This window comes from Mesorhizobium sp. NZP2298 (genome assembly GCF_013170825.1).
Lineage (GTDB): Bacteria > Pseudomonadota > Alphaproteobacteria > Rhizobiales > Rhizobiaceae > Mesorhizobium.
In genome coordinates this window covers 2,832,377-2,946,119 of the sequence record NZ_CP033365.1, presented here as the reverse complement: position 1 = coordinate 2,946,119, position 113,743 = coordinate 2,832,377, and the positions used below count along the sequence as shown (strand labels likewise).

107 protein-coding genes, 1 tRNA gene and 2 pseudogenes (2 of these 110 cut by a window edge) are annotated in these 113,743 nt (G+C 64.5%); 65 read left to right on the top strand and 45 right to left on the bottom strand.

Features of this window, described 5'->3' with window-relative positions; genetic code table 11:
• Window positions 1-403 carry the 5' portion of a GNAT family N-acetyltransferase gene (locus tag EB231_RS14220; RefSeq protein ID WP_206681935.1) on the bottom strand. The gene continues 65 nt to the left of window position 1, outside the view, so only the first 403 of its 468 coding nucleotides appear in the window; the start codon lies at window positions 401-403; the stop codon falls past the left edge of the window.
• 359 nt (window positions 404-762) lie between these two features.
• Between EB231_RS14220 and EB231_RS14215 the strand changes: the two genes are divergently transcribed.
• From EB231_RS14215 to EB231_RS14200, 4 genes are all read left to right on the top strand, one after another.
• Entirely contained in the window at window positions 763-1,140 is a 378-nt protein-coding gene (locus EB231_RS14215; protein ID WP_172349354.1) for an ester cyclase, read from the top strand.
• 75 nt (window positions 1,141-1,215) lie between these two features.
• Window positions 1,216-1,497: a type II toxin-antitoxin system ParD family antitoxin gene (locus EB231_RS14210; protein ID WP_172349353.1), complete on the top strand. Its 282-nt coding sequence runs from the start codon at window positions 1,216-1,218 to the stop codon at window positions 1,495-1,497.
• Entirely contained in the window at window positions 1,494-1,694 is a 201-nt protein-coding gene (locus tag EB231_RS14205; protein WP_246740946.1) for a type II toxin-antitoxin system RelE/ParE family toxin, read from the top strand. Before EB231_RS14210 ends, EB231_RS14205 begins: the two co-directional genes overlap by 4 nt.
• A gap of 233 nt (window positions 1,695-1,927) precedes the next feature.
• Window positions 1,928-2,962: a YeiH family protein gene (locus EB231_RS14200; RefSeq protein ID WP_445299319.1), complete on the top strand. Its 1,035-nt coding sequence runs from the start codon at window positions 1,928-1,930 to the stop codon at window positions 2,960-2,962.
• Here the strand turns inward: EB231_RS14200 and EB231_RS14195 are convergent, their stop codons facing one another.
• Complete coding sequence (locus EB231_RS14195; RefSeq protein ID WP_172349351.1) at window positions 2,963-3,460, bottom strand: GAF domain-containing protein; 498 nt, start codon at window positions 3,458-3,460, stop codon at window positions 2,963-2,965.
• 77 nt (window positions 3,461-3,537) lie between these two features.
• On the opposite strand from EB231_RS14195, the gene EB231_RS14190 reads away from it, so the two are divergent.
• Window positions 3,538-3,951, top strand: a complete 414-nt coding sequence (locus tag EB231_RS14190; RefSeq protein WP_172349350.1) for an NUDIX hydrolase — start codon at window positions 3,538-3,540, stop codon at window positions 3,949-3,951.
• A gap of 20 nt (window positions 3,952-3,971) precedes the next feature.
• Here EB231_RS14190 and EB231_RS14185 read toward each other — a convergent pair whose 3' ends face one another.
• From EB231_RS14185 to EB231_RS14175, 3 genes are all read right to left on the bottom strand, one after another.
• Window positions 3,972-4,130 (bottom strand): hypothetical protein, encoded by a 159-nt coding sequence (locus tag EB231_RS14185; RefSeq protein WP_019859659.1) that lies wholly within the window; start codon window positions 4,128-4,130, stop codon window positions 3,972-3,974.
• 148 nt (window positions 4,131-4,278) lie between these two features.
• A complete protein-coding gene (gene groL / locus EB231_RS14180; RefSeq protein ID WP_172349349.1) occupies window positions 4,279-5,910 on the bottom strand; it encodes a chaperonin GroEL in 1,632 nt (543 codons plus the stop codon).
• A 106-nt stretch (window positions 5,911-6,016) separates the two neighbouring features.
• A complete protein-coding gene (locus EB231_RS14175; RefSeq protein WP_172349348.1) occupies window positions 6,017-6,382 on the bottom strand; it encodes a co-chaperone GroES in 366 nt (121 codons plus the stop codon).
• A 248-nt stretch (window positions 6,383-6,630) separates the two neighbouring features.
• On the opposite strand from EB231_RS14175, the gene EB231_RS14170 reads away from it, so the two are divergent.
• Both EB231_RS14170 and EB231_RS14165 read left to right on the top strand, forming a co-directional pair.
• The gene (locus EB231_RS14170; protein WP_172349347.1) at window positions 6,631-6,885 is read left to right on the top strand and encodes a hypothetical protein; all 255 of its coding nucleotides are present in this window, start codon (window positions 6,631-6,633) and stop codon (window positions 6,883-6,885) included.
• The gene (locus EB231_RS14165; RefSeq protein ID WP_172349346.1) at window positions 6,882-7,148 is read left to right on the top strand and encodes a DUF1488 family protein; all 267 of its coding nucleotides are present in this window, start codon (window positions 6,882-6,884) and stop codon (window positions 7,146-7,148) included. Before EB231_RS14170 ends, EB231_RS14165 begins: the two co-directional genes overlap by 4 nt.
• Window positions 7,149-7,216: 68 nt before the next feature.
• On the opposite strand, the gene EB231_RS14160 is transcribed toward EB231_RS14165, so the two are convergent.
• The 5 genes from EB231_RS14160 to EB231_RS14140 all read right to left on the bottom strand — a co-directional run bounded on the left by EB231_RS14160 (window position 7,217) and on the right by EB231_RS14140 (window position 9,059).
• Complete coding sequence (locus tag EB231_RS14160) at window positions 7,217-7,438, bottom strand: DUF6500 family protein (RefSeq protein ID WP_172349345.1); 222 nt, start codon at window positions 7,436-7,438, stop codon at window positions 7,217-7,219.
• 64 nt (window positions 7,439-7,502) lie between these two features.
• On the bottom strand, window positions 7,503-7,694 hold the full coding sequence (locus EB231_RS14155; protein WP_172349344.1) for a hypothetical protein: 192 nt from the start codon (window positions 7,692-7,694) through the stop codon (window positions 7,503-7,505).
• Between the two features lie 5 nt (window positions 7,695-7,699).
• Window positions 7,700-7,942, bottom strand: a complete 243-nt coding sequence (locus EB231_RS14150; RefSeq protein ID WP_246740945.1) for a hypothetical protein — start codon at window positions 7,940-7,942, stop codon at window positions 7,700-7,702.
• Between the two features lie 153 nt (window positions 7,943-8,095).
• Window positions 8,096-8,171, bottom strand: a tRNA-Cys gene (locus EB231_RS14145).
• 120 nt (window positions 8,172-8,291) lie between these two features.
• Window positions 8,292-9,059: a sulfite exporter TauE/SafE family protein gene (locus EB231_RS14140; protein WP_172349342.1), complete on the bottom strand. Its 768-nt coding sequence runs from the start codon at window positions 9,057-9,059 to the stop codon at window positions 8,292-8,294.
• Window positions 9,060-9,215: 156 nt separating this feature from the next.
• Between EB231_RS14140 and EB231_RS14135 the strand changes: the two genes are divergently transcribed.
• Window positions 9,216-10,115 (top strand): LysR family transcriptional regulator, encoded by a 900-nt coding sequence (locus EB231_RS14135; protein WP_172349341.1) that lies wholly within the window; start codon window positions 9,216-9,218, stop codon window positions 10,113-10,115.
• Between the two features lie 3 nt (window positions 10,116-10,118).
• Here the strand turns inward: EB231_RS14135 and EB231_RS14130 are convergent, their stop codons facing one another.
• The 8 genes from EB231_RS14130 to EB231_RS14095 all read right to left on the bottom strand — a co-directional run bounded on the left by EB231_RS14130 (window position 10,119) and on the right by EB231_RS14095 (window position 15,028).
• A complete protein-coding gene (locus tag EB231_RS14130; RefSeq protein ID WP_172349340.1) occupies window positions 10,119-11,180 on the bottom strand; it encodes a diguanylate cyclase domain-containing protein in 1,062 nt (353 codons plus the stop codon).
• Window positions 11,181-11,367: 187 nt separating this feature from the next.
• Window positions 11,368-12,462: an acyltransferase family protein gene (locus EB231_RS14125; RefSeq protein WP_172349339.1), complete on the bottom strand. Its 1,095-nt coding sequence runs from the start codon at window positions 12,460-12,462 to the stop codon at window positions 11,368-11,370.
• A gap of 217 nt (window positions 12,463-12,679) precedes the next feature.
• On the bottom strand, window positions 12,680-13,072 hold the full coding sequence (locus tag EB231_RS14120) for a DUF1801 domain-containing protein (protein ID WP_172349338.1): 393 nt from the start codon (window positions 13,070-13,072) through the stop codon (window positions 12,680-12,682).
• Window positions 13,073-13,105: 33 nt separating this feature from the next.
• The gene (locus EB231_RS14115) at window positions 13,106-13,540 is read right to left on the bottom strand and encodes a DUF1801 domain-containing protein (RefSeq protein ID WP_172349337.1); all 435 of its coding nucleotides are present in this window, start codon (window positions 13,538-13,540) and stop codon (window positions 13,106-13,108) included.
• A gap of 11 nt (window positions 13,541-13,551) precedes the next feature.
• On the bottom strand, window positions 13,552-13,773 hold the full coding sequence (locus EB231_RS14110; protein ID WP_172349336.1) for a hypothetical protein: 222 nt from the start codon (window positions 13,771-13,773) through the stop codon (window positions 13,552-13,554).
• A gap of 40 nt (window positions 13,774-13,813) precedes the next feature.
• The gene (locus EB231_RS14105; protein WP_172349335.1) at window positions 13,814-14,206 is read right to left on the bottom strand and encodes a VOC family protein; all 393 of its coding nucleotides are present in this window, start codon (window positions 14,204-14,206) and stop codon (window positions 13,814-13,816) included.
• A gap of 70 nt (window positions 14,207-14,276) precedes the next feature.
• Window positions 14,277-14,708, bottom strand: a complete 432-nt coding sequence (locus tag EB231_RS14100) for an SRPBCC family protein (RefSeq protein WP_172349334.1) — start codon at window positions 14,706-14,708, stop codon at window positions 14,277-14,279.
• Window positions 14,705-15,028, bottom strand: a complete 324-nt coding sequence (locus EB231_RS14095; RefSeq protein WP_140774176.1) for an ArsR/SmtB family transcription factor — start codon at window positions 15,026-15,028, stop codon at window positions 14,705-14,707. Before EB231_RS14095 ends, EB231_RS14100 begins: the two co-directional genes overlap by 4 nt.
• A gap of 84 nt (window positions 15,029-15,112) precedes the next feature.
• Here EB231_RS14095 and EB231_RS14090 point away from each other — a divergent pair, with 84 nt between their 5' ends.
• A complete protein-coding gene (locus EB231_RS14090; protein WP_172349333.1) occupies window positions 15,113-15,970 on the top strand; it encodes an NAD(P)H-binding protein in 858 nt (285 codons plus the stop codon).
• A gap of 211 nt (window positions 15,971-16,181) precedes the next feature.
• Here the strand turns inward: EB231_RS14090 and EB231_RS14085 are convergent, their stop codons facing one another.
• Together EB231_RS14085 and EB231_RS14080 are read right to left on the bottom strand one after the other, a co-directional pair.
• A complete protein-coding gene (locus EB231_RS14085; protein WP_172349332.1) occupies window positions 16,182-16,898 on the bottom strand; it encodes a gamma-glutamylcyclotransferase in 717 nt (238 codons plus the stop codon).
• 270 nt (window positions 16,899-17,168) lie between these two features.
• Window positions 17,169-18,020, bottom strand: a complete 852-nt coding sequence (locus EB231_RS14080) for an AraC family transcriptional regulator (protein ID WP_246740944.1) — start codon at window positions 18,018-18,020, stop codon at window positions 17,169-17,171.
• 178 nt (window positions 18,021-18,198) lie between these two features.
• Between EB231_RS14080 and EB231_RS14075 the strand changes: the two genes are divergently transcribed.
• The 7 genes from EB231_RS14075 to EB231_RS14045 all read left to right on the top strand — a co-directional run bounded on the left by EB231_RS14075 (window position 18,199) and on the right by EB231_RS14045 (window position 25,085).
• Window positions 18,199-18,963 carry a phytanoyl-CoA dioxygenase family protein gene (locus EB231_RS14075; protein WP_056570923.1) on the top strand — a complete coding sequence of 255 codons (765 nt, stop codon included), beginning with the start codon at window positions 18,199-18,201 and terminating at the stop codon, window positions 18,961-18,963.
• Window positions 18,964-19,196: 233 nt separating this feature from the next.
• Window positions 19,197-20,219 carry an ABC transporter permease gene (locus EB231_RS14070; RefSeq protein WP_172349331.1) on the top strand — a complete coding sequence of 341 codons (1,023 nt, stop codon included), beginning with the start codon at window positions 19,197-19,199 and terminating at the stop codon, window positions 20,217-20,219.
• 44 nt (window positions 20,220-20,263) lie between these two features.
• Window positions 20,264-21,232 (top strand): sugar ABC transporter substrate-binding protein, encoded by a 969-nt coding sequence (locus EB231_RS14065; protein ID WP_140774181.1) that lies wholly within the window; start codon window positions 20,264-20,266, stop codon window positions 21,230-21,232.
• A 61-nt stretch (window positions 21,233-21,293) separates the two neighbouring features.
• Window positions 21,294-22,811, top strand: a complete 1,518-nt coding sequence (locus EB231_RS14060) for a sugar ABC transporter ATP-binding protein (RefSeq protein ID WP_172349330.1) — start codon at window positions 21,294-21,296, stop codon at window positions 22,809-22,811.
• Window positions 22,812-22,823: 12 nt separating this feature from the next.
• Entirely contained in the window at window positions 22,824-23,786 is a 963-nt protein-coding gene (locus EB231_RS14055; RefSeq protein ID WP_246740943.1) for a ribokinase, read from the top strand.
• On the top strand, window positions 23,783-24,244 hold the full coding sequence (gene rbsD, locus EB231_RS14050; protein WP_115142516.1) for a D-ribose pyranase: 462 nt from the start codon (window positions 23,783-23,785) through the stop codon (window positions 24,242-24,244). The genes EB231_RS14055 and rbsD overlap by 4 nt, the downstream gene beginning before the upstream one ends.
• 1 nt (window position 24,245) lies before the next feature.
• A complete protein-coding gene (locus EB231_RS14045) occupies window positions 24,246-25,085 on the top strand; it encodes a 3-methyl-2-oxobutanoate hydroxymethyltransferase (protein WP_172349328.1) in 840 nt (279 codons plus the stop codon).
• Between the two features lie 30 nt (window positions 25,086-25,115).
• On the opposite strand, the gene EB231_RS14040 is transcribed toward EB231_RS14045, so the two are convergent.
• Window positions 25,116-25,718, bottom strand: a complete 603-nt coding sequence (locus tag EB231_RS14040) for a TetR/AcrR family transcriptional regulator (protein WP_172349327.1) — start codon at window positions 25,716-25,718, stop codon at window positions 25,116-25,118.
• 124 nt (window positions 25,719-25,842) lie between these two features.
• Between EB231_RS14040 and EB231_RS14035 the strand changes: the two genes are divergently transcribed.
• A complete protein-coding gene (locus EB231_RS14035) occupies window positions 25,843-27,042 on the top strand; it encodes a RidA family protein (protein ID WP_172349326.1) in 1,200 nt (399 codons plus the stop codon).
• On the top strand, window positions 27,042-28,199 hold the full coding sequence (locus EB231_RS14030; RefSeq protein ID WP_172349325.1) for a M24 family metallopeptidase: 1,158 nt from the start codon (window positions 27,042-27,044) through the stop codon (window positions 28,197-28,199). Before EB231_RS14035 ends, EB231_RS14030 begins: the two co-directional genes overlap by 1 nt.
• Before the next feature lie 6 nt (window positions 28,200-28,205).
• Here the strand turns inward: EB231_RS14030 and EB231_RS14025 are convergent, their stop codons facing one another.
• The gene (locus tag EB231_RS14025; RefSeq protein ID WP_172349324.1) at window positions 28,206-28,967 is read right to left on the bottom strand and encodes an IclR family transcriptional regulator; all 762 of its coding nucleotides are present in this window, start codon (window positions 28,965-28,967) and stop codon (window positions 28,206-28,208) included.
• A 122-nt stretch (window positions 28,968-29,089) separates the two neighbouring features.
• On the opposite strand from EB231_RS14025, the gene EB231_RS14020 reads away from it, so the two are divergent.
• From EB231_RS14020 to EB231_RS13995, 6 genes are all read left to right on the top strand, one after another.
• Window positions 29,090-29,761: an amino acid ABC transporter permease gene (locus EB231_RS14020; RefSeq protein WP_172349323.1), complete on the top strand. Its 672-nt coding sequence runs from the start codon at window positions 29,090-29,092 to the stop codon at window positions 29,759-29,761.
• Entirely contained in the window at window positions 29,758-30,408 is a 651-nt protein-coding gene (locus EB231_RS14015; RefSeq protein WP_172349322.1) for an amino acid ABC transporter permease, read from the top strand. Before EB231_RS14020 ends, EB231_RS14015 begins: the two co-directional genes overlap by 4 nt.
• Window positions 30,395-31,126: an amino acid ABC transporter ATP-binding protein gene (locus EB231_RS14010; RefSeq protein ID WP_172349321.1), complete on the top strand. Its 732-nt coding sequence runs from the start codon at window positions 30,395-30,397 to the stop codon at window positions 31,124-31,126. Before EB231_RS14015 ends, EB231_RS14010 begins: the two co-directional genes overlap by 14 nt.
• Before the next feature lie 35 nt (window positions 31,127-31,161).
• The gene (locus EB231_RS14005; protein ID WP_172349320.1) at window positions 31,162-31,950 is read left to right on the top strand and encodes a transporter substrate-binding domain-containing protein; all 789 of its coding nucleotides are present in this window, start codon (window positions 31,162-31,164) and stop codon (window positions 31,948-31,950) included.
• An 82-nt stretch (window positions 31,951-32,032) separates the two neighbouring features.
• Complete coding sequence (locus EB231_RS14000; protein WP_172349319.1) at window positions 32,033-33,049, top strand: succinylglutamate desuccinylase/aspartoacylase family protein; 1,017 nt, start codon at window positions 32,033-32,035, stop codon at window positions 33,047-33,049.
• On the top strand, window positions 33,046-33,990 hold the full coding sequence (locus EB231_RS13995) for a threonine ammonia-lyase (RefSeq protein ID WP_172349318.1): 945 nt from the start codon (window positions 33,046-33,048) through the stop codon (window positions 33,988-33,990). Before EB231_RS14000 ends, EB231_RS13995 begins: the two co-directional genes overlap by 4 nt.
• A gap of 208 nt (window positions 33,991-34,198) precedes the next feature.
• On the opposite strand, the gene EB231_RS13990 is transcribed toward EB231_RS13995, so the two are convergent.
• On the bottom strand, window positions 34,199-35,107 hold the full coding sequence (locus tag EB231_RS13990; protein WP_172349317.1) for a LysR family transcriptional regulator: 909 nt from the start codon (window positions 35,105-35,107) through the stop codon (window positions 34,199-34,201).
• 98 nt (window positions 35,108-35,205) lie between these two features.
• Between EB231_RS13990 and EB231_RS13985 the strand changes: the two genes are divergently transcribed.
• Window positions 35,206-36,429 carry an MFS transporter gene (locus EB231_RS13985; RefSeq protein ID WP_172349316.1) on the top strand — a complete coding sequence of 408 codons (1,224 nt, stop codon included), beginning with the start codon at window positions 35,206-35,208 and terminating at the stop codon, window positions 36,427-36,429.
• 12 nt (window positions 36,430-36,441) lie between these two features.
• On the opposite strand, the gene EB231_RS13980 is transcribed toward EB231_RS13985, so the two are convergent.
• The gene (locus EB231_RS13980; protein WP_172349315.1) at window positions 36,442-39,069 is read right to left on the bottom strand and encodes a DUF2235 domain-containing protein; all 2,628 of its coding nucleotides are present in this window, start codon (window positions 39,067-39,069) and stop codon (window positions 36,442-36,444) included.
• Between the two features lie 447 nt (window positions 39,070-39,516).
• Entirely contained in the window at window positions 39,517-44,940 is a 5,424-nt protein-coding gene (locus EB231_RS13975; RefSeq protein ID WP_206681916.1) for an autotransporter domain-containing protein, read from the bottom strand.
• Window positions 44,941-45,239: 299 nt separating this feature from the next.
• Here EB231_RS13975 and EB231_RS13970 point away from each other — a divergent pair, with 299 nt between their 5' ends.
• Window positions 45,240-45,932, top strand: a complete 693-nt coding sequence (locus EB231_RS13970; protein ID WP_172349313.1) for a DUF2270 domain-containing protein — start codon at window positions 45,240-45,242, stop codon at window positions 45,930-45,932.
• A gap of 88 nt (window positions 45,933-46,020) precedes the next feature.
• A complete protein-coding gene (locus EB231_RS13965; protein ID WP_445299307.1) occupies window positions 46,021-48,354 on the top strand; it encodes a cation:proton antiporter domain-containing protein in 2,334 nt (777 codons plus the stop codon).
• A 26-nt stretch (window positions 48,355-48,380) separates the two neighbouring features.
• On the opposite strand, the gene EB231_RS13960 is transcribed toward EB231_RS13965, so the two are convergent.
• Entirely contained in the window at window positions 48,381-48,524 is a 144-nt protein-coding gene (locus EB231_RS13960) for a hypothetical protein (protein WP_140774202.1), read from the bottom strand.
• A gap of 396 nt (window positions 48,525-48,920) precedes the next feature.
• Here EB231_RS13960 and EB231_RS13955 point away from each other — a divergent pair, with 396 nt between their 5' ends.
• On the top strand, window positions 48,921-51,188 hold the full coding sequence (locus tag EB231_RS13955) for a PAS domain S-box protein (protein ID WP_172349312.1): 2,268 nt from the start codon (window positions 48,921-48,923) through the stop codon (window positions 51,186-51,188).
• Window positions 51,189-51,204: 16 nt separating this feature from the next.
• Window positions 51,205-51,573, top strand: coding sequence for a response regulator (locus EB231_RS13950; RefSeq protein ID WP_172349311.1), 369 nt, complete (start codon window positions 51,205-51,207; stop codon window positions 51,571-51,573).
• A gap of 209 nt (window positions 51,574-51,782) precedes the next feature.
• On the opposite strand, the pseudogene EB231_RS35715 reads toward EB231_RS13950, so the two are convergent.
• The 3 genes and pseudogenes from EB231_RS35715 to EB231_RS13935 all read right to left on the bottom strand — a co-directional run.
• Window positions 51,783-51,893 (bottom strand): annotated as a pseudogene (locus EB231_RS35715) (IS1 family transposase); the annotation flags it as partial.
• 31 nt (window positions 51,894-51,924) lie between these two features.
• On the bottom strand, window positions 51,925-52,338 hold the full coding sequence (locus EB231_RS13940; protein WP_140774209.1) for a DOPA 4,5-dioxygenase family protein: 414 nt from the start codon (window positions 52,336-52,338) through the stop codon (window positions 51,925-51,927).
• A 474-nt stretch (window positions 52,339-52,812) separates the two neighbouring features.
• Window positions 52,813-53,544, bottom strand: coding sequence for an AAA family ATPase (locus tag EB231_RS13935; protein ID WP_172349310.1), 732 nt, complete (start codon window positions 53,542-53,544; stop codon window positions 52,813-52,815).
• Window positions 53,545-53,892: 348 nt separating this feature from the next.
• Between EB231_RS13935 and EB231_RS13930 the strand changes: the two genes are divergently transcribed.
• The 5 genes from EB231_RS13930 to EB231_RS13910 all read left to right on the top strand — a co-directional run bounded on the left by EB231_RS13930 (window position 53,893) and on the right by EB231_RS13910 (window position 61,632).
• The gene (locus EB231_RS13930) at window positions 53,893-56,643 is read left to right on the top strand and encodes a non-ribosomal peptide synthetase (protein WP_172349309.1); all 2,751 of its coding nucleotides are present in this window, start codon (window positions 53,893-53,895) and stop codon (window positions 56,641-56,643) included.
• Window positions 56,640-57,623 carry an NAD(+) synthase gene (gene nadE, locus EB231_RS13925; protein ID WP_172349308.1) on the top strand — a complete coding sequence of 328 codons (984 nt, stop codon included), beginning with the start codon at window positions 56,640-56,642 and terminating at the stop codon, window positions 57,621-57,623. Before EB231_RS13930 ends, nadE begins: the two co-directional genes overlap by 4 nt.
• 6 nt (window positions 57,624-57,629) lie before the next feature.
• Window positions 57,630-59,657 (top strand): asparagine synthase (glutamine-hydrolyzing), encoded by a 2,028-nt coding sequence (gene asnB / locus EB231_RS13920; protein ID WP_172349307.1) that lies wholly within the window; start codon window positions 57,630-57,632, stop codon window positions 59,655-59,657.
• Window positions 59,647-61,203, top strand: a complete 1,557-nt coding sequence (locus EB231_RS13915) for a class I adenylate-forming enzyme family protein (RefSeq protein ID WP_172349306.1) — start codon at window positions 59,647-59,649, stop codon at window positions 61,201-61,203. The genes asnB and EB231_RS13915 overlap by 11 nt, the downstream gene beginning before the upstream one ends.
• A 162-nt stretch (window positions 61,204-61,365) precedes the next feature.
• Complete coding sequence (locus tag EB231_RS13910) at window positions 61,366-61,632, top strand: acyl carrier protein (protein ID WP_172352909.1); 267 nt, start codon at window positions 61,366-61,368, stop codon at window positions 61,630-61,632.
• A 195-nt stretch (window positions 61,633-61,827) separates the two neighbouring features.
• On the opposite strand, the gene EB231_RS13905 is transcribed toward EB231_RS13910, so the two are convergent.
• A complete protein-coding gene (locus EB231_RS13905; RefSeq protein ID WP_172349305.1) occupies window positions 61,828-62,520 on the bottom strand; it encodes a N5-glutamine methyltransferase family protein in 693 nt (230 codons plus the stop codon).
• Between the two features lie 235 nt (window positions 62,521-62,755).
• On the opposite strand from EB231_RS13905, the gene EB231_RS13900 reads away from it, so the two are divergent.
• The 6 genes from EB231_RS13900 to EB231_RS13875 all read left to right on the top strand — a co-directional run bounded on the left by EB231_RS13900 (window position 62,756) and on the right by EB231_RS13875 (window position 70,654).
• Window positions 62,756-64,747, top strand: coding sequence for a putative bifunctional diguanylate cyclase/phosphodiesterase (locus EB231_RS13900; RefSeq protein ID WP_172349304.1), 1,992 nt, complete (start codon window positions 62,756-62,758; stop codon window positions 64,745-64,747).
• A gap of 198 nt (window positions 64,748-64,945) precedes the next feature.
• Window positions 64,946-65,917, top strand: a complete 972-nt coding sequence (locus tag EB231_RS13895; RefSeq protein ID WP_172349303.1) for an ornithine cyclodeaminase family protein — start codon at window positions 64,946-64,948, stop codon at window positions 65,915-65,917.
• Between the two features lie 522 nt (window positions 65,918-66,439).
• Window positions 66,440-67,957, top strand: coding sequence for a dGTP triphosphohydrolase (dgt, locus tag EB231_RS13890; RefSeq protein WP_246740942.1), 1,518 nt, complete (start codon window positions 66,440-66,442; stop codon window positions 67,955-67,957).
• Window positions 67,954-68,775 carry a hypothetical protein gene (locus tag EB231_RS13885; protein ID WP_172349302.1) on the top strand — a complete coding sequence of 274 codons (822 nt, stop codon included), beginning with the start codon at window positions 67,954-67,956 and terminating at the stop codon, window positions 68,773-68,775. Before dgt ends, EB231_RS13885 begins: the two co-directional genes overlap by 4 nt.
• 120 nt (window positions 68,776-68,895) lie before the next feature.
• Entirely contained in the window at window positions 68,896-69,567 is a 672-nt protein-coding gene (locus tag EB231_RS13880; protein ID WP_246740941.1) for a hypothetical protein, read from the top strand.
• 1 nt (window position 69,568) lies between these two features.
• A complete protein-coding gene (locus EB231_RS13875; protein WP_172349301.1) occupies window positions 69,569-70,654 on the top strand; it encodes an ImmA/IrrE family metallo-endopeptidase in 1,086 nt (361 codons plus the stop codon).
• Window positions 70,655-71,035: 381 nt separating this feature from the next.
• On the opposite strand, the gene EB231_RS13870 is transcribed toward EB231_RS13875, so the two are convergent.
• From EB231_RS13870 to EB231_RS13850, 5 genes are all read right to left on the bottom strand, one after another.
• The gene (locus EB231_RS13870) at window positions 71,036-71,281 is read right to left on the bottom strand and encodes a MoaD/ThiS family protein (RefSeq protein ID WP_013894215.1); all 246 of its coding nucleotides are present in this window, start codon (window positions 71,279-71,281) and stop codon (window positions 71,036-71,038) included.
• 171 nt (window positions 71,282-71,452) lie between these two features.
• The gene (locus EB231_RS13865; RefSeq protein ID WP_172349300.1) at window positions 71,453-73,714 is read right to left on the bottom strand and encodes a xanthine dehydrogenase family protein molybdopterin-binding subunit; all 2,262 of its coding nucleotides are present in this window, start codon (window positions 73,712-73,714) and stop codon (window positions 71,453-71,455) included.
• A 2-nt stretch (window positions 73,715-73,716) separates the two neighbouring features.
• Entirely contained in the window at window positions 73,717-74,193 is a 477-nt protein-coding gene (locus EB231_RS13860) for a (2Fe-2S)-binding protein (protein WP_172349299.1), read from the bottom strand.
• On the bottom strand, window positions 74,193-75,053 hold the full coding sequence (locus EB231_RS13855; protein ID WP_172349298.1) for an FAD binding domain-containing protein: 861 nt from the start codon (window positions 75,051-75,053) through the stop codon (window positions 74,193-74,195). Before EB231_RS13855 ends, EB231_RS13860 begins: the two co-directional genes overlap by 1 nt.
• A 24-nt stretch (window positions 75,054-75,077) precedes the next feature.
• Window positions 75,078-75,254, bottom strand: a complete 177-nt coding sequence (locus EB231_RS13850) for a hypothetical protein (RefSeq protein WP_172349297.1) — start codon at window positions 75,252-75,254, stop codon at window positions 75,078-75,080.
• A gap of 49 nt (window positions 75,255-75,303) precedes the next feature.
• Here EB231_RS13850 and EB231_RS13845 point away from each other — a divergent pair, with 49 nt between their 5' ends.
• The 3 genes from EB231_RS13845 to EB231_RS13835 all read left to right on the top strand — a co-directional run bounded on the left by EB231_RS13845 (window position 75,304) and on the right by EB231_RS13835 (window position 77,518).
• Window positions 75,304-75,747: an SRPBCC family protein gene (locus tag EB231_RS13845; protein ID WP_027044406.1), complete on the top strand. Its 444-nt coding sequence runs from the start codon at window positions 75,304-75,306 to the stop codon at window positions 75,745-75,747.
• Window positions 75,748-75,865: 118 nt separating this feature from the next.
• Window positions 75,866-76,321 carry a hypothetical protein gene (locus EB231_RS13840; RefSeq protein WP_172349296.1) on the top strand — a complete coding sequence of 152 codons (456 nt, stop codon included), beginning with the start codon at window positions 75,866-75,868 and terminating at the stop codon, window positions 76,319-76,321.
• 48 nt (window positions 76,322-76,369) lie between these two features.
• Complete coding sequence (locus tag EB231_RS13835; RefSeq protein ID WP_172349295.1) at window positions 76,370-77,518, top strand: amidohydrolase; 1,149 nt, start codon at window positions 76,370-76,372, stop codon at window positions 77,516-77,518.
• A gap of 57 nt (window positions 77,519-77,575) precedes the next feature.
• On the opposite strand, the gene EB231_RS13830 is transcribed toward EB231_RS13835, so the two are convergent.
• Complete coding sequence (locus tag EB231_RS13830) at window positions 77,576-79,576, bottom strand: putative bifunctional diguanylate cyclase/phosphodiesterase (RefSeq protein WP_445299306.1); 2,001 nt, start codon at window positions 79,574-79,576, stop codon at window positions 77,576-77,578.
• Between the two features lie 282 nt (window positions 79,577-79,858).
• On the opposite strand from EB231_RS13830, the gene EB231_RS13825 reads away from it, so the two are divergent.
• Window positions 79,859-80,893 (top strand): class I SAM-dependent methyltransferase, encoded by a 1,035-nt coding sequence (locus tag EB231_RS13825; protein ID WP_172349294.1) that lies wholly within the window; start codon window positions 79,859-79,861, stop codon window positions 80,891-80,893.
• Between the two features lie 552 nt (window positions 80,894-81,445).
• Entirely contained in the window at window positions 81,446-82,636 is a 1,191-nt protein-coding gene (locus EB231_RS13820; protein ID WP_172349293.1) for an alpha-D-ribose 1-methylphosphonate 5-triphosphate diphosphatase, read from the top strand.
• Window positions 82,637-82,701: 65 nt separating this feature from the next.
• On the opposite strand, the gene EB231_RS13815 is transcribed toward EB231_RS13820, so the two are convergent.
• Together EB231_RS13815 and EB231_RS13810 are read right to left on the bottom strand one after the other, a co-directional pair.
• Complete coding sequence (locus EB231_RS13815; protein WP_172349292.1) at window positions 82,702-82,902, bottom strand: hypothetical protein; 201 nt, start codon at window positions 82,900-82,902, stop codon at window positions 82,702-82,704.
• Window positions 82,903-82,981: 79 nt separating this feature from the next.
• A complete protein-coding gene (locus tag EB231_RS13810) occupies window positions 82,982-83,236 on the bottom strand; it encodes a hypothetical protein (protein WP_172349291.1) in 255 nt (84 codons plus the stop codon).
• A 282-nt stretch (window positions 83,237-83,518) separates the two neighbouring features.
• Between EB231_RS13810 and EB231_RS13805 the strand changes: the two genes are divergently transcribed.
• Window positions 83,519-85,537: an amidase gene (locus EB231_RS13805; protein WP_172352905.1), complete on the top strand. Its 2,019-nt coding sequence runs from the start codon at window positions 83,519-83,521 to the stop codon at window positions 85,535-85,537.
• A gap of 10 nt (window positions 85,538-85,547) precedes the next feature.
• Here the strand turns inward: EB231_RS13805 and EB231_RS13800 are convergent, their stop codons facing one another.
• The 3 genes from EB231_RS13800 to EB231_RS13790 form a co-directional block, all read right to left on the bottom strand.
• Window positions 85,548-85,958: a hypothetical protein gene (locus EB231_RS13800; RefSeq protein ID WP_172349290.1), complete on the bottom strand. Its 411-nt coding sequence runs from the start codon at window positions 85,956-85,958 to the stop codon at window positions 85,548-85,550.
• Window positions 85,959-86,084: 126 nt separating this feature from the next.
• Window positions 86,085-86,732: a ThuA domain-containing protein gene (locus tag EB231_RS13795; protein WP_172349289.1), complete on the bottom strand. Its 648-nt coding sequence runs from the start codon at window positions 86,730-86,732 to the stop codon at window positions 86,085-86,087.
• 58 nt (window positions 86,733-86,790) lie between these two features.
• On the bottom strand, window positions 86,791-87,813 hold the full coding sequence (locus tag EB231_RS13790) for an LLM class flavin-dependent oxidoreductase (RefSeq protein WP_172349288.1): 1,023 nt from the start codon (window positions 87,811-87,813) through the stop codon (window positions 86,791-86,793).
• Window positions 87,814-88,001: 188 nt separating this feature from the next.
• Here EB231_RS13790 and EB231_RS13785 point away from each other — a divergent pair.
• Window positions 88,002-88,501, top strand: a pseudogene (locus tag EB231_RS13785) (peptide deformylase).
• 107 nt (window positions 88,502-88,608) lie between these two features.
• Window positions 88,609-89,835 (top strand): NAD(P)/FAD-dependent oxidoreductase, encoded by a 1,227-nt coding sequence (locus EB231_RS13780; RefSeq protein ID WP_172349287.1) that lies wholly within the window; start codon window positions 88,609-88,611, stop codon window positions 89,833-89,835.
• Between the two features lie 13 nt (window positions 89,836-89,848).
• On the opposite strand, the gene EB231_RS13775 is transcribed toward EB231_RS13780, so the two are convergent.
• Window positions 89,849-90,160, bottom strand: a complete 312-nt coding sequence (locus EB231_RS13775; RefSeq protein WP_172349286.1) for a hypothetical protein — start codon at window positions 90,158-90,160, stop codon at window positions 89,849-89,851.
• A gap of 262 nt (window positions 90,161-90,422) precedes the next feature.
• Here EB231_RS13775 and EB231_RS13770 point away from each other — a divergent pair, with 262 nt between their 5' ends.
• From EB231_RS13770 to EB231_RS13745, 6 genes are all read left to right on the top strand, one after another.
• Window positions 90,423-91,427 (top strand): ABC transporter permease, encoded by a 1,005-nt coding sequence (locus EB231_RS13770; RefSeq protein ID WP_172349285.1) that lies wholly within the window; start codon window positions 90,423-90,425, stop codon window positions 91,425-91,427.
• Window positions 91,428-91,463: 36 nt separating this feature from the next.
• A complete protein-coding gene (locus EB231_RS13765; RefSeq protein WP_172349284.1) occupies window positions 91,464-92,480 on the top strand; it encodes a sugar ABC transporter substrate-binding protein in 1,017 nt (338 codons plus the stop codon).
• Window positions 92,481-92,492: 12 nt separating this feature from the next.
• Complete coding sequence (locus EB231_RS13760; RefSeq protein WP_172349283.1) at window positions 92,493-94,610, top strand: ABC transporter permease; 2,118 nt, start codon at window positions 92,493-92,495, stop codon at window positions 94,608-94,610.
• Window positions 94,607-95,701 carry a strictosidine synthase gene (locus tag EB231_RS13755; protein WP_172349282.1) on the top strand — a complete coding sequence of 365 codons (1,095 nt, stop codon included), beginning with the start codon at window positions 94,607-94,609 and terminating at the stop codon, window positions 95,699-95,701. Before EB231_RS13760 ends, EB231_RS13755 begins: the two co-directional genes overlap by 4 nt.
• Window positions 95,702-95,704: 3 nt before the next feature.
• Complete coding sequence (locus EB231_RS13750) at window positions 95,705-97,201, top strand: sugar ABC transporter ATP-binding protein (RefSeq protein WP_172349281.1); 1,497 nt, start codon at window positions 95,705-95,707, stop codon at window positions 97,199-97,201.
• 225 nt (window positions 97,202-97,426) lie between these two features.
• Window positions 97,427-98,323: a LysR family transcriptional regulator gene (locus EB231_RS13745; RefSeq protein ID WP_172349280.1), complete on the top strand. Its 897-nt coding sequence runs from the start codon at window positions 97,427-97,429 to the stop codon at window positions 98,321-98,323.
• A 113-nt stretch (window positions 98,324-98,436) separates the two neighbouring features.
• Here the strand turns inward: EB231_RS13745 and EB231_RS13740 are convergent, their stop codons facing one another.
• On the bottom strand, window positions 98,437-99,933 hold the full coding sequence (locus EB231_RS13740) for an aldehyde dehydrogenase family protein (protein WP_172349279.1): 1,497 nt from the start codon (window positions 99,931-99,933) through the stop codon (window positions 98,437-98,439).
• A gap of 142 nt (window positions 99,934-100,075) precedes the next feature.
• Between EB231_RS13740 and EB231_RS13735 the strand changes: the two genes are divergently transcribed.
• The 11 genes from EB231_RS13735 (at window position 100,076) to EB231_RS13685 (ending at window position 111,438) form a co-directional block, all read left to right on the top strand.
• Window positions 100,076-100,819, top strand: coding sequence for a glucose 1-dehydrogenase (locus tag EB231_RS13735; RefSeq protein ID WP_172349278.1), 744 nt, complete (start codon window positions 100,076-100,078; stop codon window positions 100,817-100,819).
• Window positions 100,820-100,846: 27 nt separating this feature from the next.
• The gene (locus tag EB231_RS13730; protein WP_172349277.1) at window positions 100,847-101,944 is read left to right on the top strand and encodes an isocitrate/isopropylmalate dehydrogenase family protein; all 1,098 of its coding nucleotides are present in this window, start codon (window positions 100,847-100,849) and stop codon (window positions 101,942-101,944) included.
• A 93-nt stretch (window positions 101,945-102,037) separates the two neighbouring features.
• Window positions 102,038-102,883: a Rossmann-like and DUF2520 domain-containing protein gene (locus EB231_RS13725; RefSeq protein ID WP_172349276.1), complete on the top strand. Its 846-nt coding sequence runs from the start codon at window positions 102,038-102,040 to the stop codon at window positions 102,881-102,883.
• A 1-nt stretch (window position 102,884) separates the two neighbouring features.
• On the top strand, window positions 102,885-104,024 hold the full coding sequence (locus tag EB231_RS13720) for an alpha-hydroxy acid oxidase (RefSeq protein WP_172349275.1): 1,140 nt from the start codon (window positions 102,885-102,887) through the stop codon (window positions 104,022-104,024).
• A 181-nt stretch (window positions 104,025-104,205) separates the two neighbouring features.
• Window positions 104,206-105,717 (top strand): sugar ABC transporter ATP-binding protein, encoded by a 1,512-nt coding sequence (locus tag EB231_RS13715; RefSeq protein WP_172349274.1) that lies wholly within the window; start codon window positions 104,206-104,208, stop codon window positions 105,715-105,717.
• 35 nt (window positions 105,718-105,752) lie between these two features.
• The gene (locus EB231_RS13710; RefSeq protein ID WP_246740939.1) at window positions 105,753-106,718 is read left to right on the top strand and encodes an ABC transporter permease; all 966 of its coding nucleotides are present in this window, start codon (window positions 105,753-105,755) and stop codon (window positions 106,716-106,718) included.
• A gap of 29 nt (window positions 106,719-106,747) precedes the next feature.
• Window positions 106,748-107,704: an ABC transporter permease gene (locus EB231_RS13705; protein ID WP_172349273.1), complete on the top strand. Its 957-nt coding sequence runs from the start codon at window positions 106,748-106,750 to the stop codon at window positions 107,702-107,704.
• A 202-nt stretch (window positions 107,705-107,906) separates the two neighbouring features.
• On the top strand, window positions 107,907-108,884 hold the full coding sequence (locus EB231_RS13700; RefSeq protein WP_246740938.1) for a sugar ABC transporter substrate-binding protein: 978 nt from the start codon (window positions 107,907-107,909) through the stop codon (window positions 108,882-108,884).
• Window positions 108,885-108,951: 67 nt separating this feature from the next.
• Window positions 108,952-109,749 (top strand): SDR family NAD(P)-dependent oxidoreductase, encoded by a 798-nt coding sequence (locus tag EB231_RS13695; RefSeq protein ID WP_172349272.1) that lies wholly within the window; start codon window positions 108,952-108,954, stop codon window positions 109,747-109,749.
• A 13-nt stretch (window positions 109,750-109,762) separates the two neighbouring features.
• Complete coding sequence (locus tag EB231_RS13690) at window positions 109,763-110,620, top strand: sugar phosphate isomerase/epimerase family protein (RefSeq protein ID WP_172349271.1); 858 nt, start codon at window positions 109,763-109,765, stop codon at window positions 110,618-110,620.
• Window positions 110,621-110,631: 11 nt separating this feature from the next.
• Complete coding sequence (locus tag EB231_RS13685) at window positions 110,632-111,438, top strand: SDR family NAD(P)-dependent oxidoreductase (RefSeq protein ID WP_172349270.1); 807 nt, start codon at window positions 110,632-110,634, stop codon at window positions 111,436-111,438.
• A gap of 4 nt (window positions 111,439-111,442) precedes the next feature.
• Here the strand turns inward: EB231_RS13685 and EB231_RS13680 are convergent, their stop codons facing one another.
• Window positions 111,443-113,140 carry an extracellular solute-binding protein gene (locus tag EB231_RS13680; RefSeq protein WP_172349269.1) on the bottom strand — a complete coding sequence of 566 codons (1,698 nt, stop codon included), beginning with the start codon at window positions 113,138-113,140 and terminating at the stop codon, window positions 111,443-111,445.
• A 91-nt stretch (window positions 113,141-113,231) separates the two neighbouring features.
• Window positions 113,232-113,743: the 3' portion of an intradiol ring-cleavage dioxygenase gene (locus EB231_RS13675; RefSeq protein ID WP_246740937.1), read on the bottom strand. 406 nt of this gene lie beyond the right edge of the window; 512 of the gene's 918 nt are visible here — the last part of the coding sequence; its start codon lies beyond the right edge, outside the window; it ends in the stop codon at window positions 113,232-113,234.

The window sequence follows — 113,743 nt, the reverse complement described above, 5'->3', positions numbered from 1 at the left end:
TCACATAGCCGTGCCATTTGTACAACGACACATTGGCGGCGAAAGCACCATTGGTCAGCAGACGCAGCTCCGGGCGACCGGCTTCGAGCGCCTTCCGTTCGGCCCGCTCCAGCAACAGCCGGCCGATGCCCCTGCCCTGCGCCCGTGGCGCCACGCAGACATTCTCGATCCACAGGTGGTCGTCGGCCAGCACGGTTTCGATCATGCCGACGACGCGGCCGTCCGCGATTGCAAGATCGAACGGATGCTCGGCAACGGCCTTGTCGTAATCGGCGCGCATGGGCAGCGGCTCGCGGCCGATCACCGGCACCCATTTGGCATAGGCTGATCGCACGATGTCCCTGATCGCGGCAGCGTCAGCGGGCTCGGCCGGCCGAAACCGGATGGAATTATTCGTCATCACAAGACTCCAGACATGAAAAACCCCGCCGGCGTTGTCGCGGGCGGGGCTGGAAACGAACGAACCGGATTTATTGTGCCGGGTTTTGTCGTCGCGCATTCAGCTTGCCGCTCCGTGCTGGGCGGCGGCGTCGCTGGGTGTTGGTGGGCGCGAGGGCGAACATGGGGGCCAAGCTGGAACAGGAAGCGTACGACTGTCAAGGCCGGCCGAACGTATGGCGGCGACCACTCAATTGCCAAGGTCGGCAGCGCCAGCGTCCGGGGAAGGTGACGGGCAAATTCGAAATCCGAAGCGCTCCATCTGGACTGTCCCCACGGTCGTTCTATCTTCCTGCCGGATCTGACGAACCCGGAGCCGTTGCCGTGACCCAAACCGACCTCTATCGAGGCTATATCGACTGCCTCAACAACCAGGATTGGCAAAGGCTGCATCGCTTCGTCCATGACGAGGTGCACTATAATGGCGACCGGGTCGGCCTGTCAGGCTACCGCGCCATGCTGGAACGGGATTTCCGGGAAATTCCGGACCTCTATTTCGACGTCCAGCTGCTGATTGCCGAGCCACCCTTCATCGCTAGCCGCCTTCAGTTCAACTGCACGCCGAAGGGGACCTTTTTCGGCTTGCCCATCAACGGCAAAAAGGTCTCGTTCAGCGAGAACGTGTTTTATGAGTATCTGGATGACCGGATCAGGAACGTGTGGTCGGTCATCGACAAGGCGGCGATCGAAGCGCAGATTTGATTTCGGGTGCGATGAATGTCTCCTCCTTGCAGCTGGTGGTAACTTGCCTACCTTGTGTCGCAGGAGAAGACACAGATGGCCAATGTCGAGAAAGTGAGCGTTGCCCTCACCCCTGAAATGGCAAGCATGATGCGGGAGGTCGTTGCGGCGGGCGAATACGCCTCGGCGAGCGAAGTCATGCGTGAGGCGCTGCGCGAATGGAAATTTCGCCGGATGCAGCGTGATCAGGCTGTCGACGAATTGGGCCGGCTTTGGGATGAAGGTATGGCAAGCGGTAACGCCGTCGACGGTGGCGAAGCCTTCGCTCGGATCAAAAGCAAGCTCGATGCCAGGATCGCCGAGCGCACGTCGCGATGACACTGCGCCTACGGCCGGAAGCCGAAGCGGATATCGAAGCCATCGCGCTCTATATCGCCGAGGATAGTCCCTCGGCGGCACTGCGCTGGTATGACGAAATCCATGCCCATTGCCAGCGCATCGCCGAAATGCCGGGAATGGGTGTTGCCCGGCCGGACGTGCGAGCGGGCTTGCGCACATTCCCTGCGGGAAACTAACTGATCCTCTATCGCCAGATCGACGACGGTGCCGAGATCGTGCGCGTGATTCATGGCGCGCGTCGGTGGCAGGAATTGTTGTAGCCGGACGACCGTTCGTAAAAATCGATCATTCTAACCATAACAATTCGTTGGAAAGATCGAATATGAAATGGCATTCCTCCGGCATACCCGCCTGGAGAATTGCATTGTCTTCCGCCGCCCGCATCGCGAACGATATTCCGAAAAGCCTGATGCCTGCCGATCTGGCCGCCGGCCGCAAGCGCCTCGATTCGATGTGGAACGGCATCATCCCCGGCATCGTGCTGGTGGCAATGATCACGGCGGTCGCCTTCTCGGCGCACGATGTCTCCGGCTTTGCCCTGTTCAGCCCGATGATCCTGGCCGTCGTTGCCGGCATGATCTATTCCAACGTGCTCGGCACACCTGCCCACGCCAGGGCCGGTATCGCCTTCTCGCAAAAGCGCCTGCTGCGCTTCGCCATCGTGCTTCTCGGCTTCCAGCTGACGCTCGGCCAGGTCGTTTCGATCGGCGCCGGCGGCGTCGGCATCGTGGCGGCCACGCTTGGCGCCACCTTCCTCTTCACCATCACGCTCGGCCGGCTGATCGGCGTCGACCGGAAGCTGGCGCAACTGATCGCCGCCGGCACCTCGATCTGCGGCGCCTCGGCCATCGTCGCAACCAACATCGTCACCGATGCGCGCGACGAGGACGTGACCTACGCCGTCGCCTCGATCACGCTGTTCGGCACCGTCGCCATGCTCGGCTTCCCGCTCTTGGCGCCGCTGCTCGGCCTCGACCAGCACGCTTTCGGCCTGTGGGCCGGCGCGTCCATCCATGAGGTGGCGCAGGTCATCGGCGCCGGCTTCCAGAACGGCACCCAGTCCGGCGAAATCGCCACCGTGGCCAAGCTCACCCGCGTCGCCATGCTGGCGCCGATGGTCATCGCGCTCGGCCTGATGGCGCGCGGCAAGACGAGCAGCGGCCAGTCAGGCGATCAATCCGGGGCGCGCCCGCCCATGCCATGGTTCGTCGCCGCCTTCGTCGCCGTCGTGGCACTGAACAGCCTGGTCACCGTGCCCGCCGAAGTGAAGTCGGCAATAGTGCTCGCCACCACCATCATGCTGACCATGGGGCTCGCCGCCATGGGCCTGCAGGCCGACATCTCGCAACTGCGCTCGCGCGGCCTGCGTCCGCTGGCGCTGGCCTTCTCGGCCTTCCTGTTCATCGGCGGATTCAGCCTGATGCTGGTGAAGTTTGTAGGCTGATCAATCCTCGAACGAACTCGCAGCCGCATAGATCGCTGCCAGCTTCTCGATACCCGCCTGGTCGGCCTGATCGAACCTTCCGGGCAGCGGGCTGTCGAGATCGAGCACGCCGAAGACGCCTTCATCGTCTTCGAGCAGCACGACCAGTTCCGAGCGTGAATCCGCGTCACAGGCAATGTGGCCGGGGAAATCGTGCACGTCCTTGATCAGCATGGAGGTGCCGAGTTCGACCGCCGTTCCGCACACACCCTTGCCGACCGCGATGCGCACGCAGGCCGGCTTGCCCTGGAAGGGCCCGAGCACCAGTTCCTCGTCCGAGGCCAGGAAATAGAAGCCCGCCCAGTTAAGGTCGGGCACCATCTGGAAGATCAGCGCCGCGGTGTTGGCGGCATTGGCGATCGAGTCGCTTTCGCCTTCGAGCAGCGCCTTCAGTTGAGCGGCGAGGTCGCGGTAGAACGCGGCCTTGTCCGTGGTGTCGATGGCCTTGGCCGCAAACATGGCTTGTCTCCGAACTGAGAATCGCGGTTCCGTTTCCGCAAGCTCTCTGCACCAAACGACCACCGGACGACATTAGCGTGAATCCCACCCCCGGCGAAAGCCGCAAGATCAGGATTGCCGCCGCCATCATCGCGGATGCTTCTGGCAGGCTGCTTCTGGTGCGCAAGCGCGCCACCAGCGCCTTCATGCAGCCCGGTGGCAAGATCGAGCCGCATGAGGCGCCGGTCGATGCGCTGGTGCGCGAATTGGGCGAGGAGCTTGGCCTGGTGATCGACCCCGCCACGGCCGTGCCGCTCGGCCTGTTCCGCGCCAAGGCCGCCAATGAACCGGACAGCACGGTCGAGGCGGAGCTGTTCGCGGTCTCGATCGAGAGCCAGCCGATACCGGGCGCCGAGATCGAGGAGATGATCTGGCTCGCCCCGGGATCAGCCAACGGCATCGAACTCGCGCCGCTCACCCGCGACGTGGTGTTGAGGTTGAGCGGAACGTAGCGGCCCCGCCACCGCGACGCTTACATCGGGCGCTTGGGTTCGCCCTTTTGTGGCGTTGCCGTGTCGGAATCGGATTTCTTGTGCTTGTCGGCGGCAATCCTGCGGATGCGGTCGAAGCGGCTTTCCTCGGTGGTTTCGGTCGTGACGACCGTCTGTGGCTTCTGCGCGAACACGATCATGGATCGATCTCCTGGGCTAGAGGCCTGCGCGCCGGGAGAGAATCCCCCGGCGGTAGTCTTCCCGGCTCAGAGAAGAGCCGACTTGTCGAGATTCAGGTCAGGTCGAAGGGCGGCTTCCATGAAGCCGCCTTTGCAGCCGGCTGAATCCTTAGTAGCCGCCCATGGCGCCGCCGCCACCACCCGCCGGTGCGGCATCCTTGGCCGGAATGTCGGTGATCATGGCTTCGGCGGTGATCAGCAAGGCCGCGATCGAGCCGGCATCCTGCAGCGCGGTGCGCACCACTTTCGCCGGATCGACGATACCGGCCTTGATCATGTCGACATAGGTCTCGTTCTGGGCGTCAAAGCCCTGATTGTGATCCTTGCTGTCGGTGAGCTTGCCGACGACGATCGAGCCTTCGACGCCGGAATTCTCGGCGATCTGGCGGATCGGCGCCTCGAGCGCGCGCAGCACGATCGAGATGCCTGCCGTCACATCGTCATTGGCGCCGGTCAGGCCGGCAAGCGCCGACCGGGCACGCAGCAATGCCACGCCGCCGCCGGGCACGATGCCTTCTTCGACCGCCGCGCGCGTCGCGTTCAGCGCGTCGTCGATGCGGTCCTTCTTTTCCTTGACTTCCGACTCGGTGACGCCGCCGACGCGGATCACAGCAACGCCGCCCGACAGCTTGGCCAGCCGCTCCTGCAGCTTTTCCTTGTCGTAGTCGGAGGTGGTCTCCTCGATCTGGCCCTTGATCTGGGCGACGCGCGCCTGGATCGTCGCCTTGGTGCCGGCGCCGTCGATGATCGTCGTGGTGTCCTTCTCGATCAGCACGCGCTTGGCGCGGCCGAGCATCTCGATGGTGACGTTCTCGAGCTTGATGCCGAGATCCTCTGATATCATCTGGCCTGCGGTCAGCACCGCGATGTCTTCCAGCATTGCCTTGCGGCGATCGCCGAAGCCCGGCGCCTTGACGGCAGCGACCTTGAGGCCGCCGCGCAGCTTGTTGACGACCAGCGTGGCGAGCGCCTCGCCTTCGACGTCTTCCGAAATGATCAGCAGCGGCCTGCCGCTCTGCACCACCGCTTCGAGGATCGGCAGCATCGCCTGCAGATTGCCGAGCTTCTTTTCGTGGATGAGAATATAGGGCTCTTCCAGTTCGACGCGCATCTTGTCGGCATTGGTGACGAAATACGGCGAGAGATAGCCGCGGTCGAACTGCATGCCCTCGACGACGTCGAGTTCGGTTTCGGCGGTCTTGGCTTCCTCGACGGTGATGACGCCGTCATTGCCGACCTTGTCCATCGCCTTGGCGATCATCTCGCCGACGGTCGCGTCGCCATTGGCGGCGATGGTGCCGACCTGAGCGATCTCGGCCGACGACTTGACCTTCTTGGCCTTCGACTTGATTTCCCCGACGACGGCGGCAACCGCCTGGTCGATGCCGCGCTTCAAGTCCATCGGGTTCATGCCGGCGGCAACGAGCTTGGCGCCTTCGCGCAGGATCGAGGCGGCCAGCACGGTTGCCGTGGTGGTGCCGTCACCGGCAAGGTCGTTGGTCTTCGAGGCCACTTCGCGCACCATCTGCGCGCCCATGTTCTCGAACTTGTCGGCGAGCTCGATCTCCTTGGCGACGGTGACGCCGTCCTTGGTGATGCGCGGCGCGCCATAGGCCTTGTCGATGATGACGTTGCGGCCCTTGGGGCCGAGCGTGACCTTCACCGCATTGGTGAGAATCTCGACGCCGCGCAGCATGCGGTCACGCGCGTCGGTTGAGAATTTGATTTCCTTGGCAGACATTGTTGTTATCCAGTTCGTATTTGGAGTGGATCAGTCGCCGCGCGGTACGCGCAGCGCTGTCGTCGCTTAAGTCTTGCAGCGTCCCGAAGGACACGCGATGCACTGATCAGGCGGCTTTCTTGGCGGCCACGGTCTTCGCGGGCACGGTCTTGGCGGCACCGGTTTTCTCGGTGGCCGTCTCGCTCTTGTCGATGACGCCCATAATGTCGGCTTCCTTCATGATCAGAAGGTCCTCGCCGTCGATCTTGACTTCGGTGCCCGACCATTTGCCGAACAGGATCAGGTCGCCTGCCTTCACGTCGAGCGGAACAAGCGCGCCGTTTTCGTCGCGGGCGCCGGGGCCGACAGCGATGACTTCGCCTTCCTGTGGCTTTTCCTTGGCATTGTCGGGAATGATGATGCCGCCCTTGGATTTGGTGTCGCCTTCGGCGCGCCGGATGACGACGCGGTCGTGGAGTGGCCGAAACTTCATGAAAACTTCCTTCTGGGGCCAGCATAGGCGGCCCATTCCCATCATATAGGCGCATTGGCACTCGATAGATAGGAGTGCCAAAAATTATTCGGGGTGCCGGTTAAATATATAAAAGTATTATTTCGGCCCGGCATTTCGTGATATCGGCAAGGCGCCAAATAATTCAAAAAATTGAATTTTGCCGGTCGAGTGCCTATTTATCGGACAAGTTCATTTTCACGATTTCAAACCCAAGGGAGATTTGTTCGATGGCCGACGGCAATCAGACGATCATGGAAAAAGCTGAAGCTCGCTTTGTCGACAAGCAGAAGAAGACGGCCGAGCGCAACAAGGCAACCGCCGAGTATATGTCCGAGGCGAAGGCCAGGGAGATCAAGACGGCCAAGCTCAGGATTTTGCGACTGGCCAAGGAAGAAGCCGACCGGGTCGCCGAAGCCCTGAACCCGACGCCGAAGAAGAAGCGGGCGACCAAGAAGGCCGCCGCAACGGAGGTCAAGACATGAGCCTCACCTTCCCCAACCGCAGCCGCAGCTATGACGAAGCCGGCAAACGCATCCGTTTCGTCGGCCATGACGGCATGTTCCAGATTTCCTTTTCCGTCGCCGCCGACGCCATGACCCGGATGCAGCCGGCGACCGCGGCCAACGAGGCCGGCTACCTCGCTACGTTCGACACCGAGAGCAGCGCCATCCGCGACGTGGCGGCCAAGGCCTATGACCGCACCCGCAAGAGCATGTATGTGCTGACGGCCGCCGACTTCGGCTGATCAGCCTACGTGCATGTCGCTCAGGAGTGGTCTCGGTTTTGAGACAACGACATGCATGGAAACGAAGACTAAGAGTCCATGTCCTCGACCATCTTCCGTATCTTCTCGGCCTTTTCGAAATGGTCGAGGCGGTGGGTTCTGATCCACCATTCCGCTGCTTCCATCAGCAGTTCGGGGTCATCGTTCCTGTTGGCGAAAAACGCGTAGAACGACACGCCGACGGCGGGCCCTTTCTCGGAGATCTTGCGGTCGCAGACCGCCAGTATCTTTTGCCTCAGGCTCGCTCTCACGGGAATCCTCTGGTTTTGTTTGGGCGGGGTTTTGGTCCGCCCTTTGAGCCGGCGGCCGGAGCGTTCAATCCTTGCGCTCCGCCCTCTCCCGGCGCTTGATGTCGCGGACATTCATCTGATCGAGCATGACGTTGGCGTCGCGCGGGTTCATACCGACCATTACTCTTTGCCTGACCTCGACCGGCTGGCCGGTGAAGACATCGATGATGGCCCAGCTCTGGGGCAAGTCCATGCGCAGCGCGTATCGATTTGCCATTCTGCTCATCCCTGCATCATGAAAAACACCGCGCCCAGGACCAGCATCGTCCAGGCAATCACCGACAGCTTCAGCGCCATCCCGCCATGCGTGGCGACAGCCTCGCGCAAGCGCGACACGATGCCTGCCGAAGCGGCCGGCGCCGCCTTGACGACGACGGGTGGCTTGGTGCCAAGTTTTCCAAAGACGGGCAGCAGCGACGGTTCACGCACGAAAATGACCTCGAATGTCGGGGAAAATCGGAGCAAGCATGCCCGCCCCCTTGCCATAGCACTCTTTTGGCGAGCGCCCTGCATGCCAAATTCAAATAAATGGTTTTAAGCTCGCCCCTCGCCTTCACGGCCGGAACGCGCAAATCGGCCGCGATAAGGTCCGGCGCAGGGTCTCTTCTAAGTGATTTTTGGAGGCCTCGCCTCGGGATCGAACCGAGGCTTCAGAGATTTGCAGTCTCCAGCGTCGCCGCTCCGCCACGAGGCCATCGCGGTCGACCTAACCGGCAAATGCTTGCGGAAAAGTTAAGCGCGGAGCGCGTTCTGTTGGCACGTTGCAAAATGCCTCCCCGCATCGTCATGAACCACTTTTCGGGAGCGGAGCCGCTCACCGGCCGAGGATGGAATCCAGCACGGGAAGGCTGACGATCGAAGCCATGGCGATAAGCCCGTAACAGGCCCAGCGATAACCGCGCTCGCTCGTGCGGCCGAACAGATGCGAGCCGAGATAGAGGCCAAATCCATAAAACGGGCCTGTCACCAGCGCCAGGGCAAGGACGGGCAGCGTGATCAGTCCTCCGGCGAGATAGCTGGCCGCGGTCAGCGCGCTCAACAGGGCGAAATACAAGATGATGTTGGCGCGCACGATCTCGCCATTGCCGCCCCCGCCCAGCCAATAGGCCACGACCGGCGGACCGCCGACCTGGGCTGCGCCCGAGAAGAAGCCGGCGAGCCCGCCGACGCCGACCGTCAGCGGTGTCGCAAGACGGCCATGATAGCGCCAGCCCGACATCAACAGGCCAAGCAGCAGCACCACCAGGGCCACGATGCACCAGCGCAGCGCCAGCGGGTCCATCCGCGTCAGCGCATAGGTGCCGAGCGGCACGCCGAGCAGAGCGCCGAGCGTCATCGTGCCGACGCTCGGCCGGTCAGCCAGCAGCCAGCCGCGCGGCAGCAGGCCAAGGGCGGCGACCGCGTCGATGATCAAGAGCAGCGGCGCCGTCGATTTCGGCCCGATAATCGAGCTTGCCAGCGGCATGAAGATCAGCGCCGCGCCGAAGCCGGAAAAGCCGCGCGCGAAGCCGGCGATTAAAGCCACCGCCAGCAGGAACAGCACCGCGCCGCCTGAGTGGCCTGGGACAGACAGATCGGCCATGCTCATATCCGATCGCAGCCGCAGGCTGGGTACTTCATTGTGCGCCGAAAATCGTGGGCGAGGATCACGTCGTCTCTCTCCGATGATGGACACAGCGACCTTAACGCAGCATTCTCGCAGCTTCATGCTGAAACATCGCCGTACAGAGCTGCAAAAATGCACGACATCGACTGGAATGACCTGCGCTACGTGCTGGCGCTAACCCGTGAAGGGTCCTTCGCCGCCGCCGGTCGCCGACTCGGGCTGGATCCGACGACGGTGGCGCGGCGCCTGCGGGCGATAGAGCGGGCGCTCGGCGCGCGCCTGTTCGAACGCGGCGCCGAAGGCGAAATGCGGCCGACGCAGGCCGGCGAGGTCGCGGCCAGCCGGGCCGAAACCATCGAGGCCGAGATCGGCGGGCTGGCGCTGGCGGTCAAGGGCGCCGACGGCGAGATCAGCGGCACGGTGCGGCTCACCGCCGTGCCCATCCTGATCAACCGGGTGCTGATCCCCGCTGTTCCCGACCTTGTCGCCCGCCATCCGGGATTGCGGCTGGAACTGGTCGCCGACCCGCACGACGTCAGCCTGACCCGTCGCGAGGCGGACATTGCGCTGCGGCTCGCCCGGCCAGGCGCGGAGACCGGCGGCCGGATCATCGCCAGGCGCATCGGCACGCTCGCCTATGCCGCCTACGCGGCGAGCAATCGCTCGGCGCCCGACTTGCCCGGCCAGAGCATTGACCTGCCCTGGCTGACCTACGAGGACGGCATGGCACATCTGCCGCAGGCGCGCTGGATCGCCGGCGTCGCCCGCAAGGATGGCCATGCCCCGCTTGTCGTCAACGATGCCGAACCGCTGGTGCAAGCGATCCTCGCCGGCCTTGGCCGCTCGCTGCTGCCCTGCATTGCCGCCGATCACATCGCCGGGCTAACACGCATGCCGCAGGACGGCCATCCATTCCCGGCGCGCGAATTGTGGCTGCTGACACATCCCGATCTGCGCCACCTCGCCCGCATCGCAGCGGTCGCCGCATGGATCGAAGCAACGATCCAGCGACTCGAGACCAGGAAGGCCTAGTGGTTATGCCGCGGCGCTGCGGCCTTTCGCGCCGGCTTCCGCCTTGAAGATGCGGAACGTGTTGCGGCCCGCCGCCTTGGCGGCGTAGAGCGCCGTGTCGGCCTGCGCGAACAGGTCGCAAGGCGAGCCTGCCCCGGCAAACGCGATCCCGACCGAGGCGCCGAGCCTCGGCGACTGGCCGCGGATCGCGACCGGCCTGCCCATCGCCTCGATGATGTCGCGCGCCACGCCGGAGACGGCACCGCGGTCGAGATGCGACCCGAGCAGCACCGCGAATTCGTCGCCGCCGACACGCGCCACCAATTCCGCCTCGCCGCATCCGCCGGCGAGGCGCTCGGCCGCCGCCTTCAGGCACTCGTCGCCGATGACGTGGCCGAACGTGTCGTTGACCGCCTTGAAGCCGTCGAGGTCGATCAAAAGCAGCGCGCCGAGCGGACGTGCTTCGTCCGCATGCGCCAGCCGCGCCTGGAACCGGGCGCGGTTGGCAAGCCCGGTCATGGCGTCGAATTCGGCGAGATAGCGCATCCGGTCCGACAGGATCTTTTCCTCGGTGATGTCTTGCTTCATGCCGAAGATGCGCACCGGCACGCCGGCTTCGCATTCGACGCTCGCGGTGATACGGATCCAGCGGCTATGTCCCGCGAAAGTGGTGATCTCGGCGTCGAGGGTAAAACCGCTGCGTTCGGCAATGGCCTGGCTGCGCAAACTGTCCAACGCCTTGCGCGACTCCGCCGGATAGCACTTGATGATTTCGCTTCGATCAAGCGCGGCGCCGCGCGGCAGATCGAACAGATCATAGATCACATCGGTCCAGGTCAGCCGCTCGTCGGGCAGGCTGCATTCCCAAACGCCGATGCGCGCCGCGACCGACGCCCGGTCGAAGATCTTGCGGCCGTGCGCCAGCGAAACCTGCTGCGTGGCGATCAGCGCGGCCTGCGCGGCGAGTTCCGCCTTGAGCCTGGCGATGGTTGCGGCATCGCGGCGCTGTTCGTCGGCGCTGCCTTGCCCCACCCGCTTGCCGGGCTGCGAGGCCGGGCCTTTCGGGGTGTATGATGTATCGGGCATGGAGAAACTCCTGGCGGGCGACCACCATGACGCAACAGCCCTTAAGACTTCGCTGACAAGCCGTGAGGCTCCTCGCCCCATGGGAGTGGCCACGGCATGCACACATTTCAGCAGCGGGTCTTTGGCGATAGCGTGCATGGCAGGGTGGCTGCGGGGACGGCTGAGGCGAGCCTTCCCGCTCTCACGACTATGTCCGGCTTGATTGGGCGGCGGTGGCAGGCAGCGCCGTCTTCGATGCCGCTTGCGGCGCGCTGCTGTCGACATGCGCCCAGGCCGGCCGCTCGAACAGGAACATGCCGAAGCCGACGCGCTGGATGACGAGGTAGAGCACGACAGGGCTGATGATCGAGACCAGCAGCACCGCCAGGCTGAGCATGCCCGTGTCGGTCAGCAGGCCGCTTGCGAGCGCGGCGCCGCGGAAGAGCGACATCGGGATGGTGAAGGCGACATAGACGACCAGCGAATGTTCGCCGAGCCAGCGCAGCCATTCCATGGCGGCAAATTGCGACAGGAAGCCGCCAAGAACGCAAAGCGCCACGGCGCCCGCGACGGCCAGAGTGAGATGCAGCGGCGGCCATGCCGCCAGGCCCATCTGCATGCCGACCGGCTGCATGGCATAGCCCGGCGAATAGACGAGCAGACCGTTGACGACAGCCCACAACGCAAGGCCGGCGACTGCCAGCATCGGGCGGGGTTGCGTCCACTCGACGAGCCGGAACACCAACGGTGCCAGCACGAAACCGAGATAGAAGAACACGAAATAGGCCGCGAATTGTTCAAGCGCATAGCTGTCTGGATGCGGCGCCCACATCTGCAGGCCGGCAGCGACCGGGATGACGATCCAGGCCGGCACGCGAAATTGCCGCAAGAGCTTCGCGACAAGGCCGAACACCGCCAGCATGTAGATGAACCACAGCACGCCATAGGGCTGGACGACGGCCATTGCGAGGTCGTGCAGCATGCCGCCGGGATCCCGGCTGAAGATGCCGATCTTCAGTCCGATCGAGATGATCGCCCACAGCACGTAGAAATAGAGATAGTGGACGACGCGCCGGTCGACATAGCGCCGCCACGGCCGGTCGATCACCTGCGACAGGAACAGTCCGGAGATCAGGAAGAATTCCGGCATGCGGAACGGCGTCGCGAAGCCGATGACATAGTGCAGGAAGCCGACACCGCCCGTGTACTCGCCGGTGTTGTAGGCCGAATACATCATGACCACGAGGATGATCGAGAGGCCTTTGGCCGTGTCCACCCACGGCATGCGCATCGGGCTGTTCATGGCAAATCCATCCGGGGCCGGCCACCCGGCCAGCCATCATTCCGAGATGTCTAGCACCATCAAGCTTCCCAGATCGTAAACGCGGCTGGCTTTGTGGAGTGGCTGGCTGGCGTTGCTCCAGCCCCTCTCGCCCCGTTTACGGAGGAGATGTCTGGTGGGACAGTGAGAGGCGGCGCCGACGTTGACATTTATGCGTAGTGGCGATGACGCAGCAGAATTACTTTCGACCCTTCGACTTGTTCAGCGCCACGGCGGAGCGCACCAGCGCCTTGAAAGCCCCTTCGTCAACCTCTTCGCCCTTCTGAAAATCAATAGCCCGCCTCGTGTTGCCTTCGAGGCTGGAATTGAACAGGCGCGAGGGGTCGGGCAGCGCCGCCCCCTTGGCGAAGGTCAGCTTGACGACGCTCTTGTAGGTCTCGCCGGTACAGATCATGCCGTCATGCTCCCACACCGGAACCCCGCGCCATTTCCACGTCTCGACCACATCGGGATCGGCTTGATGGATGAGCGCGCGCAGCCGGCCGAGCATCTCGCCGCGCCAGTCGCCGAGTTCCGTGATCCTGCCGTCGATCAGTTCGGAGGGGGATTTGCTCTCCTGCGATCCGGTCATGCCGTTCTCCTCAAAAAATGAACAATAGCGCGCTCACATGCGCTCGCCAGGCAAGTGGCTGGCCTGCTTCACCCAGGCGCTGAACTGCGCCTCGTCGAACGGATCGTCCTCATGGATGTCGAGGTAGCGCGTGTCACGGCTTTTGGATTCGCCCTGCGGTACCGGATCCAGCGACATGCCGCGAAAGAAAGCCACCTTGATGTATGCTGTGAAGCAATGGAAGCTGAGGAACCAACCCTCGCCTTCGATGCCATAGAACGGCGAGTTCCATTTGACGGCCTTGTACACGCCGGGCACGGCGCGCGCGATGAGCATGTCGAGGCGCCCGCCCATCGCGCGCTTCCAGCCCGGCATGGCTGCGATATAGGCCTGCACCGGGGCATCGCCATAGCCCTTGGCGATCTGCGGGTTGCCGCCGGAAAGCAGCTTCGGCTCAACGTTTGCCGCGGGCCTGTTCGGTTTTGCCATGCCTTCCCTTCCTAGCCGTTGACGCGCTGCACGCCGCGTCCCTTCGCAATGTAGGGCAGCACGAACATATAGAGGCCGCTGAACAGCATAAGAAAAAGCGGCGGCAGTGGCGAATAGACCACCCAGGCCGGCGGTTGCCCAAACGCCATGGTGGCGAAATTGGCGACGACGGTTACGGTGAAGACGATCGACAACCAGCGATGCGCCTGCCTGATCCATTTGCTCCAGTCCAATTTTACCTCCCGTGGAAAGACGCGTGAAACCAGTCGGGCGCTACCAACGCGCCAGCTCCGTGATCTGGATGAGATTGCCGCAGCCGTCGTTCAGCTTGGCGATGGTCGAGCCGGTCACTTCGGTCGGGACCATGGCGAACGTGCCGCCGCGCGCCTTGATGCGCTCATGATCGCCCTTGACGTCGTCGGTGAAGAACATCACCGCCGGCTGGCCCTGCTCGAACATCGCCTGCTGATAGGCTTTGGCCGCCGGATTGTCGTTGAGCGCCAGCTGCAGTTCGGTGCCCTCGGGTTCGTCAGGCGAGGCGACCGTCAGCCAGCGGAACGGCCCATTGCTGAAATCGGCCTTCTTGGTCAGGCCCAGCACACCGGTGTAGAAGGCAAGCGCCTTGTCCTGGTCGTCGACATGGATGCTGGTCAGTTTGATCTTCATCGTCTTTCTCCATAGGTTTTGCTGGCGGCAAGCCGCCCTGTTTGGTCAGGCATAAGGTTCAATCGGCCGGTCAGTCCGTCCGGTCGAGAAGCTGTTCCAGCTTCTCGAAAAACTGCGGCCAGCCGGTTCTTGCGCCGCCATAGGCGCGCCGCTGATCGGGGCGGAAGCCGGATTGTTCCATGCGCAGATGCGTTCCGGTTGGCGTAGGGGTGAGCGTGAAAGTCACCACGCTCCTGAGATCGAACGCCGGATCCTGGTGCGCGAGGTTCCAGCTGTAGGACAGCGTCTTGTTCGGCTCGACGGCCAGCACCTCGCAGTCCAGCACGCCGCCCCAATCGGCGCTGATGTTGAAGCGGTGGCCGACAGCGGGCTTGAAATCGTTCTTCATCAGCCACTCCTCGATCAGGTGCGGTTGCGTCAGCGCGCGCCAGAGTTTTTCCGGCGGATGGGAAATCTCCCGCTCGACGACGACAGTGCGGTTTTGCTGAGCACTATCGTTCACTGGTCCATCCTTTTGAGCAAATCCTCGAGATCGTCGAACCGGCTCTCCCAGAACCCGGCCATCTGACGCGTCCAGTCCATCAGCGGCGCCAGCGCGCCAAGCTGCGCGCTGTAATGCGTCTGGCGCCCTTCATGGCGGTCGCGCACCAGACCGGCCTGCTTGAGCACGCCGAGATGCTTCGACACCGCCGGCTGCGAGACCCCGGACTGGCTCGTCAGCGCCCCCACCGTCTGCTCGCCCTGGCGGCACAGCCGTTCGAAGATCGCCCGCCTGGTCGGGTCCGCGAGTGTCCTGAAGAGCATGTCATGAGCGTCCGGCATGTCGGATCGATAACCCGTTGGCTATTGGTTGACGTATAACCACAGGGATATATGTTCGTCAAGAGCGAGATTGGAGCGGCAGGAATGATCCTCGTCACCGGAGCCACCGGCCATGTCGGATGCGCCGTCGTCTCGAGGCTGGTGTCATCAGGCCATGAGGTCGCCGCGCTGGTCCGCAAGCCTGAGGCCGCGCAAGGGCGCCTGCCCCGGGAAACAGCGCTGCGCGTCGGTGACTACGAGGATGTCTCCTCTCTGAAGGCGGCCTTCGCCGGCATCGACGCACTGGTCCTGATTTCAAGCGATGGCGATGCGGACACGGTCATGCGCCATCACGCCAACGCCATCGAGGCAGCAAGGGCGGCGTCTGTCAGCCACATCACCTTCACCAGCATCGTCGATATCGGTGAATCCTCGCCTTTCTACTACGCACCGGCCTACCGCGACGCGGAGCGCCGGCTGGCCGCCCTGCCCTCGACCATCCTGCGCTGCGGCCTCTACAGCGACTTCATCCTCGACACCTGGCTGGCGCCAGCCTCGGGGGAATTGGTGCTGCCTGCCGGACAGGGCCTGGTTGCGCCTGTCTCGCGCGGTGACGTTGCGGCGGCCATCACGGCGGTGGCGGCCAGACCGGGCGCCGCCCGCGCCCTTTACACGATCACCGGAGACCAGACGCTGGACTTTGACGAGATCGCCGCCTGTTATGGCGAGGCGACAGGACAGCCCCTGCGCTATCGTCGCTGCTCCCTCGACGATTACCTGGCCTCCGCGTCGGCACGCCTCGACGCCCCCTGGCCGCAGGCCTTCGCCACTTTATGCGCCTCGATCGCCGAGGGCCGCTATGCCTCGACCTCCAGCGATTTCACCAGGCTTACGGGTATGCCGCCGGAAAGCTTTCGGGATTTCCTGGTTCGGGTATCGCTTGGAAGGCCGGCGGACGGCTAGCCGGCGGTACCGTTATTCTGGTCGGTTGGGGACCTGCCGGCAGGCAACACCGTGGAGATTAGCCGAGGCCTTCCCAACTTCGTCATCCACGGGCGGAGCAAGGAGCGAAGCGACGCGGCGCAGACCCGAGGATGACGACTCGGCGGATGTTTCCGCCCATCGCCAGCGCAGGCGATGCGTCAGCGCGAGCGACTGGTTCCGCACAGAGCCACTAGACCCCGGCATGCACTCGCCCGATCTCCTGCGCCACCAGTTCCTGCAACTGCCACAGATTGCGGTCGCGGATCCCGCAGGCGTCGAGGTGGCGGATCGTCTCGAACAGATATTGCGCGCCCGAGCCCCAATGGCCGACGGCCCTCGCCAAAGTCGCGGCGACCGCCTTCTTGTCGAGCTTGCCGGCATAGCGCGGATTGGCGGGATCGACGACGAAGCCCAGCGCCCGGCTCGCCCCGCCTTCCGTACCGACCCGCAGCCAGCGCGGCACGTTGACGGCGGGCAGGATGGTCATCTCGCGGCGCAGCAGCGCTTCCAGATTGGCCGCGACCGGCTCGGCGATCTCGAACACCATGCCCTGGCACTGGCCGCCGCGGTCGAGCGCCATCATCAGGCCGGGCTGCTCGAGCGTGCCGCGAAAGCGCTGCACCGTGAAACAGAACGACCGGTGCCAGCCCCGCGCCACTGCACGCTCGCCTCCCCTGACCTCGCCGGCCGGCTTCCACAGCAGCGAGCCATAGGCGAACAGCTTCAGCGGTCCAGGCGGTGCCGAGGCCAGGATCTCGTCGCGAAACCGCGCATAGTCGGCGTCCAGCATATGGACCATGCCCGGCGTCGGCCCGGCATCCTCGACCACGCGCATGGTGCGCGCGACGAGTTCCTCGGTCAGCGCCATCTGCGATTTGCGCGGTGCGATGGAAGTCGGCTTGTTCATGTTCGTCATGTTGCTGAAGGCAGAGGGATTCTCAAGGGCCAGAGCGTCTCGGGCGCCGACTCAGAATCTGAGCGGGCGCGCCCAAGCGCTTGAAAAGACTCGGCGCACAGCATTGGAATTGGCCGAAGCCTCCTCGCGTTCGTCATCCACGGGCGGAGCAGGAGCGCAGCGACGCAGCGCAGACCCGAGGATGACGAAGCGACGAGCGTTGCCGCTAACTACCAAGGCATGCTGCCACTCAGAGCAAGCCAACCACCTCAATGCAGGGGATCACCGCCCCGGCGCCGCGCTCAACTCGCTGCGCCGCCAGGCGGCCGGCGAAATGCCCACGGAGCGCTTGAACTCGCGCCCGAAATGATAGACGTCGCAGAAGCCACAGGCTTCCGCCACTTCGGTCAGCGGCTGATCACCCTGCACCAGCAGCGATTGCGCCTGCATCAGCCGCTCGCGCATCAGCCATTGGTGCGGACTGGTGCGCAGATGTTTCTGGAACAGCCGCCGCACCTGCGAGGCGCCCAGACCGGTGACGGCGGCAAGGTCGGATGCCGCCCACGCAAAACCGGGTTCGGCGCGCATGGCGTCGAGCGCCGAGGCAAGCGGCTTAGGCAGATCGTCATTGCCGGCGCCGTTCACCGCGCGGTCGACCAGAAGCAGGAACTCGGCGACCAGTTGGTTCAGTCGCAGGTCGAGACCGGCGTCGCGCCGACGCAGCGCCGAAAACAGCCGCTCGAACCATGGCGCCGGGCTGGTGGCTTCGGTGAAGGCGGTGCGCAACACGCCCTCGCCGAACAGCTTGCGCCGCAGGATCGCCGGATCCGGACCGTCGAGCCGGAACCACAGCAGCGTCCACGGTTCGTCCGGATCGGCGCAATGCACATGCGGCGCCTCGTTGGCCATCCACACCAGCTGGTGAGCGCGCACGTCCAGCCGCTGCCCAAGCGTCTCGACATGGCCCCTCCCCGACAGGCAGTAGAGGATGTCCTGGCCGGGATAGACCGGCCGTTCTATGCGGTAATCGCGCGCCGCCGCCACCTTGCCGGCGCGCAGCACGCTGAAGGCCGTGCGCGTCCAGCCTGCGGCCGGCACATAGTGGAAACTCTCGAAAACATCCGTCTTGTTCATATGCGCGTTTTATACAAAACAAGCGTCTTGCTGTCCATTTTGTTCGCCGCCCAGCGTCGCTATGGTTGCCCGCATGAGGTCGGGGATTTCTGCGGGCTTTTTACCGAGAACCCCAGTTTCACGGGTTTTCCCGGCGCCCTGCGCCGCTGATGGCCCGACAGTCCAGGGAGGCAAGACGATGCTGGCGATGACGAGGAAAGAGGCGGAAGACTACGCCCGTGATGGCTATATTATCCGCAGGGGACTGCTCAGCGTGGCGGAAGTGGAGGATTTTCGCGACCATGCCCGCGCGCAGTTGGAAGCGGAAAACAAGAATGGCGCCGTGATGGCCAAGGGCGACAAGGAGGGCAAGACCACCCTTCTGAAGATGTGGACCAAGGCCGAGGACGACAAATACGGGCTGCTCGCCCGCGACGAGCGCATGGTCGATCTGGCGGAAGACGCCGTCGGCAAGCCGATCTACCTCTACAGCCACAAGATGACGATGAAGCAGCCCAATGAGGGCGGCGCCTGGGAATGGCACCAGGATTTCGGCTATTGGTACAATTACGGCTGCCTGGCGCCGGAGATGATGAGCATCTATGTCGCGCTCGACAAGGCAACCCGCGAGAATGGCTGCCTGCAGGTGCTGAAGGGCACGCACAAGCTCGGCCGCCTCAATCATATCCGCGAGAACGACCAGACCAATGTCGAGCAGGAACATCTGGAAGCAGCACTCAAGCGCTACGAGCACATCTATGTCGAGATGGAAGCCGGCGACGCGCTGATCTTCGACGGCAATCTCCTGCACCGCTCCGATGCCAACCGCTCCGACACCTATCGCTGGGGCTACATCTGCTCCTACAACGCCGTCGAGAACGCGCCGTTCAAGAAGGTTCGCGAATACGGGAATTTCGACGAGCTGCGCAAGGTGCCTGCCGGTTCGTTCCGCCAGGCGTCCTGACGCCGGAAAAATACCGGCATGGGCGGCGACGCCCACGCCATGGTCATGATCCCCGGAGCCGCGCACGGCTCACCGAAAGATCATGGCTGAACAGGGAGATAGAGCCCGACCCTGAATCAGTTTGGGATCGGCACGAATGCATCGGCCCGCGCACGAGCTCGGCTCGGGTCGATGGAATGGAAGAGTGGTCACGCTGGTGAGGACCGGCCGATCACGCTGAGGGAGGATGCTGTATGGCCCATGCGGTCAGGACCGGCGCGCGCGCGCCAGCCACGGACCGATTCACGCTGGCGCGGCTTTTGCGGGCGCGCGAGGCAGGTGTGTTCATCGCCCTGCTCGTGCTGTGCCTGTTCCTGTCCTTCGCCACCGATGGATTCCTGACATCGCTCAACCTGCTCAATGTCGGGCGCCAGATCTCCTTGCTCGGGATCATGGCGGTCGGCATGACGTTCGTGCTGATCGCGGGCGAGGTCGACCTGTCGGTCGGCTCGACCTATGCGTTTTCGGGCCTCGCCACAGGCATGCTGATCATCGCCGGCTGGGCGCTGCTGCCGGCGATCTGCGTCGGCCTCGCCACCGGCGTCGTCATCGGCCTCATCAACGGCGTGCTCTCCACCTATGGCCGCCTGCCCTCGCTGATCGCCACGCTCGGCATGCTGTCCATCGTGCGCGGTGCAGCGCTGATCCTGACCAACGGCCAGCCGGTGACGGTCAACGCCCGCAATGGCGCGCTGCCCGATGTGCTGCAGGCCTTCTCCTTCATGGGCCAGGGCTATCTCTTCACCATCATTCCCATGCAGCTGGTGTTCCTGGTCATCGTCGCGGTGCTGGCCTGGCTTGTCCTGTCCTTCTCCAATTTCGGCTTCCGCGTCTATGCCGTCGGCGGCAGCGCCAAGGCCGCGCGCGTTTCCGGCATTTCCGTCAACAAGGTCAAGATATCAGCCTTCATCCTGATGGGCGTGCTTGCCGCCTTCGCCGGCATTCTGGGCCTCGCCTTCCTGCCCTCCAGCCAGGCCGGACGCACCGGCCTTGGCCTCGAGCTCGACGTCATCGCCGCGACCATTGTCGGCGGCGCCTCGCTGTCGGGCGGCGAAGGCACGATCCTCGGCACCATCCTGGGCGTGCTCATCATCGGGGTCATGCGCAACGGCCTTGTGCTGCTCGGCGTGTCGCCCTTCGTGCAGGAACTGATGATCGGCCTGGTCATCATCATCGCGGTCGGCATCGACAAATGGAGCACGCGCCGAGCGGGTTAATCGCAGAAGACAGAAGCAACCAGAACCAAAAGGGAGGACTATCCATGAACATCAGACACGTCATTCTCGCGGCAGCGATCGGCCTTCTTCCGCTCTCGGCCCATGCCGAATCCAAGCTCGCCGATTTCCAGCTTGCGCCCCGCATCAAGGCCAAGATCGATGCCGGCCAGCCGCTCGACTTCTACGTCTCTTACCATGACGTCTCCAACGAATTCGCGCCGTTCATGAAGGCGGGCGTCGAGCGCGCCGCCAAGGAGGACAAGGTCGGCGCTCAGTTCATCGGCCCGGTCGGCGCCGATGCCGACGGCCAGATCTCGGAGATCGAGACGCTGATGGGCAAGATGGACGGCCTGGCGATCTCCTCGGTCTCGACCGACGCGCTGGCGCCGGTGATCGACCGCGTCATTGCCGCCGGCATCCCGGTCGTCACCTTCAACACCGACAATCCCCAGAGCAAGCGCCTCGCCTTCGCCGGCCAGGACCTCGTCCAGTCCGGCCGCGAGGCGGGCAAGCTGATGTCCAAGGTGCTGGGCGGCAAGGGCAAGGTGATGATCACCACCATCGACGCCGCCGCGCAATGGTCGCTCGACCGCGAGAAAGGCGCTCGCGAAGCGCTCAAGGCCGAGCCCGGCATCGAAGTTGTCAACACGCTCAACACCGGCACCGACCCGCAGAAGATCTATTCGGCGATCGAGAACGCCATGCTCGCCAACCCGTCGATCTCGGGCGTGCTGTCGCTCGAATGCTGCTCGACGCCGGCCGCTGGCACCTGGGTGGAACGCAACAAGGCCGCCGACAAGGTCAAGGTGGTCGGCTTCGACCTGCTCGACCAGACGGTGCAGCTCGTGCAGGACGGCAATGTCGATGCCACGATCGACCAGGCGCCGGAGAAGCAGGGCTTTGCCGCCGTCGACCTGCTGGTCAAGTTCCTCAAGGGTGAGCCGATCGACAATGTCGATACCGGCGTCGGCATCTACACCAAGGAAAACATCGCCGAGGTGGCCAAGAAGTAACAAGCCAGCCTTGCGGTCCGCCGGTCCTCGGGACCGGCGGACCCGCCTGGCCAGCCAGCCGATGACAGAACAACAGACCCCTGCCCCGATCGTCGAAATCTCCGGCCTGACCAAGCGGTTCCCCGGCGTGCTGGCGCTTGACCGTATTTCCGTCGCCTTCCGCGCCGGCGAGGTTCATGCCGTGATCGGCGAGAACGGCGCCGGCAAGTCGACGCTGATGAACATGCTGGCCGGCGATCTGCAGCCCGATGGCGGCGAGATCCGCATCGACGGCAAGCCGGCAATTATCGCCTCGCCGCTCGCCAGCCGCGCCGCCGGCATCACGGTGGTCTACCAGGAACTGGCGCTCTGCCCGACGCTGACCATCGCCGAGAACATCATGATGTCGGACATGGCGACGCGCTCCGTCGTATCACTGGTGCCGCGCGACGAGATGCGGCGCGAGGCGCGCGCGGCGCTGGCCCGGCTCGGCATGGGCGCGCTCGATCCCGACACCAGGGTCTCGCGCCTGTCGGTGGCCGAGATGCAGCTGGTCGAGATCGCTGGCGCCATCCGCCAGCGCGCCCGCGTGCTGGTGCTGGACGAACCCAATTCCGCGCTCTCCAAGCGCGAGAGCGACCGCCTGTTCGAGATCGTCAAACAGTTGCGCGGCGAAGGCGTCACCGTCATCTACGTCTCGCATCATTTGAAGGAAGTGCTCGACCTTGCCGACCGCATCACCGTGATGCGCGACGGCCGCACCATCGAGACCATCGACAATGACGGCCTGTCGGAGGACCGGCTGATCCGCGCCATGGTCGGCCGCGAACTCGACACGGCGGCGCAGTGGTCGCTGCAGGCCGAGGCGCGCTCGCATGACGCGCCGATCGTGCTCGCCGTCGAAAAGCTGACCGCGCCGAGCCTGGACGAGCTGAGCTTCCATGCCCGCGCCGGCGAGATCCTCGGCATTGGCGGCCTGCCGGATTCCGGCAAGGACATGCTCGGCGAAGCCCTGTTTGGCCTCTGCGCCCGGCGCGGGCGCGTTACCATCGACGGCACGGAATTGCGCGCCGCCGACCCGCGGGCCTCGATCCGCAACGGCATGGCGTTGGTGCCGGCCGACCGGCGCGGCGCCGGCGCGCTGCTGACGATGAGCGTCGCCAACAATGTCGTCTCGGCCTCGCTGCCGCGCTTTTCGCTGGCCGGCTTCATGCGGCGTGGTGCCGTGCGCCGCGAGGCGCGCGCGCAGGTCGCCCGGCTCGATGCGCGCATTTCACATCTCGGCCAGAAGCTCGCCACGCTGTCCGGCGGCAACCAGCAGAAGATCATCCTGGGCCGTAGCCTCGTCACCAATCCGCGCGTGCTGGTGCTGCACGAGCCGACGCGCGGCGTCGATGTCGGCGCCAAGGCCGAGATCTACGCCATATTGCGCGGCATTGCCGGCGAAGGCGTGGCGGTGGTGATGATCTCGTCGGAGATTCCCGAATTGATCATGAACGCCGAACGCGTTCTGGTGCTGCGCAATGGCCGCGTTTCGGGTGAACTGACCGGAGCCGGCATCAACGAGGAAGCGATCCTGGCGCGCGCCATGGCGTCCTGAACGAGGCGATTGATGAGCAAACCCCAGACCGCACCAAGGATCACCATCGTCGGCAGCTTCGCTGTCGGCCTGACCATGCGGGCGCCGAAACTGCCGATCTTCGGCGAGACCATGCTCGGCACCGATTTCGACATGGGCGCCGGCGGCAAGGGCTCGAACCAGGCGGTGGCGACCTCCAGGCTCGGCGCCGCCTCCTCGCTGGTCGCCATCATCGGCACCGACAAGCTCGCCGGCATCGCCACCGACCTCTATGCCGCCGAGGGCGTCGATGCGAGCTTTGTGACGACACGGACGGAACGCGCCACCGGCGTCGGCTTCATCATCCTCAACGACAAGGGCGAGAATTTCATCATCCTCGACATGGGCGCCAACGAGCTGATGGACGCGGCAGTCGTCGATACCGCGGAACAGCGCATTGCGCGGAGCGATGTGGTGATGACCGTGCTCGAAGTGCCGATACCCGCAGCCGCCCGCGCCATGGAGCTTGGCCGCAGGCACGGCGCCCGCACCATCCTCAATCCAGCCCCCGCGCGCCAGCTTCCCGACGCGATCTTCGCCAATGTCGACTATCTAACGCCGAACGAAAGCGAATTGCGCATCCTGCTTGGCCTGCCCGCCGACGATCCGCGCTCGTCACGCGAACTGGCCGGCGAACTGCGCCGCCGTGGCGTGCGCAACGTCGTGGTGACGCTTGGCCGCAGCGGCGCGCTGATCCTGACCGACGAGCTCGACATCATGGTGCCGGCCGTGCCGGTCGGGGTGGTCGACACCACCGGCGCCGGCGACGCCTTTAACTCAGGCTTTGCCGTGGCGCTGGCCGAGGGCCGCGACATTGTCGACGCCGTGCGCTTCGGCGTCGTCTGCGGTGGCATAGCCTGCACAAGGCTCGGCGTCATTCCCGGCCTGCCCGAACGCGGTCAGGCCGACGCGCTTTATGCGCAAGCCCTCAAGACAACTTGGAAGGAAACGACATGAACCGGAACCGCCTGCTCAACGCCGAACTGTCGCACGCCATCGCCTCGATGGGCCACGGCGATCTGATGATCGTCTGCGACGCGGGCTTTCCGATCCCGTCGAGCGCCTGGCGCATCGACCTCGCCATCTCGCCCGACGTGCCGGACCTGGAAACGGTGCTCGGCCCGATCGCGGCGAACCTGATCGCCGAGCGCGTCGGCTATGCCGACACGCTGCCGGTGCACAACGCGCCGCTGCTGGCGAAGCTCAAGCGCCTGTTCCCGGACGCCGATTTCGAGACGACCACGCACGAGACCATCCTCGGCGAGATGGCCAAAAAGGCCAAGGTCATCGTGCGCACCGGCGCCTTCGACCCCTGGGGCAACATCCTGCTCTATTCCGGCGTCGACGTGCCGGCCTGGTTCTCCAAGCCCGGCGTTGTCGCGCCCGACTACTACGCGAAGAAGCTGAAGGGCTGACATGCCCCGCATCTTCGACTTCGGCGGCCGCGAGGTCGAGCGCGGCGCAACCGTCGCCAGCCTGCGGGCGCTGAAGGGCAGCGGCCGGCACGTCGCGCAGGTGACGGCCGAGACGGTGGACGAGGCGGAGGCGGCGGAGGCCGCCGGCATCGAGATGGTGGTGTGCCGCGCCGCCAATGTGGCGCGCGTGCGCGAAGGCTCGCGCCGTGTCTTCGTCACCGCCGCCCTCGGCTTCGCCGACGCGGTGACATCGGACGAGATCCTGCGCACCGCCTTCAGCGCGATCACGGCCGGCGCCGACGCCGTCATCACCGGACGCGGCCACGAGACCGTGCGCATGCTCGCCAACGAGCAGATCCCCGTGATGGGCCATCTCGGCTTCGTGCCGCGCAAATCGACCTGGGTCGGCGGCATACGCGCCGTCGGCAAGACCGCCATCGAGGCGCTCGAATTGTGGGACCGCTTCCGTCGGCTGGAAGATGCCGGCGCCTTCGCCGTCGAATGCGAAATCATTCCAGCCGAGGTCATGGCCGAGATCAACCGCCGCACCGGGCTGGTCACGGTCTCGCTGGGTTCCGGTCCATCAGCCGATGTGATGTTCCTGTTCACCTCGGACATATCAGGCGAAAGCGCCCGCCTGCCCCGCCATGCCCGCGCCTGGGGCAATCTGGCCGCCCTCCACAAGGCCGTCCGCGATGCCCGCGTCGAGGCGCTGTCAGGCTTTCGCAAGGAGGTCGCCGCCGGCGGCTATCCGGCCGAGACCGAGGTCGCCGGCATTGCCGATGCCGAGCTGGAGGAGTTTCGCACCCGTCTCAAGGCGGGCGAGATTAGCCGAGGATAAACAAGCGGATAGAGCCGGCCCTTGATCCGTTCAGGACCGGTTCTCGATCATCTGCCGCAGGCTGCGATAGGTCCGCTCCAGCCGCTCGAAACCGCCCTCGGCAAGCGTGATCGGCGCGGCATTGTCGGCTATCACCGCAAACAGCAGCGCGGCGTCGGCCGGCACCACATTGGGCGCAAGCTCGCCGCGCCGACCCGCCGACGACAGCGCCTCCGCAAACAGAGCCGAGAGCTCGACGCCGAAATGGCTAAGCATCTGCCGGCCGCGATCGCCCAGCAGATCGGCATCCTGGCGCAGCCGCGAGATCAGGCTCCAGCCGTGCCCCTCGGTACCGCTCGGATTGAAATGGCTGAAACGCGCGCGGCTGTAGGCGATCATCGCCTCGACCTGATCGGACAGGCTGGCTCCCTCCGCCGACCAGACCGCGCGCAAGCCGCTCAGCGTCGCCTGCATGTAGTCGCCAAGCACCTCGTCGACCAGCGCCTGTTTGTTGCCGAAATGATAGTGGATGTTGGCGCGCGTCGTGCCGAGCGCCGCCGAGATATCGCCGAAGCTGGTGCCGCGATAGCCATGACGCACCAGAAGCTCCAGCGCCGTATCCTTGATCGCCTGTCTGGTGTCGGTCTCGTCCATGCTTCCATCATAGCCAAATGCGTTGGCCTTGGACGCCGAAGCTTTGCGGCATCCCCAGCATTTGACGAGAAACTGACTTGCAGGTAAGTAAGTATAAAATCAGCGGGGAGGATACGTGGTGCGGATGCAGACATTCAGCGATATCGAAGGATCGACGCCACAGGCCGTCCGCGCCGGCGACCTGGTCTTCATCGGCGGGCTGATGGCGACGGACGCCAGAGGCAATATGGTCGCAACCGGCATAACCGGTCAGGCGCGCGCCATCTTCGACCGGTTGGCGGCCCTTCTCGCCCAGGCCGGCGCCGGGATGGCCGATGTGGTCAAGCACAACATCTATTTCAGTTGCGAGGCCGATGCCGTCGGCGCCTTCCTCGACGAACTCGATGCCGTGCGCGCCGGCTGTTTCGCGGCCCCCGGCCCGACCACCACGGAAATCCGCTGCGGCCTCGACCGCGAGGGCGCGCTGCTGATGGTCGACGCCTGGGTCGTGATCGGCGGCAAGCGCGAGCTGCTCGACCCGCCGGGTCACTGGCGCTGGCGCAAGGATCTGCCCTTCGTCCATGGTTGGAAGGTTGGTGACATGCTGTTTGTCGGCGGCCAGCGCTCGCTCGATGCCGAGGGCAATGTGCTCGGGCTCGGCGATATCGAGGTGCAGACCGAGGAGGCCTTCCGCAACCTCGACACCATGCTGCGGTCGGGCGGCGGCGACCGCCACAGCCTGATGCGCCAGAACACCTATTTCCGCTTTTTCGGCGAGGGCCGCGAGGTCACCAACTACTGGGAGAAGATGACCAATGTGCGCCGCCGCTACATGTCTGTGCCTTCGGCGGCCGGTGCCGGACTGCGCATCCAGGGCATGGGCAATGCCGACGAACTGATCCAGGTCGAGGGCATCGGCATGCTCGGCGACGACAAGCAGCGCCTGCAGCCTGCCGACCATTGGGACTGGAGCATTCCCAACACCCAGTTCACGCAAGGCTGGAAGATCGGCGGGCTCGCCTTCATCGGCGGCCAGATCTCGGCCGACAACAAGGCACAGGCCGTCGGCGACGACATGGAGACGCAGACCCGCAACGTCTTCGAGTTCATCCGCCGCACGCTGGCCGAAGGCGGGCTCGACGAAAGCGACGTCGCCAAGCTCTATATCTACTATCACGCCGAAGGCAGCTGGGCCGGGATCGAGGCCACGCGCGCGGTGATTGCCTGCGTGCAGCGCGAATTCTACCCCGAGCCCGGTCCGGCGGTTACCGCGATCCGTGTTGCCGGCTTTGCCTTCGAGAACCTGCTGATCGAGATCGAGGCAATGGCGGTGACGCGAGACTGATGTCGAAACACGATTTCACCGTCGCCGAGTTCGCCGATCGGCTGGCGCGTGTCCGCGCCGCCATGGCCGCACGCGACCTAGACTGGCTGGTTGCCGTTCACCCCGCCTCCATCCATTGGCTGACCGGCAGCGACGCCAAGAGCTACCAGGAATTCCAATGCCTGCTGGTCGGCGCGCGCAACGAGCCGCTGGTCGTGCTGACACGCCAGGGCGAGGTGCATGAATTCGAGACGGACGCCCTTGCCGGCGAGGTGCAGGGCTATGGCGGCGGCGAGAACGAGGATCCGGTCGCGGCCTTCGCCGGCGTGGCGCGGCGCCACGGCGTGCTCGGCGGGCGCGTCGGCCTCGAAGTGCCGGCCTACTACCTCCACCCGCATCACTATCTCGGCCTTCGCGCCGTCATCGGCGATGCCATGGTCACCGAGGCGACCGAGTTGATCGCCGGCCTGAAGCTGGTGAAGTCGCCGGCCGAGATCGGCTATATCAGGCGCGCGGCGGCCCTTGCCGACCTTGGCATGGAGCGTTTTGCCGGCGAACTCGCGGCGGGCCTGTCGGAACTGGCGCTGGCCGGCGGCATCCACGAGAGCTTGCTGCGCAACGGCAGCGGCATCGCCGCCAGCCCGATCAACCTCGTCTCCGGCCCGCGCTCCGCCTACAGCCACGGCGCGCCGACCGCGCGCAGGCTTGAACATGGCGATTTCGGCAACATCGAATTCGGCGCTACCTTCAACCGCTACACCGCCACCATCGGCCGCAATTTCGCGCTGGGCACGCCGACGCCGCGCATGGCCGAATTGCACGACATCGTGCTGCGCGCCAGCGACGCCATGATCGCGGCGATCCGCGACGGCGTGCCGGCAACCGTGCCGCACCACGCGGCCCGCGCCGTCATCGGCGAGGCCGGGCTCGAAGCCTGCCGTGTCCACACATCCGGCTATGCGCTGGGGCCAGGCTTTCCGCCGAGCTGGGCCGAGCCGCTGCACATGATCGGCGACAGCCCGCACATGCTGAAGGCCGGCATGGTGGTCACCATCGAGCCGCCGGTCTATATCGGCGCCGAAGGCCTTGGCGCCCGCATCATCGACAATGTGCTTGTCACCATGACCGGTGCGGAGGTGCTGTCCCGCACGCCGCGCGACATCATCGTCGCGGGCTGAGCCTCGCTACCCTCCAAGCTCATGCGCGATCTCGGCGCAGGCGAGCTTCAGCCGCGCCAGCATGGCCTCGAAATTGGGCGCGGCACTGCGTCGGCTGACCGCCGCCACCGTCACGCAGGCCACGGCGCGCCCGTCGCCGGCGATGATCGGACAGACGACGTCGGTTACGCCGATGATGTCGCGGCTCTCATGGATGATGGCGCCGCGCTCGCGCACCGCGTCGAGTTCGGCGGCGAGCGTCGTCGGGTCCGGCGGCTCGCGCATCAGCATCAGGCATTCGGCGATCATCCGGTCACGCACGGGCTTGGGCTGGAACGCCATCAGCACCAGCCCGGAATGGGCATCCGCCAGCGGCCGGCGATAGCCGAGCTTGAGCGAGAAGTTCATGTCCGCCCCGCCCGATGCGGCCGCGATGATGACGGTTTCGCCGCGATGCGCGACGACCAGATGCGCCGCCTGGTGCACCTCCTCGGCGAAGCGCTCGACGATGGGGGCCGCCGTGCTGACCAGGTCGCGGGCGCGCGCCGTCTGCATGCCGAGCCCGAACAGCTTGTTCGACAGCATCAGCCCCTCGCCGCCCTCATCGCGCTGGATATAGCCGCGCGCAAGCAGCACATGGACCATGCGGAAGATCTCGTTCTTCGATCGCCCCAGTTCCTCCGCGATCTGGCGCGTGCCCATGGGCTGGCCGGCATTGGCCAGCAATTCGAGGATATCCAGCCCCTTTTCGAGGGCCGGCGCGCTGTAATTGAGCTTGTCGTCCGTCATTTGCATCCGCTTCATAGATGACGCTTGACGTCACATATGAAGCGACGATAGCGTGGTGTCCAGCAAATCCGAGCGGAAAATAGCGATCTGCCTGGAGTTGCATAGGGGGACGCTCTGCATCCATGAGCTATAATTTCAAATTTGATGTCCTGCTGCGCTATATCCCCGAGATCGCGCAAGGCGTGCTGCTGACCTTGCAGTTCTCGGTCGTCACCATGCTCTGCGGCCTCGCCATCGGCTTGATCTTCGCCATGGCCTCGATCAGCCCGCTTATGCCGCTGCGCGCCTGCGCCCGCGTCTATGTCGAGGCGCTGCGCAACACGCCGCTGCTGGTGCAGCTGTTCATCGTCTTCTTCGGCCTGCCTTCGATCGGCATCAAGCTTGGCGCCAACACCGCCGCGCTGATCGCGCTGTCGATCAACATGGGCGCCTATGGCGCGGAAATCCTGCGCGCCGGCTTCCAGTCGGTGCGCCAGAGCCAGGTCGAGGCCGGCCGCTCGCTCGGCCTCACCGCCGGCCAGACCTTCCGCCATGTCGTGCTGTTCCAGGCGGTCAAGACGATCTACCCGGCGCTGGCCAGCCAGTTCGTGCTGATCATGCTGACCACCAGCGTCGTCTCCTCCATCGGCGCCACCGAGCTGTTCCACCAGGCCGCCTTCATCGACTCGCGCACCTACCGCTCCTTCGAGACCTACACGCTGATCACCGTTTCCTATCTTGTGCTGACGCTGGGCTTCCGGGCCTTCTTCGCCGGCGTCTACTGGATGGTCTTCGTCAGGAGGCCGCGCCGATGATCCGCGAATTTGGCGGCACCGATATCGTCTACCTGATCGAGGCCGCACGCTGGACGCTGCTGCTGGCGCTCACCGCCACCGTGGGCGGCGGCCTGCTCGGCATCGTCGTCGCCGTCCTGCGCGTCATCCCGTTCAGGCCGCTCAACTGGCTGGCGATCGCCTGGATCAACCTGATCCAGGGCACGCCGCTGCTCGGCCAGCTCTTCGTCTTCTTCTTCGGCCTGCCGCTGATCGGCCTCTCGGTCGACGCCTGGACGGCGGCGGCACTTTCCCTGTCGATCTACGCTTCGGCCTTCTTCGGCGAGATCTGGCGCGGCAGCCTGCAATCGGTGTCGCAGCGGCAATGGGAGGCAGGCGCCGCGCTCGGCCTCACCTATGCGCAGCGCCTCGGCCATGTTGTGCTGCCGCAGGCGATCCGCATCTCCGTCGCGCCGACCGTCGGCTTCCTCGTCCAGCTGGTGAAGAACACCTCGCTCACCGCGCTGATCGGCTTCGTCGAACTGACCCGCGCCAGCCAGATCATCAGCGGCGCGACCTTCGCCCCGCTGCCGGTCTACCTCACCGCCGCCGCCATCTATTTCGTCATCTGCTTTTCCCTCTCCCAGCTCGCCCGCATGCTGGAAAGGAGACTTCATGTCGCTCGTTGAAATCGCCGATATCCGCAAGCGCTTCGGCGCCGTCGAGGTGCTGAAGGGCATCTCGCTCAACGTGGAAAAAGGCGAGATCGTCGCCGTCATCGGCCGCTCGGGCTCGGGCAAGTCGACCATGCTTCGCTGCATCAACGGGCTGGAGAAGGTGCAGGCCGGCCGCATCGTCGTCGACGGCATCGACGTCACCGCGCCCGGGGCCGACCTCAACCTCCTGCGCCAGCGCGCCGGCATGGTGTTCCAGAGCTACAATCTGTTCCCGCATCTCAATGTCGAGCGCAATGTCACGCTGGCGCTGAAGCTGGTGCGCAAGCTCGACACGCCGGCCGCCCGCGAAGTCGCCCGCGCCGTGGTCGCCAAGGTCGGCCTCGCCGACAAGCTGCTTGCCTATCCCGACGAGTTGTCCGGCGGCCAGCAGCAGCGCGTCGCCATCGCGCGCTCGCTGGCCATGCAGCCGACCCTGATGCTGTTCGACGAGATCACCTCCGCGCTCGACCCCGAACTGGTCGGCGAAGTGCTGCGCGTGCTCGAAAGCGTCGCCAGCGAAGGCATGACCATGATGCTCGTCACCCATGAGATGAACTTTGCCAAGAACGTCGCCGACCGCGTGATCTTCATGCACGAGGGCCGCATCCACGAGGATGGACCAGCGCGTGAGACCTTGCTCGAGCCTCGTACGGCCGAACTCAGGAGCTTCCTGAGCGCCGTCCTTCACTAAGAAAAGAAAGTCCAACCAGAAAAAGGGGAAGTTCCATGTTCAAGCATCTCACCAGGATCGTCACAGCCGTGCTCCTGGCCGGCGCCGTCTCGGCAATACCGGCGCGAGCGGCCGACCTGCAGAAGATCCTGTCCGCCGGCACGGTACGCATCGGCGTGCCGATCGACGTGCCGCCCTTCGGTTCGGTCGACGCCAAGAACGAGCCGGTCGGCCTCGATGTCGACATGGCCAGGAAGATCGCCGAAGCGCTGGGCGTCAAGCTCGAACTGCAGCAGATCACCGGCGCCAACCGCGTGCCCTATCTGGTCACCGACCGCCTCGACATCGTCATCGCCGCCATGGGCGCGACGCCGGAGCGCGCGCTGCAGATCGCCTTCACCTCGCCCTATGCGGCGCTTTCGATCGGCGTCTTCGGCCCCGACAGCATCACGGTGAAGAGCCCGGCCGAACTCAAGGACGAGACCATCGCCGTGGCGCGCGGCACGACGCAGGATCTCGAACTGACCAAGGCCGCGCCCAACGCCAAGATCGTGCGCTTCGACGACGACGCCACCGCCGCGGCCGCTTTCACCTCCGGCCAGGCGCAACTGTTGGCCACCGCCGATGTCGTGGCCAAGGATTTGATGGACAAGGACGCCAAGGTGCAGCTGAAGCCCAAATTCATCCTGCAATTCTCGCCCTGTTACATCGGCATCCAGCAGGGCAGCCCGGAGCTGCTGCGCTGGCTCGACACCTACATCCATCTCGGCATGCTCGACGGCTCGCTCTCGGCGCTGTCGCAGAAGTGGATCGGCACCACGCTGTCGACCCTGCCGCCGATCTGACCTTTTTTTGGCGGCGGGGGCCTTTCCGCCCTCGCCGCCTCTCCCTCGCCACCTCCATTCCCGCAGAGTTTCAAAGAGAAACATGGCCCGCATGTCCACCGCCCGCACCACCATCGATTTCGACCGTTCCGGCAAGCAGATCGGCTTCGTCGACATTCCGCATTCGCCGCATGACGACGCCTGGGGCGCGACCCGCATTCCGCTCGCGGTGATCCAGAACGGCAACGGGCCGACCGTCATCCTGCAGGCCGGCAACCATGGCGACGAGTATGAGGGGCCGATCACGCTCGGCGAACTCATCCGCGATCTCGACCCGGGCATGGTCAGCGGCCGCATCATCTTCCTGCCGGCGATCAACCTGCCGGCCGTGCTGGCCGGCCGCCGCACCTCGCCTGTCGACGGGCTGAACCTCAACCGCACATTCCCCGGCGATCCAACCGGCACCATCACCCAGCAGATCTCGGCCTATGTCAGCGACGTCGTCATGCCGCTCGGCCATGCCTATGTCGATCTTCACTCCGGCGGTTCCTCGCTCAACATCCTGCCCAGCGCCATCATCGAGCCGGCGCCCGACGCCGCCCACCGCAGGCGCAACATGGAAGCGGTGCTCGCCTTCGACGCTCCGCTCACCGTCGTCATCGACAATCTCGGCGAGCCGCGCACCTCCACGGCCACATCGGTGCGGGCCGGGCTGACCACCGTCGGCACCGAGATGGCCGGCGCCGGTACGGTCTCACTCGACGCGCTCGGCATCTGCCGCAAGGGCGTGCGCAATGTGCTGAGCCACCTCGGCGTGCTGCCGCCGACAGGCGGGCCGCCTGCCGCGAGGCCCGAAAACATCCTGCGCATCCCCGGCCATGAGGGCTATGTGCTGGCCACCGCCAATGGCGTGTTCGAACCGTTCCACGCGCTGGGCGCCGAGGTGCATGCCGGCGAGGACGCCGGCCGCATCCACAATCTGGCCGACCCCGGCCGCGCGCCCGAGACCGTGCGCTACCTCTCGGACGGCATCGTCTATGGCCGCCGCCAGCCCGGCCGTGTCGTTGTCGGCAATTGCTGCGTCACCGTCGCCACGCGCTATGAAGGAGAGCTGGCGTGATCGCGCTGGAAGACATCCGCACTGCCGCCGCGCGCATCGAAGGCAATGTCAGGCGCACGCCGATGATGGCCGCCGGCAACCTCAAGACACCGCTGGCCGGCGGCGTCGACCTGATGCTGAAGCTGGAACTGCTGCAGGTCACCGGATCGTTCAAGGCGCGCGGCGCCACCAACAGGCTGCTCTCGCTCGACCCCGCCGCGCTGAAGCATGGCATCGTCACCGCCTCGGGTGGCAACCATGGCATAGCTACCGCCCGCGCGGGCTTCATGGCCGGTGTGCCGGCAACCATCTTCCTGCCGACCAACGCCTCGCCGGCCAAGATCGAGAAGCTGCGCGCCTGGGGCGCGGCCACCCACATCGTCGGCTCGGCCTGGCACGAATCCAACGAGGCGGCGCAGGCCTTCGTCCGCGAAACCGGCGCCGTCTATTTCCACCCCTTCGCCGACCCGGCGGTGGTCGCCGGGCAAGGCACGGTCGGCCTAGAAATCCTCGACCAGATGCCGGATGTCACCACGGTGCTTGTCGCCATGGGCGGCGGCGGCCTGGTCAGCGGCGTCGCGACCGCGATCAAGGCGCTGGCGCCGCATGTGCGCGTCGTCGGCATCGAGGCGACAGGCTCGCCGGTGCTGCTGCGCGCGCTCGAAGCCGGCCGCAACGTGGCGCTGGACAAGGTGACCACCTCGGTGGCGACCATGGCCTGCGCCAAGACCGACGACCGCATCTTCGACATTGTCCGTGACAAGGTCGACGAGATCGTGCTGGTCGACGACGACGAGATGCTGCGCGCCGCCAGAAGCCTGTGGTTCGAGATGGGCCTCGCCGCCGACCTCAGCGGCGCCGCCGCCATCGCGGCACTGGCCGAGGGCCGAGTGCGGTTGAAGCAGGGCGAGCGCGTCTGCGCCATCGTCTGCGGCGCCGGCCCGGATGCTATTTTGGGATGATCGAGGGTGGCGATGCGAGAATGGACACGCCTCGTTCCTTCGCGCGCCCTCTGTCCCGCCAACGCCTGAAAGAGTTCCGCAACTCAATCGCAGCCGTCTTACGCTGCAGCCTTTTGCGCTGGCGATAAGGCGAAGTTCAGCAAATTGTACCTCATGTGGCAATCCTAGCCATGGCGAGCACCACTACAACTGCCAGTTTCGCCAACCACTACGACGACAGCGGCAGCGGCGCCTCCAGCCCTTCCAGCAATGCGTCGCGAAACAGCGTGATCGGCCGGCCGAGGCGTCCGGCCGGCGGGCGATGCAGCATCCACGCCCGCACCCGCGGTTTGAAATCCGTGCAGTCGATGATCTCGACCTTGTCGCGCCACGGGCTTTCGGCGAAGGCCGCCGGCGTGACGAGGCCGATGCCGTGGCCGCGCGCGACCAGCGACATGCGCAGATCCGCGCTCAGCGCCTCGACCCCGACCTGGAAAGGCAGCCGCGCCGCCTCCAGCGTGTGGCGGATGAAGGCGCGGAAGCCGCAGCCATTCTCGTTCATCACCCAGGGAAAGCGCGAAAGCGTGGCGAGATCAACGGGCTTCGGCACGCCGAGACCAGGTGCCGCGACCAGCAGCACCGACTGCAGGCCGAGATCGTCGCAGGCCAGCTCGTCCGGCGGCCTGACGCCGTCGGGAAGACAGACTGCGACCGCGTCGAGTTCGCTGCGCACCGCCTGCTCCACCAGCCGTGGCGACCAGCCGGACGTGATGCGCAAGGTGAGGTTCGGAAACGCCGCGCGCAGCCGGTCGAGCGGCAGCGCGAGGGCCGCATCCGACAGGTAGGGCATGATCCCCAGCCGGAACTCGCCGTTCAATTCGCCCTGCGGCGACACGCCGGCCTTGAGATCTTCCAGCGAACGCAGCACGCGCCTTCCATGCTCATAGGCCTGGCGCCCCGAGGCGGTCGGCTTCAGCGGCTTCGACTGGCGGTCGAGCAGTGCCGTCGCCAGCCCATCCTCGAGGTTCTGGATGCGGCGCGTGACGCCCGGCTGGGTGAGGTTGAGCCTGGCCGAGGCGCCGACGATCGAGCCGGTTTCCACCACCGCGATGAAGGCTTCGAGATCATGGATATTCATGCGTATCTCGCATAATCATTATCGAATTGATTGAATTGTAGCATGATAATCCTTCGGCATAAAGTCCTCACCCAATATGCAACCTTATTGAGGACCTTATGCTCGACACCAATGACGGCCAATTGTGCGAGCGGCTGCCCGCCGGCACCATCACCGGTCCGCAGACGCTGCTCTTTGCCGCCTCTACCGGCATCATCGTCACCAATTTGTTCGCGCCGCAGACACTGGTCGGGCTGATCGGCCCGTCGCTCGGCGCCGGTGCCGCGAGCATCGGTCTCGTCGCCATGGCCACCCTGCTCGGCTATGCCGCCGGCTTGTTCTTCCTGGTGCCGCTGGCCGATCTCGCCGAGAACCGCGCCCTGATCCTGCGCATGCTCCTGGCGGCCGCCCTGGCGGCTGGCGTCGCCGCCTTCGCGCCCACCATCGCCTCGCTGCTGATCGTCCTGTTCGTCCTCGGCGCCGCCTGCTCGGCGATCCAGATCCTGGTGCCGATCGCCGCCTCGATGGCGCCACCCGGCGCGGCCGGCCGCGTCATCGGCGACGTGATGAGCGGGTTGATGATCGGCATCCTCTTGGCGCGGCCGCTGGCCAGCCTTGTCGCCGGCGCCTGGGGCTGGCGGGCCTTCTACGGCCTCAGCGCCACCGCACTGGTCCTGCTCGCCTGCGTACTCGCCTTCACCTTGCCGCGCCGGCGCCCTCAGGTGAAGTCCTCCTACGGCGCGCTGATCGCCTCACTGTTCGACCTGCTGCGCGACGAACCGATGCTGCGGCGCCGCGCACTGACGGCGGCCCTGGTGATGGCGGCGTTCAGCCTGTTCTGGACGGCGGTGGCCTTGCGCCTGGCAGAGCCGCCTTTCGCCCTTGGCCAGCGCGGCATTGCGCTCTTCGCACTGGTCGGCGCCGGAGGCGCCGTGGTCACGCCGCTGTTCGGCCGCGCCGGCGACCATGGCTGGACGCGATCCGCCACCATCGTCTGCCATCTCGTGCTGATCGGCGCGATGGCGCTCGCCGCCTGGGCCGGCTCCTCCCAGTCCGGAGCCGCATGGCAACCGTTGGCGTTGCTTGGCGCCAGCGCCGTACTGCTCGATATTGGCGTCACCGGCGACCAGACGCTCGGCCGCCGCGCCATCAACCTGTTGCAGCCCAAGGCGCGCAGCCGCCTCAACGGCCTGTTCGTCGGCATCTTCTTCCTTGGCGGCGCCGTCGGGTCCTTGCTGGCCGGCATAGGCTGTAGCTGGGGCGGATGGCCCTGTGTCTGTGCCATCGGCGCGATCTTCGGCCTTGCCGCCCTGCTGGTCGACTGGATCGGCGGGCCGGAGTGACGGCCAGCCGGCTCAGGGAAACACGTTCACCTTGCTGACCTTCACCTCGGCCGATCCATGGTTGTGACGGTAGAAGAAGTCGTAGACGCCGGGCAGGCCGAACACCGCATCGTTGACATAGACATAGAGCTCACCCGATGCCTTGGGCTTGATCTCGGCGGTCAGCTTCATGTTCGCGCATTGGCCGGGGATCACCGGCTCGACGGCATTGAGGACATACTCGTCGTTGCCGAAGCGGCTAACGCGGGCGATGGGCTTGAAATAAGGCTCCGCCCACCAGCGTTTCATCAGTGTTCCCAGATAATGCGCGACGCTGCCGCTGGCGAGGCCACGTGTATCGGCACACGCTTTGTCCTTGTCCCCGTCTCCGTCGAGCCATGGGTCCCCGGCGACGATGGAAATCTCCACCTCGTAGCGAACCCCTTCCTGTAGCCAGTTGCCGGTGTCGCCGCACATGTCAGCGGTGTGGAGGACGTAGGGTGTGCCCGTCAGCCTTTCGCCTTCCGGCGGGTCGCCAAGCGCGGGTTCGGCGCAGAAGGCGCCCATGGAATCGGCGACCTCGAATGTGGCCTTGTTGACGGCAAACAGGATGAGGCCGATCGACAGGATAAGAAATACCGCCGGCAGCACAAATTCCCTCAGCTTGTCGTAGACCCATTGGGCGAGCGGGTTCGTCCGCACCGCGCGGGCGAAGCGGAGCGAAACAGGGGTCGGCGCGACCCCGCGGCGCGGTCCCCTGCGGGTCAGCAAGAGATAGGTTGCGAACGAGCCAAGCCCTCCTGCGGCGAAGACCCAGCCGGTGTAGTAATTTCCGCCAAGCCACACGGCCAAGGAGCCGATGCCGAGGCTGACCGCTCCCAACAGCGACGTGCGGCGATGCGCGTCATTCCTGCTTGATTGCAGCATTGTCGCGCTGCGCCCGGCGTTGACATTCCAGGCGGCCCGCGCACGGTCGTTGATGCGCGTGCGCAACACGCCGTTGACCCACAGGAGAATGCCAAGCAGCGCGGCCAGGATTGCGGCCGCCGGCGGATGATTGACCACCGCATCGATCCATGGCGCGGCAAAACCAGGCAGCAAGCCGCTGACCAGACCAAAGATCGGCCCGATGAGGCCGGAGGCGGACTTTCCGAGCTCACCGCCGACATCGAGCGTGACATAGCCGGCAAACAGCGGAAACGCCAGGAACAGGACCCCGATCGACAGCAGCGCATAGTACAGCCCACGGCGCCACCACACGGTGTCGCGCATCAGCTGTGCGCGTTCCAGGCGGCCCTGCGAATAACCGCGGCCGGCGGCGGCCTTTTCGCCAGGCGCCGGCGCCTCACCGGTGTCGTTCTCCTGGAGCTTGCCCAGCGCTTCGCGGAAGTTGTTTTCCATGTCGGCCAGATCGCGCTTGCGTCCGGCCGGGAGCGGCAATTTGTCGATCAGGACGGCCTCGCTCATCGGCGCCAGGCGATTGTCCGGCAGGCCGGTGAAAGGTATCCGTGCGCCGAGCGGCGACAGCACGTCGATATGTTCGGGCAGCGCGATCGGCGCGTAGTCGTCGCATCCCTTGGCCATCCGGATTATGACGCTCGCATCGACCAGCGGCTTTACGCCATGATTGATGCGCCGGCCGTCACGCTCCATCAGATCCTGGGCGTCGCGCGGATGGTAGCGGTAAAAGACGCTGATGCCGGATCGCGAATCGTAGATGCGCCCGGCCTCGGACGCGTAGTCCCAATAGTCGGCGACCAGATCCTTCTTAAATTGCAGGCCCTGCTCCGCGGCTTCGCCGATCATCCAGCACAGGGGGATGTGGGCAAGCCTGTCGTCCGGGTAGCCGCCGCCGACATTGGCATGGCAGCCGGCGAACCAGACCTGCAGCAGGCGTGGATCGGCCATTGCCGCGGCGCGTTCATTCCAGGGAATCGGAAAGAATGTGCGCCGTTCGTCGTCGATGCTGAAGGCCTGCCGGGCACAATCGACGGCACCGAGAAGGTCCCTGTTGGCGAATGTCATTGGCCAGACCCATTTGTCCACCGCCTTGGTCAGCTCGTCGACCGGCAGGCCATAGGCGGAGACGGTGTCCCACACGCCAATGAAGGCGACGCGGATCCTGGCGGCGGAACGGTCATCGTCATCCCCGGGTTTGACCGCGCTGTAGGGGCGGCTCCCCGTGATCTCATTCCAAAGGTCGACCGCCCTGTCCCGCACGAAGCGGGCGAACACGACCCAGGGCAGCGAGGAACCGAAGGCCTGGGGGCGGTATGCCCGATAGGCGGCGAGCGCGTTGCGGTCGAGTTCCTCTTCCGACTTGAAGTTGACCAGCCCTTCGCGGGCAATCATCCCGACCAGCACGCGAATGGTGAAGGCGCCGCGGCTGAAGCCGAAGGCGAAGATCCTGTCGCCCGGCTCATAGTTGAGACAGAGGAACTTGTAGAGCGCCAGCACGCGGCGCTTGACACCGAAGCCAAGCGCCAGGCCGATGATCTCGAACGGCTTGAACTGCGAGGTGCCAACGCCGTCGCTGAACACGGCGATCTGGTCGCCCCCGGTGAGGTCCAACGCCTGGTAGAGGCGCCAGACATTGGTCTTGAACGCCTTGGCGGCGCTGTTGCCGGTGCCGTCGGCGAAGACGACGATGTTCCTGCCCATCTCCTGCCCCTCCAAGACCTACACTGCTTTGCCACTCCTGTTCGATTGCCGGCGCTGCCGGCTTCAGGCTGTCAATCCGCCGCGCCGCCGGTACCCGGCCGGCGCAATACGGATGCACACGGCTCGCCCTTTATCCTGTCCTGCGAAGGGCAATGGACATGCTGCGCCTGAGCGCCGGATCTGGGAATGAGGCAGCCAGGGCCAGAAGCCTCCTGACGGTCCGCCGGATTTTCACTCGAACCCCCAGTTCGTTGGCGTCACTATCCAACAACCAGGGCCGGCGTGCAAGTTGAGGCAGTAAAATCGCCGCTTTGACTTCCTTGAGCGGAAAAACCACTGGAATAGAACCTGACGGGATCTTTCTGGACGGCCTTTCGGCACGAATTGCCGGGTTTCCCCCCAAGCAAACGGCGCCCCTCGCCACCGCAGGCGAATATCTTTCCGTCTTCAGAACCGCGTCGAGAAACTTGCCTTGAAGGCGTTCTCCATGGCCCCGGAGGCGAACTGGCCGTCATAGGTGAAGCCGAGCCGGCTCGCTTGGCCGATGGCGACGTCGATGCCGGCCTGCAGCGCCAACGCGTCCCTCGCGATCGGCACCCCGGTCACCGGGAAGGCGTCCCCGCCGGCGAAGGACAACCGCGCCGCCGGCAGATCGGCGAAGGCATGCCGCCAGCCGAGCGAGGCACGCGCTTCGACCGCCGAGCCGTCGACCGTGAACTTCCGCGACAGCCGCGCGCCAAGCGTGGTGAAGGTGGCGTCGTTGTCGATGCCCTCGGAGGCAAGGGCCGCCGCGCCGCCCTCCTCGCCAAAGCCGTTGGTCGACAGATGGACATAGGCCAGCCCCGCGAAAGGCTCGACCTTCATCGCGCCGACATCGAAAGCGCGCGATGCCTCGCCGAACACCTGCACGGTGCTGGCGCCGTAGCTGGCCTTCAGCTGGTCGCTGAAGCCGGGGAAGGCCGGATCGCGCGTGGTATCGATGTCGTGATGGCTGTAGCCGGCGCCGAACTTCAACTGCACGCTGTCGACCGTGCCGCCGCCATAGGCGGCCAGATGCACGCTGGTGATTCCGGCCGAGGAGGCACGGTCGTCGACGTCGAGCAAGGTGACGCTGATGCCGCCGAGGAAGCCGAGCGTCCAGCCGTCCGCCACTGTAGCATCGACACCGGCAAAGAAGGCGCCGGTGCTGGCGTCGACATCGGCGGCATTGCCGTCGCTGTCGAGCGAGCGCGCGAGGCCGACGCCCTGCATCCAGAAACCCCGCACGCCGGGATTGGCGATTGCAGCCCCCGTCCGCGCAAGTGCGGCGTCGCGCAGCAGCCGGCTTTCGTCGAGCAGCAGGCCGGGCACGGCCGCATGCATCTCGCCCGACAGCTGGTCGAAGGCAAAGCGTGCGCCGTCGGCCGAAAGCGGGGCGACGGCATTGTAGACCGGATTGCCGGCGCCGAGCGCCTCGATGCCGCCGGCCGCCGCGCTCTGGTTCGGCGTTTCGGCCACGGACGAAAAGTCGACCGCGTTGCGGGTAAGGGTCAGCACGACATTGTTGCCGTCGTCGCCGGTGTAGATCACGTCGGGCGTCAGGAAGGCGTAGACATGGCTGATCGCGGCGAACTGTCCGGTCACCGCGCCGGCGCCCCGGTTGTCGATGATGGTGTAGGTCTGGCTCGGCTGCCAGCCGGTGCCGGTCAGCTCATGCAACGCAAGCGTGCCGCCGGTCAGGTCGACAGTGCCCGTCACCACGACCTTGTCGGCACTGGCCGTGTCGACCTCGATGTCGAGCGTGCCGGCGAGCCTGTAATCTCCGTTGATGGTCTGCGTGCCGATCGAGGCGCCGGGCGCATGATGGCCGCCGGCCTGGATGGTCACCGTGCCGCTGGCCACTCCTCCGATCGAACCATTGCCGCCAAGTGTGGCTCCGCTCGCCACCGCAAGATCGGCCGAGCCCACCGAACCGTCGACCTGCAGGATGCCGGCATTGACCGTCGTCGTGCCGAGATAGGTGTTGGCGCCGGATAGGATGAGCTTGCCGGTACCGTCCTTGGCAAAACTGCCCTTGGCCAGCGCGCCGCCATCGGAAATGACGCCCGAAATCGTCTCGTCGAGATTGAGCGCGCCAACTTTGACCGTGTGCGCACCGAGCAGGATGTCGCCGCCACCGGACACCGAACCCAGCGAAACGCAGTTGCACACGCCCGCCGCGTCGAAGCTCGATATGTCGACCTTGCCGCCGGCCTGGTTGACGATCCTGGCCGCATTGGACGCATTGTCGCCGCGGAACGCCGTGCTGCCGCCGCCCTGGTTGGTGATGACGGCCGAACCGCCGCTGCTGCCGGCCAGGAACACCGTCTTGCCGTCGCCCTGGTTGGTGATCGTTGCTGTGCCGGCGCTCGACTGGTTGTCGAACACGACGGAACCGTTCTGCGTCGAGATCGACAGGCCACCAGCGCTGACCGGGCCGGCAAAGCGCAGAACAGGCTTCAATGTTGCCGCCGGCGCGCCGGTCACCGAAACGCCGCCGGTGCCGAGCGCGCCATTGGCCGCCGCAACGAGTTCGCCCTCCTTGATGGTCGAGCCACCCTGATAGGCATTGGCCACGCCCAGCGTGAGTGAGCCGTCGCCGAGCTTGACGATGCTGCCCGTGCCGGAGATGCCGACATTGACGATGGCGTTGTTGACGCTGGCGCCCGGATCGGCGGCGACGATGATTTCGGTGGCCGCCGAATTGGTGACCAGCGCGCCGCCCGCACCGGCTGCGAGCGTGTAGGTCCAGTCTGTCGGATGCGAGACGAAGCGCAGGCCGGTGAAGGTCTGCGCACCGACCACCGTCACCGTGCCCGGCGTCCCGGCGAACACCGCCTTCTGGCTTGCCCAGGCGGCGTTGATGTCGCCGGCCGCATTCGTCCAGTTGGTGCTGGAGGAATCCCAGGCGCCGTTGCCGCCACGCCCGTTGGCGACAACGCCGGGCGTCATGTTGGCGCCGTCCCAATATTGTTCGCCGGCGCCGCTCGCCACCAGAAGGTTGACCGCGCCGCTGCCGCTCTGGATCGACCAGTCGCCGGGGTTGAAGCCCGGCGGCACGCTGCCGATCACCAGGCCATTGTTGGTGAAGGTGCCGCCATAATTGGCGATGCGGTAGGTGCCGTTGCCGAAGCCGCCGGCGTCGCTCACCGACAGCTTGCCATCCAGCGTCAGCGCGCCGGTGACGTCGAACAGGGGCATGGAGTTCGCCGCCCCCAGCGAGACGCTGAGGCTGGAGGTGTCGTTCAGCGTCAGCGAGGCCATGGTGAGCGTCTGGCCGGCAACGCCCAGCAGCGTGCCGCCATTGGCGACCGTCGTGGCGCCCAGCGATCCGGTACCGCCGAGCCGGCCGCCGGAATTGACCTGAAAAGTGCTCGACGCCATCGAGCCGTTGACCTTGAGCGTTCCCGCATTGACGTTGGTCGTGCCCGTGAATGTGCCGGAAAAGGTGGTGCTGGGGACCATCGTCAACGTGCCGGTGCCTTCCTTCGTGAAGGTACCGCTGCCGGTGATGAGGCCGATGAAGGAGGTGTCGGCCGCGCCGCCGGCGGTCAGGCTGCCGGCACCAACGAAAATCCGCCCATAGCCGGAAAGGTCGCCAACCGTCTGGCTGAAATTGCTGAGGTCGAAGATGCCGCTATTGACGGTAAGCGCGCCGGCCGATGCCAGCCGGTTGTCGCCGCCGAGGATCAGGCTGCCGAACGACACCAGCGTGCCGCCGGTATAGGTCTGCGCGCCGTTCAAAGTCAGCGTGCCGTTGCCGGTTTTCTGGAAACTGCCCTCGCCCGAGATGACGCCGGAATAGGACGGCGTGCCGTTGAAGAACACCGACAGCTTGGCATGGTTGACATAGTCGCCGGTGAGCGCGCCGTCGTTGTCGAAGTTGCCGATACGCAGCTCGCCTGAATTGATGGTGGTGCCGCCGCTATAGCTGTTGGCGCCTATCAGCGTGACGAGCCCCGTGCCGTTCTTGATCAGCGAACCTGAACCGGAAATGACGCCGGCATAGCGGGGGAAGATATCGGCCGAACGGTCGATGATCAGCGTGCCGTCATTGTTGACGACACCATCGCGGATGCTGCCGGTCGTGCCGCCATTGCCGAGCTGCAGGACAGCGCCGGGGCTGATGTTGGTGACCGCTGAATAAGCGTTTTCGCTGGTGAAGATGGTGGTTCCGGCAAGGATGTTGACAGCGGCGGGGCCGGCCAACGGACCGAAGCCGGCAATGTTCGGCGCGAAGACATAGTTGCTGGAGGTGTGGTTGAAATTGATCGCCATCGGCCCGGTGGCGGAGCCCGAGAACATCACCTGCGCCGCTTCGAGCGTGCCGGGCGCTGCCGCCGGGCTGCCGGCGGCGGCGCCGATGTTGAGCGTGCCCGAGGAGCCAGCCAGCGCGCCGATGCCGACCGTACCGGTGCCGCCATTGACCCTGACGACACCGCCGTCGGCGATGGTCAGCACGCCCTTGCCGGCGCCCCCGACGGTAAGTCCCTGCAGATCGCTGGGACCTGAGCCAAGCGTGTCATTGATTGTCCACAGCGACCCCGAGCCGGTCACCGTCACCATGTCCGACGTTGTTGCCGTGGCGTCGCTGGCACTGGCGATGTTGGTGTAGCCGGTGCTGAGCTTGCCGCCGCCCGAAACGGCCACGGTGGCGGTCGAGTTGGTGGCGTTGCCAAGATAGAGGCGATAGGGCGTGGTGAAGCTCGAGCCCCCGCCGTCGACGGTGATCGCCGCCTTGGAGTTGATGGCGTTGGCGATCCTGGCGTCGCCGTTGAGGAAGCCGCTGGCGGTGGAATCGATCAGCACCGTGCCACCGGCCAGCACATTGAGTTCCGATGTCTGGCTGATGGAGCCCATCGCCAGCGGCACATTGCTGTAGGCGCCCGTGATCTTCCATTGTGATCCGGCGCCGGTCACCGTCACCTTGCCGTTGACGATGTTGGCCGCCGTGCTGGCCCCGACCGTGTAGGTGGTTGTGAGCTTGCCGCCGCCCGAGACGGTCAGGTCGCCCTTGCCCTGGAATCCGACAAACAGATTGCCGGTCGACCACGATGCGCCGCCCGAAACCGTGGCGGTGCCGACCCCGCTGGTGCCGACATTGCCGCCGACATAGGTGCGGATGGTCGTCGCCGTGGCACTGTCGAGCAATTGGAAATCGCCCTTGCCGGTCGCGCCGATGACGAACTGGGCGGCTATCGATCCGGTCATTGTGAAATCGGAGCCGCTGCCGGTGACGATCAGCTGGCCATCGGCAAGCGCGGAACTTTCGCCGACCATGACATTGCCGCTGGACGACAGCTTGCCCCCGGCCTCGACCCTCATGCGCCCCACCGCGCCGGCGTCGGCCGAGATCGACAGGAAACTGTTCGTCCACTGCGATCCGGTACCGGTGATGGTGGCCGTGCCGGAAGATGACGGATTGTTGGCGACGACACCGCCCGCGCTGGTGATCTTGCCGCCGGCCGAAACGGTTAGCGTACCGGCGCCGAAATCGCCGACGATGAGATAGTTGCTCGCCACCGACAGCGTGCCGGCGCCGGTGACGACAAGCGCGCCGTTCGAACCGGCCGAGCTGCCGATATTGATTGTCTGCGCCGCCGCCCCGGCAGAGCTGATGGTTGCCGTGTTGACGCCGGCACTGTTGATGGTGAGCTGGTCGCTTGCGGTCGGCAGCGAAGACGGCGTCCAGTTGCCTGATGTGAACCAGTTGCCCGAGCTTGATCCGTTCCAGGTCAGCGACGCCCCTAGCGCCAGGGACGAACTGGACAACAGGAGCGCCGCCAGCCCCAGCGCAAGCGAGGCACGCCGGCCTGCCATCGGTCGCCGGCCTGCCATCAGTTGAATGTCCATTCCGCCCCTGCCCCATCGCCTGCGGACCGGCCTCCGGCCCGCGCACATCCCCTCGGGCGCACCGGCCGGTGGCCCTCCGAAACGCTAGAGGCATGCGCCGATCGTCGATACCGGCAGTTAGGGACAGATGCGGGCAATTCAGGACATCGGGGGGCGTCCGCCGGCTCGCGATTGCCGTCAAGGCGCTGTCGCCGGGACCGAGTCGCTTCCTTGTCGCGCCGATGGCGATCGGCGCGCTGCCCGCGGAAACCGGGAACGATATTGCCGGCAAACTGTTCTAGTCCTTGCCGGAGGATGCCATGAACGACGTGTCGGCAAAGCCTGCTGGCCTCGCCCTTTCATCGACGGAGCGCGTGAACACGCTGTCGCATTTCCACCGTGCCGAGATCGCGCGCATGGCCGGATGGCGCGACCGTCTGGACAGGACGACGAACTGGGCGATCACCGTCGTGGCGGCCATGCTGTCGGTGTCGCTGTCGACGGCCAGCGCCCATCATGGCGTGCTGTTGTTTGCCATGCTCCTGATCCTGCTGCTGTTGTGGATCGAGGCGCGCCGTTACCGGTTCTTCGACTTCTACCGGGCACGCGTGCGCCAGTTCGAACGCCACTATTTCGCGCAGATATTCTCCCCGCAGCCCGACTTCGCATCGGATTGGCTGCTCATTGTCGGTGAAGGTCTGCGTGCGCCGAAGTTCCTGCTGTCGCAGCGCGCCGCGTTGGCGCGGCGCCTGCGACGGAATTACATCTACCTGTTCCTCATCCTGCTGCTGGCCTGGGTGCTGAAAATATCGACACCCAGCCTTCAAACCGTCGGCGTCAGGACCGGCTTTGTCGGCTCGCTGCGCGAGACGGTCGACAACGCCGCCCTTGGTGCCATTCCAGGCGTCGCCATCGTCGCGATCGTGGCCGCGTTCTATGTGGGATTGCTCGCCATCGTCTTTTTCGCGGCGGGCGACGATGGCGAACTCTCCTTCGGCGATGTCCATGTCTGAGTTCGATGGCTGAGGCCACGCGGCTGCAACGCAAACACCGGTCGCGCGTTGTGATGGTCAGCCCGACGCAGCGCATCTTGGGGGACCCATGAACCGTCAACCGGCTACAAGGTCACACGGCATCGTGGCCGCCCTTCTGCCGGCCCTTGTCGTCCTGGCGCCGGCAAGCCAGGCGTTGGCCGCGCAACCGGCCGGACATGCCTCGGGCATGGGCGGCTCGGCCGAAGGCGTGTTCGTCGCCGAGATCGTTCTTCTCCTGCTGGTCGGCCGGGGCCTGGGCGAAATCTTCCAGCGCTATGGCCAGCCGGCGATCATGGGGCAGTTGATCGGCGGCATCCTGCTCGGGCCATCGCTGTTCGGCTGGATATGGCCCGACGCCCAGCACCTGATCTTCTCCAACGACCCGGCGCAAAAGAGCATGATCGATGCCGTCTCCCAGCTCGGCATCCTTCTCCTTCTATTGCTGACCGGCATGGAGACGGACCTGCGCCTGGTGCGCCGGGTGGGCGCCGCCTGCTTCTCGATCTCGATCACGGGCGTCGTCGTCCCCTTCGCCCTCGGTTTCGCGCTGGCGCAGTTCCTGCCGGACTCGCTCTTGCCGGACCCGACGCAGCGCGTCGTTGCCGGGCTGTTCATCGGCACGGCGCTGTCCATCTCCTCGGTCAAGATCGTCGCCATGGTGGTGCGCGAGATGAACTTCATGCGCCGCAATCTCGGCCAGGTCATCATCTCCTCGGCCATTATCGAGGACACGATCGGCTGGCTGATCGTCGCCGTCACCTTCGGCATCGCCGCCAATGGCAGCCTGCAGGTACTGCCGCTCGTCACCACGGTGGCCGAGGTGGCGCTGTTCATGGTGTTTTCCTTCACCATCGGCCGCCGTCTGGTGTTCACGCTGATCCGCTGGAGCAATGACTCCTTCCGTGGCGAATACGCCGTCATCACGGTCATCCTGATTATCATGGGCGTGATGGCGCTGATCACCAACCTGATCGGCGTCCATACCGTGCTCGGCGCCTTCGTCGCCGGCATATTGGTCGGGGAATCGCCGATCCTGTCCGATCACATCGAGAGCCAGCTGCGCGGCGTCATCACAGCTCTGTTCATGCCCGTGTTCTTCGGCATGGCCGGCCTCTCGGCCGACCTCACCGTGCTTACCGACCCGACGCTGGCGTTGCTGACGCTTGCTCTGGTGGCGATCGCCAGCGTCGGCAAGTTCGGCGGCGCCTTCCTCGGCGGCCGGCTGGCCGGCATGTCGCTGAAGGAAGCCATCGCCGTCGGCAGCGCCATGAACGCGCGCGGCTCGACCGAGGTGATCGTCGCAAGCATCGGCCTGTCGATGAATATCCTGTCCCACAATCTGTTCACAATGATCGTCACCATGGCCGTCATCACCACGCTCGCCATGCCGCCCATGTTGCGCTGGGCGCTCGGTCGCCTGCCCGTCAACCATGCCGAGAAGCAGCGCGTCGAGCGCGAACTGCTCGACGAGCGCGGCTTCGTCTCCAGGCTGGAGCGCCTGCTGCTGCTGGTCGACGACAGCCCGGCCGGCAAGTTCACGGCTTACCTCGCAGGCCTGGTCGGCGGCGGCAGCGGCATGCCGACCACACTGCTTCATCTCCAGGATGGCAAGCTCGCCCGGCAGGTCAGCGACAAAGGCCCGGAGCGCGCGTCCAGGGAAGTCAAGAAAGGTGCCGCCAGGAGTGCAAGGGCCGTCAGCAAGGCCGAGGACACGCCTGTCGACAAGGTCCATCTGACAGCCCGCACCGAGCCTGAAGCCAGCGCCGAGACAATCGCGGCGGAAGCTCGCAAGGGCTATGGGCTTCTGCTGGTTGGGCTGGAGAACACTCTGAGCGACAAAGGTATCTTCAGCGGCGCGCTGAAGGACATCAGCAGTGGCTTCGACGGCCCGCTCTGCCTCGTGCTGAACGGCGCCAAAGCCAATGGAAAGATGCCCGTACTGCGCGCCGGAACGACGATACTGGTCCCCGTCAATGGCACCGAGGTCGCACGCCGCGCCGCCGATTTCGCGCTGGCGCTGGCGCGGCCGCACCGGGCCCGCGTCAAGGTGCTCTATGTCTCGCAAGCCAGGCAGGGCAACCGGCCCGGCTCGGTTTCGCACCGCCGGGAGGAAGCCGTGCTCAAGGATGTCGCCGATCTCGCGGACCGCTACGGCGTTGCCGTCGACACCGCGATCCGCACCCGGGCCACGGCCGACAGATCGATCGCCAGGGAAGTGGCCAAAGGGGCCGCCATGGTGGTGATGGGTGTCACCCAACGGCCGGGCGAGGAGCTGTTCTTCGGCGACACAGCGACAGCGGTACTAGCCGCGGTCGCCTGCCCGGTCGTGCTTCTGGCCAGCGAACGCGTCAAGCGGGCTGACGCCAACACCGAGGAGACGGCAGCCGAAATCAGCGCCTGATACACCCTCGGCCGAGGTGCCGGAATCTATATGCCGAAGAACTGCCGCCCGATCATGTAGCCCAGCGCCGCCACGACCAGCGGGAACAGCGCCGGCGCGGCCTTGCTGAAGAAGGACGCTTTTGTGTCCTTGGGCGGCACATAGCGTGCATTGCCGAGATTCTTGGTCATTTGCGTACCCCGCGCCAAACCAATCAGTTTCGCGCATGTCCTTATCGCGAAACCGCCACGCGGTTCCGGTGAACATGCATTAGAATACACTTATTAACAGCATGGCCGAATTAACCGCCTGCAAAGAAATTAGATCAAATAGCCGGCTTTCCCGCCTCGATCCGACAACCCTGTCGAAGGAAAATCGGCAGCACCGGGAACCGAAGGGCCAGTACCGGGGTTGTGGCGATCGGGGAGGAAATGCCTGTTCACATCTCGCCAGCTGCTGTCCGTCATGGCCCACGGTCGCGCCCGCGCCGCGATGTCGTGTGGGCCGGCATAAAGCGAACGATCCACAGAATCTGACACGTTAGCCATCAATCGACCCTCGAACAACGCTGACCGATCCGGGACTCCATGCCGCAAACCAGCACAGCGACCGTAGGCAATCCTCATCTCGCTTTCCTGTCGGGCGGCGGAGAGCTTGGCCGCCTGATCGCCGCGTTCGACTGGGCCTCGACGTCGATCGGACCGATCGGGGGCTGGCCGCAGAGCCTGAAGACAGCGGTGTCGCTGATCCTGCGCTCCAAGGTGCCGATCGTCATGCTGTGGGGCGAGGACGGCGTCATGATCTACAATGACGGCTATTCGGAATTCGCCGGCGGCCGCCATCCGCAACTGCTCGGCTCGAAAGTGCGCGAAGGCTGGCCCGAGGTGGCCGACTTCAACGACAACATCATGAAGGTGTGCCTGGGCAACGGCGGCACGCTTGCCTATCGCGAACAGGTGCTGACGCTGAACCGCACCGGCAAGCCCGAGCAGGTCTGGCTTGATCTCGACTATTCACCAGTGCTCGACGAAAGCGGAGAGCCGGCCGGCGTCATCGCCATCGTCATCGAGACGACCGCCAAGGTCGCCGCCGAGCGCTGGCGCGCCGGCGAGCGCGACCGCCAGCGCCAGATGTTCGAACAGGCACCGGGTTTCATGGCCATGCTGTCCGGTCCGCAGCATGTCGTCGAACTGACCAATGCCGCCTATATGCAACTCGTCGGCCACCGCGACATCATCGGCCTGCCGATCCGCCAGGCCTTGCCGGAGATAGAGGGCCAGGGCTTCTTCGAACTGCTCGACCGGGTCTTCACCAGCGGTGAGGCATTCATTGGCTACGCCTTGAAGGCGGAGTTGCAGCGCACGCCGGGCGCGGCGATCGAAGACCGCTTCATCGATCTTGTCTACCAGCCGGTGCGCAACCCCGCGGGCGAGGTGTTCGGCATCTTCGTGCAAGGTGTCGACGTCACCGACCGGCTGATTGCCGAACAGGCGCTGCGCCAGAGCGAGACGCAGTTCCGCACCTTCGCCGAGGCGATGCCCAACCATGTCTGGACAGCCACGCCGGAGGGACTGCTCGACTGGTTCAACCCGCGTGTCTACGATTATTCCGGCGCCAAGCCGGGCGAACTTGACGGTGATGGCTGGGCCGATATCGTGCACCCCGACGACATCGTCGCGGCCTCGGAGAAGTGGCGGCAGACGGCGGCCGCCGGCACATTCTACGAGACCGAGTTCCGACTGCGTCGCCATGACGGCATCTATCGCTGGTTCATCGCGCGTGCCGTTCCGATCCGCGATACCGACGGCGCCATCGTGCGCTGGATCGGCACCAACACCGATATCGACGAGCAGAAGCAGGCGGCGCAGGCCCTGCTGCAGAGCGAGCGTCGCTTGCAGCTGTCGCAGAATGCAGCCGGCATCGCGGCACTCGAACTCGACATTGCCAGCGGAACCGTGGTCGGCTCCGAGGGTTTTTGGGGTCTCTGGGGGCTATCGCCGCGCGACAGCGTGCACATCAGCGTGCTGGAAAACATCGTCATTCCCGACGACAAGGATATCCGCTCCAACCAGGAAACGCGTGAAAATGGCACCGCCGTGCCAGCGGTGGAATACCGCATCCGGCGGCCCGACACCGGCGAGTTGCGCTGGCTGTCGCGTCACATCGATTTCGTCCACGACGAGACCGGCAAGCCGGTCAAGATGTTCGGCGTCATGCAGGATGTCACCGACCGGCGCGAGGCGCAGGCGCGGCAGGAACTGCTGACCCACGAGCTTGAACATCGCATCAAGAACATCCTGGCGATGGTCGCGGCCATCGCCTCGCAGACGCTGCGCAACACCGACATCGCCACCGCAAGCGCCACCTTCAACGAACGGTTGCGCGCGCTGGCCAACGCCCATGACATCCTGAACAAGACCCGCTGGACCAGTGCCTCGATCCGCGAGGTGGTCGACAACACCGTCGCCACCTTCCCGCTCGAACAGATTTCGATTTCCGGCCCGGCGCTGCCGATCAATCCCAAGATGGCGCTGACGCTGGCGCTCGCCGTCAACGAGCTCGCCACCAATGCGCTGAAATACGGCGCATTGTCGACACCGGGCGGCAAGGTGTCGATCGAATGGTCGCTGCAGCCATCGCAAGACAGGCCCAGCGACATCAGGCTGATCTGGCGCTGGCGCGAGAGCGGCGGTCCGCCGGTGACGCCGCCCAGCCGGCGCGGCTTCGGCCGCTTCCTGATCGAGCGGGTCTTCGGCACCGACTTCGGCGGAACCGTGCGGATCGATTACCACCCCGACGGCGTTGAGTGCGTGTTGAACGCACCGGCACCCCAGTTGCCGACAGCACCGTACTGACTACATAGGGCATGCCATGACCACTCAGAGCCCCGTCACCGTCCTCGTTGTCGAAGACGAAGCCTTTTTGCTGTTCGCCATCGCCGACGAACTGCGCGAGGCGGGATACGATGTGCTCGAAGCCAGCAATGCGGACCAGGCGATCAGCCTGCTGGAGACCCATCAGGACATCGGCATCCTGTTCACCGACATCGACATGCCCGGTTCCATGGACGGGCTGCGTCTGTCCGCCGCCGTGCGCGACCGCTGGCCCCCGGTCAAGATCATCGTCACCTCGGGCAAGCAACAGCCGGCGCGGAACGCGATGCCGAGCGGCGGCGTCTTTCTACCCAAGCCCTATGAGGCCGCGGCGGTTGCAGCCACCATCCAGGGCCTGCTCGACTAGACCCTCTACGACTCACTTGTCGCTGTTCTCGAAGACGCCGATGCCTTGCGCGATGAGGTTGGTGGCCATCACCAGCGAGATGATGGCGGCTGGCGGATGTCGGCTGCCTCGAGGCCGAACCTATCGCCCGGGAAGTTGAAACGGGCCATTTCATCGCCTGCTGGAAGCGCGCCGGCTGAGGTGGGCCCTACCCGCCGAGATAAAGCGGGTGCACCGGCAGGCGACGCGCCGTAAAGCTTGATCAGCATGGCGTAGTCGATGTCGCCACCGAATGGCCCTTCAACAGCCTCCAGATAAGCCCTGTGGCCATCGCTGGTAAGCCCTGCGAAGCTGCGTGGAACCGACGCCGGTCTATGCCGGCAGCGACGGCTCGGTGTTCGGCTCCAGCGGCTCTTCCGCCTCATGGTCGTCCGGAAGCACGTCGCCATGCACCCCCAGCGGCCGGCCGATCCAGACTGGATCGACCAGATGGTCGCGCTTGGGGTTCTCCGTATTCGGGTGGATGAGGATGCTCAAGCCGCCATGGTTCAGCATCAGCCAAGGAACGAGCGTGCCGAAAATCTCGTTGGCGAAGGAGACCTGGTACATGGCCTGGTCATGCGGGCCGACTTTCCCGTCGTGCCAATTGCCCAGGCGTACGCGAAAACGCTCGCCGATGCGAAGACGCAGCCATTCGGCGCGTTGCCGCTCGGTCTCTCCGTCATAGTAGATGTGGGCGTGATAGCTGGCGATTTCCGCGAGAGGCCTTGGACTGGCTTCGTTCATCACAATGCTCTCCTTCGATGACTGTCGCGCCCGGCAGGCCGAAGCGCGGAGGCGAACCCTGTTTCACTTGTTTCGGCAACGTGGCGAATATCCAGGCATTCAGCCCAAGAACGAGGTTTTAAGCAAGGTCACCTGACCGTCGAAGGCGCCACGGCCGATGCGAACCACGTCGGCGGACGAGGGAGCGGGGACGGCCTTGCCGCCATCGCGGCGGCATTGCGCGAGAGGCGAACTTTCTTGTTGTGACGGGGTGCTTGGGCCGACAACCGACATGTGTCGACCTAAATCGGGCCTGAGGCGCCCGAGCGGCCTGCGCAGTCCGGTCGGGAGTCCGTCCGGCCATGCGCGGAGACTGTCGCCGCCGGTAAAATCGGTACGAGATACAGCCCCGCCAGATCGCTCCGGGGGCTCGAACCATGCGACTATTCAAATCCTGAAATGCTGCTATCCGGTGATTTGGCTTTATCGTCCTGGTCACGCCACGGCGGTCTCATTGACATGCTCTCCCAGGATTCGCTTGATGATCCTGTCGAAATCGTGAGGGTCGGCGCCGTTGACTTTTATCAAGGGCCATCCGTCCTGGCGCAAGCATTCGCCCACCTCCCTCGATATATTGGCTTGCTTCAAGCCCCTGTCCACGCCGAGTTCGAACAGGAGGACCTCGATCAGCGGTTGCCCGGCATGGCGGTCCATAAGACGGCGGCGCAAGGTTTCCTGCGGCGCATCGATTTGGATAAGGACATCCGGTCGCGGCAGGAACGCCAGGGTGTCACGAACCGCGTCGATGCTTGGAGTGCGCGCCAGCAGAACCAGCGCACACAAAGCCTGGATCAGGCCTTCCTCGAAAATGAAGTAACCTTCCGATTCCTGCGCTTTGCGCCAGGACTCGCATAGCAGGGCGATGTCGACCTTCATGCGCCACGACCATGTGAGGCTCCGCAGGGGGATTGACGCCAGAAGCCGCGCCGCTACCCCGTCCCTTGGCAAGGTCGATAGCAAGACAGGACCCGAGGTGGCGATCTTTCTGCCGATACGCCCAATGCCATGGCGTACCTCCGGGCCGTCATCCTGGGCCGACCCGTATTCAATCAGGCGATAGCCGTTCACTGTCTTGACGTTGATGCCTTGCTTCGCCATCCCCTGGCAGAGGCCGCGAAGAAGTGTGGTCTTGCCTGCACCAGGCGGCCCAAACAACTCGATGATCATGCCGAAATGCCCAGCGTCTCCAAGCAGGCAGTCACTCACCTGCGACTCGAACCTTAGCCAGATTACAAACCCCACCAACATTCATTTGAATGACTGTTCAGACCCGTGGACTCCCGGGAGGGCTCATGGGTTCCTGCCCCCGGAGACAGGCGGCATTGGTCCTGGGCAAACGTCTCGCCGCCGGGGACCTTGGGGCGGACCCGGCTGTTGCCGGAGGGCATTAGAGTACTTCCGGCGAAGGCCGATCGGGAAGAAGCTGTCCGGTCAAGATCGAGGCATCATCCGAATGATTGATGAAAAGATTCCGGTGGCGAGCGATGGTCGACATTCAGCTTGGTGGGGCTCTGAATGTCTCCAGCGTATTTGCAATCGGAAGCAGTGGATCAGGATCTACGGGAGGATTGTCGACCACCGACACCCCGCGGATGGTCTGACGTGCCCGAATATGCTCTTGACGAGGGTGGGCCTGTCTGGCGCCACTATCAGCGGATGGGCGCCGATTTTGCGGACAGTCCCATCTTCGATCACCTCGCAAATGTCGCAAGGCAATATCCGGACAAGCTCGCGATCAGCGACGGTGCCGACCGCCTGACTTACTCCCAGCTTTTCCGGGCTGTCGAGACACTGTCCCGCCGTCTTGCTGCCGTCGTCCCCGAAGGACAGGCGGTCGGGATCCTTCAGGCCAACTCGGTCTGGTACCCGGTGGCAATGCTGGCGAGCATGGCGGCCGGACGGCCTTCGGTCCCGCTCAACATGAGAGATCCCGGCTCTCGGATCATCGAGATTGTGAATGCCGCGCGGCTTGGCGCCATCATAGGCTCTGGAAATGGCCGCCCCGTCGATCTGGCGCAGGACGTGCTGTGGATCGATATTGCCGCCGGCGTCGCGCCGGACGCTCAGCGGGCATCACCACAACCGCCGCCCGTTTCCGTCGATGCGCCCGCAATGGTGCTTTACACCTCAGGTAGCACCGGGCGTCCCAAGGGGATCGTCAACAGCCAACGCAGCCTGCTCTGGCGGGTCCTGCAATATGTCGACGCGTGCCATATAAACGCGGATGACGTGTTCCTGCCGCTGACCGGGCCGGCCACGATTGCCGGTTGCCGGGAGATTCTGGCCGCGCTGCTGACGGGCGCCGCGTTGCATCTTCTCGAGGTGGAGGCGGTGGGCCTGCGCGCGGTGCGCGCCCGGTTGCAAACCGAAGGCGTGACGGTCGCCTACCTGGTGCCGGCGCTGCTTCGGGCGCTCCTGACCGAGGCCCCCGCCGACGCCTTCCACTCACTCAGAGTGGCCCGGATCGGCGGGGAGAAGGTGTCGTGGACGGACATCGGGTTGCTGCGCAAGGCCGTTTCGGACCAGTGCCTGATCCAGATCGGCTACTCGTCGACCGAGACCACCGGTTCGCAATGGTTCTTGCCGGCGGACTGGCCGGAGCAAGACACGTCGGTCCCCGTTGGCAGGCTGCTTCCCGGGATGGCATTCGCCATTGTCGACGAAGCGGACCGCGGTGTCGGGACAGGCGAGAGTGGAGAGCTTCTGATCAAGAGCCCCTATGTGTTGCTTGGCCACTGGGAGAACGGCGTCGTCGTTCCCGCGCGGCCGGATCCGGACGATCCCGGTGTTCGGGTTTTCGCGACGGGCGACCTCGTTCGGCTGGACGATGATGGGCTGTTGTGGGTCGTCGGCCGCAAGGGGCGCCAGATCAAGATCAATGGTCGACGCGTCGAACCCGCCGAACTCGAACGGGTCCTGCGTGGCGCGCCTTCGGTGGCGGATGCGGTGGCAATCGTGACGCCGGAGAAAGAACTCATCGCGTTCGCGGTTCCCAAACACTTGGCCGGGGCTGCTTTCGCGGAGGAGCTTCGCCAGCTCGTCAGAACGACATTGCCGGCGCCACTGCGTCCCTCGAGGTTGCACACCATCGCCGCCATCCCGCGCCTGCTGGGCGGAAAGGTCGACCTGGCAAGCCTCACCCAAATGGATCGCTCGGACAGAAAGACGGCGCCAGCCGCCCGACCGCCCGCTGCCCGACCGCCGCCCGCCGGAGGCGAACTGAACACCAGGCAAATCGTGCAGCACGCTTGGATGCAGGTTCTCAACACGGGCGTTGCGGCGGGAAACTGGGACGAGGCGGGAGGAGATTCGCTGCAGCTGCTGCATTGCGTCATGGCGATCGAAAGCGCCATCGGGCAGGAACTGGGCCTTGAGGCCTTCACCGTCGGAATGAGCTTCAACGAGATGGTTGAGGCGGTCGCGTCCGCACAGGCAGGCGAACGGCGCGAGAAGAAGCATCACCCCCCGGTTCTTTTCCTGTTTCCTGGATCCGTCGGCTATGGTCCGAGCCTGGCCGCCTTCGCGGCCGCCATGGGCAAAGTCGCCCGGGTCAATCCCATCAGGTACCCCGGCCTCGCCGCGATATTGGACGGACATAACTCTCTCTCCGCCATGGCTGCCGCCGCACTCGAACAGATAGGCCGCGCCCAGCCTGCCGGCCCCGTGCGGCTTCTCGGCCATTCGCTTGGGGGCGCGGTTGCGTTCGAGGTTGCCGCACGGCTGCTGGCCGCCGGTCGACCGGTCAGGTTTCTGGGTATCCTCGACACGAGCCTTCTGAACGAGCCGAGCGACTCGTGGGCGACGCTGACCCGAACATTCCATCGCATTCGGACAAATCGCATATCCGCCCACCGGATGGCCTGCCGGGCCCTTGCGAAGATCACCGTTGCAATGGGCTGCGAGGCGTATCTCGCCAGGTTTCTCGACCGCTCCGCCAAGGGAGAGTTCAACCCGACGAGCTTCAGAACCAAACTGGAACTGCAGGAGGTCTTGCGGGCGCGGTCTTTCTTCCAGTGGCTGGACGCACCGAAACCGGCCCTGCCGATCGCCGGCACCTTGTTTCGATGCCGCCGGGAGGGAATGCCTCGGGCCTTGGGCTGGGATAGCGCCTTGGCACGGCTGGACGTGGTTCCGATCAACGGCAACCACATCGACCTTGTCGTGGAGCCTCATCTTGCCACCAACCGTCCCCTCATCGAGAGGGCGGTTGTGCAGACCTACTCCCCGGCCGAGTCTCGCAAAAGGGAGGATTTGTCATCGACGTGATCTCACACTTCAGCAAGGACGCGCTGCTGCTCGATGCTCGTGCGGAGATCGATCGCATCGTTGACACCTTGCGCACGCAGGTCCTTGGCACACTCCATCGTCGCGGCGTGGTTGTCGGCCTTTCCGGCGGCATCGACAGCTCCGTCGTCGCGACCTTGTGCACGCACGCGTTCGGCAAGGACAGGGTCCTGGGACTGTTCATGCCGGAGCGGGATTCCTCCGGCGACTCGCTGAGACTTGGCCGCCGTGTCGCGGCACAGCTTGGCATTGAAAACGTCGTGGAGGACATAGCACCGGCACTGGAGGCCACTGGCGCCTACAGCCGGCAGATCGAGGCGATCCGGACCGTCGTTCCCGACTATGGGGAGGGCTGGAAATGCAAGCTGGTGCTCGCATCGGTGCTGGAGAGCAACGGCCTCAACATCACCCGGCTCACGGTCCAGGATCCGGAGGGCAAGGTCGACACGGTGCGCCTGTCGCCTGCCGCCTACCTGCAGATCGTCGCCGCGACCAACTACAAGCAGCGCCTGCGCAAGATGACGGAATACTACCACGCCGACCGCCTCAAATACGCGGTTGCCGGGACACCAAACCGCCTTGAGTACGACCAGGGCTTTTTCGTCAAGCAGGGTGACGGAACCGCCGACGTGATGCCGATCGTCCACCTTTACAAGACCCAGGTTTATCAACTCGCGGAATATCTCGGGGTGGACGAGGAAATCCAGCGGCGGGCGCCCACCACCGACACCTTCTCCATGGCGCAAAGCCAGGAGGAATTCTATTTCGCGCTACCCTATCACCTGATGGATCTATGCCTCTATGGCCTGAACCACGAGATCGCCGGCGATGAGGTCGCGGCGGCGGCCGGCCTCACCGAGCCCCAGCTCCAGAAAGTCTTCAAGGACATCGACGCGAAACGGCGGGCCGCCCACTATCTTCACGCGCGGCCCTTGCTGTCCGCCGGAATTGACGAGGATTGACCGGGGATGTGCGGCATCGCTGGAATAGTGGCGCTGAACGCGGCGGCGGCTTCTCCTTCGCGTGAGGCGCTGATGCGGATGGTGGGCGCGCTGGCGCATCGCGGCCCGGACGAGCACGGCCTTTACCGGGACAGACGCGCGGGGCTGGCGCATGCGCGGCTTTCCGTCGTCGATCTTTCCAACGGCCAGCAGCCGCTCGCGGACACAGGCGGCACGACCTGGATCGTGTTCAACGGCGAGATATTCAACTACGTCGAGCTGCGGGAAAAGCTGATCGCGCTCGGCCACCGCTTCCGGACCCGCGGCGACACCGAGGTCGCGCTCCATGCCTATCGTGCGTGGGGCGAAGCAGCCTTCGAGCGGATGAACGGCCAATGGGCAATCGCAATCTGGGACCCGATGGCGGGTCGTCTCGTATTGTCGCGCGACCGGTTCGGCATTTGCCCCCTGCATTTGTGCGAGCACGCGGGCCGCCTTTATTTCGCCAGCGAGGTGAAGGCCATCTTCGCGGCCGATCGAACCGTCCCTCGCGCCTTTGATCCGGCCGGCATCGATCAGACTTTCACGCTCTGGACGGTTGTTCCGCCGCAAGGGGTATTCCAGGGAATCCATGAACTCGAGCCGGGGCATGTCCGCACCTACCAGGACGGCACCGTTCGCGAGCGGGCCTTTTGGCGGCCCTCCTACCCCGAGATTTCCGGATCGCGGCAGGGCGGGTTCACCGGGTCTTGCGATGACGCGGTGGACCGCGTGCGTGACGCCCTTGTGGCCGCGACGGCGCTCAGGATGGTGCGCGCCGACGTGCCTGTCGGGTGCTACCTCTCCGGTGGACTGGACAGTTCGCTCGTGGCTGCGCTGGGAAGGCGCTTCGCCGGCGAACGCTTCCAGACCTTCTCCCTGCGTTTCGCCGACGCCGAATATGACGAGACCCGCTTCCAGCGCCTGGTTGCCGAGGCAACCGGCAGCGAGCACCATGAAGTGGTGGTTTCGCGTAGCGATATCGCCGCCATCTTTCCGGAGGTGATCCGCCACACCGAGCGCCCGATACTGCGGACCGCCCCGGCGCCGCTGTTCCTGCTCTCGCGGCTGGTGCGCGAGCGTGGCATCAAGGTCGTGCTGACCGGCGAAGGGGCTGACGAGATGTTCGCCGGCTATGACCTGTTCCGCGAAGGCAAGGTCCGCCGGTTCTGGGGCCGCCAGCCGGCATCGACACGGCGCTCGCGGCTCCTGGAACGCCTTTACCCCTACCTCACCCGCTCGCCGGTGCAACAGCAGGCGATGGCGCGCCAGTTCTTCGGGCGCAACATCCAGGCCTATGACGCGCCGGGCTTTGCCCATGACACACGCTGGCACACCACCAGCGCCATCAAGCGCCTGTTTTCCGCCGACATGCGCGCCGAGACCGAGCGCCGCGACGCCGTGTCCGAGTTGCTCGCCCGGCTACCCGCGGAGTTCCCGCGCTGGAGCCCGCTCGCGCAGGACCAGTATCTCGAGGTCCAGACGCTGATGTCGGGCTATCTGCTCTCCTCGCAAGGCGACAGGATGCTGATGGCCCACTCCGTCGAGGGGCGTTTCCCCTTCCTGGACGATGAACTTGTGAGCCTGGCGAATTCGCTTCCGGCGGCCTACAAGCTGCGCGTCCTCGACGAGAAGCACGTGCTGAAACGCGTCGCGGAACCGATCGTGCCCTCCGAGATCGTCACCCGCAAGAAGCAGCCATTCCGCGCGCCCAACGCGCTTTGCTTCGTCGCCGACGACGCACCGGAATACGTTCGCGAGGCGCTTTCGGAGACGGCGCTGCGCGAGGCCAATATCTTCGATCCGAAGGCGGTCACGCGCCTGCTCGGCAAGTGCCAGGCCAGGACCGGCGACGGCGATCTGTCCAATGCCGACAACATGGCGCTGGTCGGCGTGCTGTCGACCCAACTCCTTCATCGGCGGTTTGTCGCGAGCTGTCCCAGTGCAACTCGCGAATATGCGCTCAGCGTCGACGTCGACCGCGAACATCGGGAAGAATGCTTGCATGTTGCATGATGCCGTACCACTGCTGCATGACTACCTCGCCCACTCCGCCAGCCGGCTCGGCGGCAAGGTTGCGCTGGTGTGCAACAAGCAACGTGTCACCTATGGCGAGCTTGAGACGCGCGCCAATGCGATCGCCCGGGATCTGGCCGCGTCAGGGGTCGCGCGCGGCGACCGCGTGATGATCTTCGCCGACAACACCGTCGAGACGGTGGTGAGCTTCTGGGCGGTGCTCAAGGCGAACGCGGTGGTATGCGTCGTCAACCCGCTCACCAAGAGCGACAAGCTCGATTACCTGCTCAACGACTGCAAGCCGACGGCGCTGATCACGGACGGGCATCTGCACGCGATCTTCCGCGAGCCGGCGCGCGGCTGCCCGTCGCTTCTGCGCATGATCGTTTCCGGGTCGATCGACGACGTCGAGCTCTCCCGATTGCCGCATGCCGTGCGCTGGGACACCGCGGCCGCCGCCGACGGCCGCGCACCGCCGGCGCGGCGCTGCATCGATGTCGATCTCGCCGCCATCATCTACACCTCCGGTTCGACGGGTGAACCCAAGGGCGTGATGCTGACGCACAGAAACATGATGACCGCCTGCACGTCGATCGCCTCGTACCTTGAGCTTGGCGAGGACGAGGTGATCCTCAACGTCCTGCCCCTGGCTTTCGACTACGGCCTGTACCAGATGATCATGGCCTTCCGCACCGGCGCCCGGCTGGTGCTCGAGCGCTCGTTCGCCTTCCCGGCGCAGGTCCTTGAACTGATCAGGCAAGAGGGGGTTACGGGCTTTCCCGGCGTGCCGACCATCTTTGCGGCGCTCTCCGAGCTCAAGTCCCTCAAGGACCAGGATTTCTCACGCATTCGCTACGTCACCAACACCGCGGCCGCCTTGCCGCTCAAGCATATTCTCATGCTTCGCGAGCTGTTTTCGAGTGCACGCATCTATTCGATGTACGGCCTCACCGAATGCAAGCGTTGCACCTATCTGCCGCCAGAGGACCTCGAGCGAAAGCCGTTGAGCGTCGGGATCGCGATCCCGAACACGGAGATGTGGATTGTCGACGAACATGACAGGCGGGTCGGCCCCGGCGTCGTCGGCCAGCTCGTCATTCGCGGCGCAACGGTGATGAAGGGATATTGGGGCAAGCCCGAGGCGACGGCCAGGAAGCTCAAGCCCGGCCCGCTGCCGGGCGAGCAGGTCTTGTACACCGGCGACTACTGCCGGATGGACGCGGAGGGTTATCTCTACTTCGTCGGCCGTGGTGACGAGATCATCAAATCGCGGGGCGAGAAGGTGGCGCCGAAGGAGGTCGAGAACGTGCTCATGGATATTCCAGGGGTCCGGGAAGCCGCGGTGATCGGTGTTCCGGACGAACTCCTTGGGCAGGCGGTGAAGGCATTTGTCGTGATGGAGAATGGAAGGATCATCGGCGAAAAGCAGTTGCGGATGGAGTGCCAGAAGCGACTGGAGAACTTCATGGTCCCGAAGTCCATCGTCGTCGTGGCCAGCCTGCCGATGACGGACACCGGCAAACTCAAGAAGACGGCCCTGTCATGAGGCGGGCCACCGCATGCCGCTCGAAAGTGACCCCGATCCTGGGAGAACGACATGCATGAAAACAAGGACCTGGAAAGAGCGTCGCATGAATCCTTTTCAACGCGAGGCGCTTTGGGGGACGAAGTCGCTAGATTTTTTGAGGCCGCAACGGAGGGCGAATTCATGTTGACTACCAAGGAACGCACCGGAATCTACAGCGAGCAAATTCGCAGTTTCCTGGTTTCGAATTTCTACGTGAGCGACGCCAAGGCATTGGTGGACGACACGTCCCTGCTCGATCAGGGCATCGTCGACTCCACGGGGGTGCTCGAGATTATCGGCTTCATCGAGGAGACCTTCGGCATCATCGTCGAAGACAGCGAGCTCTTGCCTGAAAACCTCGATTCCATTCAGGGCATCGAGCAGTACATCCTGCGCAAGATGAACTGATTGCCGGCGTAGGCCTTGATGGATGTCGCCCGGAAGCGACCCCGGCTTTGGGGAAACGGCATGCTTGAAAACAAGGGCTTGAAGCGCATCGCATGAATCCGTTTCAACGCGAAGCGCCCTATCCCTTTGTTTCCACGCAATTTTGGGCGAAACCGCTTCACAGTTTTCCTGGAATTGCCCAGGCGTTCCGCGCGCTCATGCCTGCGCCCTGGCTTGTCCCAGGACCACCCGGCCCTCGCCCGCTTCGTTGGAGACGGCGCGGATGTTCTCATATGCCTTGCTGCGCTCAAGCAGGGCCATCACCTGCCGGTCCTGGCCAAGGCCGACCTCGAAGAGCAGGACGCCGCCAGGCCGCAAATATCGCGGCGCGTCCTTCACCACCCGCATATGGATGCTGAGGCCGTAAGGGCCTGCCGCGAACGCTTCACGCGGTTCGAGCTCGACCAGATGCGCGCGGTCGCCCTCGAGCCGTTTTTCTGAAATGTAGGGCGGATTGCAGACGATCACGTCGATCGTCCCTTCAAGTCCCTGGCCCGAGAGGGCGTCGAACAGATCGCCCTGATGCACCGAGACGCGGTCGGCCATGCCGTGATGGGCGGCGTTGCGTCGTGTCACCTCGACGCATCCATCGGTGAGGTCGCTCGCCCAGACGCGTGCGGCGGGCACGCGGTGGGCGATGGCACAGGCCAGATTGCCGGCGCCGCAGCACATGTCGATGATGCGCGGCGCCGGCAGGTTCATCTGATGCAAGACATCGAGAGCCGTCGCGCCGAGCAACTCCGTCTCCGGCCGGGGCACGAGCGCACCGGGCGCGACGATCAGCTCAAGTCCCATGAAGACGGCGCGGCCCGTGCCATAGGCGTCGGCGACACTGAATTCCTTGCTCATGGCGACACCACTCGCTTGATGTTCCCAGTATAGGTGTTCGGCATCCGCGCGCCAGTCAAACCTGCGCCGAGACCATGAGTTTCTCCGGCCTTTGCCGCGAAACCGGGACACGAGGTCACGGACGCTTGCTGCGATCCTCCGCCACGGCCCACCGCCGGCCTTTATTTGAGAGATACGCCGTAAACCGCTGAAATCCTTAACACGATTTTCATTCCACTGTCCTAACGAGGATGCCATGGCAGGGCATTTCGAGCGCTTGTTTGCTGGCCCCTCTCCCCAGGGGCAGAGCGAAGCCGTGGCAACCGGGATCCTCCGCGATCAGTTCGCTGATCTGCGGAAAGGCATCTTCATTTCCATGCCGATCGCCACAATGCTGTCGGCGCTGATCCTGGCCGTGCAGATGCTCTCGCATGGCGGCCTTGGCGCGGTGCTGTGGTTCGCGGTGGTCAGCATCATCAACGGCGCGCGCCTGGCGCTCGCCGCCGCCCAGCCGGACATTTCCGGGAACGGCCCCAGGCCGGTCAGCGCCCGGCTCTCCCTTTACGGCGCGTTGGCTCTGGCGTCCGGCATTGCCTGGGCTTTCCTGGCCGTGCTGGCCGACGGATACACCACCGCGCAGGCGCCGCTCTATCTGATCGTGCTGGCGGGCCTGTCGGCCGGCTCCGTCGCCTACTCGGCCTCGTACACGCCGGCGGCGATCAATTTCATGACGCTGCCGCTTCTGGTCGCCGCAGGATGCGTGCTGGCCAGGGGCGGTATCGAGAACTACGTCCTGGCTTTCACCATCGTGCTTTTCCTCGGCGGAATGGTCAGGAGCGCGCTGCTCGGGCAGGCCAGCTTCCGCGAGACGAGCCGCCTCAAATACGAGGCGCGGGAATTCGCCGCCGAGATGGACCGCAATTCCAGGCGCGATCCGCTGACGAATTTGCTCAACCGGTACGGGCTCGAGCAGGCAATCCGACAGCTCGGGCCTTCCGACGGCCCGTTCGTGACCATGCTGGTCGACCTCGACGGCTTCAAATCCGTCAACGACACCTATGGCCACAACATCGGCGACGACCTGCTGGTCAAGGTCGCGCGCAGGATCGAAAGCCATGCGCCGCAAGGCGCCACGATCGCGCGCATCGGCGGCGACGAGTTCGTGCTGCTGTTTTCCGCCGCGCGATCCGCGCATGCGGCCGGCGCGCTCGCCAGCGCGCTCATCGCGGCGATCGCGCAGCCGGATCCGGCGTTGAACTCGGTGCGCGTCGGCGCCTCGGTCGGCATCTACGTTTCGGACAATCCGCGATTGACGGAAATGCTGCTGCGGGCCGATTTCGCGCTCTATGCGGCCAAGCGCAAGGGCAGGAACGAATACTGTATCTTCGATGCCGGGCTCGACCAGGCGCTGGAGCGCAAGCATTGCATCGAGCGCGACCTGCGCGGCGCCATCGAGGCCGGCGCGCTGTGCTCATGGTTCCAGCCGCTGGTGCGCCTGGACACCAACGCGGTGGTCGGTTTCGAAGCGCTGCTGCGCTGGCAGCACCCGCTCCACGGGGCGATCTCGCCGCCCGAGATCGTCACCGCGGCGCGCGAGACCGGCCTGCTGCCGCTGCTGACCGAAACGGTGTTTCGCAATTGCTGCGCCATGATCGAGGCGCTGGCGGGGAGCGGCCGCGGCGATGTGCGGGTCGCGATGAACCTGTCGCCGCGCGAGCTCGAGGCGGGCAATGTCGACGACATGATCCTGGACATGCTGAAGGCCAGGAACCTGCCCGCGGCGATGCTGGAGATCGAGATCACCGAGGAAGCGCCGGTCGACCGCGACCGGGTCGACGAAAAGATCGGCCGCCTCGCCGACGCCAGCATATCGATCGTGCTCGACGATTTCGGCACCGGCTTTTCGACGCTGGTCGTGCTGAAGGACAGCCGCATCCGCAAGATCAAGATCGACAAGCATTTCGTGCGCGACCTGGCCAAGTCCGTGGAGGACCAGGCGCTGGTCAAGACGGTCATCGATCTCGGCCGCGCGCTGGGCATAGAGGTGATGGCCGAGGGGGTCGAGACGGACGCCGACCGCCTGATCCTGCGCTCGCTCGACTGCATGGTCGCGCAAGGCTTTCTCTTCTCGCCCGCCCTCCCCGCGCCCGAGGCGCTCGCCTATGAAGCGGCCCATTCCAGCCGGACGCTCGCGGCGGAAGCGCTCTTCGACCCCGCCGCAAGGCGCCAGAGCGGCAGCGCGGCCTGACCTTGCACACGCCGCTCGCGGCGCGAGGCTTTCGGTCCCGCGCGCATCGTGTAGTCTGATGATCTCCTAGAGCCGGATGATTTCAGGTCGAATCGACCTGAAATCTGAATCCGTCTCTAAAATCAAACAGATAGAGCATGATGTCGTCCGAAAACCGCTTCACACTTTTCGGCATCATGCTCTAGGGAACATGACAAGATGAACAATCAATCCCCGGCCGCCGAAACGCTGCCCTATCTCTCGTCGGCGGTTCTCGATCGCCTGGCGATTTCCACGCCTGACATAGTCGACGAGATCGAACGCCAGATCGCGGGCCAGCGGCGGGGCGAAGTCTGGTGCGCGCCCAAGGCCGCCGTGTGGCCGGGCGACGACCGCTACTTCATGGCCACGCTCGGCGTCGCCTCCGTGCCGCCGGTGCTGGCCACCAAGTCGCTGGTGGTGAACCCGCGCAACGCTCAGCGCGGACTGGCCACGATCAATTCGCTGATCACGCTGCTCGACGCCGAGACCGGCCTGCCGCTGGCCCTGGTCGACGGCAATTGGGTGACGGCCAAACGCACGGCGGGCCTGAGCGCCGTCGCCGCAAGGCGCATGGCCCGGAACGATTCATCATCCGTCGCCTTCATCGGCTGCGGCGTGCAAGCGCGCGGCCACCTCGAAGCCTTCGCCGACCTCTTTCCCCTACGCGAAATCCGCGCCTTCGGTCGGGGAACAAGCAATCGCGACGCGCTCTGCGAAATGGCACGCTCGCGCGGCCTCCAGGCCATCCCCAGCGACACGGCAAGGGAAGCCGTGGAAGGCGCCGACATGGTGGTGACGACGGTGACCCTGGTGCCCGAACCCGAACCGTTCCTCGACGCCAACTGGCTGAAGCCGGGCAGCTTCACCGCCATCACCGACCTCGCACTGCCCTGGCTGCCCGCAACCATGCGCCGCTTCGACCGCATCGTCGTCGACGACCTGGAACAGGAGAAGCAGATGCCCAAACCCATGGTCGACGCAGCGCTGGTCGCCGGCGACCTGACGGGCCTTGTCTGCGGCGACTTTGCCGGGCGGCAGAGCCCAGGCGAGGCCACGGCGTTCGTATTCCGGGGCATGGCCGTGGGGGATCTTGCGGTTGCGGCGCTGGCGTATGTGCGGGCGCAGGCGGCGGGGGTGATTGGGGCTTAGTGTGAGATGAGGTTTGGTCCGAACTGCGTTGGACCGAAGGTCGCGAGCGAGGTTCGCGCTTCGTTGGTCTCGACGCAGAGCGTTTCAGTGCACGCGTGGGCGGTTGGTTTCACAGCAAGATTTGGCCTGCATGATTAGGTGTTCAAGTCGCCGGACATGGGGCGCGCTGGGCGGCCTGAACCGCCACCAGTCGGAGTACGGGGTGGTAGTCGACTTCGCAAACGCTTCCAAATGGCTGCTTTGCACCTTCATGTCAGACATTCAGATTGTCGTGACAGCTTCCCCAAAGCTGCCTCCTATGTACCTGCCGGATGGGACGGATTCAGCTGGACCGCCTCTATTGACCCGCTCAGTGAGAGAACAATTGCACGTGGTGGAGCGAGCATTTCGGATGCTTTCGCTGCAGCACTCTCGTGAGGCAGAACCTATCCTTGGGCGCCCGCAACACCCATTCGGAACAAATAAAGAACACAAACGCCGTTCAAGGTATATGCTTCGATCGACCGGCGTTTGCGATTGCTTATGAATCAACATGGTTATGTGGTCCGGAAAGCTCAATCGATTGACGAATCGAGCGCGCAAGCCGAAACCATGGCCGACATCGGGGAATGGATAATGGTCGGTCTGAACTGGGATAAGCTACTCAATCCACAGCGCCGCAAGGATAAGGCCAGAGGAAAGAGCATTGAGCGCTCCGCCAAGACCGCTGAGCATCGTACCGAGCTCGAACGCGACCACGACCGTATTCTGTTCTCTACGCCTGTCAGGCGGATGCAGGACAAGACGCAGGTGTTTCCTCTCGATCCGCATGACAGTGTGCGTACCCGCCTGACCCATAGCCATGAAGTCGCCAACATGGCCCGCAGCTTTGGCACGGCCCTTGTCTACGTTTATCCTGAAGAGTTGAAACTGCCGCAGAGCGTCGTGGCGGAACGCAATGTCCCTGCCTTGCTTGAGGCTATCGGCCTTGCCCACGACCTCGGCAACCCCCCGTTCGGCCACCAAGGCGAAGACGCCATCCAGTCTTGGATGAAGGCCAGAGTTCCGGAGATATTCGAGGGATTGGACGAGGCTGCACTCAGGGAAGACTTTTTGCGTTTTGAGGGCAACGCGCAGGCATTCCGGCTCCTGACGCGACTTCAGATCGTCAACGACTCTTTCGGCCTGAACATGACATATGCCTTCCTAGCGGCGCTCATGAAGTATCCCAGCCCATCGGACAAGGTGAACAAGAAGGTCCTCGCGCGCAAGAAGTTCAACTACTTCCAATCCGAAGCCGATATCGCTGAGGAGGTGTGGGCCGAAACGGGATTAGGTGAAGGGATCCGCCATCCGCTGACCTTCATTATGGAGGCCTGTGATGACATCGCCTATTCCATCGTCGATGTGGAAGATGCTGCCAAGAAGGGCCTAGTGAATTTCGATCGGCTGGCTGGCTTCCTGGAGTTCGAAGGTGCCGGCGATGCATGCATAGAGTCGGTACTTACAAAGGCGAAGGAGCAGCACCACGAATTTCGGGCGCAATCATTGTCTGCCGCTGAACTCGACGACATCACCATGCAGATGTTTCGGGTCAACGCTATCGGTGTGATGATCGTGGCAGCGACCAAAGCCTTTGCCGAGAATCTGCCGGCAATGATGATGGGTAACTTCGACCAGGAGCTTATGGCGGCATCGGACGCAAATCGTTTGTGGTCCTGCCTAAAGAGCTTTGCCGCCAAGCATATCTATCCGCACCGACAAGTGCTCGAAGTCGAACTGCGGGGCCACCAGACGATCCACGGTCTCATGGATATCTTCTGGGCTGCGATCACCAACCGCAAGGACCCGCTCGACATCGGCTCGAAGCGTACCACGCCCTTGCACCAGTACGTCTACTCACGCATTTCGGAGAACTATCGGCGTGTTGCCGAATCTCCCGACAACCGCATGCCTATCCGATATCGTGAATTGCAACTGATGACGGACATGATGTCCGGCATGACGGATAGCTTCGCGATTTCGATGCTTGACGATTTGCGTAAGCGAGGAGCGGCATGAACGTCAGCCATCATCTGCGCGACCGAGGCCTAAGCGACGACATCGCTGAATTCATCAGAGGATCGCAGGGTTCCGAGATCGGCGCGCTGGTCGATATTCTGGGTGATGCAGGCGATAGCGCGATTTTCGGCGGGCTTCCGCGTGACTTCGCACGCGAGGGTCGTGATGCGTTCAACTCCGACGTGGACGTTGTCGTCGATGCTTCGCCGTACGTGCTCGATAGCCTGCTCCGCACGCTTGGCGGTCAGCGCAATCGCTTCGGTGGGTATAGGCTCAAATACGGTCGCTTCGACTTCGATATATGGGCGCTTCAATCAACTTGGGCCGTGAGCCACGGCTACGTGGCAGTGCACTCGTTAGGCGATCTCGTGAGGACTACGTTTTTCGACTGTGATGCGGTGATCTTTCACTGCCGAACACGGGTAATAACGCGTTCGGATCGGTTCTGGACGAGTATCGAGCACGGCATTGTCGATATCAATCTCGAGGCCAATCCTCATTATATCGGCACGCTGGCCCGAACACTGAAGATATTGCTGGATTGGCGGCAGGATCTTGGCCCCAAGCTCACGAGCTATCTGGCAGAAGGCATGGCCCGCTACAGCGGAGAGATCGTGGACTATGTGGCGCGCAATGGCCTGGGTCGCTGCCTTGCTGCCGGCAGTGATCCGCACGCCGTCATGTCAGAGCTTTACGAGCACGCAGCAATCAAATCGTTCACCGGGGGCTCTTCCCCCTTCAACTATCTCCAGTACGGACTAGGCGAGATCGACAGGCAAAATAGCTGCGAAGGGCAGGTCAAGGTCTGGTGGCGTTAGCGCTTGAGGGTCAGTCTCCGTGGCAATCGCCGGCCGAACGCACCTGGATGGCACGACGATCTTCAAAAGACTGCCGCCCCACTGGACTTCATTTTTTTTACCTGCTAGAAGGTGAAAAAAATGAAGTTGGATCTGTCAATGAGCACTGTAGCAAGCGCCGCACTCTACCAGCATCCTTTTGACGCTCGCCGTCGTCTAATGGAACTGGGCATCTCTGTTGAAGCCTTGATCAAGGCTGTACAGGCTGGGCACGTGGCCCGGTTGAATTGCACTGACAATGATCCGCCGTTTATACCCGGTACCGAGGCCTGGAGAATGGTAGTGCGCACTCTGCGGGATGAATTGGTGCCGCTTGGTTGGCGCAAGGACGATCCAAGCAACTACTCGTTGGTGATCAACGATTCAAGTGAGATCAACATTGTCGTCGCGAGTGCTGACCACCTCACCTGCAGATGGCCTGGCATGCCAAGAACAAAGTCACTCAAGGGTCTCTTTACGGAGGCGGCCGTGTTGAAGAACAGTGTGGAGGGCGATCTTTTCCCCGATACAGTGAAAGCCGATCTGCTCCGGGCTGTGACCGTCCTTAACTACAAGACGTATATGCTGCTTATAAACATTGATGATGAACAGTGCCGGGCCGAGTTGTCATTGCCGTCAGACTTCGACGACCAAATGGTGACCGATTGGGCGGAACGCATTTTCATCCCCATACCTGGTGTGGACGGCGGCGTACCGCAGAAGATAGATTACACTCCCGATATCGACGTGCCGGTGAAGCGCAAGGCCGCATAAAATGTTCAACAAATCGCGGCTGAAAGTCGCTCGTCAGCGCGCCGGGCTGACGATGCGAGAACTTGCGTCCAGAGTTGGTATTGAGCCTCGTACTGTGACCGGTTATGAGGCTGGGGAATACCTGCCGAGCGACGACGTAGCTCGGAAATTCTCGCGGGTACTCGGCTTCCCTCTCGAATTCTTCATGGCTGACGACTTGGACATTCCACTCGTGGAAGGTGTGAGTTTTCGCTCTATGAGCAAGATGACGGCTCGGCAGCGAGACGGTGCGATCGCCGCTGGCGCTGTAGCTTTCGTTCTTTCGGACTGGCTGGATGGAGAGTTTGACCTGCCGGACGCTGACCTGCCGGACATGCGAGAAGAGTTACCTCAGACTGCAGCAGCCGGGCTGCGAGACTATTGGGGCTTAGGCAACAGACCCATTAAGAACATGGTTCATTTGCTAGAGCTGAAAGGTGTTCGAGTCTTCTCCCTTGGTGAAGATGGCAAAGAGGTCGATGCGTACTCGCTGTGGCGGGGAGCGCGACCTTATGTGTTTTTGAACACCCAAAAATCTGCAGAGCGAAGCCGATTCGACGCTGCGCACGAGCTCGGGCACCTCGTGTTGCACAAGCATGCTTCGCCAAATGGCCTGGAGGCTGAAAAGCAGGCTAATGAGTTTGCCTCAGCGTTCTTGGTCCCAGAGGCGCCGCTCCGGGCTGTGGGGCGGGTTTCAGGGCTCCCAAAAGTCGTGCAATTGAAGCAAGAGTGGTCGGTATCTGTTGCTGCTATGGCTTACCGACTGCACGAGATCGGCCTCCTTACCAAATGGAACTACCAGCAGATTTTCGTCGAGATCTCTAGGCGTGGTTGGCGGACTGAAGAGCCTTTGCCAATTCGACGCGAGCAATCCCAGATCTGGCAGAAGGTGCTAAGCGAGGTTCGCCGGGATGAACAGTTGGGATTAGTCGGGTTGTCCCAGCTTCTTTGGTTGCCTGAGGCGGAGCTAGCGAAACTGTTGTTTGGTCTCGTGACAGTTGGTGTGCCGTCGGCCCCGCGGACGGAACCAATTACGCCCCCTCGTGGCCAGCTAAGGCTGGTGAAGTAATCAACTTGAACCACGATTATTTTGGTGCACCATCTACCGTGCTGAACGCAAATCGTGCGCGCCGGCGCGATCTATGATAATTTTCAGCCGCAGTTCGAACGGCGACATTGAGATGCTGAAATGTGTCCTCAGACGTTCGACATTGAGGTCGGATGCTGAACGGCAGCTAGTCCCGAATAGACACTCCATACCTACCGGTCCGTTTCTGGCCCCTACCAAGAAGTTCGAGACCTCGGTGCTAGACTAGAACCGGATGATTTCCGGTCGAATCAACCGGAAATCTGAATCCGCCTCTAAATCATAGAGATAGGGCATGATGTCTTGTGAAAACCGCTTCACACTTTTCGGCATCATGCTCTAAAAGAAGGCGGAGACACTGCTTCACCCCCCAGCCAACCGCGGCAGCAGAAAAATCTCCGCCCCGGGCGGCAGCTCCTTGCTCCACGTATCGCGATAAATCGTCCCGTCGATCGCCACCGCAATGCCGCGATCAATCCACGGCTCAAAGCCGGGATACTGTTCAGCCAGTTTCCTGAACAGTTCCCTTATATCCTTGGCCTCGACCTCGACCTTGCTCTTGCCGCCGGCGAGCTGGCCGAGCGCGCCCCAGAGGGTGACTTCGACCATCAGCGCTGCGGTGTGCTGATATTCAGGTGAGGCCGGCCTGCAAATGGCAGGTTCCTGCGCTTCCGGTGCTCACGTACTTCAAGTACGCTCCGCTCCGGTTCTCGCAACCCGCCACTTTCGGCTCGGCCTGACCTGAATCTCAACACACCTTATCCCTAGCTTCGCTCTGCCCTAGCCCCGTTCCGCCTCGATCGCCGCCAGGATGCGCGGCGGCGACATCGGGATGTGGGTCATGCGCACGCCCGCCGCGTTCGACACCGCGTTGGCGATCGCCGCCAGCGGCGGCACGATCGAGGTTTCGCCGACGCCGCGCACGCCATAGGGGTGGTTGGGGTTGGGGATTTCCAGGATCTGCGTGTCGATCATCGGCAGGTCGGAGCAAACCGGGATGCGGTAGTCGAGGAAGCCGGCGTTCTGCAGCCTTCCGTCCTTGCCGTAGATATACTCCTCGTTGAGCGCCCAGCCGATGCCTTGCGCCGCACCGCCCTGGTACTGGCCCTCGACATAGGTCGGGTGCACCGCCTTGCCGGCATCCTGCACCACCGTGTAGCGGATCACCCTGGTCGAGCCGGTCTCGGGGTCGACCTCGATGTCGCAGATATGGGTGGCGAAGGAGACGCCGGCGCCGTCGGCGACGAGCTCGCTGTGGCCGGCGATCGGCCCGCCGGTCTTGCCGGACTGCGCCGCGATCTCCTTCAGCGAAAGCTTGCCGAGATTGCCGTGCTTCTCGCCCTTGGCGACCGCGTGGCCCTGTTCCCAGACCACGTCGTCGACGGAAATGTCCCACATCTGCGCGGCGCGCTCGCGCAGGATCTTGATCGCGTTGCGGGCGGCCGAGATGGTCGCCATCGAGGAGGAGAAGGTGCCGCGGCTGCCGTCGGTCATGTCGTTGTAGCCGAGGGTGGAGGTGTCGGCGACCACCGCCTTGAGCTGGGCATAGTCGATGCCGAGCTCCTCCGCCGCCACCAGCGACAGCGACGCGCGCGACCCGCCGACATCGACCGTGCCGACGGCCAGCGACACCGAGCCGTCCATGCCGATGTTGAGGTCCACGCAGGTCTGGCCGCCGAAGTTGAACCAGAAGCCGCAGGCCATGCCCCTGCCCTGGTTCTTGCCGAGCGGCGCCTTCATGTGCGGATGGTGCTTCACCGCTTCCAGCGTCGGGCCGATGCCGATCGGTCCGTAGACCGGACCGTAGGACGAGCGTGTGCCTTCCTGGGCGGCGTTCTTGATGCGGAAGTCGACCGGGTCCATGCCGATCTCCTTGGCGAGCTCGTCGACGGCGCTTTCCACCGCGAAGGCCGCCATCGGCGCCGAGGGCGCGCGATAGGCCGCGGTCTTCGGCCGGTTGACCAGCACTTCGTAGCCGACCGTCTTGACGTTATCGAGCTTGTAGCAGGCGAACGCCGTCATGGCGCCGATCTCGGCCCAGGCGCCGGCATAGGGGCCGCAGGAATAGCGCAGCGTCGCTTCGGCGGCGGTGATGGTGCCGTCCTTGCGGGCGCCGATCTTGACGTCGATCGAGGTGGCGCTGGTCGGCCCCGAGGCGCGGAACACCTCGTCGCGTGTCATCACCAGCTTCACCGGCCGTCCGGCCTTCCGCGACAGCGCAAGCGCCACCGGCTCGGCCCAGACATGGGTCTTGCCGCCGAAGCCGCCGCCGATCTCCGAGGAGGTGACGCGCAGCTTCGAGGCTTCCATGCCAAGCAGCTGGGCGCAGTGCTGGCGATAGACGAAATGGCCCTGCGTGCAGACCCAGAGGTCGGCGGTGCCGTCGGACGAGACGCTCGCCACGCAGGCATGCGGCTCGATATAGCCCTGGTGCGTCTGCTCGGTCTTGAAGGAGCGCTCGACGATGAAGTCGGCGTGGCCGAAACCCTGGTGGACGTCGCCATGGCCGAACTGGCTGCGCTTGGTGACGTTGGAGGGTTTTACCGGCTTTTCCTCCAGCCCCTCGGTGAAGATCGTGTCGTTGATCAGCGGAGCGTGGTGCCGCATCGCCTCGTCGACATCGGTGACATGCGGCAGGATCTCGTAGTCGACCTCGATCAGCTTCAGCGCCTGCCGCGCCGTGCGGGCGTCGACGGCGGCGACCGCGGCCACCGCATGGCCGTCATAGAGCGCCTTGGTGCGCGCCATGCAATTGTCGAGGATGTCGTACATGGCGGCATCGCCGTCGGTCAGGTCGGGCAGGTCTTTCGCCGTGATCACCGCCTTCACGCCGTTCAGCTTTTCCGCCTTCGACGTGTCGATCTTCCTGATGATCGCATGCGCGTGCGGGCTGCGCAGCACGCGGCCGACCAACTGGCCGGCCATGTTGAAGTCGGCGCCGTAGCGGGCGCGGCCCGTCACCTTGTCGACGCCGTCGGGACGGATGGGGCGTGTGCCGACGGATGTGAATTTACGCCCGGAAAAACGCGGATCGAAATTCATCTTCAGGCTCCCTTCATCACATGTGCCGCGTCCTGGACGGCGCGCACGATCTTGTCATAGCCGGTGCAGCGGCACAGGTTCCCGGCGAGGCCGAAGCGGATCTCCTCCTCGCTCGGGTCGGGATTCTTGGCGAGCAAATCCTTGGCCGCGATCAAAAAACCCGGCGTGCAGATGCCGCATTGCAGGGCGGCATGCTCGAGGAATTTCTGCTGCAGCGTGTGCAGCTGGTCGCCATGCGCCATGCCCTCGACGGTCTCGATGCGCCGCCCTTCGGCCTCGGCGCCGAGCACCAGGCAGGAGCAGACCAGCCGGTTGTCGAGGATGATCGAGCAGGCGCCGCAATCGCCGGTGCCGCAGCCTTCCTTGGCGCCCGTCAGGCCGAGCCGGTCGCGCAGCACGTCGAGCAGCGTCTCGTCAGGCTGGCAGAGATATTCGATATTGTCGCCGTTGATTGTCGTCGAGACTGCTATGCCAGCCATCATTTGCCTCCTGCACGTGCATAAGCGGTCGTTGCGGCTCTCTTGGCCAGCACGCCCGCGACTTTCCGTCTGAAATCGATGGTACCGCGCTTGTCGTCGATCGGGCGGCAGGCGCCGGCGCAGACCTTGGCGAGCCGCTCCAGTGCCGCCTCGTCCAGCTTCCTGCCGATGAGCGCCTCGGCGGCCTCCTCGACCAGCAGCACCGTGGGTGCCGCGGCGCCCAGCGCCACGCGGGCGGCGGTGATGACGCCGTGTTCGTCGATCGTCAGGTTCACCCCGGCGCTGACCACGGCGATGTCCATCTCGGTGCGCGGAATGAACCTGAGATAGGCGTCGCCCGAACGCGGCGTGCGCTTGTCGAGCAGGATCGCCTCGATGATCTCGCCCTTGGCGAGCGAGGTCTTGCCCGGCCCGGTCGGCACGGCCTCAACGGGGATGGTGCGCTTGCCCGAAGGCCCGGCAACCACGGCCCTTGCACCCGCCGCCACCAGCGCCGGCACGCTGTCCGCCGCCGGCGAGGCGTTGCACAGATTGCCCGTGATTGTGCAGCGTCCCTGCACCTGCTTCGAGCCGATCAGCTTGGCCGCCTCGACCACGCCCGGCCATGCCTTCTTCAGGGCGGTGTTCTCGCCCAGCACGGCACAGGGAACGGCGGCCCCGATGCTGAAGCCGTCGGCCGTTTCGCGGATTTCGCTTAAGGACGCGATCGACTTGATGTCGACGATCAGGTCGGGCTCGACAAAGCCCCCCTTCATCCTCACCAGAAGGTCGCTGCCTCCGGCCAGGATGGCGGCCGTGCCAGCCGCTCCGGCCAGTTGGCCGACGGCATCTTCGATTGAAAGCGGACGTATGTAGCGCATCGTCTCCCCTTGGATATCGCGATTTCAGCGACCGTTATAAACACTCTCCTCATAATGGCTATCCGGTTCGTCATTTGCGACGATTGGTCCAGCCGCCGCAAAATCGAGTCCCAAATCAACCGGAATTGCCCTACGCCAAGCCTGCACGGCCGCATTGCCGCCGGTTCTCAAAAATCTGAGAGCCTGTGTCGGATCGGTCAAGCCCCGTTCGTCCTTGGGACATCGAACACGCATCATGAAAGGACACGATATGCCCGGAACCGTACGTTTGCACCGCGTTCTCACCACCAGCCCGGAGAAGGTCTATCGCGCCTTCGTCGAAGCCGACGCGCTGGCCAAGTGGCTGCCGCCGAACGGCTTCACCTGCACGGTCGATCATCTCGAGGCCAAGGTCGGCGGCACGTTCAAGATGTCCTTCCGCAACTTCACGACAGGCGGCAGCCACGCCTTTGGCGGCGAGTATCTCGAACTCGTTCCCGGCGAGCGCCTGCGCTACACCGACCGGTTCGACGACCCCAATTTGCCCGGCGAGATCCAGGTGACGGTGATCCTGAAAAAGGTCTCGGTCGGTACCGAGATCGACATCACCCAGGCCGGCATCCCCGACGTCATCCCGGTCGAGGCCTGCTATCTCGGCTGGCAGGAATCGCTGCGGAACCTGGCCAAGCTCGTCGAGCCCGAGATCAATCAATAAGGCCAGTCCGGAAAGTGCCCGCCGCCGACGGCATGCCCGTCGGCGGCGGTTGTGCATCGAGGGGCCTTGACCGCACGATCGCGGGCGTGAATCCTTTCCCGGCCAAGGGAGGAGTTCCATGCGACATCTGTTGGTTGTGTTGCCCGCCTTGATCCTGGCGACAGCGGCGCAGGCGAGTACGATCTATTACGGCAACAAGGTGGGGATGGAACTGACCATCGTCAAAAAGTCAGGCATCGGCTCCACGCATGCCAGCATCCTGGCCAAGCACGACCGGCGGAAAGCGGGTGTCTACTGCCGCGAATATGGCCACGATTTCTCCAAGGAGTGCATTGACGCGGAAATGAAGGCGCCTCTGCACTTCGAGATCACGGCCAACTGCAAGACCGGCAAATTCACCACCTTCTACGGCGCCAACATGCTGTTCCAGGGCCGCAACAAGGGCACGGACGTGACCACCGACTATCTGATCACATCGATCGATGACAATGTGGTGCTCGATGGCTCCGGCGCCTCGTCATACGATGTCACGCTGGACCAGTTCAAAGCGCTCTGCCCCAATCGCGTACGCTAGCGGCGTTTGCGACACTGCGCTGATCAGGGCAAACGGCGGAGGAAACGCGTGACCCTCACCAACCGGGATATCGTCGAGATCACCGAGTGGCGGCGCAAGCTGCACCGGCAGCCGGAAATCTCCAATGAAGAGGAGAAGACGGCGCAAGAGGTCGTCTCCTTCCTCGCCGATACCGGCCCGGACAAGGTGCTGACCGGCCTGGGCGGGCACGGCGTGGCGGCGGTCTATGACAGCGGCAAGGCCGGCCCGACCGTGCTGTTCCGCTCCGAACTCGACGCGCTGCCGATCGAGGAGCTTTCGGGCGTGCCGCATGCCTCGCAGGTGCCGGGCAAGTCGCATATGTGCGGCCATGACGGGCACACCGCGATCCTGGCCGCCCTTGGCCGTCAGCTCGGCCGAGAACGCCCGGCAAGCGGCCGCGTCGTGCTGATGTTCCAGCCGGCGGAGGAAACCGGCAATGGCGCCGCCGGCGTCGTCGCCGATCCCCGCTACGGCGAGATCGCGCCCGATTTCGCCTTCTCGCTGCACAATCTGCCCGGCGTGCCATTCGGCGAGGTGCGGCTGAAGCCCGGCGTGGTCAATTGCGCCTCGCGCGGCATGCGCATCGTGCTGGAAGGCAAGACCGCGCATTCCTCCATGCCGGAGACCGGTATTTCGCCCATGCCGGCGATCTCGGAGCTGATGCCGGCTTTGCCCGCGCTCGGCCGCGCCACCTTCGCCGATGACGATTTCTCCATGGTCACCGTCACCCATGCCGAAATGGGCGAAGCCGTGTTCGGCATCGCGCCCGCGCATGCGCAGGTCTGGGCAACGCTGCGCACCCGCCGCGACGAACGCATGGCGGATTTGTGCGCCGCCGCCGAGGCGCTGGCCGGGGAGATCGCGGGCAGGCACCGCCTTTCCGTCCGCTGGGATTATCACGAGATCTTCGTCGCCAGCGTCAACGCGCCGGATGCGGTGGAACACCTGCAACGCGCGCTTCAGGAAGAAGGCGTCGTGCATGGTGAAGAAGCCCTGCCGATGCGCGCCTCGGAGGATTTCGGCCTGTTCGGCCACAGCGCCAAATCGGCGATGTTCTTCCTGGGCGCCGGCGAGCGCCACCCGGCGCTCCACAATCCGGACTACGACTTTCCCGACGACCTGATCCCGATCGGGTCGAGGATCTTCATGCGCACGGCACGCAATCTGCTGGGGTGAGTTCGCGCGCCGCCGCAAGCCGGTCGCTGCCTCGGAAACCGCGTTCGCCCGCGCCTGTCAGGCGGACTTGAGGAACGGGCGTTTGTGGAGGGCCCTCTTTGCCTGGAAATTCGCGGCGGGAACGGGTCGGCCGACGCGAAAGCCCTGGATCTTGTCGATGCCGAACTCGCGCATGAGGGCGATCTGCTCGTCGGTTTCCACCCCTTCGACCAGGATCTGGTGGCCGCGATTGCGGACCAGGGCAATAATGTCCTGGAGCATGGCCATGCCCTTCGGGGTGCCGCAATCGTGAAGAAACGAGCGGTCGATCTTGACCGTATCGAAATCGATCAGACGCAGCCATGAAAGGCCGGCGAATCCGGTCCCGAAATCATCGAGCCAGATCTTGATGCCAAGCAGCTTCAGGTCGCTGATGCAGCGCAGGATGTCCGAGTGCATCTCCATCTCAAGCCCTTCGGTGATTTCGAAGGCCAGCCTGTTGCCGGTCACGCCGGTCTCGCCCAGAATGGTCGCGACGGACGCCGCGAAGCCAGGCGTCTTGAGCTGGATCGGAGAGACGTTGACGCTGACGAGAGGGATGTGATCGTCCGCCAGGAGTTCGGAGCAGACCGTCCTTATCGCCCAGCGCCCCAGTTCCAGGATCGCGCCGGTTCGCTCCGCGACGGGAATGAACAGGCTCGGTGGAACCAATGTACCGTCGAGCATCTTGAGACGCATCAGCGCCTCCACGGCTTCGACCCGGCCCGACACGACATCCTGGATAGGTTGATAGACGAGCGAAACGAGGCCCTGGCCGATCGCGATCTTCAGCAAGGCCGCGAGGTTTTCGCTTTCGTCGCTGCTTTGCGGATCGGTCGGGTCGAACAGCCGGGCACAATTGCGGCCGCTGGCCTTCGCCAGATAGAGCGCGCGATCGGCCTCGTGGATGATCTTCTCCAGCTTGGCACCGGCCTGCGTCCTGGTGAAGGCGGCACCCACGCTCGCCGTGACGATCGAGATCCCGTCCCGCCTGAGTTCGTGGGTAAGCGCCAGGTTCTCCACCGTGCGGCAGATGGCTTCCGCCAGTTCCGCCACCTGGCTCTTCTTGTCCATGCGGGCGAGCACAATGAATTCCTCGCCGCCGTAGCGCCCGATCGAGCCATTGTGGTTCTTGATCAGATCGCTAAGGGCATTGGCGACATGGATCAGGCAGCGGTCGCCTTCCTGGTGGCCGTAGCAGTCGTTGAATTTCTTGAAGAAGTCGACGTCGATGAGGATGGCCGCGAACTTGCTGCCAAGCTTTTGCCAGTCGCTCCAGTAATCGCGCAGCTTCTCGTCGATCGCGCGCCGGTTCTCCAGGCCTGTCAGCGGATCCGTCCGCGACAGCCTCAGCAGGGCCTTGCCGCGTTCGGTGGCCTCCTTGTGCTGGATCTTGGCCTCGAGAGCGTTCAGGAAGACGTTGTAGCGCTCCTCGTTCAGCTTCCAGTTCACATAGGAGGTGAACGTGAAGCACGAAACGTAGAAAGTACCAAACACCATCTTGTACGTCAGCGACGCCGGAACAAAGTAATTTACCACATACAAGATGCACAATATGATTGTCGACGTTATGATCGACACTTTGAACCTGAACGTAAAAAATAGATTGGCACTCATCATGAAAATGGTGCCGAACACCATGTAATAAGCGACGCTTTCCTTGTTTTCACCCATGGATGCCGGCAACAACCACCCGATATAGCCAAAGATGATGGCCGCGGCGCAAGTCACGTCAAGCCATTCCGTCGCGGCTCCCCGGCGAAGCTGTGCTTCCAGGACCAGCAGTGCGGTCAGGCCAACCGCGAAGCGCGCGGTGATCGTGTAGGCCGCCACGTCAGGTATCAGCAGCAGATCCGATGCCGAAAACAGCAAATAGATGACGACGGCGATCCACAGGCCCGGCCTGGCTTCCGCCCTTCGCTTCGCCTGGGCTTCCCTGCGGTAAAGGATGCGGAGTTCGTCGGCCCCCAGTTCGTGACGCGGATCGTACGGTTCCACATCCACCGTGTCGGCCAATCTGGATGACGCGCGCTCGTCCACAAACCCCTGCTGAAGGGGACTTTGCGGTCCGAACTCTTTTCCAGCTTCTGCCCCCACGCAGGACGACTCCTTGGGACGCGACACGATTGCCACGCGGTAAAATGCAGTGGCGCCAGACAAGTTTGCGTTAACTCGAACCCAGAATCTTATCTGCAAGATCGCTAATAAATTGAGATGGTTAGCGGGAAATTAATCATAACAATAAAATGCGGTCGGCCCGCGTTGGCAAATGGAGCATTCTAAGTAATAAGTTAACTGACTGTTAACCAAGGAGTCCTGGTTGTGCAAACCGTGTTCGATGGCCAAAGCCTGATTACCGCAGAGACGATCGCCGGCAGTCTGCGTAAAGGCACGCTTGAGCATCATGGCGAAGCGTTCGAAACCGCCCGCGCGGAACTGGCGCTCATCCTCCACGCGACACAGCAACAGGTCGAGCAGCAGAAATTTCCCGCCGAGATCGTCCGCCGCCTGCTGTCGCTGCTCAATGCGCTGCGTGCCAAGGTTCATCCCGATGTCTGGCAAGCCCTGATACCGGTGGCGCAGAACCACCCGATCCTGAACTACTTCCTCCAGGATCCGCTGACGCACTGGTCCTTCACCAAGCCCAGGGGGTATTCCGGCGACGCGGAGCTGCTCGACTACATCTATTGCGACCCGCACGTGGCCGAGAGCGTGGCCAACGCCTCGGAGATCGGCAAGGCGCTTTACAGCCATACCCAGAACGTTCCGTCATGCGTCGCGGCGCGGGAACGGCGCGATCTCCTGACCCGCTATGTCGATGAGGTCGCGGCCCGGAACGGACCCGAAACCGAGGTGCTGGCGATCGCCGCCGGCCATTTGCGCGAAGCCAATCGCTCCGTCGCCTTGGCCGAAGGCGGTCTCAAGCGTTGGGTCGCGCTCGACCAGGATCCGCAGAGTGTCGGACTGATCGCGCGCGACTTCCAGGGCACCGCGGTCGAGGCCATCGACGGCTCGGTGCGGACGGTGCTCACCAGGGGCCACAAACTCGGCAAGTTCGACCTCATCTACGCCTCCGGCCTCTACGACTACCTCCAGCACAACGTCGCCGTGAAGCTGACCAAGACCTGCCTGCAGATGCTGAAGCCGAACGGTACATTCCTGTTCGCCAACTACGCCGAGGGAACCCCCGACGCCGGCTACCGGGAAACGTTCATGGACTGGGTGCTGCTGCTGCGCTCGGAAGTCGACATGTGGAACATCGTCAATGCCAGCGTCGACCGCAACACCGTCGAGGCGCGGGTGTACTTCGGCGAGAACCGCAACGTGCTGTACGCCGTGATTGAAAAGCGCGGTTAACGACTTCCGCTAAACCTGCCATCAGGCCGGCGGTGATGCTTGCGCATCGCTGCCGGCAGCCAAAACGTCGCTGAGCGAAATCGGCGCCAGGTCGCCGCTCATCAGTATCCGGTGCCGCGGCCGAAGGATCCGCGTCCGCTGGCAGCCCCACCTCGGCATCGTCGGTGACATAGCCGACATAGCGATAGTCGCGGATGAAGCTGATCCGCCCTTCCCGCCAAAGGCTGCGGCACGGGCGCCGCGGCACATGTTGCTCGTTCACACGATTCCGGTGTCACAAGGACGATAGCGGACAGCGTTATGGTGACGCGCGACGGGTTGATTCGTGGAACATGAGCTACCGACCAGTCCGCCGGGTCGGCGCCCCCGTCAACTCGTTCACGCCAAGCTACAGGACCTGCGATGGCCATACAATTTTCGCCTTGATTGATCGGTCCTCGTGCTATCGATCCAGGCTCGGCAAGGTCCTCGAGACGCATCACTCCGATGATGTCGCCCGCCTCGCCGACCGCGAAACCCACCTTGAAACAGCTTCCTTGCAAGAGACATCAGATGTGGCTGAGTGAATTCGAGATCGTCCTGCGCGACCGTGTCGTCCCGAACGGCGCCGTCAGGATCGAAGACGGCCGGATTGCCGAGATCCGCGACGCGCCTGTCGAGCATGCCGACATTGAGGGCGGCGGGCGCCTGCTTCTGCCGGGCTTCATCGACATGCATGGCGACATGGTGGAGAAGGAAGTCGAGCCGCGCACCGGCGTCCACGTGCCGATGCGGATCGGCATCGCCGAGCTCGACAAGAAGCTTGCCTCATGTGGCGTCACCACGGCCTATGCCGCGCTCTCCTTCATCGGCGCCAGCGTCACCAGCGGCGTGCTGCGCTCGGAAGATCATACGTCGGCGATTATCGAGACCATGGCCGAACTGAAGGACGACCTGCTGGTCGACCACCGCATCCATGCCCGCTTCGAGGTGACCTTCACCCCCGCGATCGCCATGCTGCAGAAGCTGATGGATGCCGGCCGGCTGCACCTGATCTCGCTGATGGATCACACACCCGGACAAGGGCAATACCGCGACGTCGAACTCTACATCGCCCGCATCGCCAACGAGCGCGGCATGTCCGTTGCCGCGGCCTCCGAGGTCGTCGGCAAGCGCATGGCCGGTCGCAAGGGCCAGGGCGATGTGCTGAACGCGCTGCAGGACCTGTCGGCCCGCGCGCGGGCCCATGGCGTCGTGCTGGCCTCGCATGACGACGACACATTGGAGAAGGTGGAGCTCGTCCATGGCCTGGGCGCCGCGCTCAGCGAATTCCCGGTGACGCTCGAGGCAGCGCGGGAAGCCCGCAGGCTCGGCATGCACACCGCCATGGGCGCGCCCAACGCGTTGCGCGGGGAATCCTATTCCGGCAATCTTTCCGCGCGGCAGGCCTACGAGGCCGGGCTGCTCGACATGCTGGCCAGCGACTACCACCCGGCCTCGATCCTGCCGGCCGTGCTCGGCCTGGCGGCGCTGCGTGGCGAAGGGCTGGTGACGGCGGCGGCGCTGACAAGCGCCAATCCTGCCGGGGCCCTGGGGCTCACGGATCGTGGCGCCATCGAGCCCGGCCTCCTGGCCGATCTCGTGGTGGCCGACCGCCATCCGGTGCCACGCGTCCGTGCTACCTTCCGCGCCGGCCGGATGATCTACGGCGATGGCACGCTGGCACCGGCGCGGAAAGCGGAGCGCCTTGGCCACGCGAGTTGAACGGTACCGGCTGTGTTCGAATTGCGCTGAAGCTGCTCCGGGAACGTGTGAAACGGTGGCTTGCCCTAGACGTCGAGCATGACCGTCATGCCGCGCACCTCGGCCATTTCCAGCAGCAGGTCCTGCAGGGTTTCGACGGTCAGCGCCGCACCGGTCATGGCCAGCAGCTCGGCGACACTCTCTTTCATGGAAATGACCGCGACTCCGGTTTTCTCCGAAAGCAGCCGTCCAATGGCCGCGCGGATAAGGGCATTCTGGTCAGACATGATTCCCCTTCTCATGCTGGGATAACGGCGGTGTTTTCTTCTATGATATGCTCTTTGTACAACTTATGCGAGCTTCAACTTACGCTTGCAACCCGTCCGGCGGACGATCTTTCAAGTCATTTTGTTGACGCCAGCCGCCCAGCACCGTGAGTGACTGCAGCAGCGACCCGGCTCCAGGCCTGAAAGCATCCATTGCGGCGAGCAGGGCCAGTGGCACTTCGTGCCGGTAGAGCCCGATGAATGTCTTGCCTCCCACCGTCGCCGGCAACTCCGTGAATCTGTCGAAAATGGAATACGTGCCTGTCGGCTCGTTCAGGATCTCAAAACGGTCCAATGCAAACCTCGTGTTCCCCCCGGGGAGTCGTTAACGCAACCGTTCGCCGGAAGTTGCAACGGGTGATGTTTTTTTTATCACAATGGAACGTATATGCCAGTGGCATCGCCGACTGGGCCCATGCCATGCGGCGGGACGCGCAAAAAATCGCTTGGAGACCGACGTCTGAACACGGCCAGCGGCCGCAGGAACAACACGTTCCGGCAAAGACTGCTTGTTGGCCCTTGCCGAAGCTGGCGGCCTCGCTCATCCATGGCCTGGAAACGCCCCAAGGACCAGAAGATGACCGATGCCAGCCTGCACATCGTCGAAGCCACCATCGAACAATTGCGCCGTGCGCTCGACGAGGGCCTCGTCACCAGCGTCGAACTGGTCGGGGCCTATCTCAGGCGCATCGCGCATTTCGACCGTCACGGCATCAGCCTCAACGCCGTTCCGGTGCTCAATCCTGATATGTTCGAGGAGGCCGCCGCTTCCGACCGGCGGCGACGCGACGGCGCCTTGCTCGGGCCGCTCGACGGCATCCCCTACACCGCCAAGGACAGCTACAAGGTCAAAGGCCTGACGGTCGCCGCGGGCTCGCCGGCCTTCGAGCATCTCGTCGCCAACGAGGACGCCTTCACCATAGCCCGGCTGCGCGCCGGCGGCGCGGTGCTGGTCGGCCTCACCAACATGCCGCCAATGGCCAATGGCGGCATGCAGCGCGGCGTCTATGGCCGCGCCGAAAGCCCCTACAATGCCGATTACCTGACAGCCGCCTTCGCGTCGGGCTCGTCCAATGGCTCCGGCACGGCGACATCAACCAGTTTCTGCGCTTTCGGGCTGGGCGAGGAAACCTGGTCGTCCGGGCGCGCGCCGGCCACCAACAACGCGCTGGTCGCCTACACGCCCTCGCGCGGCGTGATTTCCGTGCGCGGCAACTGGCCGCTGGTGCCGACCATGGATGTCGTGGTGCCGCACACGCGCAGCGTGCCCGACATGCTCGAACTGCTCGACGTGATCGTCGCCGAGGATCCTGAGACGCGAGGCGACTTCTGGCGCGCGCAGCCCTGGGTCGTGCTGCCCAGGAACTCGGAGGTGCGGCCGCCACGCTACACCGAATTGACGCTCGGGGGTTCGCTGAAGGGCAAACGGCTCGGCGTGCCCCGCATGTATATCGGCCGCGACGGCGAGGCCAACCGGCCGATCGAAACCCGGGCTTCGGTGCTTGCACTATGGGAACAGGCAGCCGCCGACCTAAGAAGGCTGGGCGCCGAGGTGGTGGAGGTCGATTTTCCTGTCGTCTCCAATTACGAACGCGACCGCCCCGGCGCGCGCACCATGGCCGAGCGAGGGCTGGTGCCGCCGGATTTCGCCGACCGCGAAATCTGGGACCTCTGCATCTGGGGCTGGGACGATTTCCTGCGCGCCAATGCCGACCCGACGCTGCCCGATCTCGCCTCGGTCGACGGCCCCCGGATCTTTCCGCAGCCGCCCGGCACGCTGCCCGACCGCTATGAAGGCGGCTTCGATGTCGCTGAATATGTCGAGCGCGCCAAATCCGGTGTCACGCCCTTCAAGGACATCCCGACTATTGCAGATGGGCTGAAAGGGTTGGAAACAACAAGGCGCGTCGATTTCGAGGACTGGCTGGACGCAAACGGCATCGACGCCGTCGTGCTGCCCGCCGTGGCTGATTTCGGCCCCGCCGATGCCGACATCAGCGAGGCGTCGGCCGCGCTCGCCTGGCGCAACGGCACCTGGGTCGCCAACGGCAATCTGGTCTGGCGTCATTTCGGCATCCCGACCGTCACCGTGCCGATGGGCACCATGGCCGATATCGGCATGCCCGTCGGCCTCACCTTCGCCGGCAAGGCCTATGACGACGAAAGCCTGCTGCGCATGGCCGGTGATTATGAACGCGCCACGCAGCGCCGCACGAGCCCGCCACGCACGCCGGAGCTGACCGATGATGTGTTTTCACGCCGGTCCACTCGAGCCGGCAGCGGCAAGGCGCCACCACTCGCAATCGCACTTGCCGCCGAGACGCGCACTTTGGACGGACAGGACGAAATCGTCATCGCGCTCGATCTGCCCATCGAGGCGACGAACGCCAGCATCAAGGTGCACGTCAACGGAGAGCCCGTCGCCATGCAGCGGAGCGACGCGCGCTTCAGAGGACGGGCGCTTGTTCCGGCCGCCGAGCATCAGCGCTTCCATAGCGTCTGGCGCGGCTCGTATGGCTCGATCGTTACGGCGGTGGTGCGATTGGAGGATGGACGCAGCGCGGGCGCCTACACCGTCACCGGAGGGATTGGATGAACGCCAGTTGCTAGGAAGGCAGCGAAGCCAGCCATTCTTCCCAAAATTCCTGCTGCATATGGACGAAAACCGGAACCACGTCAGGGCCATCGTCAAATATGTCGACCAGATCGGTCTGCTGGGGAAGTTGTCCCATCTTCACCTTGCAGGCCATCAGGCCGCGACTTTTCTCCATCACGGTATTTTCGGGATAGACATTGGCACTTGCCCCGTAACAGAAGGGCAGCAAGCCATCGACTTCGAGTGCCTGACGGATCTGGAACAGAGCCTCGAAAAAGTCTTCCTCCTCGGCCCTGATAACCTTGCCGCGATAGTCGCATGTGAGGCTGCAGACGGCGCCGTCCACATGCAGTGTAAACACGGCTTCCTCGTCTCCGCCCGTGCCCCCTCCGACCAGGAATACAGTCCGCTGGTGATCCATTCTGTCCCCCTCGCCATTCACCGGATGGTAATTCGATAGCGGCGGCTTTCCAGCCATTGCAGGAATGCGGACACCGCTGCCGCCTTGGTTCCCGGCTGCCCCATTGCAATTGGTGACCGGTATAGGTCAACCCCGCGCCGCCCAGAGCAAACCGCGTTCCACGATCAGCGCCATCTCAGGCACCGCGAACTCATCCGCCGTGTGCCCAAGCGAACTGTAGAAGATCTTCCCCGCGCCATACCGCCGCTTCCAGACCACCGGCATGACGACGCCGCCAATACCCGGGAAATGGGCATCGCGGAACGTCGTCGTCGCGAGCACCTCATTGCTCGGGTCGACATGCATGTAATACTGCTCCGACCGATAGGCGAAGTCGCCGATCCCCCTGGTGATCGGATCGTCCGGCCGGGTAATGACCACCCGGTAGTCGATGATGTTGCCGGGATGCGCGACCCACTGGCCGCCGGTCATGAACTGGTAGTCGGGCTCGTTGCGAAAACTGTCGCCCATCGTGCCGTGGAAGCCGCCGAGCCCGCTTCCGCCCCGAACGGCCTGCGTCAGGTTCTGAAGCTCCGCCTTCTCGATCGTCGACATCGTAATGACGGGCACGATGAGGTCGAAGGAAGGCAATTCCGGATCGGCGAACATCGCCGTGCCCTCGCCCAGCGCGACATCAAATCCGTTGCGCTCAAGTAGTTTGCGCACAACCTCGGCGCTACGCTCGGGCGTGTGGCCTTCCCAGCCGCCCCAGGCAATCAGGGCCCTCTTCGCCATGCCGTGAACCTCCCGATCCGCACGCCGCGCTTCGGGAGATGGTTACACGGCGTGGCCGTCAGCGCCAGCCCAGCGCTGGCGCGACATGGGTCAGGATCGCCTCGATGACATGGGCGTTGTAGTCGACGCCGAGTTGGTTGGGCACGGTGAGCAGCAGCGTGTCGGCCTCGGCGATCGCCTCGTCCTGCGCCAATTCCTTGATCAGCACATCCGGCTCGGCGGCGTAGCTGCGGCCGAAGATCGCCCTGGTGTTCTCCTCGATGAAGCCAATCTGGTCGCGGCTTTCATTGCCACGCCCGAAATAGGCGCGGTCGCGGTCGTCGACCAGCGCGAAGATGCTGCGACTGACCGAGACGCGCGGCTCGCGCGCGTGGCCGGCCGCCTTCCAGGCCTCGCGATAGACCCGGATCTGCTCGGCCTGCTGGATGTGGAACGGCTTACCGGTCTCGTCGAATTTGAGCGTCGAGCTCTGCAGGTTCATGCCGAGCTTGGCCGCCCATTCCGAGGTGGCGTTGGTGGCAGCACCCCACCAGATGCGCTCGCGCAAGCCTTCCGAATGCGGCTCGAGCCTGAGCAGGCCGGGCGGGTTGGGGAACATGGGCCGCGGATTGGGCTGGGCGAAGCCTTCGCCGCGCAGCGTGTCGAGGAAGACCTCGGCGTGATGCCGCGCCATGTCGGCGTCGCTTTTGCCCTCCTGCGGCTGGTAGCCGAAATAGCGCCAGCCATCGATCACCTGCTCGGGCGAGCCACGACTGATGCCGAGCTGCAGGCGGCCTCCGGCGATGATGTCGGCGGCACCCGCATCCTCGGCCATGTAGAGCGGGTTCTCGTAACGCATGTCGATGACGGCGGTGCCGATCTCGATGCGGCTGGTCTTGGCGCCGACAGCCGCCAGCAGCGGGAATGGCGAAGCGAGCTGGCGGGCAAAATGATGCACGCGGAAATAGGCGCCATCCGCGCCGAGCTGTTCGGCCGCGACGGCGAGATCGATGGATTGCAGCAGCGCGTCCGAAGCCGAGCGCACCTGCGATTGCGAAGAGGGCGTCCAATGCCCGAATGACAGGAAACCGATTTTTTTCATGGCCCTGAAGTATATGCGAGCGGCGCGTGCTTCAATGCCAAAACAGTGGGGTTACACACCGTCGCCTTGAGCAACACCAAAGGGCGCCATACACAGGGTTGACCGGCCGCGTCCTGTCTCGTGCCGAGGGCCGCCGATCGCCTGCGGTCCCGCTGAAAGGCAATGATTGGCGATTTGAGAAGTGGTCCATGGCGGTTCGGCAGATCATAAGGTTCCCCAATCCCTCCTCCGCGCCGTGGCGGAACCTGTACAGCTGTTCGACAGCGACCTGCACGGATTGGCCCGCGACCTTGTTGACACCATGCACGCGGCGCCCGGGATCGGCATCACCGGCCCGCATATCGGCGTTCTGAGACGCCTGGTCGTGATCCAGCTTCCTTCCGCCGCAAAACCGGGGATCTATGTAAACCCGTCTGTCATCCAGGCCTCGACTGAAATGATCCGCCATGCGGAAGGCAGCGTTTCGATGCCCGGCGTCACCGAGGATATCGAGCGCCACGCCCGCATACGGGTTCGCTATCAGGATCTGGATGGCAACGAGCGGTTCGAGGACGCCGATGGCCTGCTGGCGGTTTGCCACCAGCATGAGATCGATCAGCTGGACGGGCTCTTCTGGACGCAAAGGCTGACGCGCCTGAAGCGCGACCGGCTGGTCAAGCGCTACGGCAAACTGATGCGAACCTCGTAGGGCGCCGCCACAAATCGCGGAAGACCGGCACTGGCCGGCAACATCGTGCAGCGCTGATTGCAAGGCGGCCGGAAACCCTTGAATGCCGCCATTGATGGGGGAACGCGATGGCCATCGTCAGGGATTTCGGCGAGGCGCCGGTGGACGCCCTGGTCATCGGCGGTGGCATTGCCGGTTGCACGCTCGCCTATGAGCTGGCCCGCCGTGGCATCAAGACGACGATCCTCGAGCAAAGCATGATCGCGGCCGAATCGTCGGGGCGGAACACCGGCACCTTGCTCAGCGGGCCGCAGAAGGAAGTGGTCGAACTGCTGGACGCCAGTGTCGAGGTCTATGCGGAACTCGCCGACGGACCCGTTCCCTTCGAATTCGCTGCCATCGCGCATCTGCTGATTTCCGAGGACGAAGCCAGTTTCGAGGCCGCCGCCACCGTGGCGGACCGCTACCGGGCGGCCGGCGTGCCGATGCAGAAGATCGCGGGCACGGAGCTGGCGCGGGATCATCCGCGCATCGGCTTCAACGTGGCCGGCGGCTATTGCGTCGGCCGCGCCTGGACCCTGGAGCCGATGGGGGCGACACACGCCTTCGCCCACGCCGCCCGCGAAGCCGGAGCGACCATCCGCACGGGCCTGCGCGTCGCCCAGATCTTCTCGAAAGGCGGCAAGGTGCAGGGCGCGCTGACCGACCAGGGCATCATTCCGGCCGATCTCGTCTTTATCGCCAACGGCCTGTGGATGTCGGATCTGTTGCGGCGCACCGTCGGCGACGGACCGCTCCCCGGCCTGCCCTTCACCGCCGGGCGGGGCTGGCTGATCCAGCTGGGCAGGCTCGACTTCGAATTGCCATGGATCGTCGAGGAGCTGACATGGCCGGATCAGGAGGAGCTCGGCCGGCGCATGAAGCTCGAAGGCCTAGCCGACGTCGCCGCCCAGCGCGACGACCAGCCGGCGGTGGAGGCGATCTGCCTCAACCCGATGCGCGGCGGCGATGCCCGGCTCGGCGCTTCGGTCCAACCCGCCTTTCGCGATCTCGTCCGCAACACCGACATGGCGAGCCGCATCGCCAGCCGCACGCTGCGCATGCTGCCCGGCCTCGGCTCACCGCGGGTCAGGAACGTCTATCCAGGCAACCGCCCGATGCTGTCCGACGGCCTGCCGGTCGCCGGCAGGACGGCTGTCGAGGGCCTGTTCGTGCATGGCGGCATGGGTTCCATCGGCATGCATGCCGCACCCGCCACGGCGCGCTGGCTGGTCGACGCGGTGCTTTCCGGTGACGGCAATCCAGGCCAGGAATGGCTGCGCCCCGACCGCTTTGCGGGATGGGGAGCAGCCTGAACCTCTCCTGCCTTTATTTCCCGCAGTGATGATCGTTGATCTTGTTCGTCGCGTTCGCGTCCGGGCTCACCCTATCGTAGGAGCAGGCGCCGGCGGCGGTCGTGAACAGCTGCTGGTCGTAATAGCGCGGGCCACCGAACAGGAAGCCGATGAGATCGTCATCGGCGGGAACGTAGCGTTCGGACCCGGCCTGACTGTAGTATTGGCTCTGAGTGTGGTGATGCCGGTGGTGGTGGCGATGCTTGGCTCCGGCAAATGCCGGCGCGGACACGCCGCAGGCCATCGCCAGGGCAAGAGCGCAGATCGCAAAGCGTTTCGTCGTCATCGGCAACACCCTTCTGGCTATTCGCATTCTTATATAGGCAAAATCACCAGCCGAACAAAGGTTCCCAGGCAGCGGTTACCTGTCCCGCGATTTGCCTTCCGCCGGAGCGAACTGCACAGCGTATCAGAAAATCGAAATTGCCCCTTCCGCCCCGAGCCGCAATGGTCTTCAGGGAGGCAGCCGGCTCAGGGCTGTGGAGGAAACGCCGGAGCGGCAAGTCCGCTCGGGCAAGCTGCCGCTTGAGGCTGGCAGCGAGGGAGGAATGAAATTGGCTGGTTCGGGCAAATCCGACGGCGCGCGCATGGGCATCAAGATGTCCCAGGAGCTCGTCGTCGTCGCGATCTCGGTCATCCTCTTCCTCGCCTTCTCCGCGACGCTCAACAATTTCCTGACCCAGGGCAACATCATTGCCATCCTGAAGAACGTCTCCATCCTCGGGACGCTGGCGGTCGGCATGGGCTTCATCGTCGTCGGCCGCGGCATTGATCTCACCATGGTGGCGGTGATGGTGGTCGGCGTCGCCTTCTCGATCTGGATTTCCACCTGGGGCGTGGACTTCACGCTGGCCGTGGCCTGCGGCGCCCTTCTTGCCGCGGCCATCGGCCTGTTCACCGGCATCATGGTTGCGATTGCCGAAATCCCGCCGATCTTCGCCACGCTGGCCATCGCCTCCTCGGTCTACGGCTCGGGCCGCATCGTCTTTGCCTCCGACGTGCTCTACGCGCCGTCAAACATCGCCTGGCTGAAATTCATCGGCAGCGGCACCATCCTCGGCATCCCGATGGTCGTGATCATCTTCGCGGCGGTTGCGGCGCTGATGGGCTTCTTCCTGCGCAAGACCCGCTTCGGCCGGCTGGTCTATGCCACGGGTGACAATCCGAACGCTGCCCGCACCACCGGCCTGCCGACGCGCCCGATCATCGTGACGCAATATGTGCTGAGCGCGCTCATCGCCTTTACCGCCGGCATCATCATGCTGGGGCTGGTCACCGGCATCGACACGCGCCTTTACAATTCCAGCCTGATCTACGACGTGCTTCTGGTCGTGGTGCTGGGCGGCATCGGCCTCTCCGGCGGCCAGGGCGGCGTGCGCAACGTCATCGTCGGCACCATCCTGGTCGGCATCCTGACCAACGGCATGACCATCCTGAACTTCAGCTACACCAGCCAGAACCTGATCAAGAGCGTGATCCTGCTGGGTGCGCTGGCGATCGACGCCATCATCAATCCGCGCGACGAGCAGACCTCGCAAAGCGGCGACATCTGAAAACATCAAGCCGAAACATCAATCAGGGAGGAAACCATGAAGTTATTCAAGAACTGCCTGTTCGCGGGCCTGACGGCGCTCACGCTGCTCAGCGCCGCGAACGTCACCACGGCGCAGGAAACCGACCAGGTCGGGCGCGCCCCCTACCTGGAGTCGCTCAAGGGCAAGAAGGTGATCTTCGTGCCAATCTCGCAAGGCATGGACCTCAACCAGTCCTGGGTGGTGGTATGGCAGCGTCATGCCGCCCGCTACGGCTTCAGCCTCGAAGTGCGCGATCCCAACGGCGACACCAATGCCGGCATCCGCGCCATGCAGGGCGCCATCGCCGAGAAGCCGGACCTGATCATCGTGCAGAACCCCGACGTGCAGACCTATGCCCGCTTGCTGAAGCAGGCGCAGGCCGCCGGCATCAAGGTGCTGCAGGTCAACATGCAGTCGGCGACCCAGACCGACAGCTATGTCGGCAATGATTGGATCGAGATGGGCCGTCTCGAAATGGGCGAACTGGCCAAGCACTGCACCGGGCCGAATGCCGTCTCGCACAAGGTGGTCTGGCTTGCCGGCGTCCAGACGGGCGCGGCCAACATCTACATGCGCACCGGCATCGATGAGGTGCTGAAGGCCAATCCCGAACTGCAGCTCGTCTCCGACCAGCCGGCCGACTACATGAGCGAAAAAGCCCGCCAGATCACCGAGACGGTCCTCCAGCAGCATCCGGACCTGTGCGGCATCATGGGCATCTGGGACAACGCCGAAGTCGGCGCCGGTGCCGCCGTCGCGGCCGCCGGCAAGCAGGATCAGGTGACCATCGTCACCAATGGCGCGGGCAGCGCCACCGGCTGCGAGAGCATCAAGAACGGCCTGCTCGATGTGATCTTCAACTTCAACTCGCCCATCCAGGCGGAGATCGCCGCGCAGCAGATTTCGGAATTGCTGCAGCATCCCGAGCGGCAGGCGGGCAGCGAGAAGACCATCTTCTTCGGTCCGATCACCCGCGTCGACAAGACCAACGCCACCGGCAGGAACTGCTGGAAGCTGGACGAGCTCAAGTAACGGACTGTCCTGATGAGCATGGCCGAAAGCCTTGTGCGCTGGCGCTACCGCCTGCTCCCCGACCACGTGGTCGGGGAGATCCTGACCAAGAAGTGGATCGACAGCGTCATCCCCTTCACGGCGCTGATCATTCTGTGCGCGATCTTCGGCTCGATCGTGCCGGGCTTCTGGAGCGTCGCGACGCTGACCAATCTCAGCGGCCAGACCGCCGAGCTCGGCCTGGTCGTGCTCGGCATGACCATCGTCATGGTCTCGGGCGGTATCGACCTGTCGGTCGGCTCGACCTTCGCGCTCGCCGTGCTGGTGACGCTCTACGGCATGAATGTCGGGCAATGGAGTTTCGGTACCGGCCTGCTGGCCTGCCTCGGGCTGGGCGTCGTCTGCGGCGCCATCAATGGCTTCCTGGTCGGCTTCCTGCGCATGCGGGCCTTCCTGACCACGCTGGTCACGCTCATCATCTACCGCTCGACCTTCGACGTCATCTTCCCGCAGGTCTCGACGCCGATCGTCACCAGCGGGCCGGATTCCCCGATCTATGATTTTCTCGGCTTCGGCACGATCTGGGGGGTGCCGACCTCCTTCGTCGTCTTCGTGGTCATCGCACTGGTGATCCATCTCGTCCTGTCGCGCGCCCGCTATGGCTGGCGGCTGTTCGCGGTCGGCGGTGCGCGCCGTTCCGCCTACAATGCCGGTATCAATGTGCGCTTCACCCTGTTCAGCGCCTACGTGCTGTGCTCGGTGCTGGTCGCGCTCTCCGGCTTCTTCTTCTCGGCCCGCATCGGCAGTGCTGCTTCCGATATCGGCACCGGGCTGGAACTGCAGGTGCTGACCGCGACGGTGCTCGGCGGCATCTCGCTTGGCGGCGGGCGCGGCTCGGTGGCCAAGGCGCTCATGGGGACGATCTTCGTGCTCGTCCTGTCGAACAGCCTGCTAGCCCTGGCCGTGTCCGGCCCGGTCAACTATCTGATCCTCGGTCTGGTGCTGCTTTTCTCGGTCCTGCTCGACGTGCGCTGGGTGAAGAACCGCCACAAGATCCTGCGCAGCGTGTACATCTCGCCGACCTTCGCCAAGATGCGCGAGCCGATCTCGACCGCGCCGGGCACGCCGATAGCGGTGAACGACCGGCTGAAGGATGTCGGCGTCATCGGCCTTGGCATCCTCGACGGCGCGGAGGATGTCATCTTCGACCGTCAGGACCGCCTCTACACCGGTACCCGTCAGGGCGACATACTGCGCTTCAAGCCGCCGCATTACACCGAGAGTGAAGTGTTCGCCCATATTGGCGGCTCGCCACTCGGCATGGCCTTCGACCGCGACGACAATCTAGTCATCTGCGTCGCCGGCATGGGCCTCTACCGGGTCGCTCCGAATGGCGATGTGAAGCTGCTGACGGCCGAGACCAACCGCTCGCTGACATCGGTCGTCGACGACTCGACCATGAAGCTCGCCGATGATTGTGACATCCTTCCCGATGGCCGCATCGTCTTCTCCGAAGCCACCGTGCGCTTCGAGATGCATGACTGGTATGCCGATGCGCTGGAAAGCCGCGGCAACGGGCGCATCATCGTCCACGATCCCAAATCCGGCTCGACCCGCACGCTGCTGTCGAACCTGGTCTTCCCGAACGGCATCTGCACGGCCTTCGACGGCCAGTCCGTGCTGTTCGCCGAAAGCTGGGCCTGCCGCATCAGCCGCTACTATTTCGACGGCCCGAAGAAGGGCAAGGTCGAGCGGGTCATCGAGGGATTGCCCGGCTATCCCGACAACATCAACCGCGCCTCGGACGGCACCTACTGGCTGGCCTTGATGGGCATGCGCACGCCGGCGCTCGACCTGTCGCTGGAAATGCCGGGCTTCCGCCGCCGCATGGCGCGGCGCGTCTCGGAAGATGCCTGGCTGATGCCCAACCTCAACACCGGCTGCGTGCTGCGCTTCGACGAAAAGGGCCAGATTCTCGAAAGCCTATGGGACCGCGCCGGCGAGAAGCATCCGATGATCACCTCGATGCGCGAGCACAAGGGCGTGCTTTATCTCTGCGGCATCTTCAACAACCGCATGGGCACGCTGCCGCTCAAGGGCGTCGATCCCAACTGGTTCAGCTCGGATTCCTACTGGGGCAAAAAGGCATGAGCGCCGTGAGCCAGCTTTTCGACCGTTTTCTCGGCCGTGGCGACTGGGCGGTGACGGTGCCGACGCTTGACGGCCCCTTGCTGCCCAACCAGGGCCTCGAGGAAGCCGGGACCTTCGCCAGCCTCGCCGAGGCCGACAATCTCGTGCGCACCGACAAAGGCGTGCTGGCGAGCAGTGCCGCCGCGCTGGTGCGTTTTGGCGCCGACGGCCATGCGGAGGTGCTGCAGGAATTCCCCGGTGAGATCACGGCACTTGCCCATGCCCGCGGCATGACCGCGCTGGCGATCGACGGCAAGGGTGTCGTCATCCGGGGCGGCCTGCATGACGGGCGCGAAGCGACAGGCGACGAAGCGCGGCCGCTCTCCTGCATCACCGCCCTCACCTTCCTCGACAGCAACAGCCTGCTGATCGCCAATGGCTCGGCGTCGGTACCCGCGACCGGCTGGCGCCGCGACCTGATGCAGAAGAACGCGTCCGGTTCGCTCTGGCGTCTCGACCTGAAGAGCGGCCGGCTGGAACTGATCCGTGACGGCCTGGCCTGGCCGGCCGGCATCGCCACCACCGGCTCGAACCGCATCTACGTCACCGAGGCCTGGCGCCATCGTGTGCTGGCCATCGACCTCGCCACCAAGGCGACAATGCCGGTGCTGGAACACCTTCCGGCCTATCCCGCGCGCATAGCCCCCGCCTTCAATGCCGGCTACTGGCTGACCTTCTATTCCGTCCGCAACCAGCTGGTGGAGTTCATCCTGCGCGAGGAGGCCTACCGCAAGCGCATGCTGGCCGAGGTCCCCGAAGCCTATTGGATGGCACCGTCGCTGAGTTCATGGCGCGACTACCGCGAACCGATGCAGGGCAGCCAGCTCAAGCAGATGAATGTGCTGAAGCCTTATGCGGTCACCCGATCCTACGGGCTGGTGGTGCACTGCGACCAGAACATGAAGCCGCTGTCGAGTCTCCATTCGCGCGCCGACGGCACGGTGCACGGCACCGTGAGCGCCTGCGAGGCGGGCGATGACCTGCTGGTCGCCTCGCGCGGCGGCTCGAGGGTGGTGCGCGTGGCCGGGGCCGCCGGCGGCAAGCGGGGTTAAGCGATGTCGGATAACATCATCGAGCTCAGGGACGCCACCAAGGCCTTCTCGCGCATCCCCGCCTTCAAGAACGTCAATTTCGACCTGCGCAAGGGCGAGATCCACGCACTGCTCGGCGAAAACGGCGCCGGCAAGTCGACGCTGACCAAGGTCATGGCGGGCGTGTTCAAGCTGACCGAGGGTAAGATGACCTTCGACGGCAAGGACGTGTCCTTCGCCACACCCGCCGAAGCGCTGCGCGCCGGCATTGCCATGGTGTTCCAGGAAACCAATCTGGTGCCGGCCATGACCGTGGCGCAGAACCTCTATCTCGGCGAAGAGAAGATGTTCAACCGGCTGCGCGGCCTCTACATCCAGGCGCGTCAGTTCCTCGCCGGCATGGGCTTCCAGGTCGACCCGACCGCGCAGGTCAGCACGCTGGGCGCGGCGCACAAGCAGATGGTGGAGATCGCGCGCGCCGTCCACCACAAGGCCCGCGTCATCATCTTCGACGAACCGACGGCAACCCTGACGCCTGAAGAAAAGAGCCACTTCTTCAACCTGCTGCAACGCCTGGTCAAGGAAGGCATCGCCATCATCTTCATCAGCCACGCGCTGGAAGAGGCGCTTGATGTCGCCGACCGCATCACCGTCATGCGCGACGGCGAGATCGTCGCTTCGGGAGATGCCAAGGGCTTCACCCGCGCCACCATCGTGCAGGCGATGGTCGGCCGCACCCTGACCGAAACGCTGCATGGCGAGGTCAAGCGCGCGGCGCGGCCCTATGGCGACAAGGTGCTTTCGGTGGAGAACCTGTCCTGCGCCGGCCTGGTGCGCAACTCGTCCTTCTCGGTCTTTTCGGGCCAGGTCACCGGCATGTTCGGCCTCGTCGGCGCCGGCCGCACCGAAATGGCCAAGGTCGTTGCCGGCCTGTTGAAGCGCAACATCTTCCACGGCGGCGAAATCCGCCTGCTCGGCAAGTCGGTGCGCTACCGCGTGCCAAGGCCGGCGGTGCGCGACGGCATCGTCTATGTCACCGAGGACCGCAAGCTCGACGGCTTCTTCGAGACCATGACGGCCGGCGAGAACCTGCAGATCGGCGAACTCACCGAGGGCGCCAACCCGGTCTCGATGGTGTCGCTGGCGCGCGCCAGGCAGCTTGCCCGCGAATGGGGCGAGCGCCTGAGCCTGCGGCAGACCAGCGACCGCGCCCGGATGATCGAACTCTCCGGCGGCAATCAGCAAAAGGTCGTGATCGCCAAGTCGCTGATCCAGAAGCCGAAGCTGGTGATCTTCGACGAGCCGACGCGCGGCGTCGATGTCGGCGCCATCGTCGAGATCCACCAGCTCATCAGCGATCTCGCCGACCAGGGCATGGCCGTCGTCGTCATCTCTTCCTATCTGCCTGAAATCCTTGCCGTTTCCGACCGTATCCTGGTCGTCAAGCGCGGCCGCGTGGTCGAGGAGATGATGCTGTCGGACGCGACCGAGGAACGCGTCATGTTCGCCGCCGTCCACTGACCCTGGCGGAACAGGGGCGCTTTTGCCGGCAAAAGTAATTCCAGGAAAAGCGCGTAGCGGTTTTCCGTCCGGAATAGCGTGAAAACAAAAGCTTGGATCGGTTCGATGATTCTACCAATCATCGAACCGATCCAAGCCAGGACCAATGCCTGGCGAGCCCTATTGCCTTGCAATCGGTTCCGCGTCTGAATAGGTCAGGAGGTCAGATCACCTGCCCGAGCGGACATGTCCAGCATCAACCTCAAACTTCTGCAGACGTTCCTGCTGGCCGCCGAAAACGGCAGCTTCCGTCGTGCCGCCGAAGAGAGCAACCGCTCGCCATCGGCGGTCTCCATGCAGATACGCGACCTCGAGGAGCAGATCGGCATCTCGCTTTTCATCCGCACCGCGCAGCGCGCCAGCCTGACGCCGGAAGGCCAGATCCTGTTCGAGGAGATCGCCAATGCGATGTCGCAGGTGCAGGCCAGCCTTGACCGGCTGACCGAGATCGCCGCGCGGCGCAAGGGCAAGGTGCAGATCGCCTGTGCCCCGACGCTTGCCGCGAGCCGGCTGGGCGACATACTGGCCACCTTCAAGCTGCGCTATCCCCGGTCGGTCGTCGAGGTCATCGAGACCCCGCCGCAGGCGGCCCTTGGCCTTTTGCAGCAGCAGGAGGTCGAGTTCTACATCGGCCCCGAACTGCCCAACCTGACCGACTTCCAGTTCGAATCCATCCTCGACGATCCGCTGATGGCCTGCATCCCCACCGAAATATACGGCGGCGAGAAGAAGCTGCTGCTCTCCGACCTGCTGCGTTACCCGCTGATCCTGCTCAACCGCAAGACGGCGGTGCGCGGTCTCGTCGACCGGCTGACGGCGGCCGAAGGCATCGAGCTCAAGCCGCAATACGAGGTCGAGAGCGCGCAGACCGCCGTGGCGCTCGCCTCCTCCGGACTGGGCGTCTGCGTCGTGCCCGGCATCGCCATCTCGCGCAATGACGAGCGCATGCGCGTCGTGCCGATCGACCACCGCGACGCCCACCGCTCCGTCGGCATCATCACCGCGCGGGGCTATGTGCACCACTCCTTCTCCGAACAGCTGATGAACCTCATCCGCACCAACCTGCGCGAACTGGCGCACTGAGCACCGCTGGAGATTTGCCGCACCGTCTGTAGCTTCGCCCTAGGATGACGAAGGCGGGGGGCTTCGCGCACTTGTGATTTGCAGGCCGGCCTCACCTGAATATCGGCATACCCTCAATCGGTCTGGATCCAGACGGCCTTCGTCTCCAGATATTCATGCAGGTGCTCGATGCCGCCCTCGCGGCCGTAGCCGGACATCTTCATGCCGCCGAACGGCACGGCCGGGTCGATGGCGTGGTACATGTTGACCCAGACCGAGCCGGCCTTGACGCGGCGCGCCAGCTTGTGCGCCGTGCCGAGATGGGTGGTGAAGATGCCGGCGGCCAGCCCATAGGGCGTGGCATTGGCGCGCGTCACCGCCTCGTCGAGCGTGTCGAACGGCATCGCGGAAATGACCGGCCCGAAAATCTCTTCGCGCGCGATGGTCATCTTGTCCGAGACCGCGCCGAAGACCGTCGGCGCGATGAAATTGCCGCCGTCGTAGAGCTCGCCCGTCAGCCGCGATCCGCCGGCGACCAGTTCCGCGCCCTCGTCGCTGCCGGCCTTGATGTAGCCCTCCACCTTGCCGGCCTGCCTGGCATTGATGAGCGGCCCGATTTCGGTCTCCGCCTCGATGCCGTGGCCTATGCGCAATTTGCTGGCGAACTCGGCCACCCGGCGCACGAATTCGTCGTGAATCTCGCGCGCCACGAACAGGCGCGAGCCGGCGATGCAGATCTGGCCCGAATGCACGAACACCGCCATCGCCGCGACCGGAACGGCCTTGTCGATATCGGCGTCGCGGCAGACGATGATCGGCGACTTGCCGCCGAGCTCCAGCGACACGCGCTTGAGATTGGTGACCCCTGCCCGCGCAATCGCTTGGCCCGTCAGCGTCGAGCCGGTGAAGACGATCTTGTTGACATCGGGATGTTCGGCCAGCCGCGCGCCGGCCTCGGCCCCAGTGCCGGTGACGATGTTGACGACGCCATCGGGCACGCCGGCTTCCTGCATCAGCCTGGCGATCAGCAACGGCGTCAGCGACGCATCCTCGGAAGGCTTCAGCACGATGGTGCAGCCGGTGGCGAGCGCCGGCGCGATCTTCCAGATCGAGGCGGCGGTCGGCGCGTTCCAGGGAATGATCGCGCCGACGACGCCTACCGGCTCGCGCCTTGTGAAGGAGACGATCTCGCCTGGGATCGAATTGTCGATGGATTCGCCGTGCAGCGCCGTCGCCATGCCGGCATAGAAGCGCAGCATGCCGATGACGCGGCGCCGGTTGGCCAGCGTGCGCGTGATCGGCAGGCCCATGTCGAGCGTGTCGGAAACGCTGAGCTCTTCCCAATGCGTCTCGAACAGATCGGCGATGCGCAGCAGCACGCACTGCCGCTCGTAGGGCGAGAATTTTGACCACGGTCCTTCGAAGGCCGCGCGTGCCGCCTTGACCGCGGCATCGATGTCGGCCGCGCCGCCGCGCGGCACCGTCGCCAGCACCTCGCCCGTGGCCGGGTTGAGCGCCTGCATTTCCTGGCCGGACTGCGCCGGCACCCACTTGCCGCCGATGAACATCGGCCGGAATTCGCCATGGTAGAGCGTCGTGGCCTTCGCCCTCGGGTCGAAATTCAGCGTCATCGCGTCCTCCTCACGAATTCCGTGGCGACTATTACTCCCGCTGCCGGCGACCTCAAACAAGGAAAGCTAAAAGGGCGTTCAGATAATCGGACTGTGCAATCACGGCGACTTCCACGATGGTGCCGGCAACGGAGGAACAGATATGAGACTTGCTGGCAAGGTCGCCATCGTCACCGGTGGCGGTTCGGGATTTGGCGAAGGAATCGTCAGGAAATTCGTCGCCGAGGGCGCGCTGGTCGTGCTGATGGACCGTGACGAGGCGGCAGCGGCCAGGGTCGCGGGTGAGATCGGCGAAAAGGTGCGGCCGATCACCGGTGACGTCTCGACACTGGAAAGCTTCGAGGCGGCCGCCGACCTCGCCCGGTCGGCCTTTGGCGGCCTCGACATACTGGTCAACAATGCCGGCGTCGCCCAGCCGCCCTTGCCGTTGGAGACGATGGACGAGGACCTGTTCGACAGGATCGCCAACGTAAACATGCGCTCGATCTACAATGGCTCCCGCGCCGTGGTCCCGCATTTCAAATCCATCAAATCGGGCGCGATCCTCAACGTCGCCTCCACCGGCGGCGTCTCGCCGCGCCCGAACCTCACCTGGTACAACGCCTCCAAGGGCTGGGCGATCGCCGCGACGCGGGCCATGGCGGTGGAACTCGCCCCCTTCGGCATCCGCGTCAACGCCATCAACCCGGTCGCCGGCGACACGCCGCTGCTGTCGACCTTCATCGGCTCCGGCGAGGAGAACCGCGCCCGCGTCGTCGCCACCATCCCGATCGGCCGGCTGTCGACGCCCCAGGACATGGGCAACGCCGCCGCCTTCCTGTGCTCGGACGAGGCCAGCATGATCACCGGCGTCGACCTCAACGTCGATGGCGGCAAGTGCATCTGAAAAACTGTTGTCCATGAGGTTTTGGCGATGAAGGATATCTACGAAATCGCCGTGGTGCATGGCGACGGCATCGGCCCGGAAGTCTGCGCCGCCACGATCGAGGTGGTGAAGGCCGCCCTCGGGCCCGACAGCCCGCTGCGCTTCAGCGAATATCCGGCCGGCGCCGAGCACTTCCTGAAGACCGGCCAGAGCTTTCCCGAACCGACCTTCCAGGCCTGCCGGGCGGCGGACGCCATCCTGCATGGCGCCGGCGGCCTGCCCGGCGTCGTCCATCCCGACGGCACCGAAGCGGGGCTGGATTTCACGCTCAAGCTGCGCTTCGAGCTCGACCTCTACGCCAACATCCGCCCCATCAGGCTCTTCGAGGGTGTTGAGAGCCCCTTGCGCGGCGTCAAGGCCGGCGACATCGACTACATCATCCTGCGCGAGAACAGCGAAGGGCTCTACGCCGCGCGTGGCTCGGGCGCGCTGCTGCGCGGCGAGGTCGCGATCGATACGCTGGTGCAGACCCGTACCGGCATCGAACGTATCGTCCGCAAGGCCTTCGAACTGGCGCGCCAGTCGGGCGGCGCGCCGCGCGACGGCGTGCGCCGGGTGACTTGCTGCGACAAGGCCAACGTGCTGCGCAGCTATGCCTTCTTCCGCTCCGTCTTCGACGAGGTGGCGAAGGACTATCCCGACATTGCGACCGAATATGCGCTGGTCGACGCCATGGCCATGCACCTCGTGCTGAAGCCAGGCCACTTCAATGTCATCGTCAGCGAGAACATGTTCGGCGACATCCTGTCCGACCTTGCCGCCGCCACCGTCGGCGGCATGGGCCTGGCGCCTTCGGCCGAGATCGGCGACGCCAACGGCTTTTTCCAGGCAGCACACGGCTCGGCGCCCGACATTGCCGGCAAAGGCATCGCCAATCCCTATGGCACCATCCTGTCGGCCGCTTCCATGCTGGACTGGCTCGGCCACAAGCATGCCGACGCGAAGCTCAACCAGGCAGCCGAGCGCATCCGAAGCGTGACGGAAGCCTGCCTTGCCGGCGGCCTGCTCAGCGCCGACCTGAAAGGCAGCGCGTCCACCCGCCAGATAACCCATTCAGTCTGCGACCGGCTCGCGGCCGCGGCGTGAGGTGTAACGCCAGAGCCGCTGGCCGGGACAAGTTTCCGCCTGTTTTGCCAAAGCCGATCATATAGCCTTCGGCCAATGTCGAATGAGGCTGAAATGACGAAGCTGAAGATCAATCTGATTGGGCCCGGCAAGGTCGGCCAGACCCTCATGCGCCGAATCGTCCTGGCCGGCGGGCACGAGATTCAGGACATCGCCGGCCGCGGCGCGGAAGCTGCCTCCCGGGCGGTTGAATTTATCGGCGCGGGAACCGCCGTTTCCGGGATGGCCGACATGCGACCAGCCGATCTCTGGTTGCTCACCGTGTCAGACACGCGGATCGCGGACGTGGCGGCCCGGCTTGCGGAACTGGCCCCGGACCGGCCCTCCATCGCCGTGCATTGCAGCGGCTTCCTGCCGGCGGCCGAGATGCAGCCCTTGCATGCCCTCGGCTGGCATCTGGCAAGCGTCCATCCCGTGCTGACATTCGCCGATCCGGCAAGGGCTGTCGGACAGTTCGAAGGGACACTTTGCGGCGTCGAGGGCGATGCCGAGGCTGTCACTGTTGTCGATGCGCTGATACGCGGCATTGGCGGCCAGCCGTTTCCGCTCAGCTCGCAATACAAGGCGATCTACCACGCGGCCGCCGTGTTCTCGAACAATTTCACCGTGGTGCTGCAGGCGGTAGCGCGAGAAGCCTGGGCGCGCGCCGGCGTTCCACAGGAAATCGCCGGGCAACTGAACGCGCGCCTGCTTGCCGCCACGGCCGAGAATGTCGGAAGGCTGGGGCCGGCCGCGGCGCTGACCGGACCGGCGGCGCGCGGCGATCTCGCGATCGTCGCGCAACAGGAGGCGGCGGTGCGCTCGTGGCATCCGGACGCCGGCAAGGCCTATGCCGAGTTCAGCCTCCTTGCCGGCCGCCTCAAGCGGACGGGCACGACGCTCGAAACAAGCGGGGTTTGAGATGGGCGCTCTCGCGCGCAAGGTTTCAGTTGACGATTTCCGCACCCTTGCCCGCCGCCGCCTGCCGAAGTCGATCTTCGAATTCGTCGACGGCGGGGCAGGACAGGAATTGACGCTCCGCGCCAACCGCGCCGATCTCGAGCGTATCCGGCTGCTGCCACGCGTGCTGACCGACGTATCGCGGCCGGACCTGACCACATCGCTGTGGTCGCAAACCTTCACCACACCACTGGTGATCAGCCCGATGGGTTCGTGCGCGCTGGTCTGGCCGCAGGCCGACATCGCCATCGCCAGGGCGGCGACCGCGCGCGGCATTCCCTACACCCTGTCCACCATGTCGACGACCAGCATCGAGCGCATGGCCAGGGCCGTGCAGGGACCGCTCTGGTTCCAGCTCTATGTGCTCAGGGAATTCGACTTCAACCGCGAGCTTGTGCGGCGGGCGGAAGAATTCGGTTATTCGACACTGGTGGTGACCGTCGACCTGCAGGCCGGGGGAAAACGCGAAAAGGATCTCAGGAACGGCATATCGATCCCCCTGCGCCCCTCGCCTCGCCATCTCTGGGAAGGCATGCTTCATCCCGGCTGGTCGCTGCGCCTGCTGCGCGGCGGGCTGCCTCAGTTCGAGAACGTTCGCGGCTATCTTGGCGACACCAGCGCCGGGTTGACCATCGCCGCGCGCGTCGGCGGCAATCTTCACGCCGGTTTCGACTGGGACGATTTCCGCCGGATCCGCGACTGGTGGAAAGGCCGGCTGCTGGTAAAGGGCGTCCTGCACCCCGCCGATGCCGCCGGCCTGGTGGCGGCCGGCGCCGACGGCATCTGGGTCTCCAACCATGGCGGCCGCCAGCTCGACAGCGCCATATCAAGCATCGATGCGCTGCCCGCCATCCGCCAGGCAGTGGCCGCCGAGGTTCCGATCCTGATCGATTCCGGCATCCGAACCGGGATGGACGTCATCAAGGCCAGGGCGCGCGGCGCTGCCGCCTCAGCGATCGGCCGAGCCGCCCTGTTCGGAGCGGCGGCCGGCGAAGCCGGCGTGGCTAGGGTGCTCGACATCCTGCTGGACGACATCGCCAACGGCGTGAAGCTCGCGGGCACGCCGGCGTTCAGCCAGATCGGTCCCGACCTGATCGCGTGAGACGGCCGCGCATCGGCAGGCAGGGACCGGTGGGCGTACCGCTGCCGCCTTGGACCAAGCCGCAGCCCATTGCTGACGCTGCGAATCCGTTAGTCCAATATGGACCAAATTGCCGTCATCGCACCCACCATCATTCTGTAGCGTAGCCCTCACGCCGTTCAAACGGTTGTGGGAGGAAATCATGGAGACGCCAGCCGTTCTGACGGTCAGAGGCCTGCGGAAATCTTTTGGAGGTGTCCAGGCTCTGAAAGGCGTCGACTTCGATCTCGAAGCCGGTGAGATCCATGCGCTGTGTGGCGAGAACGGTGCCGGCAAGAGCACGCTGGTGCGGATGATCGCCGGGCTGATGAGCCCGGACGAGGGAGAAATCCGCGTTGATGGCAATCTGCTCAAGCCGGGGCAACTGACCAGCGTCAGGCAGGTCTCGGTCGTCTACCAGGAACTGTCGATCATTCCGCATCTGTCCGTTCTGGACAACGTTCTTCTGGGCGATCCCGATGTCGGTCAGCTCTATATCCGCAAGCGCTATGCCGCCCGCGCGCGCCAGACCCTCGACCAGCTCGGCCTGGCCGAAGTGCCGCTCGATATCGAGGCCGGCCGCCTCGCGATCGCCGAGCAGCAACTGCTCGAAATCTGCCGCGCCGTCATGCGCGGCGCCCGCATCCTGATCCTGGACGAGCCGACCGCGAGCCTTTCCGACGCCGAGATCCAGCGCGTCTTCAAGACGGTCCGCTGGCTGCGCGAAAACGGCACCGCCGTCATCTATATCAGCCATCGCCTGCCCGAAATCTTCGCGCTGACCGACCGTGTCACCGTGTTCCGCAACGGCCAGCGGGTTCTCACCAAACCGACGGCACAGTGGACCAATGAGGAATTGGTCGCCGAGATGATCGGCCGGGAGATAAAATCCGCCCATTCGGTGCGTGACCGGGCCGATCTCCAGCAGGCCGCCAAGGTTCTTGAACTCAAGGCGCTTTCGGTGGCCGGAAAATACCGGCCGGTGACGCTGGATTTCCGCGCTGGCGAAGTCGTCGGCGTCATCGGCCAGCTTGGATCGGGCGCCAATGCACTGATCGAGACGCTGGCAGGGTTGGAAAGCCGCCATGAAGGCACCGTGTTCCTGAATGGCGCCGCCATCGACGTCACCTCGCTGTCGTCGGCGATGGCCTGCGGCATTGCCTATGTCCCGGAAGATCGCGGCGGCAAGAGCCTGTTCCTCGGCGCGCCGATCGAGGTCAACCTCACATCCGCCATACTCGACCGCCTGAACCGCGCCGGCGTGCTTTCCCTCGGCGAGGCCCGCAAGCGGGCGCTGGACCTCGCGCGCCGTTTCCAGATCGACGGTCGGCGGCTGCCGTCGGCGGCGTCGACACTTTCGGGCGGCAACCAGCAGAAGGTCGCCATTGCCAAGTCCGTCGCGCTGGAGCCGAAAGTGCTTGTTCTCAACGAGCCGACGCGCGGCGTCGATGTTGGGGCGCGCACCGAAATCTACCGCGAGCTCCAGGCGCTTGCGCGCCAGGGGCTGGTCGTCCTGTTCTTCTCGACCGACCTCGAGGAAATCCGCGAACTGTCGCAGCGCGTTATCACCGTTTTCCGCGGCGAGATCGTCAACGATCTGCCGGTCGAGGACACCGCCATGGACTCGATCCTGGGTGACGTCCTGCGCGGGCCAGCCACGGCGAGGGCGGCATGAGCGTGGAAACGAGGACAGGAAGCGGAGGTTCCGGCTTGGCCGCTCTCGAGATGAAGTCGGTGGGCGCGGCATTGCTGAGCCCCGAGCGTGTGCAATCGACGGCCGTCTGGATCGGCACCATCCTTCTGGCCATCTGGGCCAGTGCCGCGGTGCCCGGCTTTGCGTCGAGCGCCAACATTTCGGCGATCATGTATTCGACATCGGCGGTCGGCATCGCTGCCGTCGGCATGGCGTTCATCACCCTCTCGGGCAACCTCTTCATGCTTTCGATGGGCGCCACGGCGGCCGTTTCGACGATCGTGTTTGCCTCCTCTCTTCATCTTGGTCTCCTCCCGAGCATCGTCGTGGTGGTGTTGGTCGGTGCCTTGTTCGGACTTGCCCAGGGCATTGCCGTGGGTGTCTTCAAGACAAACCCGATCATCACCACCATTGCGATGGCTTCGATCATCACCGGCGCCGGCTCCTTCTATTCGGGCGGCCTGACCATCGTCGGGCAAGGCGATGCGAGCTGGCTCGGCATCGGCCGCATGGCCGGCCTCCCCAACCAGATCGTGCTGTTCCTGCTTGCGGCGCTCGTCTTCAGCTTCATCGTCGAGCGGACCCGCTTCGGCCGCGAATTGCGCCTGATCGGCCTCAATCCGAAGGCCGCGCATTTCACCGGCCTGCGCGTCGGGCGAACCCTGGTGATCGCCTATGTACTGGCGGCGGCGGCCGCCGCCTTTGCCGGTGCGCTCTACGGTTCGCAGGCCGCGCAGGGCAACCTCAAGCTCGGTGCCGGGCTGGATTTCGACGCCATCGCCGCCGTGCTCGTCGGCGGGGTGGCGATCAAGGGCGGCCAGGGCCGCATCCTCGACGCGGCCATCGGCGCGGTTTTCCTGGCCATCATCACCAACATCCTGCTGCTCAAGGGCCTGTCGCTGGAAATCCAGCTGATCGTGAAGGGCCTGGTCGTGATCGCCTCGGTCATCCTCGGCGCGCTGGCGCTCGGAGGGAGGAGATGACCATGGCCTCCCCAAGGAAGTCACAGCCCATGTCCACGGCCACCTTGCTGCGCATCGCGCTCCTGATCGCGCTGGTCGTTGCCTTCGCGCTGTGGAACCCGGCCTTCATCAGCGGCCGCAACATCTACGCGCTGACGCAGTCATTCGCGCTGCTCGGCCTGGTGGCGCTCGGCTTGTCGCTCACCATGATCGCCGGTGAATTCGACCTCAGCGTCGGCTCCATGGTCGCGGTCGGCGGCCTGCTGACGCTGGTCGCGGGCGGGAGCAATCTCGTTCATGGCATGGGTGTCGCATTGGCCTTCGCGGTGGTGATCGGCGCGGCCAACGCCTTCGTCGTCAACCGCTTCAACGTATCCTCGCTGGTGGTCACCGTCGGGTCGATGATGGCGCTTTCGGGGTTTGCCTTCTGGCTTGCCGGCGGCAAGGTGATCAGCACCGACAATTTCGACCTGGGCTTTGCCCTCGACAATCCGATCCTGACGGTCCTCTCCTGGCGCAGCGTGATCACGCTGGCCGCTTTCCTCCTGGCCGGACTGTTCATGCGCCACACGCTGATGGGCCGAGACATCCGCGTCATCGGCAGCAAGCGGCTGGTGGCGGCGGCGAGCGGGGCGAAAGTCGGGCTGTCGCTTTATATCGCCTTCATCGTCTCGGCCCTTTGCGCGGCCCTTGCGGGCAGCCTTCTGTCGATGAGCCTGGCCAGTGCGGCCGCGACCACGGGAAACAATCTCATGCTGCAGGCGGTGTCGGCGGCCATCGTCGGCGGCGTGGCCCTGTCGGGCGGAGCCGGCTCGCCGCTGCATGTGCTGATCGGCTCGCTGATCCTGACGGTGATGAACAATGGACTGAGTTTGATGGGCATGGGTGCGACGGGAATCCTGTTCGCGAACGGGCTCGTGCTGATGGGAATCGTGCTGCTCGATGGACAGTTGGGGGCATGGATGAGTGAACGGTTCGCGGCATCGCGGGCCAGGCATTCCGCTTAGAGTCGGATGATTTCAGATCAATCGATCTGAAATCTGAATCCGCCTCTAAATCAAAGAGATAGAGCATGATGTCGTCCGAAAACCGCTTCACACTTTTCGGCATCATGCTCTAGCGGAAGTAACCGACGAAACCCAGTTCTGCCTGCGCCGGTTGGGCGGCGGGGATGGGCGACGTGCAACCTGAAACGGGAGGAACGACGACATGAATACCGCGAAATTGACCAAACTCGCGCTGATGGCCAGCGTGTTCACGGGGCTGGCCATGCCCGGCATGGCATTCGCCGGTGCCAAGGGATCGAAAGTGATCCTGCTCACGGTGAGCGAGGAATGCGAATACTGCGCCCTCCACCAGCGCGCCTTCAAGGAAGTCGCCAGCGCCGCCGGCATCGATCTCGACGTGAAGATCACCAACTTCGATGCCGCCGAGCAGGCATCGCAGGTCGACCAGGCGCTTGCCCAGAACCCGGCCGCGATCGTGCTGTGGCCGGCGGACGCGAGCGCCATCGTGCCCTCGCTGCGCAAGATCAACCAGGCCGGCATTCCGCTGGTCATCACCAACTCGAAGCCCGACGACAAATACGCGGACTATTGGAACGTCTTCACCGGCCCCTCCGATATCGGCAACGGCCAGGCCGCCGGCGAGGCCATGATCAAGGGTTTCGCCGAGAAGAAGTTCGGCACGGAAGGCAAGATCTTCATCGTCGAGGGCGTGCCGGGAACACCGCCCCAGATCGCGCGTTCCAAGGGCCTCGAGGAGGTGCTGGCCGAGAAGGCCAAGGGCATCGTCGTCGCCGGCAAGCAGAACGGCAATTGGGACCAGACGAAGGCCACCGACGCCGCTGCCGCGCTCTTCACCCAGGTCGGTCCCGACGTGAAGGGCGTCTACGCCCAGGCCGACAACATGATGTCGGGCGTGATCGTGGCCGCCAAGCGCGCCGGCATCGATCCGGCCAGCCTCGTGCTCGTCGGGTCCAACTGCTCGATCGAAGGCGTCAACCAGATCAAGGACGGCACGCAATACGCGACCGTGCTGCAGTCGCCGATCGATGACGGCAAATACGCGGCCAAGGCGGTGATCGATCTCCTCGACGGCAAGAAGGTCGAGAAGGAGATTTTCCTGCCGCACGAGATCGTCACCAAGGCCAATATTTCCGACTGCGACGCCGCCATCGGGCGCTGATTCCATTCGGGCGCGGCGGGCCTCCCGCCGCGCCTTCCAATCTGACTTAGGAACCGAGGAGTACCCCATGGCCGAGGAGCCACTGTTTACCAATGTTCTGCCTGAACTCGTCGTGGTTTCAGGCACGGCTTCCGGTCTGGGCACCAAGATCGCCCATCTTCTGGTCGCGAGCGGCGTGCGCACCATCGGCCTCGATCTCGCGCCGGCGCCTTCCGAGCTCTCCAGCGAGCTCTACACGCATGTGCGGGGCGACGTATCGCTCGAGGAGACCTGGAGCGACATCGCCCGCTCCGTGACCGCCATCGATCCGGGAACCCTCGGACTGGTCACCTCGGCCGCCATGCTGAACGTCGGCACCGTGCTGGAGTTCGACAAGGCGGCGATGGAAAAAACCATGTCCGTCAACTTCATCGGCACGGCACTCGCCTTCCGCGCGCTGCTGCCGCTGATGATCGCGCGCGGCGGCGGCCCGATCGTCGCCGTTGCCAGCATCGACGCGACCTTCGCCGAGCAGCAGCTCGCGATCTACGCCGCCTCCAAGGGGGCCGTGCGCCAGCTGACGCGGACCGTGGCCATGGACCACGCCCGACAGGGCATTCGCGCCAATGTGCTGAGCCCCGGCCCCATGCTGGCCGGCCTGTTCGAACGGCATATGAAGTCGGCCAGCGACCCGGACCGCTTCCTTGCCACGCGCGCCAATCGCCAGCCTTCGGGCCGAATCCTCGATCCGGGCGAAGTCGCCCGCGCGGCGCTTTTCCTGCTCTGTGACGCCTCGACCGCGCTCAACGGCGCCGAAATCGTCGCCGATGGCGGCCTGACGACCAGCTTCGACTTCCGGACCGGGTCCGAAGGCGCATCGGTCTGAAAGGGGGCGAACCATGACCAAGAGCACGGAACTCGTTGCCGCCTACTGGACGATCGCGGGCGATGTCTATCCTTTCGCGCCCAACGAGATCAGCCCCTTCCCCTTTGCCGAACGCGTCGAGGCGGCGGCGAAGGCCGGCTACAAGGGCGTCGGTCTCATCCACGCCGACCTCCAGGCCACGCGCGAGCAGATCGGCCTCAAGGAAATGCGCCGCATTCTCGATGCCAACGGCATGCCGCATGTGGAGCTGGAATTCATCACGCACTGGTTCTCCGGCGGCGAGCTGAAGCTTGCCTCCGACAAGGTGCGCAGGGAACTGTTCGAGGCGGCCGAGGCGCTTGGCGCGCGCGACGTCAAGATCGCACCCGAATTCGACGCCAGGACCATCGACCTGCCGCATGTGACCGACAGCTTCGCCGAGATCTGCCAGGATGCGGCACGCTACGGAACCAGCATCGCGCTGGAGGTAATGCCGTTCTCCAATGTCGGCACGCTGGAAACCGCACGCGCTATTGTCGAAGGCGCGGCACAACGCAATGGCGGCCTGCTGCTGGACATCTGGCATATCGGCCGCGGCGGCATCCCCTATGAGGCGGTGGCCAAGGTCCCCCGGCAATATGTCGTCTCCGTCGAACTGGACGACGCCGATGCGGATGTCGTCGGCACGCTCTGGGAAGACACGATCTATCAGCGGCGGCTTTGCGGCGAAGGCGTGCTCGATCCGCCGGCCTTCATCGACGCGATCCAGCGTACCGGCTTCGACGGTTTCTACTCGGTCGAAGTGATCTCCAGGAAACACCGCGTCCTGCCGCTCGAGGAAGCGGCGCGGCGCTCTTTTGAAACCACCATGGCGCAGTTCGCCGGGACATAAGGGAGGATAGGATGGATACCAATCTCAAGGGCAAGACGGTACTGATCACCGGCGCCGCCAAGGGCATCGGCCGGGAAACCGCGATCGCCTTCGGACGCGAGGGCAGCCGCCTGGCGCTGCTCGACATCGATGCCGAAAGCCTTGCCGAAACGGTGGAGGCCGTCGCCGCGGCCGGCGGACAGGCCACGGCCTTCAAGGCCGACCTTTCCTCCGCCGGCGATATCGAGGACAAGGTCGGCGCGGCGATCGCCCACCTGGGTGGCGGGCTCGACGTCCTGGTCAACAATGTCGGCTCGGGCGCGGTCCGCACCTTCGACCAACTGACCGATGCCGAGTGGGACAAGACCTTCTCGCTCAATTTCATGAGCTATGTGCGCACCACGCGCATCGTGCTGCCGGTGATGCGCAAGCAGGGCAAGGGTGCGATCGTCAACAACGCTTCCGATCTTGCCCGGCAGCCGGAAGGCGTGCCGATCGACTATTCCGCCTCGAAGGCGGCGGTGCTCGCGCTGACCAAGGGGCTGGCCCGCAGCGAAGGCGCAAACAACATCCGCATCAACGCCGTGGCGCCGGGCCCGGTCTGGACGCCTTTCTGGACGCAGCCGGGCGGTTTTGCCGAGACCATGGGCAAGTTCCACAATATGGAACCGCAGAAGGCGGTCGAACACGAAATGTCGTTGCGCCAACTCCCGCTCGGCCGGCTCGGCAAGCCCGAGGAAGTCGCCAATGTGATCGTCTTCCTCGCCTCCGACCTTGCGTCCTTCGTCACGTCGTCGGTCTGGGGCGTGGATGGCGGCTCGATCCGCGCCATAGCTTGATAGGCTAGACGCCGATCGTGCTGTCGATGATCCGGTCGAGGCGGTCCTGCGCGTCCTTCAGAGCCGCCCGGTCGGATTTTCCGCCGGACAACGCGTCATGGATTTCCTCGCCGATGATGCGCTCCATGTCGGTGTAGAAGGGAACCGGCGGCCGCTGCCAGTTCCTGAGCAGGTTGCGGTTGCCGAGGTTGCCGACGAAGCGCACCAGCTGCGAACGGCCGGTGGCTTCGGGATCCGCGCTCACCGAAAAGCGCGGCGCGACCGGAAAGCCGTTCTTCACATGCTCTTTCATCGCTTCGCGTGAGGCCATCCAGGCAAGCGCCTCCGTTGCCAGCGGCAGTCTTTTCGGATCGATGTTGGAAGGGATGCAGAGCAGGAAGCCGCCGATCGGCGACGTGTTGGTGCCGCCCGGCCCGCTGGGCTGCGGCACATAGGAGACCCGGCGCTTCACGGCCGAGCGCACCTCCGCCTCGAACTGCGCCGCGCGCATGGTCCAGACATAGCCCATGGCGCTCTGGCCCTTCAGGAACACCGCGCAGGAATCGTCCCAATGCGCATCGAGCGCGCCCGGCTGGGCGATCTCGAGAAGCCGGTGCATGTAGTCAAGCACGGTGAGTGCGGCCTCGCTGTCGATCTGCGGCCGCATGTGCTGGCGGTCGAGATTTTCCGTCGAGTAGCCGGTCGGCGTGCGCCGGATCGACAGCACTGTCTGGCCGCAGCAGCCGAGGAAGAACATGAAGCTTGACGCGAGCGGCATGCGCGCCGCGTTCCAGGCAATGCCGTAGCGCTCCGCGGACGGATTGTGGAAGACCCGGCCGGCCGAGATCACCTCCTCGAAGGTCCTGGGCAGGGTGAGCCCGGCACCGTCGAAAAGGTCGCTGCGGCAGGCGAGCACCTCGATGGTGCAATAGATCGGCACCCCGTACTCCACCCTCTGCCAGGTCGTCGTCGACCAGATCGACGGGTGGAAATCCATTGGATTGATGCCGGATTCGCGGATCATGTCGCCGATCGGCATGACCAGCCCCCTGCCCGCGAACTCGCCGAGCCAGGGCATGTCGATGGCGATGATGTCATAGGCCGACACCGAGCGCTGGCCGTTGGCCAGACCTTCGCGGTAGAGGTCGTTCTGGTGGACGAGCTTGAAGCTCCTGGCGCTGGCGAGGTTGTTGCGGAAATCCGACCACATGTTGCGCATCGCCGCGAAATAATTGTCGTCGTTGAGTAGGAACTGCAGCTCGACGCCTTCGGTGATCCGGCTCTTCAGCAGGTTGATCGGCGGAATGACAGGATTGCCGCGGCGCGGCGCGCCGAAATAGTAGTTGGTTTCGTGTTCCTCCGTGCCGCGCCCGCCCAGGATCTCCGCGATCAGAGCCTTGGTTTCCGCCGCATAGTTGACCGCAAGCGTCGTCAGCTGCTCCGTGGGATGCAGCGTGAAGCTCCTCGGCTTGTCCGGCGACGGCCGACGCTCGACAAGCCCCTTGCCGATCATGCCCTGGATGCGCCGGATCGCCGTTCCATGGCTGAGGCCGGAGACCAGCGCGAGCTTGCTCATCGTCACCGGATAGCCCTCGAGCTCCGATCGCATGATGTAGTGCACCATGCGCCACGACGCCTCGTCCTCGACATCGGCGACACCGAGGAACGGCGTCCTCAGCCGGTCGACGAAATCGTAGACGCGCAGGAATTCGTGGTCGTTCATGAGACCTCCTCTGGGTCGCGCCAAACAGGGCGACGCTATGATTTAGTCCAAAATGGACGAAACTATAGCGGTGTCGGAGGACTATCGGGTCTTAGGCGGTGCCCGCCGATTTGCGCGCCAGTACGAAATCCCAGTTCACCGCCCAATAGGGAGACGTGAAACCAAGCTCCGCCGCGCTTGTCGGGTCCGTGATCTTCTTGAAATCCGCGATCAGCGAATCCTTCACGCCGAAGACCGCGTCCTCGGCGAGATACTGGCAATCAGGCGTGAAGATATGGGTGATGACCGGGTCGTAGCCCGGCGCGCTGATGATGAAATGGATATGGGCGGCCCGGTTCGGATGGCGTCCCAGCGCGGCAAGCATCTTGCCCACGGGTCCGTCGTCCGGGATCGGATAGTAGCGCGGCTTGACGGCCCGGTACCAATAGTCGCCGTTCTCGCCGCTGGTGAACACGCCGCGCAGGTTCCAGTCCGGCTGCAGCCCCTTCTGCTGGACGTCGTAGAAGCCGTCGTCATTTGTCTGCCAGACGTCGATCAGCGCGCCGGCGACCGGTTTGCCTTCGGTATCCACCACGCGTCCGCGCACCACCAGCGGCTCGCCCT

Bases quoted from the DNA above. Each gene is read 5' to 3' on its own strand.
- EB231_RS13780 (WP_172349287.1), top strand. From the start codon at position 88,609: ATGGCCATCGTCAGGGATTTCGGCGAGGCGCCGGTGGACGCCCTGGTC.
- EB231_RS13765 (WP_172349284.1), top strand. From the start codon at position 91,464: ATGAAGTTATTCAAGAACTGCCTGTTCGCGGGCCTGACGGCGCTCACG.
- EB231_RS13800 (WP_172349290.1), bottom strand. From the start codon at position 85,958: ATGGATCACCAGCGGACTGTATTCCTGGTCGGAGGGGGCACGGGCGGA.
- EB231_RS14070 (WP_172349331.1), top strand. From the start codon at position 19,197: ATGGCCCATGCGGTCAGGACCGGCGCGCGCGCGCCAGCCACGGACCGA.
- EB231_RS14020 (WP_172349323.1), top strand. From the start codon at position 29,090: ATGAGCTATAATTTCAAATTTGATGTCCTGCTGCGCTATATCCCCGAG.
- EB231_RS13770 (WP_172349285.1), top strand. From the start codon at position 90,423: ATGAAATTGGCTGGTTCGGGCAAATCCGACGGCGCGCGCATGGGCATC.
- dgt (WP_246740942.1), top strand. From the start codon at position 66,440: ATGAATCAACATGGTTATGTGGTCCGGAAAGCTCAATCGATTGACGAA.
- EB231_RS14120 (WP_172349338.1), bottom strand. From the start codon at position 13,072: ATGACCGGATCGCAGGAGAGCAAATCCCCCTCCGAACTGATCGACGGC.
- EB231_RS13755 (WP_172349282.1), top strand. From the start codon at position 94,607: ATGAGCGCCGTGAGCCAGCTTTTCGACCGTTTTCTCGGCCGTGGCGAC.
- EB231_RS13790 (WP_172349288.1), bottom strand. From the start codon at position 87,813: ATGAAAAAAATCGGTTTCCTGTCATTCGGGCATTGGACGCCCTCTTCG.
- EB231_RS13805 (WP_172352905.1), top strand. From the start codon at position 83,519: ATGACCGATGCCAGCCTGCACATCGTCGAAGCCACCATCGAACAATTG.
- EB231_RS13775 (WP_172349286.1), bottom strand. From the start codon at position 90,160: ATGACGACGAAACGCTTTGCGATCTGCGCTCTTGCCCTGGCGATGGCC.
- EB231_RS14015 (WP_172349322.1), top strand. From the start codon at position 29,758: ATGATCCGCGAATTTGGCGGCACCGATATCGTCTACCTGATCGAGGCC.
- EB231_RS14175 (WP_172349348.1), bottom strand. From the start codon at position 6,382: ATGAAGTTTCGGCCACTCCACGACCGCGTCGTCATCCGGCGCGCCGAA.
- EB231_RS14210 (WP_172349353.1), top strand. From the start codon at position 1,216: ATGGCCAATGTCGAGAAAGTGAGCGTTGCCCTCACCCCTGAAATGGCA.
- EB231_RS13680 (WP_172349269.1), bottom strand. From the start codon at position 113,140: ATGAACGACCACGAATTCCTGCGCGTCTACGATTTCGTCGACCGGCTG.
- EB231_RS13960 (WP_140774202.1), bottom strand. From the start codon at position 48,524: ATGACCAAGAATCTCGGCAATGCACGCTATGTGCCGCCCAAGGACACA.
- EB231_RS14090 (WP_172349333.1), top strand. From the start codon at position 15,113: ATGATCCTCGTCACCGGAGCCACCGGCCATGTCGGATGCGCCGTCGTC.
- EB231_RS14165 (WP_172349346.1), top strand. From the start codon at position 6,882: ATGAGCCTCACCTTCCCCAACCGCAGCCGCAGCTATGACGAAGCCGGC.
- EB231_RS14045 (WP_172349328.1), top strand. From the start codon at position 24,246: ATGCCCCGCATCTTCGACTTCGGCGGCCGCGAGGTCGAGCGCGGCGCA.
- EB231_RS13895 (WP_172349303.1), top strand. From the start codon at position 64,946: ATGAACAATCAATCCCCGGCCGCCGAAACGCTGCCCTATCTCTCGTCG.
- EB231_RS14105 (WP_172349335.1), bottom strand. From the start codon at position 14,206: ATGAAGATCAAACTGACCAGCATCCATGTCGACGACCAGGACAAGGCG.
- EB231_RS14030 (WP_172349325.1), top strand. From the start codon at position 27,042: ATGTCGAAACACGATTTCACCGTCGCCGAGTTCGCCGATCGGCTGGCG.
- EB231_RS13745 (WP_172349280.1), top strand. From the start codon at position 97,427: ATGTCCAGCATCAACCTCAAACTTCTGCAGACGTTCCTGCTGGCCGCC.
- EB231_RS13970 (WP_172349313.1), top strand. From the start codon at position 45,240: ATGAACGACGTGTCGGCAAAGCCTGCTGGCCTCGCCCTTTCATCGACG.
- EB231_RS14205 (WP_246740946.1), top strand. From the start codon at position 1,494: ATGACACTGCGCCTACGGCCGGAAGCCGAAGCGGATATCGAAGCCATC.
- EB231_RS13735 (WP_172349278.1), top strand. From the start codon at position 100,076: ATGAGACTTGCTGGCAAGGTCGCCATCGTCACCGGTGGCGGTTCGGGA.
- EB231_RS13740 (WP_172349279.1), bottom strand. From the start codon at position 99,933: ATGACGCTGAATTTCGACCCGAGGGCGAAGGCCACGACGCTCTACCAT.
- EB231_RS14200 (WP_445299319.1), top strand. From the start codon at position 1,928: ATGCCTGCCGATCTGGCCGCCGGCCGCAAGCGCCTCGATTCGATGTGG.
- EB231_RS13860 (WP_172349299.1), bottom strand. From the start codon at position 74,193: ATGGCTGGCATAGCAGTCTCGACGACAATCAACGGCGACAATATCGAA.
- EB231_RS13700 (WP_246740938.1), top strand. From the start codon at position 107,907: ATGAATACCGCGAAATTGACCAAACTCGCGCTGATGGCCAGCGTGTTC.
- EB231_RS13940 (WP_140774209.1), bottom strand. From the start codon at position 52,338: ATGAACGAAGCCAGTCCAAGGCCTCTCGCGGAAATCGCCAGCTATCAC.
- EB231_RS13965 (WP_445299307.1), top strand. From the start codon at position 46,021: ATGAACCGTCAACCGGCTACAAGGTCACACGGCATCGTGGCCGCCCTT.
- EB231_RS14080 (WP_246740944.1), bottom strand. From the start codon at position 18,020: ATGAACAAGACGGATGTTTTCGAGAGTTTCCACTATGTGCCGGCCGCA.
- EB231_RS13760 (WP_172349283.1), top strand. From the start codon at position 92,493: ATGAGCATGGCCGAAAGCCTTGTGCGCTGGCGCTACCGCCTGCTCCCC.
- EB231_RS13980 (WP_172349315.1), bottom strand. From the start codon at position 39,069: ATGGGCAGGAACATCGTCGTCTTCGCCGACGGCACCGGCAACAGCGCC.
- EB231_RS14060 (WP_172349330.1), top strand. From the start codon at position 21,294: ATGACAGAACAACAGACCCCTGCCCCGATCGTCGAAATCTCCGGCCTG.
- groL (WP_172349349.1), bottom strand. From the start codon at position 5,910: ATGTCTGCCAAGGAAATCAAATTCTCAACCGACGCGCGTGACCGCATG.
- EB231_RS13870 (WP_013894215.1), bottom strand. From the start codon at position 71,281: ATGGTCGAAGTCACCCTCTGGGGCGCGCTCGGCCAGCTCGCCGGCGGC.
- EB231_RS13845 (WP_027044406.1), top strand. From the start codon at position 75,304: ATGCCCGGAACCGTACGTTTGCACCGCGTTCTCACCACCAGCCCGGAG.
- EB231_RS13885 (WP_172349302.1), top strand. From the start codon at position 67,954: ATGAACGTCAGCCATCATCTGCGCGACCGAGGCCTAAGCGACGACATC.
- EB231_RS14025 (WP_172349324.1), bottom strand. From the start codon at position 28,967: ATGACGGACGACAAGCTCAATTACAGCGCGCCGGCCCTCGAAAAGGGG.
- EB231_RS14135 (WP_172349341.1), top strand. From the start codon at position 9,216: ATGCACGACATCGACTGGAATGACCTGCGCTACGTGCTGGCGCTAACC.
- rbsD (WP_115142516.1), top strand. From the start codon at position 23,783: ATGAACCGGAACCGCCTGCTCAACGCCGAACTGTCGCACGCCATCGCC.
- EB231_RS14040 (WP_172349327.1), bottom strand. From the start codon at position 25,718: ATGGACGAGACCGACACCAGACAGGCGATCAAGGATACGGCGCTGGAG.
- EB231_RS13950 (WP_172349311.1), top strand. From the start codon at position 51,205: ATGACCACTCAGAGCCCCGTCACCGTCCTCGTTGTCGAAGACGAAGCC.
- EB231_RS13865 (WP_172349300.1), bottom strand. From the start codon at position 73,714: ATGAATTTCGATCCGCGTTTTTCCGGGCGTAAATTCACATCCGTCGGC.
- EB231_RS13705 (WP_172349273.1), top strand. From the start codon at position 106,748: ATGTCCACGGCCACCTTGCTGCGCATCGCGCTCCTGATCGCGCTGGTC.
- EB231_RS13820 (WP_172349293.1), top strand. From the start codon at position 81,446: ATGTGGCTGAGTGAATTCGAGATCGTCCTGCGCGACCGTGTCGTCCCG.
- EB231_RS14010 (WP_172349321.1), top strand. From the start codon at position 30,395: ATGTCGCTCGTTGAAATCGCCGATATCCGCAAGCGCTTCGGCGCCGTC.
- EB231_RS13880 (WP_246740941.1), top strand. From the start codon at position 68,896: ATGAAGTTGGATCTGTCAATGAGCACTGTAGCAAGCGCCGCACTCTAC.
- EB231_RS14185 (WP_019859659.1), bottom strand. From the start codon at position 4,130: ATGATCGTGTTCGCGCAGAAGCCACAGACGGTCGTCACGACCGAAACC.
- EB231_RS13720 (WP_172349275.1), top strand. From the start codon at position 102,885: ATGGGCGCTCTCGCGCGCAAGGTTTCAGTTGACGATTTCCGCACCCTT.
- EB231_RS13715 (WP_172349274.1), top strand. From the start codon at position 104,206: ATGGAGACGCCAGCCGTTCTGACGGTCAGAGGCCTGCGGAAATCTTTT.
- EB231_RS14085 (WP_172349332.1), bottom strand. From the start codon at position 16,898: ATGAACAAGCCGACTTCCATCGCACCGCGCAAATCGCAGATGGCGCTG.
- EB231_RS14170 (WP_172349347.1), top strand. From the start codon at position 6,631: ATGGCCGACGGCAATCAGACGATCATGGAAAAAGCTGAAGCTCGCTTT.
- EB231_RS14155 (WP_172349344.1), bottom strand. From the start codon at position 7,694: ATGGCAAATCGATACGCGCTGCGCATGGACTTGCCCCAGAGCTGGGCC.
- EB231_RS14065 (WP_140774181.1), top strand. From the start codon at position 20,264: ATGAACATCAGACACGTCATTCTCGCGGCAGCGATCGGCCTTCTTCCG.
- EB231_RS13905 (WP_172349305.1), bottom strand. From the start codon at position 62,520: ATGAGCAAGGAATTCAGTGTCGCCGACGCCTATGGCACGGGCCGCGCC.
- EB231_RS13815 (WP_172349292.1), bottom strand. From the start codon at position 82,902: ATGTCTGACCAGAATGCCCTTATCCGCGCGGCCATTGGACGGCTGCTT.
- asnB (WP_172349307.1), top strand. From the start codon at position 57,630: ATGTGCGGCATCGCTGGAATAGTGGCGCTGAACGCGGCGGCGGCTTCT.
- EB231_RS14195 (WP_172349351.1), bottom strand. From the start codon at position 3,460: ATGTTTGCGGCCAAGGCCATCGACACCACGGACAAGGCCGCGTTCTAC.
- EB231_RS13955 (WP_172349312.1), top strand. From the start codon at position 48,921: ATGCCGCAAACCAGCACAGCGACCGTAGGCAATCCTCATCTCGCTTTC.
- EB231_RS14000 (WP_172349319.1), top strand. From the start codon at position 32,033: ATGGCCCGCATGTCCACCGCCCGCACCACCATCGATTTCGACCGTTCC.
- EB231_RS14095 (WP_140774176.1), bottom strand. From the start codon at position 15,028: ATGCCGGACGCTCATGACATGCTCTTCAGGACACTCGCGGACCCGACC.
- EB231_RS13935 (WP_172349310.1), bottom strand. From the start codon at position 53,544: ATGATCATCGAGTTGTTTGGGCCGCCTGGTGCAGGCAAGACCACACTT.
- EB231_RS13695 (WP_172349272.1), top strand. From the start codon at position 108,952: ATGGCCGAGGAGCCACTGTTTACCAATGTTCTGCCTGAACTCGTCGTG.
- EB231_RS13915 (WP_172349306.1), top strand. From the start codon at position 59,647: ATGTTGCATGATGCCGTACCACTGCTGCATGACTACCTCGCCCACTCC.
- EB231_RS13975 (WP_206681916.1), bottom strand. From the start codon at position 44,940: ATGGACATTCAACTGATGGCAGGCCGGCGACCGATGGCAGGCCGGCGT.
- EB231_RS14055 (WP_246740943.1), top strand. From the start codon at position 22,824: ATGAGCAAACCCCAGACCGCACCAAGGATCACCATCGTCGGCAGCTTC.
- EB231_RS13875 (WP_172349301.1), top strand. From the start codon at position 69,569: ATGTTCAACAAATCGCGGCTGAAAGTCGCTCGTCAGCGCGCCGGGCTG.
- EB231_RS13855 (WP_172349298.1), bottom strand. From the start codon at position 75,053: ATGCGCTACATACGTCCGCTTTCAATCGAAGATGCCGTCGGCCAACTG.
- EB231_RS13900 (WP_172349304.1), top strand. From the start codon at position 62,756: ATGGCAGGGCATTTCGAGCGCTTGTTTGCTGGCCCCTCTCCCCAGGGG.
- EB231_RS13985 (WP_172349316.1), top strand. From the start codon at position 35,206: ATGCTCGACACCAATGACGGCCAATTGTGCGAGCGGCTGCCCGCCGGC.
- EB231_RS13750 (WP_172349281.1), top strand. From the start codon at position 95,705: ATGTCGGATAACATCATCGAGCTCAGGGACGCCACCAAGGCCTTCTCG.
- EB231_RS13990 (WP_172349317.1), bottom strand. From the start codon at position 35,107: ATGAATATCCATGATCTCGAAGCCTTCATCGCGGTGGTGGAAACCGGC.
- EB231_RS13730 (WP_172349277.1), top strand. From the start codon at position 100,847: ATGAAGGATATCTACGAAATCGCCGTGGTGCATGGCGACGGCATCGGC.
- EB231_RS13910 (WP_172352909.1), top strand. From the start codon at position 61,366: ATGTTGACTACCAAGGAACGCACCGGAATCTACAGCGAGCAAATTCGC.
- EB231_RS14075 (WP_056570923.1), top strand. From the start codon at position 18,199: ATGCTGGCGATGACGAGGAAAGAGGCGGAAGACTACGCCCGTGATGGC.
- EB231_RS13930 (WP_172349309.1), top strand. From the start codon at position 53,893: ATGTCTCCAGCGTATTTGCAATCGGAAGCAGTGGATCAGGATCTACGG.
- EB231_RS13685 (WP_172349270.1), top strand. From the start codon at position 110,632: ATGGATACCAATCTCAAGGGCAAGACGGTACTGATCACCGGCGCCGCC.
- EB231_RS14130 (WP_172349340.1), bottom strand. From the start codon at position 11,180: ATGCCCGATACATCATACACCCCGAAAGGCCCGGCCTCGCAGCCCGGC.
- EB231_RS14005 (WP_172349320.1), top strand. From the start codon at position 31,162: ATGTTCAAGCATCTCACCAGGATCGTCACAGCCGTGCTCCTGGCCGGC.
- EB231_RS14125 (WP_172349339.1), bottom strand. From the start codon at position 12,462: ATGAACAGCCCGATGCGCATGCCGTGGGTGGACACGGCCAAAGGCCTC.
- EB231_RS13795 (WP_172349289.1), bottom strand. From the start codon at position 86,732: ATGGCGAAGAGGGCCCTGATTGCCTGGGGCGGCTGGGAAGGCCACACG.
- EB231_RS14035 (WP_172349326.1), top strand. From the start codon at position 25,843: ATGCAGACATTCAGCGATATCGAAGGATCGACGCCACAGGCCGTCCGC.
- EB231_RS13725 (WP_172349276.1), top strand. From the start codon at position 102,038: ATGACGAAGCTGAAGATCAATCTGATTGGGCCCGGCAAGGTCGGCCAG.
- EB231_RS13690 (WP_172349271.1), top strand. From the start codon at position 109,763: ATGACCAAGAGCACGGAACTCGTTGCCGCCTACTGGACGATCGCGGGC.
- EB231_RS14140 (WP_172349342.1), bottom strand. From the start codon at position 9,059: ATGGCCGATCTGTCTGTCCCAGGCCACTCAGGCGGCGCGGTGCTGTTC.
- EB231_RS14115 (WP_172349337.1), bottom strand. From the start codon at position 13,540: ATGGCAAAACCGAACAGGCCCGCGGCAAACGTTGAGCCGAAGCTGCTT.
- EB231_RS13840 (WP_172349296.1), top strand. From the start codon at position 75,866: ATGCGACATCTGTTGGTTGTGTTGCCCGCCTTGATCCTGGCGACAGCG.